Source organism: Marinovum algicola (assembly GCF_900109145.1).
In the GTDB taxonomy this organism is placed as follows: domain Bacteria; phylum Pseudomonadota; class Alphaproteobacteria; order Rhodobacterales; family Rhodobacteraceae; genus Marinovum; species Marinovum algicola.
This window is the reverse complement of sequence record NZ_FNYY01000004.1, coordinates 55,777-164,729: the sequence shown is the minus strand read 5'-3', so window position 1 is coordinate 164,729 and position 108,953 is coordinate 55,777. Positions and strand designations below refer to the sequence as shown.

At 65.6% G+C, this 108,953-nt stretch carries 110 protein-coding genes and 1 other RNA gene; 54 read left to right on the top strand and 57 right to left on the bottom strand.

Annotated features, from left to right (window positions below):
* Positions 1 to 319: 319 nt before the first annotated feature.
* Together BMW90_RS07970 and mce are read right to left on the bottom strand one after the other, a co-directional pair.
* Entirely contained in the window at positions 320 to 607 is a 288-nt protein-coding gene (locus BMW90_RS07970) for a DUF1467 family protein (protein ID WP_048533256.1), read from the bottom strand.
* A 35-nt stretch (positions 608 to 642) separates the two neighbouring features.
* On the bottom strand, positions 643 to 1,047 hold the full coding sequence (gene mce / locus BMW90_RS07965) for a methylmalonyl-CoA epimerase (RefSeq protein WP_074835977.1): 405 nt from the start codon (positions 1,045 to 1,047) through the stop codon (positions 643 to 645).
* A 134-nt stretch (positions 1,048 to 1,181) separates the two neighbouring features.
* Here mce and BMW90_RS07960 point away from each other — a divergent pair, with 134 nt between their 5' ends.
* A complete protein-coding gene (locus BMW90_RS07960) occupies positions 1,182 to 1,904 on the top strand; it encodes a response regulator (RefSeq protein ID WP_074835975.1) in 723 nt (240 codons plus the stop codon).
* Positions 1,905 to 1,936: 32 nt separating this feature from the next.
* Here BMW90_RS07960 and BMW90_RS07955 read toward each other — a convergent pair whose 3' ends face one another.
* Entirely contained in the window at positions 1,937 to 2,650 is a 714-nt protein-coding gene (locus BMW90_RS07955) for a GNAT family N-acetyltransferase (protein ID WP_074835974.1), read from the bottom strand.
* Between the two features lie 130 nt (positions 2,651 to 2,780).
* Here BMW90_RS07955 and BMW90_RS07950 point away from each other — a divergent pair, with 130 nt between their 5' ends.
* Both BMW90_RS07950 and BMW90_RS07945 read left to right on the top strand, forming a co-directional pair.
* Positions 2,781 to 3,257: a hemerythrin domain-containing protein gene (locus BMW90_RS07950; RefSeq protein ID WP_074835972.1), complete on the top strand. Its 477-nt coding sequence runs from the start codon at positions 2,781 to 2,783 to the stop codon at positions 3,255 to 3,257.
* Positions 3,258 to 3,260: 3 nt separating this feature from the next.
* Positions 3,261 to 3,698: a VOC family protein gene (locus BMW90_RS07945; RefSeq protein WP_074835971.1), complete on the top strand. Its 438-nt coding sequence runs from the start codon at positions 3,261 to 3,263 to the stop codon at positions 3,696 to 3,698.
* A 46-nt stretch (positions 3,699 to 3,744) separates the two neighbouring features.
* Here BMW90_RS07945 and aspS read toward each other — a convergent pair whose 3' ends face one another.
* The 4 genes from aspS to BMW90_RS07925 all read right to left on the bottom strand — a co-directional run bounded on the left by aspS (position 3,745) and on the right by BMW90_RS07925 (position 6,866).
* A complete protein-coding gene (aspS, locus tag BMW90_RS07940; protein ID WP_074835969.1) occupies positions 3,745 to 5,520 on the bottom strand; it encodes an aspartate--tRNA ligase in 1,776 nt (591 codons plus the stop codon).
* A 228-nt stretch (positions 5,521 to 5,748) separates the two neighbouring features.
* Entirely contained in the window at positions 5,749 to 6,063 is a 315-nt protein-coding gene (locus tag BMW90_RS07935; protein ID WP_048533247.1) for a YciI family protein, read from the bottom strand.
* A gap of 12 nt (positions 6,064 to 6,075) precedes the next feature.
* Positions 6,076 to 6,543 carry an SRPBCC family protein gene (locus BMW90_RS07930; protein ID WP_074835968.1) on the bottom strand — a complete coding sequence of 156 codons (468 nt, stop codon included), beginning with the start codon at positions 6,541 to 6,543 and terminating at the stop codon, positions 6,076 to 6,078.
* Positions 6,540 to 6,866, bottom strand: coding sequence for an ArsR/SmtB family transcription factor (locus tag BMW90_RS07925; RefSeq protein WP_074835966.1), 327 nt, complete (start codon positions 6,864 to 6,866; stop codon positions 6,540 to 6,542). Before BMW90_RS07925 ends, BMW90_RS07930 begins: the two co-directional genes overlap by 4 nt.
* Before the next feature lie 206 nt (positions 6,867 to 7,072).
* Here BMW90_RS07925 and carB point away from each other — a divergent pair, with 206 nt between their 5' ends.
* The gene (gene carB, locus BMW90_RS07920; RefSeq protein WP_074835964.1) at positions 7,073 to 10,405 is read left to right on the top strand and encodes a carbamoyl-phosphate synthase large subunit; all 3,333 of its coding nucleotides are present in this window, start codon (positions 7,073 to 7,075) and stop codon (positions 10,403 to 10,405) included.
* 45 nt (positions 10,406 to 10,450) lie between these two features.
* On the opposite strand, the gene BMW90_RS07915 is transcribed toward carB, so the two are convergent.
* Entirely contained in the window at positions 10,451 to 11,194 is a 744-nt protein-coding gene (locus tag BMW90_RS07915) for a MipA/OmpV family protein (protein ID WP_074835963.1), read from the bottom strand.
* A gap of 98 nt (positions 11,195 to 11,292) precedes the next feature.
* Complete coding sequence (locus BMW90_RS07910) at positions 11,293 to 12,099, bottom strand: undecaprenyl-diphosphate phosphatase (protein ID WP_074835961.1); 807 nt, start codon at positions 12,097 to 12,099, stop codon at positions 11,293 to 11,295.
* A gap of 224 nt (positions 12,100 to 12,323) precedes the next feature.
* On the opposite strand from BMW90_RS07910, the gene BMW90_RS07905 reads away from it, so the two are divergent.
* Together BMW90_RS07905 and gltB are read left to right on the top strand one after the other, a co-directional pair.
* A complete protein-coding gene (locus BMW90_RS07905; RefSeq protein ID WP_074835960.1) occupies positions 12,324 to 13,766 on the top strand; it encodes an NAD(P)-dependent oxidoreductase in 1,443 nt (480 codons plus the stop codon).
* Positions 13,767 to 13,860: 94 nt separating this feature from the next.
* Complete coding sequence (gltB, locus tag BMW90_RS07900; protein ID WP_074835958.1) at positions 13,861 to 18,399, top strand: glutamate synthase large subunit; 4,539 nt, start codon at positions 13,861 to 13,863, stop codon at positions 18,397 to 18,399.
* 129 nt (positions 18,400 to 18,528) lie between these two features.
* Here the strand turns inward: gltB and BMW90_RS07895 are convergent, their stop codons facing one another.
* The gene (locus BMW90_RS07895) at positions 18,529 to 18,885 is read right to left on the bottom strand and encodes a lysozyme inhibitor LprI family protein (protein WP_074835956.1); all 357 of its coding nucleotides are present in this window, start codon (positions 18,883 to 18,885) and stop codon (positions 18,529 to 18,531) included.
* A gap of 181 nt (positions 18,886 to 19,066) precedes the next feature.
* Here BMW90_RS07895 and mtgA point away from each other — a divergent pair, with 181 nt between their 5' ends.
* Positions 19,067 to 19,789 carry a monofunctional biosynthetic peptidoglycan transglycosylase gene (gene mtgA / locus BMW90_RS07890; protein WP_074835955.1) on the top strand — a complete coding sequence of 241 codons (723 nt, stop codon included), beginning with the start codon at positions 19,067 to 19,069 and terminating at the stop codon, positions 19,787 to 19,789.
* 165 nt (positions 19,790 to 19,954) lie between these two features.
* On the opposite strand, the gene rnhA is transcribed toward mtgA, so the two are convergent.
* Complete coding sequence (rnhA, locus tag BMW90_RS07885; RefSeq protein ID WP_074835953.1) at positions 19,955 to 20,407, bottom strand: ribonuclease HI; 453 nt, start codon at positions 20,405 to 20,407, stop codon at positions 19,955 to 19,957.
* A 158-nt stretch (positions 20,408 to 20,565) separates the two neighbouring features.
* Entirely contained in the window at positions 20,566 to 21,519 is a 954-nt protein-coding gene (gene ispH / locus BMW90_RS07880) for a 4-hydroxy-3-methylbut-2-enyl diphosphate reductase (RefSeq protein ID WP_074835952.1), read from the bottom strand.
* A gap of 139 nt (positions 21,520 to 21,658) precedes the next feature.
* On the opposite strand from ispH, the gene BMW90_RS07875 reads away from it, so the two are divergent.
* On the top strand, positions 21,659 to 22,126 hold the full coding sequence (locus tag BMW90_RS07875; protein ID WP_053083378.1) for a c-type cytochrome: 468 nt from the start codon (positions 21,659 to 21,661) through the stop codon (positions 22,124 to 22,126).
* Between the two features lie 69 nt (positions 22,127 to 22,195).
* Here BMW90_RS07875 and BMW90_RS07870 read toward each other — a convergent pair whose 3' ends face one another.
* Positions 22,196 to 22,627: a YqaA family protein gene (locus tag BMW90_RS07870; RefSeq protein WP_048533234.1), complete on the bottom strand. Its 432-nt coding sequence runs from the start codon at positions 22,625 to 22,627 to the stop codon at positions 22,196 to 22,198.
* Positions 22,628 to 22,642: 15 nt separating this feature from the next.
* Positions 22,643 to 23,212 carry a LabA-like NYN domain-containing protein gene (locus tag BMW90_RS07865; RefSeq protein ID WP_048533233.1) on the bottom strand — a complete coding sequence of 190 codons (570 nt, stop codon included), beginning with the start codon at positions 23,210 to 23,212 and terminating at the stop codon, positions 22,643 to 22,645.
* A 160-nt stretch (positions 23,213 to 23,372) separates the two neighbouring features.
* Between BMW90_RS07865 and folK the strand changes: the two genes are divergently transcribed.
* From folK to acpS, 6 genes are all read left to right on the top strand, one after another.
* Positions 23,373 to 23,909, top strand: coding sequence for a 2-amino-4-hydroxy-6-hydroxymethyldihydropteridine diphosphokinase (gene folK, locus BMW90_RS07860; RefSeq protein ID WP_244526458.1), 537 nt, complete (start codon positions 23,373 to 23,375; stop codon positions 23,907 to 23,909).
* A 104-nt stretch (positions 23,910 to 24,013) separates the two neighbouring features.
* Positions 24,014 to 24,367 (top strand): DNA-directed RNA polymerase subunit omega, encoded by a 354-nt coding sequence (gene rpoZ / locus BMW90_RS07855; RefSeq protein WP_048533231.1) that lies wholly within the window; start codon positions 24,014 to 24,016, stop codon positions 24,365 to 24,367.
* A gap of 28 nt (positions 24,368 to 24,395) precedes the next feature.
* Positions 24,396 to 26,534, top strand: a complete 2,139-nt coding sequence (locus tag BMW90_RS07850) for a RelA/SpoT family protein (protein ID WP_074835949.1) — start codon at positions 24,396 to 24,398, stop codon at positions 26,532 to 26,534.
* A gap of 16 nt (positions 26,535 to 26,550) precedes the next feature.
* Positions 26,551 to 27,222: a DUF2062 domain-containing protein gene (locus tag BMW90_RS07845; protein ID WP_048533229.1), complete on the top strand. Its 672-nt coding sequence runs from the start codon at positions 26,551 to 26,553 to the stop codon at positions 27,220 to 27,222.
* 63 nt (positions 27,223 to 27,285) lie between these two features.
* A complete protein-coding gene (locus BMW90_RS07840; RefSeq protein WP_074835947.1) occupies positions 27,286 to 28,032 on the top strand; it encodes a pyridoxine 5'-phosphate synthase in 747 nt (248 codons plus the stop codon).
* Entirely contained in the window at positions 28,029 to 28,448 is a 420-nt protein-coding gene (gene acpS, locus BMW90_RS07835) for a holo-ACP synthase (protein WP_048533227.1), read from the top strand. The genes BMW90_RS07840 and acpS overlap by 4 nt, the downstream gene beginning before the upstream one ends.
* A 63-nt stretch (positions 28,449 to 28,511) precedes the next feature.
* Here acpS and betC read toward each other — a convergent pair whose 3' ends face one another.
* The gene (betC, locus tag BMW90_RS07830) at positions 28,512 to 30,023 is read right to left on the bottom strand and encodes a choline-sulfatase (protein WP_074835946.1); all 1,512 of its coding nucleotides are present in this window, start codon (positions 30,021 to 30,023) and stop codon (positions 28,512 to 28,514) included.
* 128 nt (positions 30,024 to 30,151) lie between these two features.
* Between betC and lepB the strand changes: the two genes are divergently transcribed.
* Both lepB and rnc read left to right on the top strand, forming a co-directional pair.
* Positions 30,152 to 30,985, top strand: a complete 834-nt coding sequence (lepB, locus tag BMW90_RS07825) for a signal peptidase I (protein WP_074836105.1) — start codon at positions 30,152 to 30,154, stop codon at positions 30,983 to 30,985.
* Positions 30,982 to 31,665: a ribonuclease III gene (rnc, locus tag BMW90_RS07820; RefSeq protein WP_074835944.1), complete on the top strand. Its 684-nt coding sequence runs from the start codon at positions 30,982 to 30,984 to the stop codon at positions 31,663 to 31,665. The genes lepB and rnc overlap by 4 nt, the downstream gene beginning before the upstream one ends.
* Before the next feature lie 35 nt (positions 31,666 to 31,700).
* Here rnc and BMW90_RS07815 read toward each other — a convergent pair whose 3' ends face one another.
* Entirely contained in the window at positions 31,701 to 32,372 is a 672-nt protein-coding gene (locus tag BMW90_RS07815) for a hypothetical protein (RefSeq protein WP_074835943.1), read from the bottom strand.
* 205 nt (positions 32,373 to 32,577) lie between these two features.
* Between BMW90_RS07815 and era the strand changes: the two genes are divergently transcribed.
* The 3 genes from era (at position 32,578) to recO (ending at position 34,798) form a co-directional block, all read left to right on the top strand.
* Positions 32,578 to 33,486, top strand: a complete 909-nt coding sequence (gene era, locus BMW90_RS07810) for a GTPase Era (protein WP_048533219.1) — start codon at positions 32,578 to 32,580, stop codon at positions 33,484 to 33,486.
* Between the two features lie 255 nt (positions 33,487 to 33,741).
* Positions 33,742 to 34,065 carry a DUF1491 family protein gene (locus BMW90_RS07805; protein WP_074835941.1) on the top strand — a complete coding sequence of 108 codons (324 nt, stop codon included), beginning with the start codon at positions 33,742 to 33,744 and terminating at the stop codon, positions 34,063 to 34,065.
* Between the two features lie 16 nt (positions 34,066 to 34,081).
* Positions 34,082 to 34,798 carry a DNA repair protein RecO gene (gene recO, locus BMW90_RS07800; RefSeq protein WP_048533215.1) on the top strand — a complete coding sequence of 239 codons (717 nt, stop codon included), beginning with the start codon at positions 34,082 to 34,084 and terminating at the stop codon, positions 34,796 to 34,798.
* Positions 34,799 to 34,873: 75 nt separating this feature from the next.
* Here the strand turns inward: recO and BMW90_RS07795 are convergent, their stop codons facing one another.
* Positions 34,874 to 35,260: an META domain-containing protein gene (locus BMW90_RS07795; protein ID WP_074835940.1), complete on the bottom strand. Its 387-nt coding sequence runs from the start codon at positions 35,258 to 35,260 to the stop codon at positions 34,874 to 34,876.
* Positions 35,261 to 35,311: 51 nt separating this feature from the next.
* A complete protein-coding gene (locus tag BMW90_RS07790; RefSeq protein WP_244526457.1) occupies positions 35,312 to 35,749 on the bottom strand; it encodes an META domain-containing protein in 438 nt (145 codons plus the stop codon).
* Between the two features lie 41 nt (positions 35,750 to 35,790).
* On the opposite strand from BMW90_RS07790, the gene pgsA reads away from it, so the two are divergent.
* Genes pgsA through BMW90_RS07775 form a run of 3 tightly spaced genes read left to right on the top strand, consistent with a single transcriptional unit; the run spans position 35,791 to position 37,149 of the window.
* Entirely contained in the window at positions 35,791 to 36,456 is a 666-nt protein-coding gene (pgsA, locus tag BMW90_RS07785) for a CDP-diacylglycerol--glycerol-3-phosphate 3-phosphatidyltransferase (protein ID WP_048533214.1), read from the top strand.
* Positions 36,456 to 36,701 (top strand): molybdopterin converting factor subunit 1, encoded by a 246-nt coding sequence (moaD, locus tag BMW90_RS07780; RefSeq protein WP_048533213.1) that lies wholly within the window; start codon positions 36,456 to 36,458, stop codon positions 36,699 to 36,701. Before pgsA ends, moaD begins: the two co-directional genes overlap by 1 nt.
* A gap of 4 nt (positions 36,702 to 36,705) precedes the next feature.
* Positions 36,706 to 37,149: a molybdenum cofactor biosynthesis protein MoaE gene (locus BMW90_RS07775; RefSeq protein ID WP_074835938.1), complete on the top strand. Its 444-nt coding sequence runs from the start codon at positions 36,706 to 36,708 to the stop codon at positions 37,147 to 37,149.
* A 25-nt stretch (positions 37,150 to 37,174) separates the two neighbouring features.
* Here the strand turns inward: BMW90_RS07775 and BMW90_RS07770 are convergent, their stop codons facing one another.
* The 4 genes from BMW90_RS07770 to BMW90_RS07755 all read right to left on the bottom strand — a co-directional run bounded on the left by BMW90_RS07770 (position 37,175) and on the right by BMW90_RS07755 (position 39,696).
* On the bottom strand, positions 37,175 to 37,762 hold the full coding sequence (locus BMW90_RS07770) for a YdeI/OmpD-associated family protein (RefSeq protein WP_074835937.1): 588 nt from the start codon (positions 37,760 to 37,762) through the stop codon (positions 37,175 to 37,177).
* 107 nt (positions 37,763 to 37,869) lie between these two features.
* A complete protein-coding gene (gene mscL / locus BMW90_RS07765) occupies positions 37,870 to 38,304 on the bottom strand; it encodes a large conductance mechanosensitive channel protein MscL (protein WP_048533209.1) in 435 nt (144 codons plus the stop codon).
* A gap of 121 nt (positions 38,305 to 38,425) precedes the next feature.
* Positions 38,426 to 38,875: a YtoQ family protein gene (locus tag BMW90_RS07760; protein WP_074835935.1), complete on the bottom strand. Its 450-nt coding sequence runs from the start codon at positions 38,873 to 38,875 to the stop codon at positions 38,426 to 38,428.
* 122 nt (positions 38,876 to 38,997) lie between these two features.
* Positions 38,998 to 39,696, bottom strand: coding sequence for a sugar transferase (locus BMW90_RS07755; protein ID WP_244526456.1), 699 nt, complete (start codon positions 39,694 to 39,696; stop codon positions 38,998 to 39,000).
* A gap of 889 nt (positions 39,697 to 40,585) precedes the next feature.
* Between BMW90_RS07755 and BMW90_RS07750 the strand changes: the two genes are divergently transcribed.
* The 6 genes from BMW90_RS07750 (at position 40,586) to BMW90_RS07725 (ending at position 44,499) form a co-directional block, all read left to right on the top strand.
* Entirely contained in the window at positions 40,586 to 41,197 is a 612-nt protein-coding gene (locus BMW90_RS07750; protein ID WP_074835934.1) for a ribonuclease D, read from the top strand.
* A gap of 69 nt (positions 41,198 to 41,266) precedes the next feature.
* Positions 41,267 to 41,890, top strand: a complete 624-nt coding sequence (locus tag BMW90_RS07745; protein ID WP_139211257.1) for a hypothetical protein — start codon at positions 41,267 to 41,269, stop codon at positions 41,888 to 41,890.
* A complete protein-coding gene (locus BMW90_RS07740) occupies positions 41,887 to 42,381 on the top strand; it encodes an LptA/OstA family protein (RefSeq protein WP_074835930.1) in 495 nt (164 codons plus the stop codon). The genes BMW90_RS07745 and BMW90_RS07740 overlap by 4 nt, the downstream gene beginning before the upstream one ends.
* Position 42,382: 1 nt before the next feature.
* Positions 42,383 to 43,141 carry an LPS export ABC transporter ATP-binding protein gene (gene lptB / locus BMW90_RS07735; protein WP_048533203.1) on the top strand — a complete coding sequence of 253 codons (759 nt, stop codon included), beginning with the start codon at positions 42,383 to 42,385 and terminating at the stop codon, positions 43,139 to 43,141.
* Between the two features lie 281 nt (positions 43,142 to 43,422).
* A complete protein-coding gene (gene hpf, locus BMW90_RS07730; protein ID WP_048533202.1) occupies positions 43,423 to 43,995 on the top strand; it encodes a ribosome hibernation-promoting factor, HPF/YfiA family in 573 nt (190 codons plus the stop codon).
* 39 nt (positions 43,996 to 44,034) lie between these two features.
* A complete protein-coding gene (locus tag BMW90_RS07725) occupies positions 44,035 to 44,499 on the top strand; it encodes a PTS sugar transporter subunit IIA (protein ID WP_048533201.1) in 465 nt (154 codons plus the stop codon).
* Between the two features lie 80 nt (positions 44,500 to 44,579).
* On the opposite strand, the gene BMW90_RS07720 is transcribed toward BMW90_RS07725, so the two are convergent.
* The 8 genes from BMW90_RS07720 to cysQ form a co-directional block, all read right to left on the bottom strand.
* Positions 44,580 to 45,989, bottom strand: a complete 1,410-nt coding sequence (locus BMW90_RS07720) for a nodulation protein NodH (protein ID WP_074835929.1) — start codon at positions 45,987 to 45,989, stop codon at positions 44,580 to 44,582.
* Positions 45,990 to 45,995: 6 nt separating this feature from the next.
* The gene (locus BMW90_RS07715) at positions 45,996 to 47,696 is read right to left on the bottom strand and encodes a DUF5927 domain-containing protein (protein ID WP_074835927.1); all 1,701 of its coding nucleotides are present in this window, start codon (positions 47,694 to 47,696) and stop codon (positions 45,996 to 45,998) included.
* Complete coding sequence (locus BMW90_RS07710) at positions 47,693 to 48,643, bottom strand: glycosyltransferase family 2 protein (protein WP_170850526.1); 951 nt, start codon at positions 48,641 to 48,643, stop codon at positions 47,693 to 47,695. Before BMW90_RS07710 ends, BMW90_RS07715 begins: the two co-directional genes overlap by 4 nt.
* Positions 48,644 to 48,746: 103 nt before the next feature.
* The gene (locus BMW90_RS07705) at positions 48,747 to 49,868 is read right to left on the bottom strand and encodes a glycosyltransferase family 4 protein (protein ID WP_244526455.1); all 1,122 of its coding nucleotides are present in this window, start codon (positions 49,866 to 49,868) and stop codon (positions 48,747 to 48,749) included.
* Positions 49,869 to 49,923: 55 nt separating this feature from the next.
* Positions 49,924 to 50,913 carry a UDP-glucose 4-epimerase GalE gene (gene galE / locus BMW90_RS07700; protein ID WP_074835922.1) on the bottom strand — a complete coding sequence of 330 codons (990 nt, stop codon included), beginning with the start codon at positions 50,911 to 50,913 and terminating at the stop codon, positions 49,924 to 49,926.
* A 3-nt stretch (positions 50,914 to 50,916) separates the two neighbouring features.
* Positions 50,917 to 51,810 (bottom strand): UTP--glucose-1-phosphate uridylyltransferase GalU, encoded by an 894-nt coding sequence (galU, locus tag BMW90_RS07695; protein ID WP_048533195.1) that lies wholly within the window; start codon positions 51,808 to 51,810, stop codon positions 50,917 to 50,919.
* Between the two features lie 75 nt (positions 51,811 to 51,885).
* Positions 51,886 to 53,121, bottom strand: coding sequence for a glycosyltransferase family 2 protein (locus tag BMW90_RS07690; protein ID WP_048533194.1), 1,236 nt, complete (start codon positions 53,119 to 53,121; stop codon positions 51,886 to 51,888).
* 6 nt (positions 53,122 to 53,127) lie between these two features.
* Positions 53,128 to 53,925: a 3'(2'),5'-bisphosphate nucleotidase CysQ gene (gene cysQ / locus BMW90_RS07685; RefSeq protein WP_048534004.1), complete on the bottom strand. Its 798-nt coding sequence runs from the start codon at positions 53,923 to 53,925 to the stop codon at positions 53,128 to 53,130.
* A 281-nt stretch (positions 53,926 to 54,206) separates the two neighbouring features.
* Here cysQ and BMW90_RS07680 point away from each other — a divergent pair, with 281 nt between their 5' ends.
* Together BMW90_RS07680 and BMW90_RS07675 are read left to right on the top strand one after the other, a co-directional pair.
* Complete coding sequence (locus tag BMW90_RS07680; RefSeq protein ID WP_048533193.1) at positions 54,207 to 55,028, top strand: ABC transporter permease; 822 nt, start codon at positions 54,207 to 54,209, stop codon at positions 55,026 to 55,028.
* 28 nt (positions 55,029 to 55,056) lie between these two features.
* The gene (locus BMW90_RS07675) at positions 55,057 to 56,400 is read left to right on the top strand and encodes a lytic murein transglycosylase (protein ID WP_074835921.1); all 1,344 of its coding nucleotides are present in this window, start codon (positions 55,057 to 55,059) and stop codon (positions 56,398 to 56,400) included.
* 38 nt (positions 56,401 to 56,438) lie between these two features.
* On the opposite strand, the gene radC is transcribed toward BMW90_RS07675, so the two are convergent.
* The 3 genes from radC to dnaK all read right to left on the bottom strand — a co-directional run bounded on the left by radC (position 56,439) and on the right by dnaK (position 60,525).
* Complete coding sequence (radC, locus tag BMW90_RS07670; protein WP_048533191.1) at positions 56,439 to 57,203, bottom strand: RadC family protein; 765 nt, start codon at positions 57,201 to 57,203, stop codon at positions 56,439 to 56,441.
* Between the two features lie 153 nt (positions 57,204 to 57,356).
* Positions 57,357 to 58,514: a molecular chaperone DnaJ gene (dnaJ, locus tag BMW90_RS07665; protein ID WP_048533189.1), complete on the bottom strand. Its 1,158-nt coding sequence runs from the start codon at positions 58,512 to 58,514 to the stop codon at positions 57,357 to 57,359.
* Between the two features lie 94 nt (positions 58,515 to 58,608).
* The gene (dnaK, locus tag BMW90_RS07660; RefSeq protein ID WP_074835919.1) at positions 58,609 to 60,525 is read right to left on the bottom strand and encodes a molecular chaperone DnaK; all 1,917 of its coding nucleotides are present in this window, start codon (positions 60,523 to 60,525) and stop codon (positions 58,609 to 58,611) included.
* A 209-nt stretch (positions 60,526 to 60,734) separates the two neighbouring features.
* On the opposite strand from dnaK, the gene BMW90_RS07655 reads away from it, so the two are divergent.
* Positions 60,735 to 61,337 (top strand): alpha-ketoglutarate-dependent dioxygenase AlkB family protein, encoded by a 603-nt coding sequence (locus BMW90_RS07655; RefSeq protein ID WP_048533187.1) that lies wholly within the window; start codon positions 60,735 to 60,737, stop codon positions 61,335 to 61,337.
* Between the two features lie 114 nt (positions 61,338 to 61,451).
* Here the strand turns inward: BMW90_RS07655 and rnr are convergent, their stop codons facing one another.
* The 5 genes from rnr to dapE form a co-directional block, all read right to left on the bottom strand.
* A complete protein-coding gene (rnr, locus tag BMW90_RS07650) occupies positions 61,452 to 63,746 on the bottom strand; it encodes a ribonuclease R (RefSeq protein ID WP_074835917.1) in 2,295 nt (764 codons plus the stop codon).
* Positions 63,747 to 63,777: 31 nt separating this feature from the next.
* On the bottom strand, positions 63,778 to 64,059 hold the full coding sequence (locus tag BMW90_RS07645) for a YrhK family protein (RefSeq protein ID WP_048533184.1): 282 nt from the start codon (positions 64,057 to 64,059) through the stop codon (positions 63,778 to 63,780).
* Positions 64,060 to 64,160: 101 nt separating this feature from the next.
* Complete coding sequence (locus BMW90_RS07640; protein ID WP_139211275.1) at positions 64,161 to 64,748, bottom strand: TIGR04282 family arsenosugar biosynthesis glycosyltransferase; 588 nt, start codon at positions 64,746 to 64,748, stop codon at positions 64,161 to 64,163.
* Between the two features lie 185 nt (positions 64,749 to 64,933).
* Positions 64,934 to 65,356, bottom strand: a complete 423-nt coding sequence (locus BMW90_RS07635; protein ID WP_074835916.1) for a GNAT family N-acetyltransferase — start codon at positions 65,354 to 65,356, stop codon at positions 64,934 to 64,936.
* Entirely contained in the window at positions 65,353 to 66,498 is a 1,146-nt protein-coding gene (gene dapE / locus BMW90_RS07630; RefSeq protein WP_074835914.1) for a succinyl-diaminopimelate desuccinylase, read from the bottom strand. Before dapE ends, BMW90_RS07635 begins: the two co-directional genes overlap by 4 nt.
* A gap of 280 nt (positions 66,499 to 66,778) precedes the next feature.
* Between dapE and BMW90_RS07625 the strand changes: the two genes are divergently transcribed.
* A complete protein-coding gene (locus tag BMW90_RS07625; RefSeq protein ID WP_074835912.1) occupies positions 66,779 to 67,840 on the top strand; it encodes a Hint domain-containing protein in 1,062 nt (353 codons plus the stop codon).
* A gap of 3 nt (positions 67,841 to 67,843) precedes the next feature.
* On the opposite strand, the gene BMW90_RS07620 is transcribed toward BMW90_RS07625, so the two are convergent.
* On the bottom strand, positions 67,844 to 68,188 hold the full coding sequence (locus BMW90_RS07620) for a hypothetical protein (RefSeq protein WP_074836099.1): 345 nt from the start codon (positions 68,186 to 68,188) through the stop codon (positions 67,844 to 67,846).
* Between the two features lie 173 nt (positions 68,189 to 68,361).
* Between BMW90_RS07620 and BMW90_RS07615 the strand changes: the two genes are divergently transcribed.
* Positions 68,362 to 69,417, top strand: coding sequence for a transporter substrate-binding domain-containing protein (locus BMW90_RS07615; RefSeq protein ID WP_082154544.1), 1,056 nt, complete (start codon positions 68,362 to 68,364; stop codon positions 69,415 to 69,417).
* A gap of 37 nt (positions 69,418 to 69,454) precedes the next feature.
* Here BMW90_RS07615 and dapD read toward each other — a convergent pair whose 3' ends face one another.
* Entirely contained in the window at positions 69,455 to 70,282 is an 828-nt protein-coding gene (dapD, locus tag BMW90_RS07610; RefSeq protein ID WP_074835911.1) for a 2,3,4,5-tetrahydropyridine-2,6-dicarboxylate N-succinyltransferase, read from the bottom strand.
* A gap of 134 nt (positions 70,283 to 70,416) precedes the next feature.
* On the opposite strand from dapD, the gene BMW90_RS07605 reads away from it, so the two are divergent.
* Positions 70,417 to 71,295 (top strand): LOG family protein, encoded by an 879-nt coding sequence (locus BMW90_RS07605; protein WP_074835909.1) that lies wholly within the window; start codon positions 70,417 to 70,419, stop codon positions 71,293 to 71,295.
* Here the strand turns inward: BMW90_RS07605 and BMW90_RS07600 are convergent, their stop codons facing one another.
* Positions 71,296 to 71,505: a hypothetical protein gene (locus BMW90_RS07600; RefSeq protein WP_048533175.1), complete on the bottom strand. Its 210-nt coding sequence runs from the start codon at positions 71,503 to 71,505 to the stop codon at positions 71,296 to 71,298. It lies immediately after the preceding gene.
* A gap of 175 nt (positions 71,506 to 71,680) precedes the next feature.
* Here BMW90_RS07600 and BMW90_RS07595 point away from each other — a divergent pair, with 175 nt between their 5' ends.
* The 3 genes from BMW90_RS07595 to BMW90_RS07585 all read left to right on the top strand — a co-directional run bounded on the left by BMW90_RS07595 (position 71,681) and on the right by BMW90_RS07585 (position 75,743).
* A complete protein-coding gene (locus tag BMW90_RS07595; protein ID WP_048533174.1) occupies positions 71,681 to 73,978 on the top strand; it encodes a xanthine dehydrogenase family protein molybdopterin-binding subunit in 2,298 nt (765 codons plus the stop codon).
* Entirely contained in the window at positions 73,956 to 75,059 is a 1,104-nt protein-coding gene (locus BMW90_RS07590) for a DUF2235 domain-containing protein (RefSeq protein WP_074835907.1), read from the top strand. Before BMW90_RS07595 ends, BMW90_RS07590 begins: the two co-directional genes overlap by 23 nt.
* 216 nt (positions 75,060 to 75,275) lie before the next feature.
* Positions 75,276 to 75,743, top strand: a complete 468-nt coding sequence (locus BMW90_RS07585) for a CoA-binding protein (RefSeq protein ID WP_074835906.1) — start codon at positions 75,276 to 75,278, stop codon at positions 75,741 to 75,743.
* Positions 75,744 to 75,746: 3 nt separating this feature from the next.
* Here BMW90_RS07585 and BMW90_RS07580 read toward each other — a convergent pair whose 3' ends face one another.
* Together BMW90_RS07580 and BMW90_RS07575 are read right to left on the bottom strand one after the other, a co-directional pair.
* Positions 75,747 to 76,532 carry an inositol monophosphatase family protein gene (locus BMW90_RS07580; RefSeq protein ID WP_048533171.1) on the bottom strand — a complete coding sequence of 262 codons (786 nt, stop codon included), beginning with the start codon at positions 76,530 to 76,532 and terminating at the stop codon, positions 75,747 to 75,749.
* Positions 76,519 to 77,865 carry a TldD/PmbA family protein gene (locus tag BMW90_RS07575; protein ID WP_074835904.1) on the bottom strand — a complete coding sequence of 449 codons (1,347 nt, stop codon included), beginning with the start codon at positions 77,863 to 77,865 and terminating at the stop codon, positions 76,519 to 76,521. Before BMW90_RS07575 ends, BMW90_RS07580 begins: the two co-directional genes overlap by 14 nt.
* A gap of 139 nt (positions 77,866 to 78,004) precedes the next feature.
* Between BMW90_RS07575 and BMW90_RS07570 the strand changes: the two genes are divergently transcribed.
* On the top strand, positions 78,005 to 78,613 hold the full coding sequence (locus tag BMW90_RS07570) for a TetR/AcrR family transcriptional regulator (protein WP_074835903.1): 609 nt from the start codon (positions 78,005 to 78,007) through the stop codon (positions 78,611 to 78,613).
* Positions 78,614 to 78,682: 69 nt separating this feature from the next.
* Here the strand turns inward: BMW90_RS07570 and BMW90_RS07565 are convergent, their stop codons facing one another.
* Positions 78,683 to 80,200 (bottom strand): DUF2125 domain-containing protein, encoded by a 1,518-nt coding sequence (locus tag BMW90_RS07565; protein ID WP_074835901.1) that lies wholly within the window; start codon positions 80,198 to 80,200, stop codon positions 78,683 to 78,685.
* Positions 80,201 to 80,390: 190 nt separating this feature from the next.
* Between BMW90_RS07565 and BMW90_RS07560 the strand changes: the two genes are divergently transcribed.
* Positions 80,391 to 81,119 (top strand): SDR family oxidoreductase, encoded by a 729-nt coding sequence (locus BMW90_RS07560; protein WP_407657379.1) that lies wholly within the window; start codon positions 80,391 to 80,393, stop codon positions 81,117 to 81,119.
* Complete coding sequence (locus BMW90_RS07555) at positions 81,116 to 81,727, top strand: enoyl-CoA hydratase/isomerase family protein (RefSeq protein WP_048533165.1); 612 nt, start codon at positions 81,116 to 81,118, stop codon at positions 81,725 to 81,727. The genes BMW90_RS07560 and BMW90_RS07555 overlap by 4 nt, the downstream gene beginning before the upstream one ends.
* A 209-nt stretch (positions 81,728 to 81,936) precedes the next feature.
* On the opposite strand, the gene tuf is transcribed toward BMW90_RS07555, so the two are convergent.
* A complete protein-coding gene (gene tuf / locus BMW90_RS07550; RefSeq protein WP_074835899.1) occupies positions 81,937 to 83,112 on the bottom strand; it encodes an elongation factor Tu in 1,176 nt (391 codons plus the stop codon).
* A 90-nt stretch (positions 83,113 to 83,202) separates the two neighbouring features.
* Positions 83,203 to 83,808 (bottom strand): hypothetical protein, encoded by a 606-nt coding sequence (locus BMW90_RS07545; RefSeq protein WP_074835898.1) that lies wholly within the window; start codon positions 83,806 to 83,808, stop codon positions 83,203 to 83,205.
* A gap of 115 nt (positions 83,809 to 83,923) precedes the next feature.
* On the opposite strand from BMW90_RS07545, the gene BMW90_RS07540 reads away from it, so the two are divergent.
* Positions 83,924 to 85,288: a cytochrome P450 gene (locus tag BMW90_RS07540; protein WP_074835896.1), complete on the top strand. Its 1,365-nt coding sequence runs from the start codon at positions 83,924 to 83,926 to the stop codon at positions 85,286 to 85,288.
* A 61-nt stretch (positions 85,289 to 85,349) separates the two neighbouring features.
* On the opposite strand, the gene pheT is transcribed toward BMW90_RS07540, so the two are convergent.
* Both pheT and ald read right to left on the bottom strand, forming a co-directional pair.
* Positions 85,350 to 87,749 (bottom strand): phenylalanine--tRNA ligase subunit beta, encoded by a 2,400-nt coding sequence (gene pheT / locus BMW90_RS07535; RefSeq protein WP_074835894.1) that lies wholly within the window; start codon positions 87,747 to 87,749, stop codon positions 85,350 to 85,352.
* Positions 87,750 to 87,911: 162 nt separating this feature from the next.
* Positions 87,912 to 89,033 carry an alanine dehydrogenase gene (gene ald / locus BMW90_RS07530; protein ID WP_074835893.1) on the bottom strand — a complete coding sequence of 374 codons (1,122 nt, stop codon included), beginning with the start codon at positions 89,031 to 89,033 and terminating at the stop codon, positions 87,912 to 87,914.
* A 138-nt stretch (positions 89,034 to 89,171) separates the two neighbouring features.
* Here ald and BMW90_RS07525 point away from each other — a divergent pair, with 138 nt between their 5' ends.
* Positions 89,172 to 89,630 (top strand): Lrp/AsnC family transcriptional regulator, encoded by a 459-nt coding sequence (locus BMW90_RS07525; protein ID WP_048533159.1) that lies wholly within the window; start codon positions 89,172 to 89,174, stop codon positions 89,628 to 89,630.
* Between the two features lie 91 nt (positions 89,631 to 89,721).
* The gene (gene ppk2, locus BMW90_RS07520) at positions 89,722 to 90,636 is read left to right on the top strand and encodes a polyphosphate kinase 2 (RefSeq protein WP_074835891.1); all 915 of its coding nucleotides are present in this window, start codon (positions 89,722 to 89,724) and stop codon (positions 90,634 to 90,636) included.
* Positions 90,637 to 90,732: 96 nt separating this feature from the next.
* Here the strand turns inward: ppk2 and BMW90_RS07515 are convergent, their stop codons facing one another.
* The 3 genes from BMW90_RS07515 to BMW90_RS07505 form a co-directional block, all read right to left on the bottom strand.
* Complete coding sequence (locus BMW90_RS07515) at positions 90,733 to 91,857, bottom strand: M48 family metallopeptidase (RefSeq protein WP_074835889.1); 1,125 nt, start codon at positions 91,855 to 91,857, stop codon at positions 90,733 to 90,735.
* Complete coding sequence (locus BMW90_RS07510; RefSeq protein WP_083415989.1) at positions 91,854 to 93,176, bottom strand: DUF898 family protein; 1,323 nt, start codon at positions 93,174 to 93,176, stop codon at positions 91,854 to 91,856. Before BMW90_RS07510 ends, BMW90_RS07515 begins: the two co-directional genes overlap by 4 nt.
* Positions 93,177 to 93,255: 79 nt before the next feature.
* Positions 93,256 to 95,562, bottom strand: a complete 2,307-nt coding sequence (locus tag BMW90_RS07505; protein ID WP_074835887.1) for a DNA topoisomerase IV subunit A — start codon at positions 95,560 to 95,562, stop codon at positions 93,256 to 93,258.
* 203 nt (positions 95,563 to 95,765) lie between these two features.
* On the opposite strand from BMW90_RS07505, the gene BMW90_RS07500 reads away from it, so the two are divergent.
* From BMW90_RS07500 to BMW90_RS07480, 5 genes are all read left to right on the top strand, one after another.
* Positions 95,766 to 96,335 (top strand): SH3 domain-containing protein, encoded by a 570-nt coding sequence (locus tag BMW90_RS07500; protein ID WP_074835886.1) that lies wholly within the window; start codon positions 95,766 to 95,768, stop codon positions 96,333 to 96,335.
* Between the two features lie 309 nt (positions 96,336 to 96,644).
* A complete protein-coding gene (locus tag BMW90_RS07495) occupies positions 96,645 to 97,385 on the top strand; it encodes an SH3 domain-containing protein (RefSeq protein WP_074835884.1) in 741 nt (246 codons plus the stop codon).
* 79 nt (positions 97,386 to 97,464) lie between these two features.
* Positions 97,465 to 98,292: an SDR family NAD(P)-dependent oxidoreductase gene (locus BMW90_RS07490; RefSeq protein ID WP_048533153.1), complete on the top strand. Its 828-nt coding sequence runs from the start codon at positions 97,465 to 97,467 to the stop codon at positions 98,290 to 98,292.
* A gap of 70 nt (positions 98,293 to 98,362) precedes the next feature.
* Positions 98,363 to 98,566, top strand: coding sequence for a twin transmembrane helix small protein (locus tag BMW90_RS07485; protein WP_048533994.1), 204 nt, complete (start codon positions 98,363 to 98,365; stop codon positions 98,564 to 98,566).
* Position 98,567: 1 nt separating this feature from the next.
* The gene (locus tag BMW90_RS07480; RefSeq protein WP_048533152.1) at positions 98,568 to 99,140 is read left to right on the top strand and encodes a cob(I)yrinic acid a,c-diamide adenosyltransferase; all 573 of its coding nucleotides are present in this window, start codon (positions 98,568 to 98,570) and stop codon (positions 99,138 to 99,140) included.
* A 66-nt stretch (positions 99,141 to 99,206) separates the two neighbouring features.
* Here the strand turns inward: BMW90_RS07480 and BMW90_RS07475 are convergent, their stop codons facing one another.
* From BMW90_RS07475 to nudC, 3 genes are read right to left on the bottom strand one after another with little or no spacing between them, the layout of a single operon-like run.
* The gene (locus tag BMW90_RS07475) at positions 99,207 to 100,022 is read right to left on the bottom strand and encodes a DUF4198 domain-containing protein (RefSeq protein WP_074835883.1); all 816 of its coding nucleotides are present in this window, start codon (positions 100,020 to 100,022) and stop codon (positions 99,207 to 99,209) included.
* A 58-nt stretch (positions 100,023 to 100,080) separates the two neighbouring features.
* Positions 100,081 to 100,560, bottom strand: a complete 480-nt coding sequence (locus BMW90_RS07470; protein WP_074835882.1) for an SRPBCC family protein — start codon at positions 100,558 to 100,560, stop codon at positions 100,081 to 100,083.
* A 40-nt stretch (positions 100,561 to 100,600) separates the two neighbouring features.
* Positions 100,601 to 101,566, bottom strand: coding sequence for an NAD(+) diphosphatase (gene nudC / locus BMW90_RS07465; protein WP_074835880.1), 966 nt, complete (start codon positions 101,564 to 101,566; stop codon positions 100,601 to 100,603).
* 86 nt (positions 101,567 to 101,652) lie between these two features.
* Between nudC and ffs the strand changes: the two genes are divergently transcribed.
* Both ffs and BMW90_RS07455 read left to right on the top strand, forming a co-directional pair.
* An RNA gene (gene ffs, locus BMW90_RS07460) (signal recognition particle sRNA small type) lies at positions 101,653 to 101,749 on the top strand.
* A gap of 328 nt (positions 101,750 to 102,077) precedes the next feature.
* The gene (locus BMW90_RS07455) at positions 102,078 to 102,830 is read left to right on the top strand and encodes a helix-turn-helix transcriptional regulator (RefSeq protein WP_074835879.1); all 753 of its coding nucleotides are present in this window, start codon (positions 102,078 to 102,080) and stop codon (positions 102,828 to 102,830) included.
* Between the two features lie 59 nt (positions 102,831 to 102,889).
* On the opposite strand, the gene BMW90_RS07450 is transcribed toward BMW90_RS07455, so the two are convergent.
* A complete protein-coding gene (locus BMW90_RS07450; RefSeq protein WP_074835877.1) occupies positions 102,890 to 103,264 on the bottom strand; it encodes a SpoIIAA family protein in 375 nt (124 codons plus the stop codon).
* Positions 103,265 to 103,332: 68 nt separating this feature from the next.
* A complete protein-coding gene (locus tag BMW90_RS07445; protein ID WP_074835876.1) occupies positions 103,333 to 103,635 on the bottom strand; it encodes an HNH endonuclease family protein in 303 nt (100 codons plus the stop codon).
* A 272-nt stretch (positions 103,636 to 103,907) separates the two neighbouring features.
* On the opposite strand from BMW90_RS07445, the gene BMW90_RS07440 reads away from it, so the two are divergent.
* The 4 genes from BMW90_RS07440 (at position 103,908) to BMW90_RS07425 (ending at position 108,083) form a co-directional block, all read left to right on the top strand.
* On the top strand, positions 103,908 to 105,098 hold the full coding sequence (locus tag BMW90_RS07440) for a TIGR03862 family flavoprotein (RefSeq protein WP_074835874.1): 1,191 nt from the start codon (positions 103,908 to 103,910) through the stop codon (positions 105,096 to 105,098).
* Positions 105,099 to 105,125: 27 nt separating this feature from the next.
* Complete coding sequence (locus BMW90_RS07435; protein ID WP_048533144.1) at positions 105,126 to 106,301, top strand: MFS transporter; 1,176 nt, start codon at positions 105,126 to 105,128, stop codon at positions 106,299 to 106,301.
* Positions 106,302 to 106,472: 171 nt separating this feature from the next.
* Positions 106,473 to 107,495 carry an aspartate-semialdehyde dehydrogenase gene (locus BMW90_RS07430; protein ID WP_048533143.1) on the top strand — a complete coding sequence of 341 codons (1,023 nt, stop codon included), beginning with the start codon at positions 106,473 to 106,475 and terminating at the stop codon, positions 107,493 to 107,495.
* Between the two features lie 234 nt (positions 107,496 to 107,729).
* Positions 107,730 to 108,083, top strand: coding sequence for a hypothetical protein (locus BMW90_RS07425; protein ID WP_139211255.1), 354 nt, complete (start codon positions 107,730 to 107,732; stop codon positions 108,081 to 108,083).
* An 89-nt stretch (positions 108,084 to 108,172) separates the two neighbouring features.
* Here the strand turns inward: BMW90_RS07425 and BMW90_RS07420 are convergent, their stop codons facing one another.
* Positions 108,173 to 108,826, bottom strand: coding sequence for a carbonic anhydrase (locus BMW90_RS07420; RefSeq protein WP_048533141.1), 654 nt, complete (start codon positions 108,824 to 108,826; stop codon positions 108,173 to 108,175).
* Between the last annotated feature and the right edge of the window lie 127 nt (positions 108,827 to 108,953).

Here is a 108,953-nt window from a genome sequence, read left to right as displayed (position 1 = left end):
GCTGACAGGGCACGCTCTACATGCTATGAAGAGAGCCGAGCCATTGAGAAAGCACAGGAATGCTGGCGCCAGACCGGTGGCCAGTCTGGCGACCCGATGTCGGCCGTGATCGCTTGCACGTGGTCGACGGACAGGCTGTGCGCCGCGTGACAGGATCGCGCCGCGCCGCCATAGGGTTGCTCCGGGAGCGCCACACCGTGCGTGCCCCGGGGGCGTGGCGGCCGTTCGAGGGGAACGGGCGCCACTTCCGCTCCTACCCCGGTTTCGCCAATCTGCCGGCTCCTGACGTCTGTGCCGGAACCGGTTGCCTGCCGGCGCCTCAGCCCGCCTCGGAGGGCGTCATCCGCTGATACATCCAGCCGTCGATGTCGCGCACGGTGATCACTTCGAACTGGATGATCACGAAAAGAAGCAGCCAGATCGCCGCCGAGATCGCCGTGGTGAGCTTGGCCTTGCGCGCCAGGTTGTGCACCTGCGGCGCGCCGGCGTGGGTGCCTTCGACCACGTCGCCAAGGTCGCCCTGGGTCTGGATGCGGAAGGGAATCACCACCAGAAAGGTGAGGAACCAGATGACCGCGAAAAGCACGATGGCAGAGGTTATGCCCATGTTCTTGTCCTAGCTACGTTTGCGGCGCGGCGCGCCTAGACCTGTTCCAGCTCGACCAGGCAGCCGTTGAAATCCTTGGGGTGCAGGAACAGCACCGGTTTGCCATGGGCGCCGATCTTGGGCTCGCCCGAGCCCAGCACCCGGGCGCCGGTGGATTTCAGGTGATCGCGGGCGGCCAGAATATCGTCGACCTCGTAACAGACATGGTGGATGCCGCCAGCCGGGTTCTTGTCGAGAAAGCCCTGGATGGGCGAATCCGCGCCCAGCGGATAGAGCAATTCGATCTTGGTGTTGGGCAGCTCGATAAAGATCACCGTGACGCCGTGATCGGGCTCGTCCTGCGGCGCGCCGACTGTGGCGCCAAGGGCGTCGCGATATTGCGCTGCTGCGGCTTCGAGGTCGGGAACGGCAATGGCAACGTGGTTGAGACGTCCGATCATGTGGGGCTCCTGGTGTCCGGTTTCGCCGGCTTTATCGCGCGGCAGGGCAGGCGGCGCAATTGGACAGGAGCGCGCATTAAGCAGTTGGTAACTTAACTTGGCGACAGTGGCAGTGAAAGCGTGGAGGGCTTGCGATGGACGATCTGGAAGACCTTGAACCGACACCGGCACCGGCGCCATCGGCGGATCGGCCGCTGCTCGGGCTGACCATTCTTGTGGTCGAGGACAGCCGATTTGCCTGCGAGGCGATGCGCCTGTTGTGCTTGCGCTCCGGCGCCCGTATTCGCCGCGCCGATTGCCTGCGGTCGGCGCGGCGGCACCTGCGGGTCTATCGGCCATCGGTGGTGGTTGTCGATCTCGGCCTGCCCGACGGTTCGGGCGCCGATCTGATCCGCGAACTGGCTGCGGCCAGCCCGCGCATTCCCGTTATCCTCGGCACCAGCGGCGATGATTTTTCCGAGGAACTGGCGGTCGCCGCCGGCGCCGACGGTTTTCTGCGCAAGCCGATCACCTCTCTGGTCCGGTTCCAGGAGCACATCCTGTCGCTCCTGCCGCCGGAGCGTCAGCCGCTCGGCCCGCGCCCGCTCAACGAGGTCGAGGTGATCCCGGACCGGATCGCCTATCAGGACGACATGGCGCATATCGCCGGAATCCTCTGTGACGCCACCGACGAACGGTCAATTGATTACGTCGGGCAATTCCTCAGTGGCGTGGCGCGGATCGCCCATGACCAGGCGCTGCGCGATGCCGCCGACCGGCTGATCGCGCTGCGCCGAAAAGGCCAGCCCACAGGTTCGCAGGCGGCGCATATCGCCGGGCTGGTGCAGGACCGGCTGACCCAGCGCGCCGCCATGTAGTTTACGCCGGGGAGGCGGCCCGGCGCTCGGATCTAGAGCGTCGGGTCGCTGCCGGTGCGAACCAGCCGGGTGAGATCGCTCAGGCGTTCGATCTGGGTGCCGTCGCGGGCGAAGTTCTTGGGCGAGAGCCAGGCGGCAAAGGCCTCTTGCAGGGCCGGCCATTCCTTGTCGATACAGGCAAACCAGGCTGTATCGCGGTTGCGCCCCTTGACCACCATCGCCTGGCGGAACACGCCCTCGTAGCTGAAGCCGAGCCGCTGTGCCGCCCGCCGCGACGGGCGGTTGAGCGCGTTGCACTTCCATTCATAGCGGCGATAGCCGGCCTCGAAGGCCCATTTCATCATCAGATACATCGCCTCGGTGGCGGCGCGGCTGCCGGCGAGGCTGGGGGCAAAGTGGATATTGCCCACTTCGATCGAGCCGGCCTCGGGCGCGATCCGCAGGAAACTGGCGACGCCGCCGAAGGTGCCGGTTGCCAGATCCTTGACGGCGTAGAACAGGTGATCTGGCCGGGCCACCGTCTCGCGCACCCAGCGGTGAAACTGAGCCGAGGAATGGAACGGGCCATAAGGCATGTAGGCCCAGCGGTCGTCATGGCCTTCGAAGGCGCGAAAGAGCAGCGCGGCGTGTTGCTCGGCCGCCAGCGGTTCAAGCCGCGTGAAACGGCCTTCGAGCGGCGCGCCCTGCGGGAGCGGGGGCGGGGTCCAGTCTGGCACGGCCTCGCCCAGCGGGGGAAAATCGTTCATATCTCAGGCCCTTGCACGGATTTCGGCAAGGATAGGCACTGGGTCGGAAAAGGGAAGCCGGAAGATGGCGCCGCGGGGAACCCCGGGCGCCCCTGTTGCGTTGGACCAGCGACCAGACGGGAGAGCCAGCATGAGCGACATCTATTCCAGCCTCAAATCCGATCATGACCGCCACCGCAGCCTGCTCGACACGATCGAGAACACCGAAGGCGCGTCGGAGGCGCGCAAGTCGGCCTGGCAGGAATTTTATCGCGACGTCAAGGCGCATGGCGCCGCCGAAGAGGAGACCTTCTACTCCAAGCTGATCGCCAAGACCTGGGGCCAGGACAGCGCCCGCCATTCGGTGCACGAACACCAGCAGATCGACGACCTGCTCGAAGAGCTGCGCGAGATGGACATGAGCCAGGGGGCCTGGTTGCAGAAGTTCAAGACGCTGCGCCACGACTACGAACACCACATCGACGAAGAGGAAGACGAGGTCTTTTCCCGCGCCAGAGAGGTGATCCCCGAAGAAGAGATCGAGGGCTATGGCAAACGGTTCCGCGACCGCAAGGCGCAGGAGCTGGAGATCATTGGCAAGAAACGCGAAGATTCGCTCGAGGATTGAGCCATGTCCGACAAGCCGCGCCTCGTGGGGGTCAATCACATCGTTCTGGAAGTGGGCGATATCGAACATGCCATGGCCTTCTGGCACAACATCTTCGAATTTGACGTGCGCGGGGCGGGCGACGGTTTTGTCTTTCTCGACCTCGGCGATCAGTTCATCGGATTGGTCGAGGGCAAGAGCCAGCCCGCCGACGCCCACCGCCATTTCGGCCTTGTCGTCGATGACCGCAGCCGGGTGATGGCGCTGGCCGCCAAGGCCGGCGCGCAGATCATGGACAGCGATTTCATGGATTTCCGCGACCCATGGGGCAACCGTATCCAGGTGGTCGAATACCGCGATTTGCAGTTCTCGAAGACCCCAGAGGTGCTGCGCGGCATGGGCCTCGATCTGGACAAGACCGAGGCGGCGCAAGAGGAATTGCGCAAGAAGGGAATTGGCTGACGGCGGGGCCGGGCCAAAGCCCGGCGCCCCCTCTCGAACCCTGTGCTCAGTCCTGCGGAATGACCCGGAGGCCCAGCTCCATCAGCTGATCCGACATCGGCTCTGACGGCGCCTGCATCATCAGGTCTTCGGCGCGCTGGTTCATCGGGAACATGATGACCTCGCGGATGTTTTCCTGCTCGGCCAGCAGCATGACGATACGGTCGATGCCGGCGGCACAGCCGCCGTGCGGCGGCGCGCCGTATTGAAAGGCGTTGACCAGCCCGCCAAAGCGTTTCTTGACCTCGTCGGCACCATAGCCGGCGATCTCGAAGGCCTTGAACATGATCTCGGGCTTGTGGTTCCGGATCGCGCCCGACACCAGCTCATAGCCGTTGCAGGCCAGGTCGTATTGATAGCCCTTGACCTCGAGCGGATCGCCCTCGAGCGCCGCCATCCCGCCTTGCGGCATGGAAAACGGGTTGTGCTCGAAGTCGATCTTGCCGGTTTCCTCGTCGCGTTCGTAGATCGGGAAGTCGACGATCCACGCAAAGGCGAAGCGGTCCTTGTCGGTCAGGCCCAGCTCGTCGCCGATGACGGTGCGGGCACGGCCGGCAACCGCCTCGAAGGCCTTGGGCTTGCCACCTAGGAAGAAGGCGGCATCGCCGACCTCAAGCCCCAGTTGCTGGCGGATCGCCTCGGTGCGCTCGGGCCCGATGTTCTTGGCCAGCGGGCCGGCGGCTTCCATGCCCTCGCCCTGATCGCGCCAGAAGATATAGCCCATGCCGGGCAGGCCCTGTTCCTGGGCGAACTTGTTCATCCGATCGCAGAACTTGCGCGAGCCGCCCCCCGGCGCGGGGATGGCGCGGATCTCGGTGCCGTCCTGCTCCAGCAGCTTGGCAAAGATGGCAAAGCCCGAGCCTTTGAAATGCTCGGAAACCACCTGCATCTTGATCGGGTTGCGCAGGTCGGGCTTGTCGGTGCCATACCACAGCGCCGCGTCCTTGTAAGAGATCTGCGGCCAGTCCTGGTCGACCTTGCGGCCGCCGCCGAAGTCTTCGAAAATGCCTGTCAGCACCGGCTGGATGGTGTCAAAGACGTCCTGCTGCTCGACAAAGCTCATCTCCATGTCGAGCTGATAGAAATCGGTGGGCGAGCGGTCGGCGCGCGGGTCTTCGTCGCGGAAACAGGGTGCGATCTGGAAATACTTGTCGAAGCCCGACACCATGATCAGCTGTTTGAACTGCTGCGGCGCCTGCGGCAGCGCATAGAACTTGCCGGGATGCAGACGCGACGGCACCAGGAAATCGCGCGCGCCCTCGGGCGAGGAGGCGGTGATGATCGGGGTTTGGTATTCGCGGAAATCGGCGTCCCACATGCGGCGGCGCATGGCGGCCACCACGTCGGACCGCAGCTTCATGTTGCGCTGCATGACCTCGCGGCGCAGGTCGAGATAGCGATACCGCAGCCGGGTTTCCTCGGGGTATTCCTGATCGCCGAAAACGATCAGCGGCAGCTCGTCGGCGGCGCCCAGCACCTCCATGTCGCGGATATAGACCTCGATCTCGCCGGTGGGCAGCTTGGGGTTCACCAGGCTCTCGTCGCGGGCCTTCACCGTGCCGTCGATGCGGATGCACCATTCCGAGCGCAGTTTCTCGACCTCGGCGAAGACCGGGCTGTCGCTGTCGCAGAGCACCTGGGTGATGCCAAAGGTATCGCGCAGGTCGATGAAGAGCACCCCGCCATGATCGCGCACGCGATGGACCCAGCCCGACAGGCGGACGGTCTCGCCGACGTTGGATTTGTTCAGTTCGGCGCAGGTATGGCTGCGGTAGGGGTGCATCTGGCGGCTCCGGGGGTCATTCGAGGTTCGGGCCGATACACCTTGCCTGTGGCTGAAAGTCAAGCCGCGAGGCCGTGGGGTAGGGGGGAAGGTGCGCTTCGCGCGGGCGGTGTCGGGTTTTCGCTGCTCCGTGGCGGGGCCGGTGGGTCTTCACCCCGACGCGCGCGGAGTGCCAACAAGGCGCGGGGGCCGGGGCGACAGATGCGGCCGCCCCGGCCAAGGTCGTTTTCACATGTCGATCAACGGGGCGATCTCGATGGTGCCGCTGCCGCCTTCGAGGATCGGGCAGCCCTTGCCCATCTCGGCCGCCGCTTCGACGCTCTCGGCCTCGACGATGGTGTAGCCGGACAGCGGATTGGCGCCGCCGCCGTCGCTCAGCCCGTCGGCTGTCAGGGTCGAGGACATGCCCACCGGGTTGCCGCCATCGACCAGCTTGTCGCCCATGGATTCCATCCAGGCGCCCCAGGCCGCCATGACCCTTTTGCCTTCTTCTTCCGTCTCCGGCATTCCGCCGCCGTGATAGGCAAAGATGTATTTCGGCATAATGACCTCCTTTTACTGGTCGGGTTGAATTCCGTCGGGAAACTGCCGCGCGAGCCGGGCCAGCACTGCCGTCCAGCCGCCTTCGTGCGACGTGGCGGTCTCGCTGTCGGGCAGGCCGCTGTGGTGCAGGGTGAACAGCGTGACATCGCCGGCCGGGGCGAGGGTGAAGGTGACATGGCTTTCGTGGCCACGGGTTCCTTCGGCATCCTGCCAGGCCCATGTAAAGGCCACGTGACGCGGCGGCGCGACCTCGGTCACCATGCCGCTGACGTCAAAGCGATTGCCCTCGGCGCTGCGCATATGGGCGTGCCAGGGGCCGGTCCGGGTAAAGTCGAGGCTGTGGCTTTCCATCGTCCAGCCATCGTGACCGAACCAGAGCACCATGTTCTCTGGCCGGGTGACCACATCCCACACCCGGTCCTGCGGGGCGTTGAACCGGCGCTCCAGCGTCAGGTCCGTTCTTTCTGCGACATCCGTCATTTCCTGTCGGTCTCCTTGTTGAGCACATGTTCCAGCCGGTCGAGGCTGGCCTGCCAGAAACGCCGGGCCTCGTCGGCCCAGTTGGCCACGGCCAGGAGCCCCTCGGGCCGTATCGAATAGAGCCGCTGCTGCGCCTGCGCGCGGCGATTGACCAGCCCGGCCTCGCGCAGCACGCCCAGGTGCTGCGACACCGCCGGCGCCGAAATGCCAAAGCCCTCGCCCAGCCGCCCCGCCGGCAGCTCGCCCTCGGCCAGCAGCCGCTCGACCATGGCAAAGCGGACCGGATCGGAAAGGGCGGAAAAGGTCTGCGGCAGGGCGGCCATAATTATCCTGTGTCGGTTCCGTGAGTCGTTGCAAAGGATTATTAGGCGGCCCCTTATTTAAGTAAAGGCTAAAATAAGGGGCCGATCGGGGCGATTTCCCGGCAGATCGACCGGCATTCGGCCTTGAACCCGGCACTCGCATGTCTATAACCCACGACAATTTGCGCCTTGCGCCCATTCCCCCGCGCTGAACCCCGAGGACCGATATGCCCAAAAGAACCGATATCCAGTCGATCATGATCATTGGCGCGGGGCCGATTGTCATCGGACAGGCCTGCGAGTTCGATTATTCCGGCGCCCAGGCCTGCAAGGCCCTGCGCGAAGAGGGCTACCGGGTGATCCTGGTGAACTCCAACCCGGCGACGATCATGACCGATCCGGGCCTGGCCGACGCCACCTATATCGAGCCGATCACCCCCGAGGTCGTGGCGAAGATCATCGAGAAGGAGCGCCCCGACGCGCTCTTGCCCACCATGGGCGGGCAGACCGGTCTCAACACCTCGCTGGCGCTGGAAGAGATGGGCGTGCTCGAGAAATTCGGCGTCGAGATGATCGGGGCCAAGCGCGACGCCATCGAAATGGCCGAAGACCGCAAGCTGTTCCGCGAGGCAATGGACCGGATCGGGCTGGAGAATCCCAAGGCGACGATCATCACGGCGCCCAAGCGTGCCAACGGGTCCGCCGACCTCGACGCCGGCGTGCAGATGGCGCTGGACGAGCTGGAGGAGATCGGCCTGCCGGCGATCATCCGCCCTGCCTTTACGCTCGGTGGGACGGGCGGCGGCGTGGCCTATAACCGCGAGGATTACATCCACTATTGCCGTACCGGCATGGATGCCTCGCCGGTCAACCAGATCCTGGTGGATGAGTCGCTCTTGGGCTGGAAGGAATTCGAGATGGAGGTCGTCCGCGACAAGGCGGACAATGCGATCATCGTCTGCGCCATCGAGAACGTTGATCCGATGGGCGTGCATACCGGCGATTCGATCACCGTCGCCCCGGCGCTGACCTTGACCGACAAGGAATACCAGATCATGCGCAACGGCTCGATCGCCGTGCTGCGCGAAATCGGGGTCGAGACCGGCGGATCGAACGTGCAATGGGCGGTGAACCCCGAAGACGGCCGCATGGTGGTGATCGAGATGAACCCCCGCGTCAGTCGGTCTTCCGCGCTGGCCTCCAAGGCCACCGGCTTTCCGATCGCTAAGATCGCGGCGAAGCTGGCAGTGGGCTATACGCTCGATGAATTGGACAACGACATCACCAAGGTCACGCCCGCCAGCTTCGAGCCGACCATCGACTATGTGGTCACCAAGATCCCGAAGTTCGCCTTCGAGAAATTCCCCGGCTCCGAGCCCTATCTCACCACCGCGATGAAATCGGTGGGCGAGGCGATGGCCATCGGCCGCACCATCCACGAGTCGCTGCAAAAGGCGCTGGCCTCGATGGAATCGGGCCTCACCGGTTTCGACGAGGTCAAGATCGAGGGCGCGCCGGAGAAGAGCGCCGTGATCAAGGCGATCAGCCAGCAGACCCCGGATCGGATGCGCACCATCGCCCAGGCGATGCGCCACGGGCTGTCGGACGAGGAAATCCACGCCACCACGATGTTCGACCCCTGGTTCCTGGCCCGCATCCGCGAGATCGTCGAGGCCGAGGAGCAGGTGAAGGCCGAGGGGCTGCCGGGCGACGAGGCTGGGCTGCGCCATCTCAAGATGATGGGCTTCACCGATGCGCGGCTGGCGAAACTCACCGGCTTTTCCGAGAAGGACGTGCGCAACCGGCGGATCGCCAAGAACGTTGTCGCCGCCTTCAAGCGGATCGACACCTGCGCCGCCGAGTTCGAGGCGCAAACGCCTTACATGTATTCCACCTACGAGGCCCCGATGATGGGCGAAGTGGAATGCGAGGCGCGTCCCTCGGACAAGAAGAAGGTCGTCATCCTCGGCGGCGGTCCCAACCGGATCGGGCAGGGGATCGAGTTCGACTATTGCTGCTGTCACGCCTGTTTCGCGCTGACCGACGCGGGCTACGAGACCATCATGGTCAACTGCAACCCCGAGACCGTCTCGACGGACTATGACACTTCGGACCGGCTCTATTTCGAGCCGCTGACCTTTGAACACGTGATGGAGATCCTGCGCGTCGAGCAGGAGCGTGGCACGCTGCACGGCGTCATCGTCCAGTTCGGCGGCCAGACCCCGCTGAAACTGGCCAATGCGCTGGAATCCGAGGGTATTCCGATCCTTGGCACCACGCCCGACGCCATCGACCTGGCCGAAGACCGGGAGCGGTTCCAGGCGCTGGTCAATGAGCTGGGGCTGAAGCAGCCGAAAAACGGTATTGCCTCGACTGACGCTCAGGCCATGGCGATTGCCGAGGACATCGGCTTCCCGTTGGTGATCCGCCCCTCCTACGTGCTGGGCGGCCGCGCGATGGAGATCGTCCGCGACATGGGCCACCTCGAACGCTACATTAACGAGGCGGTCGTGGTGTCCGGCGACAGCCCGGTGCTGCTGGATTCGTATCTGTCGGGCGCGGTGGAGCTGGACGTCGACGCGCTCTGCGATGGCGCGCAGGTCCATGTGGCGGGCATCATGCAGCACATCGAAGAGGCCGGCGTGCACTCGGGCGACAGTGCCTGTTCGCTGCCGCCCTATTCGCTGGGCAAGGACGTGCTGGACGAGATCAAGGCGCAGACCGAGGCACTGGCCAAAGCGTTGAACGTGGTCGGGTTGATGAACATCCAGTTCGCGGTCAAGGGGGATGATATCTACCTGATCGAGGTCAACCCGCGTGCCTCGCGCACCGTGCCCTTCGTCGCCAAGGCCACCGACAGCGCGATTGCCTCCATCGCCGCGCGGGTGATGGCGGGCGAGAAATTGTCGGCCTTCCCGATGCGCCCGGCCTATCCCGAGAACGCCGATTACGACACCGTGCTGCCGCTGGCCGATCCGATGACCCTGGCCGACCCGAATATGCCCTGGTTCTCGGTCAAGGAAGCGGTGCTGCCCTTTGCCCGTTTCCCCGGTGTCGACACGATTCTCGGGCCGGAAATGCGCTCGACCGGCGAAGTCATGGGCTGGGATCGCAGCTTTGCCCGCGCCTTTCTCAAGGCGCAGATGGGTGCCGGCATGGTTCTGCCCGAGGGCGGCAAGGTCTTCTTCTCGATCAAGGACGCTGACAAGACGCCGGCGCTGGTGGATGCCGCGCAGATCCTCGACGGGCTGGGCTTTTCCATCGTGGCCACCGCGGGCACGGCGAAATTCCTGGCCGAGCAGGGGATCAAGGCGGAGCTGGTCAAGAAGGTCTATGAGGGCCGGCCGAACGTCGTCGACATGTTGAAGAACGGCGAGATTTCCCTGGTGATGAACACCACGGAAGGCGCGGCGGCGGTGGAGGATTCCCGCGAAATCCGCTCGGTGGCGCTTTATGACAAGATCCCCTATTTCACCACCGCCGCCGCGGCCCATGCTGCCGCCCGTGCGATGCAGGCCCGGTCGGAAGGCGAATTGGTGGTGAAGGCGTTGCAGGGGTAATACGGGCCGCCCCGCCGTGCGCGGGGCGAGCCGTGCCGGCCTGGGTCAGAACCGCCAGTCGAACTGGCGGATCAGGGTCACGCTGGCCTTGTACTGGTCTTCGGATTCGGTGACCGGGCTGTCCTGGAAATCGTTCATCAGCCGGTCATAGCCCAGCGTGCCCTCGATCGACCAGATATCGGTCAGCTCGCGGCGCGCGCTGATTTCGGCACCGACGGATTTCAGCCCGCCCTCGGCGGAATAGGTGGCGAGGTTGGGGGCGGAATTGGGCACCGAGAAATAGGTGTCGGCATATTCCTCATTGGCAAAGCTCATCCGCGGGCCGACGCGGATCGTGGTGCGGGCATCGGGGCGCAGGATGGCGTCGGCGGCCAGATCGGCGACAACGCCCTCATGGCCGTTGAACCCCTTGCGCACCGCCGCCGAAACCTCGGCGTTGTCCCAGCTGTATTTCGCCTTCAGGCCAACTTCCAGCGTCCAGTCGACATCATCCATGCCCCGGAACCTGGCATAGTCCGAAGCCTCGCGTTCGCCGATGTAGCCGAAGGACGGCGCGATGGTGAAGCCGGTGGTGTCGCCACCACCCAGGGACAGCGACCCGAGGCTCAGCGAATGCAGGCTGCCCTGAAAGGCGGGGCGAGAGCTGTATTCCTCGGAGCCTTCGTATTCCGGCGCATAGGCCAGGCCGCCGCCGAGTTCAAAGGCGATCTGGTTGCTCTGGGCCAGGGCGGCGGCAGGCAGGACAACAACGGCAAGCGCGGCAAGGCACGGGGTGGAACGGCGGGGCATAAAGACCTCCTATGCAGACATTTCATGGCCCGTGAGTCCGGGCCTGACCAAGCAGTGTAGAGTGGCGGCGGCCGAGGGCCAGCCCGGCCACGCCGGTTTCAGGCGGAATAACCCCACCACAGCAGGAATACGCCGAGGATGACCCGGTAGATCACATAAGGCGTGAAGCTGACCGAGCGCAGCAGTCGCATCATCAGCGCCAGCGCGAGCAGTGCCGCGGCAAAGGCAAAAATCGCGCCGATGCCGGCCAGCCGCAGCATTTCCCAATCTGCCTCGCCCACCACTTCGGCGCCAAGCAGCGCGCCCGAGGCGAGGATCGTCGGGATCGACATCAGCATCGACAGCCGCGCCGCATCGGGCCGCGCATAGCCCAGCGCGCGCGCGCCGGTGATCACGATGCCCGAGCGCGAGGTGCCGGGGATCAGCGCCACCGCCTGCCAGAACCCGAGAACCCAGGCGTGACGGGTGGACCAGTCGCCCGCCCCGAGGTCCGAGGTGCCTTTCTGGTCGGCCCACCAGAGCACCAGGCCGAAGATCAGCATCGTCCAGCCGATCACCGTGACGCTGCGCATCGCGTCGTCGAGGCCGGTGAGCTTGAGCAGAAGGCCGATCAGGATCACCGGCACCGTGGCCACCAGCAGCAAAAAGGCCAGCCGTGCGCCCGGCGTGTCGGTCTTGCCGCGGGCCAGCCGGGGCAGGCCGGCCAGAGCACACCGCACGTCGGACCAGAAATACAGGATCACCGCGCCAAGTGTGCCGACATGGACGGCGACGTCGATCGCCTGCCCCTGGTCGGCCATGCCGGTGAGATTCGGCAAGAGGATCAGGTGGCCAGAGCTGGAGACAGGCAGGAATTCCGTGATACCCTGGATCACGGCCACAAGCAGAAGGTGAAATAGCGACATCCGGCACGGCCCTCTGGAAAATATGCCGTCTCTATAAACCCATAGGAAAACATAGGGAAACCGGAATATAGGTCCGATGCGGACCTGAAATTTCTGCTATGCGGCGAATTATCCTGCCGCAAAGCTCGATTTACTGGATAATAGGTCAGCACTTCTGACTTTTCATGGGCGAAGCCCTGTTGTAAAAGCACGCCAACAGCCAAACAACCCGGAGCTCCAGCGATATGGCCAAGCAGCCCATGTTGAAATTCGTGCAGATCGAGCGCGATATGCCGGTCAAACGCGATGCGAATGTGCGCAACAGCGATTTCGACGAGATCTATGCCGAGTTCGCCCGTGCCAAGGCCGAAGAGCAGTCCAGCCGGTGCAGCCAATGCGGCGTGCCCTACTGCCAGAGCCATTGCCCGCTGCACAACAACATCCCCGACTGGCTTCATCTGACCGCCACCGGCCGTCTGCAAGAGGCCTATGAGGTCAGCCAGGCCACCAATACCTTCCCCGAGATCTGCGGCCGCATCTGCCCGCAGGACCGGCTCTGCGAAGGCAACTGCGTGATCGAGCAGTCGGGTCACGGCACCGTGACCATCGGTTCGGTCGAGAAATACATCACCGACACCGCCTGGGAAAACGGCTGGGTGCTGCCCGCCAATCCTGCGCAGGAACGCGCGGAAAGCGTCGGCATCATCGGCGCCGGCCCCGGTGGCCTCGCGGCCGCCGACATGCTGCGCCGCGCCGGGGTGCAGGTGACCGTCTATGACCGCTACGACCGCGCCGGCGGGCTGCTGACCTACGGCATTCCCGGCTTCAAGCTGGAAAAGGACGTGGTCGAGCGCCGCAACAAGCAGCTCGAAGCCGGCGGCGTGACCTTCAAGCTGAATTGCAACGTCGGCGAGGACATCACCTTCGAAGAGATCCGCGCCGACCATGACGCGGTGATCATCGCCACCGGCGTCTACAAGTCGCGCGATCTGAAAGGCCCCGGCAGCGGCGCCAACGGGATCGTCAAGGCGATCGATTATCTCACCGCCTCGAACCGCGCGGCCAATTTCGGCGACAGCGTGCCCGAGTTCGAAAGCGGCGAGCTCAATGCCAAAGGCAAGAAGGTTGTCGTGATCGGCGGCGGCGACACTGCGATGGACTGTGTCCGGACCGCCGTGCGTCAGGGCGCCGAGAGCGTGAAGTGCCTGTATCGTCGCGACCGCACCAACATGCCCGGCTCGCAGCGCGAGGTGGCAAATGCCGAGGAAGAGGGCGTGCAGTTCGAATGGCTGACCGCGCCGCAGGGCTTTGCCGGCGATGACGTGACCGGTGTGATGGTGCAGCGCATGCGCCTGGGCCACCCCGACGCCACCGGCCGCCAGGCGCCCGAGGTGATCGAGGGATCCGATTATGTCGAGGACGCCGATCTGGTGATCAAGGCGCTGGGCTTCGAGCCCGAGGACCTGCCCACACTCTGGGGCGCGCCCGAGCTGTCGGTCACCCGCTGGGGCACCGTCAAGGCCGAGTTCGAGACCGGGGCCACCGATCTCGAGGGCGTCTATGCCGTTGGCGACATCGTGCGCGGCGCCTCGCTGGTGGTCTGGGCGATCCGTGACGGGCGCGATTGTGCCACGGCGATCCTCAAGCGGTTCGACGCCAAGCAGACGTCGGCCATCGCCGCCGAGTAATTTTCGCGGCCCCCGCCCGGCGCGGGGCTGCTCAGAGATATCAATGAGACCGGGGCGCCGCGGCGCCGTCCGGTCGCCAGAGGGAGACCCTCCAATGACCAAATATGATGCCGAATGGGTGCGCGCCGAGGAAGCCAAGCGCAAGTGGATGGAAGAAAACGGCCTGTTCCGCGAGGAGCATGAGCATTCCTCCTGCGGCGTGGGCCTCGTGGTGGCGCAGGACGGCAAGCCCTCGCGCAAGGTGGTGGAAAACGGCATCAACGCGCTCAAGGCGATCTGGCACCGCGGCGCCGTCGACGCCGATGGCATGACCGGCGACGGTGCCGGCATCCATGTGCAGATCCCGGTCCGGTTCTTCTACGACCAGGTTCGCCGCACCGGTCACGAACCGCGCGAGGATCAGCTTCTGGCGGTCGGTCAGGTGTTTCTGCCGCGCACCGATTTCGGCGGCCAGGAAATTTGCCGGACCATCGTCGAGACCGAAGTCCTGCGCATGGGCTATTACATCTACGGCTGGCGGCATGTGCCGGTCGACATCTCGGTGCTGGGCGAAAAGGCCAATGCCACCCGGCCCGAGATCGAGCAGATCCTGATTTCCAATTCCAAGGGCGTGGATGAGGAACAATTCGAACGCGAGCTCTATGTCATTCGCCGCCGCATCGAAAAGGCCGCTGCCGCCGCCGGCGTGCAGCAGCTCTACCTCGCCTCGCTGTCCTGCCGGTCGATCATCTACAAGGGCATGATGCTGGCCGAGCAGGTCGCGGAATTCTATCCCGACCTCAAGGACGAGCGTTTTGCCTCGGCCTTTGCGATCTATCACCAGCGGTATTCCACCAACACCTTCCCGCAGTGGTGGCTGGCCCAGCCGTTCCGCATGCTCGCCCACAACGGCGAGATCAACACGCTGAAAGGCAACCTTAACTGGATGCGCAGCCACGAAATCCGCATGGCCTCGGCGACCTTTGGCGACTTTGCCGACGACATCAAGCCGATCGTGGCGCAGGGGTCGTCGGATTCGGCGGCGCTGGATTCGGTGTTCGAGGTGCTGGTGCGCGCGGGCCGCTCGGCGCCGATGGCCAAGACCATGCTGGTGCCGGAATCCTGGTCGAAACAGGCGGTGGAACTGCCGCAGGCCTGGCGCGACATGTATTCCTACTGCAACTCCGTGATGGAGCCCTGGGACGGCCCCGCCGCCTTGGCGATGACCGATGGCCGCTGGGTCTGTGCCGGCCTCGACCGCAACGGCCTGCGGCCGATGCGCTACGTGGTCACCGGTGAGGGGCTGGTGATTGCCGGCTCCGAGGCTGGCATGGTGCCAGTGGACGAGGCGACCGTGGTGGAAAAGGGCGCGCTCGGTCCGGGCCAGCTTCTTGCCGTCGACATGAAGGATGGCAAGCTCTACCACGATACCGAGATCAAGGATAAATTGGCCAATGCCCGGCCTTTCGGTGAATGGGTCGGCAAGATCAGCGAGCTGGACGACGCCCTGTCGCAGGTCACCGAAAAGGCGCTGCACCAGGGCGACGACCTGCGCAAACGCCAGATCGCCGCTGGCTACAGCATCGAGGAACTCGAGCAGGTGCTGGCGCCGATGGCCGAGGATGGCAAGGAAATGATCGCCTCGATGGGCGACGATACACCGTCGGCGGTCCTTTCGACCAAGTATCGCCCGCTGAGCCATTATTTCCGCCAGAACTTCAGCCAGGTTACCAACCCGCCGATCGACAGCCTGCGCGAATACCGGGTGATGAGCCTCAAGACGCGCTTCGGCAACCTCAAGAACGTGCTGGATGAATCCTCGGCCCAGACCGAGATTCTCGTCGTCGACAGCCCGTTTGTCGGCAATGCGCAGTTCGAAGAGCTGAAGCGGCATTTCAACGCCGACATGGTGACCATCGATTGTACCTTCCCGGTCGATGGCGGCGATGGCGCCCTGCGCCGCGGGTTGGAACGTATCCGGGCCGAGGCCGAGGATGCGGTGCGCTCCGGCGCCGGTCACCTGGTGCTGACCGACGCAGGGCTTGGCGCCGAAAAGGTCGGCATGCCGATGATCCTGGCCACCAGCGCGGTGCACAGCCACCTGACGCGCAAGGGCCTGCGCACCTTCTGCTCGCTCAACGTGCAATCGGCGGAATGTATCGACCCGCATTACTTTGCCGTGCTGATCGGGTCCGGCGCGACCATCGTCAACGCCTATCTGGCCGAAGACAGCCTGGCCGACCGCATCGACCGCGGGCTGCTTGATGGCACGTTGACCGAGAATGTGGCGCGCTATCGCAATGCCGTGGATCAGGGCCTGCTCAAGATCATGTCCAAGATGGGCATTTCGGTGCTCTCGTCCTATCGGGGCGGTCTCAACTTCGAGGCCGTCGGGCTGAGCCGTGCGATGTGTGCCGAATATTTCCCCGGCATGCTCAGCCGCATCTCCGGCATCGGTGTGTCGGGCGTGCAAAAGAAGCTCGAGAACGTCCATGCGCTGGCCTACAAGCAGGGCCGTGACGTGCTGCCGATCGGCGGCTTCTACAAGGCGCGGAAAACCGGCGAGAGCCACGCCTGGGGTGCGCAGACCATGCACATGATGCAGATGGCCTGTAACACCGCCTCTTACGCGCTGTGGAAGAAGTACAGCCATGCGATGCAGGCCAACCCGCCGATTCACCTGCGCGACCTGTTGGCGATCAAGCCGCTGGGCGAGGCAATCGCGGTGGAAGAGGTGGAAAGCGTCACCGCGATCCGCAAGCGTTTCGTCACGCCCGGCATGTCGCTCGGTGCGCTCAGCCCCGAGGCGCACAAGACGCTGAACGTGGCGATGAACCGCATCGGCGCGCGCTCTGACAGTGGCGAGGGCGGCGAGGATCCGGCGCATTTCGTGCCCGAGCCCAATGGCGACAACCCCTCGGCCAAGATCAAGCAGGTGGCCTCGGGCCGCTTCGGCGTGACCGCCGAATACCTGAACCAGTGCGAAGAACTGGAGATCAAGGTGGCCCAGGGCGCCAAGCCCGGCGAGGGTGGCCAGCTGCCCGGCATGAAGGTCACCGATCTGATCGCCCGCCTGCGGCATTCGACCAAGGGCGTGACGCTGATCTCGCCGCCGCCGCACCATGACATCTATTCGATCGAGGACCTGGCGCAGCTGATCTACGATCTCAAGCAGATCAACCCGCGCTGCAAGGTGACGGTCAAGCTGGTGGCCTCCTCCGGTGTCGGCACCATCGCCGCCGGTGTGGCCAAGGCCAAGGCCGACGTGATCCTGATTTCGGGCCACAATGGCGGCACCGGGGCGTCGCCCGCGACCTCGATCAAATACGCCGGTCTGCCCTGGGAAATGGGCCTGACCGAGGCGCATCAGGTTCTCGCGATGAACAACCTGCGGTCGCGCATCACGCTCCGCACCGACGGCGGGCTGCGCACCGGCCGCGATATCGTCATGGCGGCGATGATGGGGGCCGAGGAATATGGCATCGGCACCGCCGCGCTTATCGCCATGGGCTGCATCATGGTGCGTCAGTGCCAGTCGAACACCTGCCCGGTGGGCGTCTGCACCCAGGACGAGAGCCTGCGCGCCAAATTCACCGGCAACGCCGACAAGGTGGTCAACCTGATCACCTTCTACGCCCAGGAAGTGCGCGAAGTGCTGGCCTCGATCGGCGCGCGTTCGCTCGATGACGTGCTGGGGCGGGCGGATCTGCTGACCCAGGTCAGCCGCGGCTCCGATCACCTCGACGATCTCGACCTGAACCCGCTGTTGATCACCGTCGATGGCGCGCATGACATCACCTACGACCGCAACAAGCCGCGCAACGCGGTGCCGGACACGCTGGATGCGGAGATTGTGCGGGATGCTCAGCGCTTCCTCGAGGATGGCGAGAAGATGCAGCTGCAATATGCGGTGCAGAACACCCACCGCACCGTGGGCACCCGCACCTCGAGCCACATCGTCAAGAACTTCGGCATGCGCAACGTGCTTCAGCCCGATCACCTGACGGTCAAGCTGCAAGGCTCGGCCGGCCAGTCGCTGGGCGCCTTCGCCGCGCCGGGGCTCAAGCTCGAGGTGTCGGGCGACGCCAACGATTATGTCGGCAAGGGCCTTTCGGGCGGCACCATCGTGGTGCGCCCGCCGATGGCCAGCCCTCTGACCGCGCGCGACAACACGATCATCGGCAACACCGTGCTTTATGGTGCGACCGACGGCTATCTCTTTGCCGCCGGCCGCGCGGGCGAGCGTTTCGCGGTGCGCAACTCGGGCGCCAAGGTGGTGATCGAGGGCTGCGGTTCGAACGGTTGTGAATACATGACCGGCGGCGTGGCGGTGATCCTCGGCAGCATCGGCGCCAACTTTGGCGCCGGGATGACCGGCGGCATGGCCTATATCTACGATCCCGCAGGCGCGGCGACCAAGCTGATCAACATGGAGACGCTGACCGTCAATCCGGTGGCCGTGGAGCATTGGGAAAGCCAGCTGCGCGAGCTGATCGAACGCCATCTGGAGGAAACCGGCAGCCGCGCCGCGGCCGATATCCTCCAGCACTGGGAGGCGGAGAAAGGCAACTTCCTCCAGGTCTGCCCGCTGGAGATGCTCGACAAGCTGCCGCATCCGCTGACCGTGGAAGAGGCGGCGGTGCCGGCCGAATAGGCTCTGTCATCGACAACGAGGATCATAGCGCGCCGGGGGAAACCGCGGCGCGCCTTTTCCGTCGCCGTGGCCGCGCTGGGGCGGCGTCGGCGCCGGGCAGTTGGCCGGTGCCGCCCGGATTGCGCGCCGTCAGCGCAACATGGCGCGGAACTCGGCGTTCCTCCGGAGGGTCATGTCTTTCATGCAGGCGTAATAGATCGCCTGGTCGAGGCTGCCACCATGCCCAAGCTCCTGCTCGCATGTTGAATCGCGCCGTTTGAGCCATTGGCGCTGCTGGGCCAGCAGCGCCGGCCCGGTGCCGCGCGCATCGGCCTGGGGCTTCAGTCGCTTCCACAGCTTGTTCAGTTCGGCGTCGGCGTGTTGCCATCGCGCGTGTTCGCATTCGGTGGCATCCGCGGAGGTCGTGCCGGCGCAGGCGGCCTGAGCAGATCCCAGGTCAGGCAGGAGAAAGAGAAGCGCGGCCGAATAGATGAGCAAAATACGCATGGTCAGAATCCTTCTGCTAAAGTCTGGATGCTATCAAATCAGAGCGGCGCGGGACACAGTTGCGTACGGGAACCGAAGGCGCGCAGGTTGCCGCAAATCTCCACCGCAATGGGCAAACGGCAGGACGGCGACCGCGATTGTTGGCCTAGGATTGGTGAGGATCAGAGGCTAATGTGCGGCCATGGCAGGCAAGGCAAAACCGAAGAAAAAGGCAGTGACCCACCGCACGCCGTTCCGGCCGCATCGCTGGATTCGGCGCTGGGTGCTGCGGACGATTTCGGTGGCGTTTCTGCTGGCGGTCTTTGCGGTGATCCTGTTTTCCGTCTTCAATCCGCCCCAGACGCTCTACATGCGGCAGGAACGCGCGCGTCTGGGTGAGATCGATCATGTCTGGGTGCGGATGGAGCACATCGCCCCGGTGATGGCGCGATCCGCCGTGGCGGCCGAGGATGCAAATTACTGCCAGCATTGGGGGTTCGACGTCGAAGCGATCAAGGCGGCGATGGCCGATGGCGGCAGTCGCGGCGCCTCGACGATCAGCCAGCAGGTGGTGAAGAATGTCTATCTCTGGCACGGGCGAGACTGGTCGCGGAAATTGCTCGAAGCGGCGATCACGCCGCTGGTCGAGGCCGTCTGGTCGAAACGGCGCATTCTCGAGGTCTACCTCAACGTGGCCGAGTTCGGCGAAGGTGTCTTTGGTGTCGAGGCCGCGGCGCGGCATTACTTCGGCGTCGGCCCCGGCGAGCTGACCCCGACCCAGGCGGCGCGGCTGGCGGCGGTGCTGCCCAACCCCAAGGAGCGCTCGGCCAGCCAGCCCTCGGCCAGCCTCCGCAGGCGCTCGGGCTCGATCCTCGACGGCGCGGCGACCATCGAGCGGGACGGGCGGGCCGACTGTTTCCAGTAGCGTCTCAGCTATCGGTCTTGCGGTGGCGCAGGCGTGACATGGCGCGATGAAGAGAGTTCGAGATCGCGCGTGTTTCGATCCGGCAGGCCCGGGTCTGCCAGTTGGCGAGCGAGAACGATGATCTCGAATGCCCGGGCCGTTCGCGGATGAAGAGCATTCAGCAGATCAGCCCTTGAACGGCGCCATTCCGGCGCGGGCCAGTTCGTCGGCGCGTTCGTTTTCGGGATGGCCGGCGTGGCCCTTGACCCATTCCCAGGTCACTTCGTGGCGCGATTGCGCCGCGTCCAGTCTCTGCCAGAGCTCGACATTCTTGACCGGTTTCTTGGCGGAGGTCTTCCAGCCGTTGCGCTTCCAGCCGTGGATCCAGCCGGTGACGCCGTTTTTGACATAGGCGCTGTCAGTGACCACGGTGATCTTTGACGCGCGCTCCAGCGCCTCGAGCGCGTGGATCGCTGCCAGAAGCTCCATCCGGTTGTTGGTGGTCCTGGCTTCACCGCCTTTGAGTTCGCGCTCCTTGACGACCCGGTCGCCTTCCTTGGCCTGCATCAGCGCACCCCAGCCGCCGGGGCCGGGATTGCCGGAACAGGCGCCGTCGGTATAGGCGAAAAGCTCGGTCATCTGGGGCTCCTTGGCTGCGGTCTGCTGCCAGATGGCAAAGCCGGCGGCAGGTTGCAAGGGCGGATGCGCGGATGCGGGGGAAGGTGTGGCCGCCGCCACGCCGGGGTCGCCGCCCGGGCCTGCCCGACAGCTCCGAAGGACAGCCGCCAAGCCCCCTGTCAGGCCGGCTGGCGCAGCACCCGGGGCACCTTGAACTCGACGTTTTCGAGGGCGGTTTCGATCTGTTCCACGGTCACGTCATAGCGCGCACGGAAGGCGTCGATCACCTCGTTGACCAGAACCTCGGGTGCCGAGGCCCCGGCGGTGACGCCAAGGCTGCGGATGCCCTCGAGTGCCCGCCAGTCGATGTCGGTGGCGCGCTGGACCAGTTGCGAATAGGCGCAGCCGGCGCGGCGGCCGACCTCGACCAGGCGGCGGGAATTCGACGAATTGGGTGCTCCCACCACCAGCATCGCATCACAGCGCGCGGCCATCGCCTTGACCGATTCCTGCCGGTTGGTGGTGGCGTAGCAGATGTCTTCCTTGTGCGGGCCGACAATCGCCGGAAACCGCGCCTGAAGCGCGGCGACGATCTCGGCGGTGTCATCCACCGACAGGGTGGTCTGGGTGACGAAGGCGATGCGCTCGGGGTCGCGCACCGCGACCCGAGCCACGTCTTCCACCGTTTCCACCAGAAGCACCTCGCCTTCGGGCAGCTGGCCCATGGTGCCCACGGTCTCGGGGTGGCCGGCGTGGCCGATCATGATCATCTGAAGGCCGTTCTCGGCATGGCGCTGGGCCTCGATATGGACCTTGGACACCAGCGGACAGGTGGCATCGACAAAGACCATCTCGCGGGCTTCGGCGGCTTGTGGCACCGACTTCGGCACACCATGGGCCGAGAAGATCACCGGCCGATCATCGGGACATTCCTCAAGCTCTTCGACAAACACCGCACCCTTGGCCTTGAGATCGTCGACGACGAATTTGTTGTGCACGATCTCATGGCGGACATAGACCGGCGCGCCCCATTTCTCGAGCGCCATTTCGACGATCTTGATCGCCCGGTCGACGCCCGCACAAAAGCCGCGCGGCGCGGCGAGATAAAGCGTAAGCTGGGGCTGGTCGGTCATAGCGGTCTCCGGGGCTGTTGTCGCCGAGGTAATGCTTCTGGGCGCTTGCGTCCAGTGGGCGGGGCGTTCACGCGCCAGTGATTTGACCTTCCGGCGCTGGAAGCCCCGAGCCGGAAGACACCCAAATGGAGAGACAAGCATGTTGAGACAGGGCATCATCCTCGCGGCAATGGCGCTGGCCGGACCGTTGGCCGCCGCAAGTGACAGGCCGGAGGATGCGGCGGGTGAGTTTCCCTATTGGGATGAAGCCGAGGTGGCGCGCGGCGCGACGCTTTATGCCGAGACCTGCGCCGCCTGTCACGGTGCGGCGCTGGAAGGGGCCGAGGATTGGCGCGGGCGCAACGAGGATGGCAGCTTTCGCGCGCCACCGCATGACGAGACCGGCCACACCTGGCATCACGCCGATGCGCAGCTTTTCGCGATCACCAAATTCGGCACCGAAGAGGTGACCGGCGGCGCCGTGGTGTCCGACATGCAGGGCTTTGGCGAGGTGCTGACCGACGATGAGATCCGTGCCGTGCTGGCCTTTATCAAGGCGCAATGGCCAGAGCGCGTCATCGCCCGGCACAACGAGCTGAACCGCCGGTTCGAGGCGCAGCAGCAATAACCGCAACGCCTTCCATCCGGACAGGCCCGCGCATTTGCTGCGCGCCGGGGGGTTCGAAACCCTTGGCGTTCAGAGTTGCGCGGTGCCCCAGGCCAGAACGGCATAGCGACCGGTCTTGGCCACGGTGACCAGGGCCAGGAACAGCAAGAAGCGCGTGCGAAGCACACCGGCGATGACGGTGACGCCATCGCCGAAGGGCGCCCAGCTCAGCAGCAGCGTCCAGTAGCCCCATTTGGCATACCACCGTTCCGCCCGCGCCATTGCGGGGCGGGACACCGGAAACCAGCGGCGGTCCTCATATTGCGCAGCGAACCGGCCCATCGCATAATTCACGCAAGAGCCAAGAGTATTGCCCAAGCTCGCCCAGAAGAGCAGCAGGCCCAAAGGGGCCGAGCCGCGCAACTGCATGCCGACAAACACCACTTCCGACTGGAACGGCAAGAGCGTCGCGGCACCAAAGGCTGCCGCGAACAGCGTGAACAGTGACACGATTTCGCTCAAGCCGGTTCGCCCGGATCAGCCTGCGGCAGCCGAGGCCGTCCGGTCTTCCTGGTGTTCGCGAGGCGGTCGTCCAATGACTTCGCGGAGCCCGTCGAGCTCGATGAAATTGTCGGCCTGACGTCTGAGTTCATCGGCGATCATCGGTGGCTGGCTGCGAATGGTCGACACCACAGAGACCCGCACGCCCTGACGCTGGAGGCTTTCCACCAGCGGCCGGAAATCCCCATCTCCGGAAAACAGAACGATATGATCCACGCGCGGCGCAAGCTCCATGGCATCGACCGTGAGTTCGATATCCATATTGCCCTTGACCTTGCGGCGGCCCTGGCTGTCGGTGTATTCCTTGGCTGGCTTGGTCACCATGGTGAAGCCGTTGTAGTGCAGCCAATCGACAAGTGGGCGGATCGGTGAGTACTCTTCGTTCTCGAGCAGCGCCGTGTAGTAGAACGCGCGCAAAAGCTTGCCGCGTCGCACGAACTCCTGCCGGAGAAGCTTGTAGTCGATGTCAAATCCCAGCGCCTTGGCAGCCGCATAGAGATTGGAGCCATCGATGAACAGCGCAAGCCGTTCGTCCTTGTAAAACATTAATTGCCCTTCCAATAAGACGGCTCAGGTCCGCTCCGTGAGTGAAAATTTGCGGGTGAGCCTCATAATAGGGTAGTGGAAAAGTCCCGCCCCGCAAGGCATACTTCAAGGAAAAACAGCTATCAAGCACAACCATAGCGGGAAAGTTGCGTTGATTGCGTTGGGTGCGAACCTGCCGCTGCCCCAAAAAACGCCAATAGAGACTGTTCAGGCCGCGATTTTTCGCTTGCAGGAGCGGGGTCTTGCGATTCGTTTGGCCTCACGCTTTTTTGAAACGCCCTGCTTTCCGCCCGGCGCCGGCCCCGATTATATCAACGCCGCGCTGGTCGCGGATTGGCCGGGGACGCCCGAGGCGCTGCTGGCGCTTTTGCATGAGGTCGAGGCCGCGTTTTCCCGCACCCGGGAGGTGCGCTGGGGCATGCGCACGCTCGATCTTGACCTGATTGCGCTGGGGGATGCGGTGCTGCCGGACCGCGAAACCTGGGCCGCCTGGCGCGGCCTGCCGCTCGCGGATCAGATGCGTAGGGCGCCGGATCAGCTTATTCTGCCGCATCCGCGGCTCGAGGATCGGGGGTTTGTACTAATGCCCTTGATGGACGTCGCGCCGGACTGGGTGCATCCGGTCACCGGGGTGAGCGTGGCCCGGATGTGCGCGGCGTTGGCGCCGGAGGCCAGGGCAGAAGTCAAGGCCTTGTGATCGCCGCCGGGCAGGGGAATGCGCCAAAAAACCTCCTTGTCAAGCGTTTTGATCCGCTTTATGACCTGACCTTTCTGACAGAACTCGCCAGACGGAGATTCCCCATGGCCCGCGTGACGGTCGAAGATTGCGTTGACAAAGTCCCCAACCGGTTCGAGCTGGTGATGTTGGCCGCCCATCGGGCGCGCGAGATCTCCTCCGGGGCCGCGATTACCGTGGATCGTGACAATGACAAGAACCCGGTTGTCTCGCTGCGCGAGATCGCCGAGGAAACCCAGAGCGCCGATGAACTGCGCGAGCGGATGATCGAAAGCAACCAGACCCAGATCGAGGTCGACGAACCGGAAGAGGACGCCATGGCGCTTCTGATGGGGGCCGAGCCCGACAAGCCGCAGGACGACGACATGTCCGAAGAAAAGCTGCTCCGCGCACTGATGGAGGCTCAGGGCCAGGGGTAACCCCGGCCTGCGGTGACAAGGGTTAGCGATGATTTCTGCCGACGACCTCATCGCGCTTGTCCGCAATTATAATCCCAAGACAAATGAGGCACTGATCCACGCGGCCTATGATTATGGCCGCGAGATGCACGAGGGTCAGTTCCGCCGGTCCGGTGAGCCCTATTTCACCCACCCCGTCGCCGTTGCCGCCATCCTGACCGAGCAACGGCTTGACGATGCCACCATCGTCACCGCGCTCTTGCACGATACGATCGAGGACACCAAGAGCACCTTCAGCCAGATTTCTGACCGTTTCGGCGAAGAAGTCGCTGTTCTGGTCGATGGCGTCACCAAGCTGACCAATCTGCAACTGAACTCGACCGAGACCAAGCAGGCCGAGAACTTCCGCAAGCTCTTCATGGCGATGTCGCGCGACCTGCGCGTGATCCTCGTCAAGCTGGCCGACCGTCTGCACAACATGCGCACGATCAAGGCGATGCGGCCGGAAAAACAGGTGCAGAAGGCGCGCGAGACGATGGACATCTATGCGCCGCTGGCCGGGCGCATGGGGATGCAATGGATGCGCGACGAGCTGGAGGACCTGGCTTTCCGCGTGCTCAACCCTGACGGGCGCGCCAGCATCATCCGCCGCTTCATCACTCTGCAACGCGAAACCGGCGACGTGATCCAGAAGATCACCGGCGACATGCGGTTCGAGCTCGACAAGGCCGGGATCGAGGCCGAGGTCTTTGGCCGCGCCAAGAAACCCTATTCGATCTGGCGCAAGATGCAGGAAAAGGAGATGGGTTTTTCCCGCCTCTCCGACATCTACGGCTTTCGCATCATCACCGACACCGAGGCCGATTGCTATGGCGTGCTGGGCGTGATCCACCAGCGCTGGCGGGCGGTGCCAGGGCGGTTCAAGGATTACATCAGCCAGCCCAAGTCGAACGGCTATCGCTCGATCCACACCACCGTGTCGGGCCGCGACGGCAAGCGGGTCGAGGTGCAGATCCGCACCCGCCAGATGCATGACGTTGCCGAAACCGGCGTCGCGGCGCATTGGTCGTACCGCGATGGCGTGCGCAGCGAGAACCCCTTTGCCGTCGATCCGGCCAAGTGGATTTCCTCGCTCACCGAACAATTCCAGGACGACGAGGATCACGAGGATTTTCTCGAGGCGGTCAAGCTCGAGATGTATTCCGACCAGGTGTTCTGCTTCACCCCCAAGGGTGACGTGATCAAGCTGCCGCGGGGCGGCACGCCCTTGGATTTCGCCTATGCGATCCACACCCGCATCGGTCATGCCTGCGTCGGCGCCAAGGTCGACGGTCTCAGGGTGCCGCTCTGGACCCGGCTCAAGAACGGCCAGTCGGTCGATATCATCACCGCCGACGGCCAGGCGCCCCAGGCCACCTGGCTCGATATCGCGATCACCGGCAAGGCCAAGACCTCGATCCGCCGGGCCCTGCGCGAACAGGACCGTGAACGTTTTGTCCGGCTGGGGCGGGAACTGGCCCGGGCCGCCTTTGAACACGTCGGCCGCAAGGCCAAGGACAAGGTGCTGGAAACCGCCGCCCGCAACCTGCGGCTCGACGGCGCCGAAACGCTCCTGGCCCGGCTGGGCTCGGCCGAGCTGACGACCCGCGCGGTGGTCGAGGCGGTCTATCCCGATCTGGTGACCGAGGACGGCGAAGAGATCGACCGCAAGCGCGCGGTGATCGGCCTGGAAAAGGGGCAGAGCTTCCGCCGGGCGCCCTGTTGCCAGCCGCTGCCGGGCGAACGTATCATCGGCATCACCTTTCGCGGCCAGGGCGTGGTGGTGCACACCATCGATTGCGAAAAGCTTGCCGAATACGAGGATCAGCCCGAGCGCTGGCTCGATCTGCACTGGTCCGAGGGCAAGCATCCGGCCGCCTATGCGGTGACGCTCGAGGTGACGATGAGCAACGACGCCGGCGTGTTGGGCCGGGTCTGCACCTTGATCGGCGGCCACAAGGCGAATATCACGGACCTTGAATTCATCGACAGAAAACCAGATTTTTACAGACTGCATGTCAACGTCGAGCTGCGGGACGCCGAGCATCTGCACTCGCTGATCACCGCGCTCGAGGCCGAAAGCGATGTCGCCGCCGTCGCGCGGCTGCGCGAAGTCACTCCGATCGCCGCCCGCGCCGAGGCGAACTGAAAGGAATATTCCTCCCGTGGTTTTCAAGCGCCGCGACAGAAAACCGACCCTGCGCGCGTTGTGGGAATTCTTCTGGCCGCGTGGCGGTTGGGGCCGGGCGGCCCGCTATGTGAAACACCGGTTGCGGCGTTTGCCCGATCCGCCGGAAAAGATCGCCCGCGGCATCTGGGCCGGGGTCTTCACCACCTTCACGCCGTTCTACACCCTGCATTTCCTGGTGGCGGCCTTTCTTGCCTTCATCATGCGCGGCAATATCCTGGCGGCGCTGCTGGGCACCTTCTTCGGCAATCCGCTGACCTATGTGCCGATTGCGGTGATCTCGCTTCAGACCGGATATTTCCTGCTCGGCCATGAATTCTCGCCGCATATAGAGCGCACGCTCACCGGCAAGTTCGTCGACGCGGGCGAGGATCTGACGCGCAATTTCTGGGCCTGGGTCAAGGGTCAGCCACCCGATTGGCACGGGCTCGAAGTGTTCTGGGACGACGTCTTTTACCCCTACATGATCGGCGGCATCATCCCCGGCATCGTTGCCGCCACCGCGGCCTATCTGGTGGCCGAGCCGCTGATCCGCGCCTATCAGGCCCGCCGCAAGGGCGCGCTCAAGAAACGTCTTGAGGCGATCCGCGCCAAGGCCGCCGCCAAGAAGGCGGCCGCCGCCGAGGAGGCCCGTGAAAAGGCCGATTGATTAGCGGTTTTCACCGCCCGCGCGGGGCGTTAGCCTGTGCCCGAAGGTAACCGGGGGCACCACATGCAAAAACTCAGGCTCGGCGTGAACATCGACCACGTGGCCACCGTGCGCAATGCGCGGGGCGGCGCGGTTCCCGATCCGCTGCGCGCCGCGGCACTGGCCGAGGCCGCCGGTGCCGACGGCATCACCGCGCATCTGCGCGAGGACCGCCGGCACATCTCGGACGCCGATATCGACGGGCTGATGGCGGCGCTGACGGTGCCGCTGAACTTCGAGATGGCGGCCACCGAAGAGATGCAGAAGATCGCCCTGCGCCACCGGCCGCATGCGGTCTGCATAGTGCCGGAAAAGCGCGAGGAGCGCACCACCGAAGGCGGGCTGGAAGTCGCGCGCGAGGAGAACCGGCTGGCGCATTTCATCGCTCCGCTGCGAGAGGCGGGGTGCCGGGTGTCGATCTTCATCGCCGCCGACCGCCGCCAGATCGAGGCGGCGCACCGCATTGGCGCGCAGGTGATAGAGTTGCACACCGGCGCCTATTGCGATGCCCATGCCGAAGGCCGGTTCGAGGACCGCGACCGCGAGATGGCGGCGATCCGCGACATGGCCGAACACGCGGCGGGCCTCGGCCTCGAGGTGCATGCCGGCCACGGGCTGACCTATGACACCGTGGCCCCGGTCGCCGCTCTGGCGCAGGTGGTCGAGCTCAACATCGGCCATTTCCTGATCGGCGAGGCGATCTTTACCGGGCTCGAGGCGGCGATTGCCGAAATGCGCCGTCGGATGGACGACGCCCGCGGCACCGCATGATCCTCGGCATCGGTACCGACCTGTGCAACATCGAGCGGATCGAGGCCATCCTCGCCCGCTTCGGCGACCGCTTCCGCAACCGGGTCTATACCGAGCGGGAACAGGCCCGCGCCGCCCGCCGTCCGCATGAGGCCGCGACCTATGCCAAGCGCTGGGCCGCCAAGGAGGCTTGCTCCAAGGCGCTGGGCACCGGTCTGCGCATGGGCATCGCCTGGAAGGACATGTCGGTGACCAACCTGCGGACCGGCCAGCCGGTGATGCATGTCACCGGCTGGGCAAAGCGCCGGCTCGACGTGCTGACGCCGCCGGGGCATGAGGCGATCCTGCATGTCACCCTGACCGACGATCACCCCTGGGCCCAGGCCACGGTGCTGATCGAGGCGCGGCCGCTGGGCCCGGTCCCGTCCCGGACCTGATCCGGGACCTCGTGGTCCGCGACAGGGGAGGCCCCGGATCAGGTCCGGGGCGGGCTGTCGGGCCTATTCGCCGCGCGGGAAGCGCTGGTTTTCCTCGACGACATTGAGATCCATGTGGTTGCGCATATAGCGCTCCGAGGCCCTTTGCAGCGGCTGGTGGTCCCAGGGGTAATAGGCGCCGTTGCGCAGCGCTTCATAGACCACATGACGCCGGGCCTGGCTTTCGCGGACCCGGGCGTCGAACTGCTCGAGATCCCAGCGGGTGGCGGCCTCGACGCGGAACCGTTCGAGCACCTCGGCATGGTCGGAGCGTTCGGCCAGGTTGGTCAGCTCCTGCGGATCATCCTCGAGGTTGAAGAGCTGTTCGGGATCGAGCGCGCAATTGGTGTATTTCCAGGGTCCCGCCCGCAGGGCGACCAGCGGCGAATAGGAGGCTTCGGCGGCATATTCCATCGCCACCGGGCTCAGCCGGGTCGCGCCATTGCCCAGCGGCACCAGGGTTTCGCCGGTGGTCCAGGGCAGGACCTCCTCCATGCTGACCCCGGCCAGATCGCAGAGTGTCGGGCAGAGATCGATTGTGCTGACCGGCGCCTCGACGAGCCCCGGCGCCATCTGCGGCGCGGCGATCATCAGTGGCACCCGGGCCGAGCCTTCGAGGAAGGACATCTTGAACCACAATCCGCGCTCGCCCAGCATGTCGCCGTGATCCGAGAGAAAGAGGATGATCGCCTCCTGCCGCGTCGCTTCCAGCGCCTCCATCACCTCGCCGATCTTGTCATCGAGATAGGAGATATTGGCAAAATAGGCGCGCCGCGCCCGGCGGATGTCGTCCTGGCCGATGTCGAAGCTGCGCCAGTCGTTGGCGTCGAAGATGCGCTGCGAATGCGGGTCGTGGTCGTCGTAATCCAGCGCCGGCACCTGCGGCAGCAGATGCGCGCAGTCTTCGTAGAGATCCCAGTATTTGCGCCGTGCCACATAAGGGTCATGCGGATGGGTGAAGCTGACCGTCATGCACCAGGGCCGGTCGTCATGGCCCCGCGCGAAGTCATACACCTTGCGGGTGGCGTGATAGGCCACCTCGTCGTCGTATTCCATCTGGTTCGAGATCTCGGCCACGCCGGCGCCGGTGACGCTGCCCATGTTGTGATACCACCAGTCGATGCGTTCGCCGGGCTTGCGGTAATCCGGGGTCCAGCCGAAATCGGCCGGGTAGATATCGGTGGTCAGCCGCTCCTCGAAGCCGTGAAGCTGATCGGGGCCGACGAAATGCATCTTGCCCGACAGGCAGGTGTGATATCCGGCCCGGCGCAGGTGATGGGCATAGGTCGGGATCGACGAGGCGAACTCGGCGGCATTGTCATAGACCCCGGTGCCCGAAGGCAGCTGGCCCGACATGAACCCCGCCCGCCCCGGCGCACAGAGCGGCGAGGCGGTATAGGCATTGGCAAAACAGGTCGAGCGCAACGCCAGCTTGCGCAGGTTCGGCGTATGCAGCCAATCGGCCGGGCCGTCGGGAAACAAGGTGCCGTTAAGTTGATCGACCATGAAGATCAGGATGTTGGGCTTGTCCGTCATGTCGGTTCCTTGCGATTTGGCGGCAGCTTGGCAGGCCGGACGCCCCGCCGTAAAGCCCCCATCGCTTGACACCTCCGACATGGGGCCGCATGTAGCCTGCGACAGATAACGCGGGGAGCCCCATGTCCATGGCCGAGGAAAAGAAAGGCAATGCGATCGTCGAGACGATCAAGACCGTTGTCTATGCATTGCTCATCGCGGGCGTGTTCCGCACGGTGTTCTTTCAGCCGTTCTGGATCCCCTCCGGGTCGATGAAGGACACGTTGCTGATCGGCGATTTCCTCTTCGTCAACAAGATGGCCTATGGCTATTCCTATGCTTCTTGCCCGTCGATCATCGTGCCCCGCTTCGGCATCGATCTCGATGCCACCGATTTCTGCGGCTGGGCCGATGGCGACAACAGCCGGCTGTTCGGCTCCGAGCCAGAGCGCGGCGATGTCGTTGTCTTCCGGCATCCGGTGACCGGGCGCGACTTCATCAAGCGGGTGGTGGGCCTGCCGGGCGAGAAGATCCAGGTCCGGGCCGGGCGGCTGCATATCGACGGCACGCCGGTCGAGCTGGAAGCGGATGGCGTTTTCGAAGAGGTCGCCGGCCCGCAGGGACCGCAACGGCTGAGCCCGCGCTGCTCGAACGCGCCGGTGGGCGACGGGGCGATGTGCGAAAAGGCGAAATTCGTCGAGACCCTGCCCGAAGGCACCGCCCATTCGATCCTCGATATCGGCCGGCAGTCTTCCGACAACACGCCGGTGTTCACCGTGCCCGAAGGGCATTACTTCATGATGGGCGACAATCGCGACAATTCCACCGATTCGCGGTTTCCGCAGCAGGTCGGCGGCGTCGGCTTCGTGCCCTTCGAAAACCTTGTCGGCCGCGCCGACCGGGTGATGTTCTCCTCTGCCGGCAGTTCGATGCTGTTCTTCTGGACCTGGCGGGGTGATCGTTTCTTCAAGGCGATCGAGTGAAGCTCTCGGCAGAGTTGAAGGCGCTTCAGGCGCGGCTTGGGCATGAGTTTGCCGAGCCGCGGCATCTGGTGCATGCGGTGACGCATTCGTCGATGTCGACGCCGACGCGCAGCGACAACCAGCGGCTGGAGTTTCTCGGCGACCGGGTGCTCGGGCTGGTGATGGCCGAGGCGCTTCTGGCCGCCGACAGCCGCGCCACCGAAGGGCAGCTGGCGCCCCGTTTCAACGCGCTGGTGCGCAAGGAGACCTGCGCCGATGTCGCACGGCAGATCGATCTCGGCGCGGCGATGAAGCTGGGCCGGTCCGAGATGCTCTCGGGCGGTCGGCGCAAGATGGCGCTGTTGGGCGATGCGATGGAGGCGGTGATTGCCGCGGTCTATCTGGATGCCGGTTTCGAGGCGGCCAAGGCCATGGTGCTGCGGCTCTGGGGCAAGCGGATCGATACGGTCGAGGACGATGCCCGCGACGCCAAGACCAGCCTTCAGGAATGGGCCCAGGCCCGCGGCCAGAACCCGCCGGTCTATGAGCAGATCAGCCGCAGCGGACCGGACCATTCGCCAGTGTTCATCATCGAGGTCAGGTTGGAGAGCGGCCAGACCGCCCAGGCCAAAGCCGGATCGAAGCGGCAGGCCGAACATGCGGCGGCCAAGGTGCTGCTGGACAGGTTGAACGGCGGATGACCGGAGGCCTGCGGCGCGAACGCAGGCCTTGCAAATCAGAACAGCGCCATGACGTCGGCGACGGCGCCGGTGGTATTCACCGCCAGCGTGACGCTGAAGGCCAGCGCGGCCGTTGCCACCCTGCGTTTCGGTTCCAGCAGGCCAAGCTCACGGCGCAGCAGGCGGGATTCTTCCTGCGGGATCGGCTCGCACAGCACGCGACGGACCAGCGTCTCCTGCTGGCGCTGCGCGTCGGAGGCCCGCAGACGCGGGACGCCTGTCGTGCGCGACTGGCGGTCGGTGACGGTCCGAAGCGTCGGGCGCGGACGCGCGGGCGGCCGGGCGAGGGCATCGAGAAAGGTCTGCCGGTCGAGCACGGCCTTGGCGTCCAGCCAGGCAATCTCGGTCACCGGGTGGCGCGCCACGAGGGCTTGCGTCAGGCGCGCCAGTTCCACTTCGGCGATCCGTGCGGTATCGGCCGAGACCGAAAGAACATAGTGCCGCGCCTTGCCCTTGCCGCTGCTTTCGAGGGTGACGGCAGTGACGGGCGCGCCGGCGCTCGGCCCGATGTCGGGCGGGCGGCGGCTGTGGAGCCTTTCGATATCCTGGCGCAAACGGGTTTCGGTAATGTCGGAGCGTTTGTCGGCCCCGGCAGGCAAGCGCAGGCGGGCGGTGAGTGTGACCTGCGCCTGCGACTGTTTCGGGATTGTTTCGGTGTGAGTGATCATATCGTGAATTTAGGCAGCGATTCGGGCGCAAATTCGGACCAATTTTGGCGAAAATGCCAGATTGTTGAGAATTTCGACAAAAGCGACCGCTCCATTGGCGTCGCACGGGAAACAATTCGCGGCGCGCTCCGGGGCGGTTTCGCCTCTGGTTTTAGCGCCTGATCTGCGTTACTCGCTGTGGATTGTTGACAGGAAACCTGACCCCATGACCACACGCGCCGGATTTGTCGCCCTGATCGGAGAGCCCAACGCGGGCAAATCGACCCTCACCAACCGTATGGTGGGCGCGAAAGTGTCGATCGTGACCCACAAGGTCCAGACCACCCGCGCCCGCATTCGCGGCGTGGCGCTGGAGGGTGACAGCCAGATCGTCTTTGTCGATACGCCGGGCCTGTTCAAACCGCGCCGCCGGCTCGACCGGGCGATGGTGGCGGCGGCCTGGGGCGGGGCGGCGGATGCCGATATCGTGGTGCTTCTGGTCGAGGCGCACCGGGGGGTGACCGAGGGGGTGGAGCGCATTCTCGAGGGGCTTGAAGAGATCGGGCAGGGCCGTCGCGTGGCACTGGCGATCAACAAGATCGACCGGGTCAAATCGGACGTGCTGCTGGCGCTGACCGAGGATCTGAACGCCCGCTACGGCTTTGAAGAAACCTTCATGATCTCGGCCGAAAAGGGTTATGGCTGCGACGATCTGAAAAAATGGCTGGCCACGCAATTGCCGGAAGGCCCCTGGCTTTATCCCGAAGACCAGATCGCCGATCTGCCGCTGCGGATGATCGCCGCCGAGATGACGCGCGAAAAACTGACCCTGCGGCTGCATCAGGAACTGCCCTACCAACTCACCGTCGAAACCGAGAACTGGGAAGAGCGCAAGGACGGCACCGCGCGGATCGACCAGGTGGTCTATGTCGCGCGCGACGGCCACAAGGGCATCGTTCTGGGCAACAAGGGCGAGTCGATCAAGGCGATCTCCAAGGCGGCGCGCGAAGAGCTCGAAGAGTTTCTCGGCCGGCGCGTGCATCTCTTCCTGCAAGTGAAGGTGCGCGAAAAATGGCTGGAAGAGGCGGCGCGCTATTCCGAGATGGGGCTGGATTTCCGCGACGGCAACAGCTGAGACGGTATCGGAGCCCCGGCGGGTCGACCCGGGGCCCCGACAGCGCCGGCGTGCCGGGGGAAGCAGCGCGCCGGCCTGCCACGAGATCGGGCGAGGTAAGGGGATGTCACCGGGCCCGCAACCCTGCCGCCGGGCCTGCGACCGGCCGCGACAGAGCTGTCCAGTCTCTCGTGGCAGAGAAACTTTGACTGTAGTCATGAGATAGCGCCGGGATCGAGATTTTCAAATGACAACAACATTCAGGAACGGTGGGGCATGCGGCTGACGGCGGATTTCTGGGTCGCGGCCTATATCGCGCGGCTGCGGCAGGCGGATATCCCGGCCTTCGTGGTGGCGCATGGCGACGACACCTCGGGCATGGTGATGGTGAAACTCAATACGCTGGACGGCCAGGCCCGCCTGTTTCACCGGATGCATGATCTCATGGCTGACGAGACCCGCTGGCAGGAGATGCAGGCCGGCCCGGAGGCCGAGGTGGATGCGGCGCTGGCGAAACAGCGGGCGATGGACCCCGATCTCTGGGTGATCGAGGTCGAAGACCGCGCCGGGCGGCACCTGCTGGACAGCGGTGGGCTTTGAGGCCAGCGTGGCGGCCATGGAATGGCGCGACACCGGAATATTGCTGAGCATCAGGCACCATGGCGAGACCTCGGCCATCGTCGAGGTCTTTACCCCGGGCCACGGCCGTCATGCCGGGGTGGTGCGCGGCGCCACCAGCCGCAAGCTCGGCCCGGTGCTGCAACCCGGCGCGCAGCTCGATCTGCACTGGCGGGCGCGGCTCGAGGAGCATCTGGGCGCCTATTCGGTCGAGCTGCAACGCTCGCGCGCGGTGCAGGCCATGGGCAGCCGGCTGGCGCTGTCCGGGCTGAACGCGGTCTGTGCGCTGCTGGCCTTCTGCCTGCCGGAGCGCGAACCGCATGCCGCGCTCTATCTGCGGTCGGAGCAGTTGCTCGACCTGCTCGGGCAGGACGAGCTCTGGCCGCTGGCCTATCTGCGCTGGGAGATGGCGCTGCTGGAAGAGCTGGGCTACGGGCTCGATCTCTCGGTCTGCGCGGTGACCGGTGCCGGTGAAGGGCTGGCTTATGTCTCGCCGAAATCCGGACGCGCGGTGTCGCAGGCCGGGGCGGGCGATTGGGCCGACCGGCTCCTGCCGCTGCCGGAGGTAATGTTGGGGCGCGGCGCGGCAGACAGCGCCGAAATCGCCGCCGCGCTGCGGGTGACCGGGTATTTCCTGACCGAGAAACTGGCGCCGGCGCTGGGCCACCGGCCGCTGCCGGAGGCGCGTGGGCGGTTTGTCGAGCGAGTCGGCTAGCGATGATGCCAGCGGCGCCGGAGGCGCCTGCGCACGCCTCCGGCAGCAGTTCTCCGGCATGGCCGGGCCAGGGGGTCAGTTGACCGCGACAAAGACCATTTCGCGGCCGTCTTCGTTGCGCAGCACCAGGCGATTGCCGTCAAATTCTGAAATCGTCATCTCACGCAGCGCGGCGAGAAAGGCGGCCTCTTCGCGGAATTGCGGGCACATCCTTTGGGTGACACCCATGCGCGCGGCGCCAAAGCCGGGCAGGGGCTCGGTCTGGACGCCGAAGAAGCGGTTGCAGGGGGTGCTGCCGGCGATCTGCGCCGGGGTTGGAAAGGTGAGCGTGGCGCGGGCCTCGAAGACCTGGCCATCGATGGACTGGAGTTTCCAGTGGGTTTCGGTGTCTTGCGCACCGCTCAGCGTCGCTGAGAGGCTGGCAAAGGCGGACAGGGCCGCCGCGATCAATGTCTGTGTCATGGCGCTAACCTAGGCGCTCTGAGGCGGCGGAAAAGCCGGTGACGGGCTTTGTCATTCCGGCGCGGCGGAAAAGATCATCTCGCGGCCGGCGTCGTCCGACAGGATCAGCGTATCGCCCTGCACCTCGGCCAGAGTCATGGCGCGCAATGCGGCGAGAAAGGCCTGTTCCTCGGACAGCTCCGGGCAGGCGCGGCGGGTGGTGCGCAAGGGGCCGGTGCCAAACCAGGGATAGGGTTTGGTCTGGCGGCCGGAAAAGCTGTTGCAGGGGCCGCGGCCCTGAATGCGGCCCTCGGCGGGAAAGCTCAGCGTGGCATCGGCCGTGAAGGGCGCGCCATCGATGCTTTCCAGCTGCCAGGTGACATCGGCGGCGCCATAGGCGGCAAGGGTTTCGCCACTGTCGCAGGTCGACAGCAGCGCGGCGGCGATCAGGGGCAGGGCAAGTTTCATGCGACCAATATAGGGGGGCGTGGCGGGATTGAAATATCGCATGCTCTCTTCCCTGTCCCGGCCATGGGGGCTAGAAGCGAGACATGCGTTGGACCTTGCCAAATATCCTCACAGTGCTGCGGCTTGCCGCGGCCCCTGCCGTGCCGCTGATGTTTCTCTATTGGGCGCGGCCCTATGCCGATATCGCGGCGCTGATGATCTTTCTGCTGGCGGCAGTGACCGACTGGTTCGACGGCTATCTGGCCCGCGCCTGGAAGCAGGAAACCAAGATCGGCACCATGCTCGATCCGATCGCCGACAAAGCGATGGTGGTGATCGCGCTGATGGTGATTGCCGCCTATTCGTCTTATTCGCCCTGGCTGGTGCTGCCGGCGACGGTGATCCTGTTCCGCGAGGTATTCGTCTCGGGGCTGCGCGAGTTTCTCGGTGATGTGGCGGGCACGCTGAAGGTGACCAAGCTGGCCAAATGGAAGACGACGCTGCAAATGGTGGCCATTGCGGTGCTGTTTTCGCAGGGCATTTTCGAGCATTATTTCGGCATGTGGTCTTATGGCATGGATCCTGAGATGGTCGGTGATATCCTCGAAGGCCGCGAAAGCGACGAGCTGGGACTGACGCAAATGTATCGCGGCATGTTCTGGTCGGGGTATGTGGGGCTTGTGCTGCTCTGGGTGGCGGCGGCGCTGACGCTGATCACCGGCTGGGATTACTTTCGCAAGGCGCTGCCGCATCTGAAGGAGGACGGCTGATGGATGTGCTTTATTTCGCCTGGGTCCGCGAGCGGATCGGCGTTCCGAAAGAGCGGATCGAGACCGGGGCCACGACGGTGGCCGAACTGGTGGACGAACTGAAGGCGCGGGAGCCGCGCTACGAGGCGGCCTTTGCCGATCTGTCGGCGCTGCGGGTGGCCGTGGATCAGGAGCTTGCGGATTTCGATGCCGGGCTCGCCGGCGTGCGCGAGGTGGCCTTCTTTCCGCCGATGACCGGGGGCTGAGGCGATGCAGGTGCGCGTGCAGCAGGAGCCCTTTGATCTTGGCACCGAAGCCGCGCGCTTTGCCGGCGCCCAGAAGGACATGGGCGCTGTCGTCACCTTTACCGGCATCGTGCGCGACGCGGCGCGGGGCGGCATGGTGGCAATGGAGATCGAACATTACCCGGGCATGACCCAGAGCGCGCTCGAGAAGATCGCCGCGCAGGCCATGGCACGCTGGGATCTGGGCGATGCGCTGGTGATTCACCGGCACGGGCGGCTGGATCGGGACGAGATGATCATGATGGTCGCGACCGCCGCGCGCCACCGCAAGGCGGCCTTCGAGGCGGCGGAGTTCCTGATGGATTACCTCAAGAGCCGGGCGCCGTTCTGGAAAAAGGAAATCGCGGCCGACGGGGCCGAATGGGTGGCCGCCAAGGACGAGGATGAGGATGCTCTGAACCGGTGGTGAGCCGGGCAGGCCGAGCCATCGCCTTTCAATGGTCGTGCAAGCCCTTGCCTTGCAGAATGCGCGGTGTCCATTTCTCGACGCGGCTGGCCCGCGTGCGGGCCTGTTTCGCACCGGAGATGTGCAGCACATAGCCGCGCTTGCGCCCCGGCGTTAGCGCCTCGAAAGCGGCGCGCAGATCGGCATCTGCCTCGAGCGCGGCGGCCAACTCCTCGGGCATCTCCAGATCGTCCTTGGCAAAGGCCACCTTGCGCCCCGTTTTTTCGATGGCGATCGCCCGCCCGACATAGTCGCGGATGTCCGCCGCCCGGGCCTGCACCTCGGCCGGATCGGCAAACGGGATCATCCGCGCCGCGCGGGAGTTTGGCCCCGGCGCCACCAGAAGCCCCTGCGGATCCTCCAGCAGGACGCCCTTGAAAAAGCCCAGCGCGCAATGCGCCTTGAAGCCCCAGAGGATGGCGACATTGCCGCCATGGGCGCAATAGACCGGGCCGCGCCATTTGAAAGCCTCGTCCAGCGGGCATTCCAGCAGGATCGCCCGCAGCGCCCGAAGTTCCGGCTGCCAGGTGGTGAGCTTGTCGAACCAGATGTCGCAGCGGCGGTCGGGGGTGCCCATTGTCTCCTCCTTGCACTGATCCGCATCCTGCCGCAGCCGGCCGTCAGGACAACAAAAAACCGCGCCGCCCTGGGGGTGCGCGGTTTCCTGCACAAATTGTCGCCGGTTCAGCGTTTGAGCGCGTCGCGGATCTCCAGCAGCACGTCAAGCTCGCTGGGGCCGGCGGGTTCGGCCTCGACCGGGGTGGCGGTTTCCTCGCGGGCGGCGCTTTCCTTGATGCGGTTGACCATCTTGACCAGCATGAAGACCACAAAGGCAATGATCAGGAAATTGACCACCGCCATGACAAAGCTGCCATAGGCAAAGATCGAGGCGCCGGCCTCGCGCGCGGCTTCGAGGCTGGCGTCGGCAGGAACCTCGCCGGCCAGAACGACGTAGTGATCGGTGAAATCGATGCCGCCGGTGAACAGCCCGATGATCGGATTGATCAGATCGCCCACCAGCGAACTGACGATGGCGGTGAACGCGGCGCCGACGATGATGCCGACGGCCATGTCCATCACATTGCCCTTGGCTATGAACGCCTTGAATTCCTGAAGCATGTTTGCGTGTCCCTTGGCTCTTGTCATCACGGGCCTGTCAGCCCTGTCGCAGGATGGTGCCGGGATACGCCGGCGGCGCAAGCGCTTTCATGGGAAATGAAAGCGCCTGTTCCCCAGTGTGTCAGCCGGGCAGCTTGCCGGTCAGCACATAGCGCAGGATATCGACCACCTGCGACGGCTCGCGCGCCACGGCCAGGGCGGCGGCATCCACCTCTTTCAGCGCGTGGTCGTGATCGGGCTGTTGCAGCACGATCAGCGACTTGCCCAGCGCGGCGGCAAAGCCGGCGTCAAAGGCGGCGTTCCACTGGCGGTACTTTTCGCCAAAGCGCACCACCACCACGTCGGCCTCTTCGATGCCCTTGCGGGTGCGGATGGCGTTGACCATGGCACCCTTGTGATCGTGCCAGTACTTGTTGTCTTCGGCGCCGAGGATCGCCACCCCGCAATCGTCGCTGGCGTCGTGATCGGTGACCGGGCTGGAAAACACGATGTCGAGGCCCTGGGCGCCACGGGTGATCTGTTCGCGCCAGTCGGTGTGGATTTCACCGCTGAGATAGACATTCAGGGTCATGGGGGCTCCTTGCTCTCACGGTTGGGATTGCCCCAAGGCCTAGCATTGCCATGCCGGGAGGTCGAGCCACGCAACAAGGCCCGCGCCGCCGGGGCACTGGCCTTGTTGCGGATTCGGAGCGGTCAGTAGCCGGTGCCGCGCAGCACCACGCGAAAGGTGCGGGCGATCAGCGCCAGGTCGGTGACGAAAGACAGTTCGCGGAAATAGCGGGCGTCAAAGATCGCGCGCTCGGAAAAGCTGCTCTCGTTGCGGACCGAGGTTTGCCAGATACCGGTGATGCCGGGACGCATGGCGTAATAGGCGGTGCCGGGATAAAGCGCGCGCTGATCCACCATCATCGGGCGCGGCCCGACCAGCGACATGTCGCCCCAGAGCACATTGAAGAGCTGCGGCAGCTCGTCGATCGAGCTTTTGCGGATGAAGGCGCCGATCCAGGTGATCCGGGGATCCTGGCGCAGCTTCTGGCTGTGATCCCATTCCCGCCGGGCCGCCGGGTTGGCTTCGAGATGGGCCTGAAGCCGACCTTCGGCATCATGCACCATCGACCGCAGCTTCCACATGTAAAAGATTTTGCCATTCCGGCCGATCCGCTTCTGGCGATAGAACGGCGAATGCCCGTCCGTCGCGATCAGCAGGCACAAAGGCGCGAGCAGCAAAAGCACCGAGGGCAGGGCGAGCAGCACCACCGCGATATCCAGAATGCGTTTGGTCCATTGGCGATAGATGCCACGGCCGTGCGGATTGAACTTACTAACAAATAGGCTGTCGGAGGAGGATCCCTGAGCGGATTCCACCGGACGCACGTGCATTGTCAACGTCATGCCCTCCTGAGGCGGTCAATGACGAAAGCGATTTGCACTGTAGCGGGTTTCTGCGGACACAGATCATCCGCACTGCCAAAGCAGAGCGAACACACGCGGTCCCATGTCGAAATTCAATGCAGCCGGGGAAACCGAGATGATTTCACCTGCCACGCGCAGACCCATTAACCGTACACTTCACTCCCAGGTGAAAGCACCAACCCCCAAGTGCCGTTTGAAAAAAAACTCACCGATTTTCTCGGCTGATTTTCGCTCGACTTCATCGAAAATGGCCGGTCAGGTTTCTGTCGTCAAGTTGCCTCAAATGCCGTTCAACTTAAGGGGGAGTGTGTGTTTGTCTACCTGGTATCCCAGGATAAACTTCGGTTGGCGACCGGTTCGGTGCCGCCGGATCTGTGCCAACATGGTGCCAGGGTTGTGGTGTCTTCGCGGTGAAAATACACCCCTGGCGGGTATTTGGGGTACGATTGTAGTAGCGCCGTTGACAATCTCCGGCTTGCCTTTCGGTTCATTCCTGTCTGGGAACAGTGCAAAGTGCAGGAAACCCTTGTTTTTACTCGATGCCCGGTGCGTTTTTCGGGCTTTGCGGTCCTTCTGGCCCGGCCGCGGCGGACAGGCGCAGGGCAGGCCCGCCCATCAAAGGTGAAGCATCTCACACAATTTGACGCTGCATCGCATCAAAATTTCCGCAAATTACCCGAAAGATTTTTTGACTGGACCTTGCGTCACTCTTCTTAAGGGAGTGGCCAATCTCCCGGATTTGGCCGGATTGATGCGGGTATCCGCACCTATCCCAAGGGGTGATTCGATGCCGGCCGTTTGCCGGCGTTGCAACGGGCAGGTCAAACCACTATTGCCATGGGAAAATTCCAAGTGTGGAGCCGATGGCATGGCACATCACCTTTACCAGCGCGACCTGCCCGAGGATCTCGATCTGGGCCCTGTCGTCGCCGTGGACTGCGAAACCATGGGCCTGCATCCGCACCGCGACCGGCTTTGCGTTGTTCAGTTGTCATCTGGCGACGGCACGGCGCATCTGGTTCAGATCACAAGGGGCCAGACCGAGGCCCCCAATCTCTGCCGCTTGCTGGCTGATCCGGCGGTTCTAAAGCTCTTTCATTTCGGCCGCTTCGACATCGCCGCGCTCGACAATGCCTTCGGCACGCTCGCCGCACCGGTCTATTGCACCAAGATCGCCAGCAAGCTGATCCGCACCTACACCGACCGCCACGGGCTGAAGCATCTGCTGCAAGAGCTGCTGGGCGTCGATATCTCGAAACAGCAGCAATCGAGCGATTGGGGCGCGGCCGAGCTGACCAAGGCGCAGATCGACTATGCCGCGTCGGATGTGCTGTACCTGCACCGGCTGCGCGATGTGCTCGACCAGAGGCTCGCCCGCGAGGGGCGCAGTGAAATGGCACAGGCCTGCTTCGATTTCCTGCCCGCCCGCGCCCGGCTGGATCTCGCTGGCTGGCCCGATCAGGATATCTTTGCCCATTGAGACGCGTTGCACCGCAGAGCATCGCGCCTAGATAGACGTCAGGTGTGAACGAAAGGCCGAACCATGGCCGTGACTGAGACATTCCATTCCAGAGTGGTGGCGGGCCTCAAGGTGCTCTTGCCGCTGACCGCGCTTGGCCTGTTGTCCACGGTCTTCCTGTTGTCGCGCAGCGCCAATGACGAACCCGATCTGACGTTTTTTGACGATGCCTCGGAAATCCCCGAACGCGACACCGTGACAGCCCCCTATTACACCGGCAGCACCCGCGAAGGACATGCCGTATCGATCACCGCCGAAAGCGCCAAGCCGATGCCCGATGACCCTGCCGGGGTGCTCGCCGATCGGCTGAGCGCCGCGTTCCGGCTGACCGATGGGTCGCGGATCAATATCGTCGCTGACAGTGCCGCGGTGAACGAGCCGGCCGATTTCATGGCGCTGCGCGGCGATGTGGTGATCGACAGCTCGACGGGCTATGTGATGCGGACCGCCGAATTGCAATCGGCGCTGCGCTCGATCACCGCCGATGCGCCGCAGGGGCTGACCGGGACCAGCCCGATCGGCGATCTGAGCGCCGGCGCCCTGCGCATTCGCGAGACCGGCGGCGAGGGCGAGGTGCAATTGTTTTTCACAAATGGTGTGAAGCTGGTATATCAGCCCGCAAGTCAGGCCCCCGAGGAAGGTAACACCCCATGACTCCCATTCGTTTGATTGCGGTTGTTCTGCTCTCGCTGCTGCCGGTTTCCGTTCTGGCGCAGGGGGCTCAGGTGGGCTTTGGTACGCTTCAGCCCGACCCGGATGCGCCGGTCGAGGTGACCGCCGAGAACCTGAGCGTCAATCAGAACGACGGCACCGCGCTGTTCACCGGCGATGTCATCGTCGGCCAGGGCGAGATGCGGCTATCGGCGCCCCGGGTCTTGGTCGTCTATGCCAAGGATCGGTCCGAGATTGCCCGGCTCGAGGCGCGGGGCGGCGTGACGCTGGTGTCCGGCGCAGAGGCGGCCGAGGGCGACAGCGCCGACTACGACGTCGAGGCAGGCATCATCGTGATGACCGGCAACGTGCTGCTGACCCAGGGCGGGTCTGCCCTGACCGCCGACAAGATGGTCGCCGATCTCAACGAAGGCACGGCGCAGATGACCGGCCGGGTCAAGACCGTGCTCCAGACGTCGGACGACAGCGAATAAGATGACGCCGCCAGAATTGTCCTTGACCCAAGGCTCTGCCGGGCTGCGCATCGACCACCTGCGCAAGAGCTACCGCAAGAAGGTGGTGATCCGCGATGTCAGCATGGAGCTGCACCGCGGCGAAGTGGTGGCGCTGCTCGGGCCGAACGGCTCCGGCAAGACGACGACCTTCTATTCGGTGGCGGGGCTGGTGTTTCCCGAAGGCGGCACGGTCACGATCGACGGCCAGATGGTGACCACCATGCCGATGTACCGTCGGGCCAAGCTGGGTATCGGCTATCTTCCGCAGGAAATGTCGATCTTTCGCGGCATGAGCGTCGAGGACAACATCCGCGCGATTCTCGACATCGCGGTGCGCGATGGCCGGCGGCGGCGCGAAAGGCTCGAGGAGCTGCTGTCGGAGTTTCACATCGAACACCTGCGCCGCGCCCCGGCGCTGGCGCTGTCGGGCGGCGAACGGCGGCGGGTCGAGATTGCCCGCTGTCTGGCGGCCGAGCCGAAATATCTCCTGCTCGACGAACCCTTTGCCGGGGTCGATCCGATTTCGGTCGGGGATATCCGCGGGCTGGTTTCGGACCTGTCGAACCGCGGCATCGGCGTGCTGATTACCGATCACAACGTGCGCGAAACGCTGGAGATCGTCGACCGCGCCTATATCCTGCATGACGGAACGGTGCTGATGTCGGGCACCCCCGAGGAGGTGGTCGAGAACGAAAACGTCCGCCGCGTCTACCTTGGCGATCAGTTCCGGATCTCCTGAACGGCGCCCCCGCGCGGCCGGGTGGCGGTTAACCTCCTGTTTACCGATTCCGGCGCTATTGTCGTGACAAGTCATTGACAGACGGCTGTGCTCTGTCCTCAAATGGGGTCATGACGCTTGAGTGGCTTGCCTTGGAAAAGAGTCGCGTTCCTGTTTTCGGGATGGGTCTACCTGTACAAGCACCTCGGCTCGTCAGACCCCCGAGATGGTGAGTGGAAGCGTTCGGCTGCCCCCGGCAGCCGTGGCGTGACGCGTCACCGGAACAATAAGAAGGACGCAAGATGCGCTATCAAATCACCGGCAAACAGATCGATATCGGCGCCGCGCTGCAAACCCATGTGCAGGATGGGTTGGGCGGTGTCGTGCAGAAATATGCCGAACGGCCGACCGATGCGAACGTCGTGTTTTCCAAGGCCGCGCATGAATACGTCTGCGAGGCCACGGTGCATCTTTCCACCGGCCTCACCGCCCAGGCCAAGGCGCATGCCACTGAAATCTATGCCGCTTTTGAAAGCTGCTGCGACAAGATGGAGAAGCAGCTACGCCGCTACAAGCGCCGTCTGAAGGACCACCACAAGGACCGGTCCGAGCCCGTTGAAACATTCGGCGCGTCATCGTATATCCTCGCCAGCGACGGGGTGGACGAAGATTCGGAGCCGGACAGCCTCCAGCCGATGATCGTCGCCGAAATGAAAGCGGACATTCCCGCACTTACGGTTGGCGAAGCCGTGATGCAGATGGAACTTGCAGGCGCACCTGTTCTGGTGTTTCGGAGCGAGAAGAAGGGTCTGAACGTCGTGTATCGGCGAGATGATGGCAATATCGGCTGGATTGAACCGCAAGAACAGGCTTGAGCCTGCGGTCTGGTCAGGAATGGGATTACAGGCGAGATTATGGAACTTTCAGATTTGCTGAAACCCGAGGCAATCCGGGTCAATACCGGATGCACGAGCAAGAAGCGTTTGATGCATGATGTCGCCGACCTGGCCCATGCCGCTTATGGTATCAACTCCGGCACCGCTTTCGAGTCGCTGCTCGAACGGGAATCCCTGGGGCCGACGGGTGTCGGCCACGGGGTGGCTCTGCCGCATGCGCGGATTGCCGGGCTCGATACCTGCGTGGGGGTCTTCCTGCTGCTGGAAAAGCCGATCGATTTCTCCTCGGTCGACCGTCAGCCGGTGGATATCGTCTTTGGCCTGTTTGCCCCCGAGGATGCCGGCGTCGAGCATCTCAAGGCGCTGGCACGGGTCTCGCGGCTGCTGCGCGATCCGGCGGTCTGCACCAAGCTGCGCGCCAATCAGAGCGTGGTGACGCTTTATACCATCCTCACCGAGGAAGAGGCGATGAAGGCCGCCTGAGCGGCCGCCTCGCCCTGCGGCCGGGGCATTTCCAGGGCCGCGACAAGAGCATCCGGCACGCCGGGCGCCGCGCCCGCCGTCTACCGCCAGTTCCCGAAACCCAGCATCAGATAGTCGCGCGGATAAGCTGCCCGCGCCAGCGCCTCGAGATCCGCGTCATAGATCTCGTCAAGCGCGATCGGTCCGTCCGGTGCGGCCGCCCGGGGCGCAGGCGCCTCGAGACCGACTTGCGCGGCCAGCCGCGCAAGCCCCTCGGCGATCTCGCCTTCGCGCAGCACCATGTCGGGCAGGCACAGATCGCCCATGCCTTGCAGAATGCCGCTCTGGCTGGCCCAATGCGGATCGATCCGCAGGTTGGTCTGCCCGGCCAGGTTGGCGCGGATGAACTCGAGAAAACCGCCAAAGGCGGCGCGGTGGGTGGCGGCGTCATAGGCGGGATCGGGCCAATCCTCGGGGATCGGCAGATCGTGGCGGTTGGTCAGCACCCGGCGGATGCGGCCAAAGCTCTGCGGCCCCTTGGAAAGGATGCGCTGGCAAAAGACGTGGTGCGCCCGCGCCAGCGGATGGCGCAGCACGGTAAAACGGCGGTGGCCGGAATTGCGGCGCAGCCATTGCCGCAGACTCTTCTGGTTGAAATCGCGCCTGAGATCGCCGCCGAGCCCCGCCAGCCAGTCGCAGACCGCTTCCTCGGGCCCGCCCTTGATCGGCATGTAGAGCAGCGGTGCCGTCCCGGCCGCCACATATCCCGGCACCGCAGCCCCCCGGCGCGGCTCGAAATTCGGGGTCCGCGAAAGATCGAAGCGGTCCAGCCGCGCCAGCGCCTGCTCCATTTCGGCAAAGTTCTCGACCTTGTCGGAAATCGGCGCCGGGTTCTGGCGTTTGAGGTTGTGGTCGAAGCTCTCGAGCGGGGTGTCGCAGCCCAGCCAGCGCGCCAGCCCGTTCATCACGCCCAGATCCTGCACATCCTCGTAAGCCACATAGAAGGCGGTCTGTCCGCGTGTCTGCAACCCGTTCAGCAGCCGGATCTGAAAGCTCTGCAAGGCCTCGAGATGGGCCTCGAAATCGGCCTTGTCAAAGGTGGCCTTGGCGTCCTTGCGGCGGCTGACATTGGTCAGCTTCCACTGGTCGGTTTTCTGCGCGATCTTCCAGCTGACGTAGCTGTCGATCGGATTGCGCGTCAGCACGATCTTGGCGATGCGTGGATCGTCGAGCAGCGGCGCAAGAATGCGCGGGTCATGGTCGTGGAAATAGCGGAAGCCGGCCAGCCCCTCCGCGCCGCGCACCCGGTCGAGCAGCGCCGCCGGATCGCTGTCGCGCGCTTCGCGGCTGATGTCGAGCAGCTCGGTCTTGTTGGGATAGCCGATGAAATGCGGGTTGAAGGCCTCGCCGAGGCAGGAAATGCCGTCAAACAGATTCAAATTGGCTTCAAGTAGGTTGGAGCCGGTGCGCATCTCGGCAAAGACCACGAAGGCGTCAAAGTTCTGGGCCATGCGCTGTTATCTCACCAGATAGGGTTTGCGGGTGCGCGGGCGCTGGCCCAGCTGCCGGCCTTCGACCGGAAAATCACCCATCAGATAGGGGTGCATCCCCTGGTTCTTGAGGTTTTGCAGGAACTGGCCAAAGCCGGTCAGATCCCGCATCTTGGGCACCTCTGCCAGCCGGCGGGGATTGCGCGCGCCGATTTCGTCGATGATGCTTTGCAGTGGCTCCATCGGCGCCTCGATGAATTCGGCCATGGTCCAGATGCGGATATGCGCCTTGGCATAAGGCGAGCGATAGGCATCGAGCGAATCCGCCTCGATCTTTTGCAGCTTGGCGGCGGCACGGCGGATGGTGGCGAAATCGAGGTTGGAGTTGAACAGCGGCACCGCCCAGGCGCCGGAGACGACGGAAATCTGCGCATTCGGATCCTTGGCGATGTTCCAGATCACGTCGTCCTGAGTGTCATGCGGCCCGAATTGAAAGCATTGCCGTTCGCCGCGGGTGTTCCAGATCAGGTTGGTCAGAAAGGCCCAGGGGTTGGCATCGCGGATTTCGGCGCTGGCCGCCAACCCGCCATGGATCACCTCTTCCCCTTCGGCGAACTCGGCCTTTTCCGGCGCAAAAAGGTGGCCATGCACCCGCGAGCCGGTGGCCCGCGCCAGCCAGGGCTCGAAATCGTCGAACAGCTCGGCAAAGCCCTGAAACACCGAGTAGGGCCCGGCGGTGACACCGTTTTCCCAGTTTTCGTTGGGAAAACGCGAATGCATGTAGAGCCCCGGCCGCCCGCGCGTCCGCCTGTCGACCGCCTTGGCAAAGATGCGGTCGATCTTGCCGGGGTTGGGTTCGGTCCGGCTCATGGCGCCGGCGCGGTCGGTCAGGAAGGCGCGATAGAGCAGCTCCGCATGCGGCCAGATCTTGCGCGCGACAAAACAATCGGAGCGGCGCAGGAGTTGCAGATGGTCGTCGTAGAAGATGTGCGGCTTGCCCTGGAAATCGAACTTCGACAGGGTCAGCGACCGGCTCTCCAACTCGCGGGAATAGAGCCGTGCCAGTGTCTGGTAATAGCTTTCGTCGGGGATCCAGACCCGGCGGAAGAAATCGTCATAGGTCGCGCGATCGGGGTCTTGCAGGATCGCGGTCAGCGTCTGCCGCGTCAGGCACCACCACTGGCTGCCCATATGCGGGCGCAGGCCGCTGGGGATCATCCGCTTTGTCCCGATCAGGCGTTGAATCTGGACGAACCTGTCGAACAGAAAGCGGTGGCGTCGCCAGGAAAACGGGAAATGCAGGGTAAAACGCTCCTGGTCGAGGCCGCCGACCGTCCAGGGCACATCCATCGTGGTGGCGCTTTCGATGAAATCGGTGCGCGGCCGCGCCGCGAGATAATCGATCAGCTCTTCGATCGGCCGCAGCGGCAGGCAGGAGCCCGAGGCGAGGTAGACATGCTGAACATCGGGAAAGTCGCGCAGCATCTTTTCCGAGGCGGTCTGGCTGGCAGCGACGATGCCCCAGGTGCCCCATTCGCAGCGGTAGCGGCGGGAAAAGCGGATGTGATCGACATCCGCGAGTGCCGCGACAAAGGCCTTGTAGGACTTGGCGACGACATTGCGATCGACGTGGATGACAACCGGGCACCCCGCGTTGGCCCAATGCCGCGCCACCTGTTCCGCCCGCTTGAAGGCGGTATGGACAAGCATGACGACGCCGAGGCTCATGCCCAGTTCCCCTTGGACATCAATCCGAGGATTTCGAGCTGGCGCCAGTTGATGTATTTCTCGGACCACTTGCACCAGAGATCGGGGTTTTCCTCAAGCGTCCGGGCATAGGCCTTGTATTCCACCGACCCCGAATAATGCTGCCTGCGCTCCAGCTCTTCGGCCGCCTTGGCGGTGAAGGTGTCGAGGAACTTGGTGTGCAGCAGGATGCCGCTGGCCTTTTCGCCGCCCCATTCGTCATAGACGAGGTTGAGCCCGCGCGGCAGCAGCATATGCGTCGAGCTGACATAGGTGTAGCGCCGGTCCCATTTGACCAGCGGTATCTTGTTCAGCGCAGGCGCCTTCTCGGGCAGGTCGGAAAAGAACACCCGGCGCCGCGGCCCGCCCTGGATCCAGAGGTTGCCGAAGCGGTGATTGCGGCGGATCGCGTAGTTGCCGCTGTCGAACCAGCAGGCGATATCAAGCGGATTGTCCCCGGGCAGATAGGGCTGCGCATTGATCGGCCCCTTGGGGTACATGTCCAGCAGCATCGCCGAGAACGACCGGATCGACGAGGCATCGAGCCAGTCGGTCAGCGCCCTGAGCGGTCGGGTGTCACAGAAGGGAAACAGAAAGAATTCATCGGGGTCGACGGTCAGCGCCCAATGTCCATGGGCATGTTTGCGCGCCAGCCAGTTCAGCCAGTCGACGCCAAAGCGCGAGCGCTTGTAGCTGCCCCCAGTGCGCCAGAGCGAAACATCGGGCTGATCGGCAAGAAAGGCATCCGAGCCATCGGTGCTGTCGTTGTCGACCATCAGGAAATGGTTGATGCCGAGATCGCGGTAGTAGCGCAGGAAATAGGGCAGGCGCACATGTTCGTTGCGCAGGGTCGAGAACAGCAGCAGGTCACCGGGGCGGATCTGATCGGTCCGGTCGGCGGCGGCGCGAAGCTCGCGCGATTTGCGCATGGCGCGGATGCGCCAGCGCTTGCGCTGAAGCCTGAGGCTGTATGACTGCCAGGCGCCCAATCCTGATCCTCTGTTAACCTTCCGAAACGACCCTTGATCGGTATCAGCGCTGTCTTAAGACAATGTTGAAATGCCTGTCCCAGCTTGGCGGTACATAGGGGGCTGTCGGGGGTCTCTGCTCTTGAAGTTGTTCGATTTTCTGGCGCCAAGAATAGATGTCTTGCGGCGGCAGGTAAATGGGTATGTCGTCCAGCGTCTCGCGATAGACCGCCAGGTCGGCCACCACGGCGGGCACACCCAGGGCGGCGGCCTCGATCGGTGGCAGCCCGTAGCCTTCGGCCAGACTGGGAAACAGCAGCCCGCGCGAGTGCACCAGCAGCGCCGCGATCTCCCCATCGCTCAGCCCGGGGCGTTCCTGCACCAGCGGGTTGCCGGCGTCGAGCCTGGCAAAGACCGCCGCGTTGTTCCAGCCCCGCGCGCCGCAGAGCAGCAGGTGCGGCGCATCCCGGCCCTCGGCGGCGAAGCGATCCCAGATGTCGAGCAGCAGCGCATGGTTCTTGCGCGGCTCGATGGTGCCGACGCAGACAAAATACGGCCCCGGTGGCAGACCGGGGGGGGCGGGGCCGGGCGGGACGGTCTCGATCCCCAGCGGCGCCACGATCCCCTCGGGGATGCGGCCAAAAACCTGCATGTGACGCTGGCAATCGGCCAGCGTGGCCCTGGAATTGCAGATGATGATGTCGGCCGCCTGCGCGGTGCGGCCGAGGAAGCGCTTGAACTTTCGAAGGGTTTCCGGGCGCTGGTATTGTGGAAAATCAAGCGGGATGGTGTCGTGCACCAGCACCGCGATCCGTGCATTCGGCAGGCCGCGCCAGGCGGTCACCACCCGTTCGGTCAGGTTGGAATGGCCGGTGTTGCAATAGAGCGTACCGGGCGGAAGATGTCGGCGCAGTATTGCCCCCAGCCGCCAGGGCAAGGCGCGCGCCAGGGCTGCGCGGCGTAGGTCGGCCTCGGCACGGCGGCGCATCTTGGGGCCCTTGCTCACCCGCCCCAGCGCGTCAAGCCGGCCCCAGTCGTCGCTGGTGGCGCGGCGCAGGATCTCGGCCGCGCCCTGTTGTGACAGCAGCACATAGCCCAGCCGGGTTCGGGCAAGAGCAAAAAGCGGCACCGGATCAGCCAGCAGCGCGCGCAGATAGGCAAATTCGACCCGGTCCACACCGGTCATCACCCGTCCGGCCCGCCGGATCAGCCGCGTGATGTCGAGACAGCGGGCAGGCGGGCTATTTTTCGTAACGGCCGCTCTGGTGCCAGCGCCAGGCATCGCGGATCATCGCCTCCAGGTTGGATCGCATCGGGGTCCAGCCCAGTTCTTGCACGGCGCGGGTCGATCCGGAAACAAGTTTCGTCGCATCGCCGCCGCGACGCGGCCCGATTTCATGCGGCACCTCGCGGTTGGTGACGGCTTTGGAATGGGCGATCACCTCGAATACTGAAAATCCGCTGCCGGTGCCGAGGTTGAAAATCCGGCTCTCCTTGTCTTCTTCGAGCCATCTCAGCCCCAGCACATGGGCATCCACCAAATCACAGACATGCACGTAATCGCGGATGCAGGTGCCATCAGGCGTGTCGTAATCGGTGCCAAAGACGGTGAGCGCGGCGCGCTTGCCGTCGATCGCATCGAGCATCAGCGGGATCAGATGGGTCTCGGGACGGTGATATTCGCCAACCTCCGCGTCAGGATCGGCGCCGGCGACATTGAAATAGCGAAAGACCACATGGCGCAGCCCGTGCGAGGCGCCGAAATCCGTCAGCATGTCCTCGATGGCGCGTTTCGACTTGCCGTAGGAATTGAGCGGCATCTGAGGCGAGCTCTCGTCCAGCACCACGTTGTCCTGGTCGCCATAGGTGGCGCAGGTCGAGGAAAAGACGAAATCGAGACAGCCGGCATCGACCGCCGCCTCGATCAGGTTGAGCGAGCCGGCGACATTGTTGCGCCAGTAGAGCCCGGGATTCGACATCGCCTCGCCAACCAGGCTGAGCGCGGCGAAATGCATGACCGCCTGCGGTTTGTATTCGGCAAACACCTCGTCGAGCCGTGCCCGATCGAGCAGATCGCCTTCCGCCAACGGGCCGAATTTCACTGCGTCCTGCCAGCCGGTGGACAGATTGTCGAAAGTGACCGGCGTATAGCCCGCGTCGCGCAGCGCCTTGCAAGCGTGCGAGCCGATGTAGCCGGCACCGCCTGTGACGAGAATATTGCCCTTGGTCATCGGTTATTGCGCCGCCTGATCCACGGCCATCAGCTCTTGCAGGTAGGTGCGCAAATCGTCACGAAGCTCTTCGCGCGCCAGGCCGAAGGCCACTGTCGCCTGAAGGAAGCCGGCCTTGGAGCCACAGTCGAAGCGCTGGCCCTTGAAACGCATACCAAAGACATCGCGGCCTTCGGTGATTTCCTGTGCGATGGCATCGGTGAGCTGGATCTCTCCGCCGGCGCCCTGCTTCATCTTGTTGAGGTTCTTGAGCACATCCGGCGTCAGGATGTAGCGGCCGATCACCGCCAGGTTCGACGGCGCGTCGCCGGCTTTCGGCTTTTCCACCATGCCTTTGACGCCCACAAGGTCACCGATCTCGTCCTTGACGTCGAGCACGCCGTAAGCCGAAGTCTTGTCCTGCGGCACTTCCATCGCCGCCACCATCGAACCGCCATGCTCCTGGTAAGCTTCGACCATCTGTTGCAGGCAGGGTTTTTCCGCCGCGATCACGTCATCGGGCAACATGACGGCAAAGGGCTCGTTGCCGATCAGCCGCCGCGCACACCAGACCGCATGACCGAGGCCCAGCGCCTTGTGCTGGCGGATATAGGCAATGGCGCCGCTTTCCATATTGGTCGATTTCAGGATTTCGAGCAGCTCGGTCTTGCCGCTCTTGCGCAGCTCGTTTTCAAGCTGGGGCGCGAGATCGAAATAATCCTCGAGCGCACCCTTGCCGCGCGAAGTGACAAAGATGAATTCCTTGATGCCGGCGGCGCGGGCCTCATCGATGGCGTATTGAATCAGCGGCCTGTCGACCAGCGTCATGATCTCTTTCGGCACCGATTTGGTGGCCGGCAGGAAACGGGTGCCAAGCCCGGCAACCGGAAAAATCGCTTTTGTAACCTTCGTACGCATAAATAGCCCTCAAAATTTCACGGGTTTCCAAAATTTCTACACCAGTGGTACGCAAATATAAACGAACTTTGCGACCTAGGACTCGCCGGTCAGCCCTCTTTCGCGGCGGATGCGTGCTATTTCAGCATCGCATTTCCGGCGCAACCGGCGAAGGGTGAACAGTGGCTCATCGCGCTCGGATTTGCCGAATTGCCCGCCGCTGTGTTCCCAATATCCCGCAGGTGTAAAACGGACGTGGCAATAGGCGGTTGTCAGCGAGAAAATCAGCGCCGTCGAGACATGGCCGGCGGCGGCGTCATGGGCCGCCTGGCGGCGCAGCCGCGCGCGGTGCCACCAGCGGCCGCAGGTCAGCTTCGGGCGCAGCGCCGGGCGCGGGGGCAGCGGGGCGAACGGCTCCGAGGCATGTGGCAGGGCGGGCAGGGCGCCGGGCGCCCGCGCCGCGCCCACGGCAAAACCCGCCTCCAGCCGCGCCAGCAGGTGGCGCACATCGCGCGGCTCGAGCCGCCCGGCCACCATGTGCCGCAACAGGCGACGACGCTGTTCGCCGGCAAAGCGGGCCTGCGCGCCCCCGCGCTTTGCGTCCGGGCAGTGGCGCAGGAGAAAGGCGGCATGGCTGGCGCCGATTTCGAACAGGTCGCGCGGCACCCGGTCGGCGCGGCGGCGGGCGCTCGCGGCAAAGCCGTGGTGCACCTGCGCCAGCGGCACCAGCGCGGTGGCAAGACCGGCCCGGGCCAGCCGCAGGTTCACATCCGTCTCGTCGAGAAAGAATCGGAAGGCCGGGTCAAATCCGCCGATCCCGGCGATCACCTCGCGGCGAAACGCCATGTTGGTGCCTTCGGTCTTGACCGCGCGGCCGGGGCCGGGATGCAGCACCGTCGGCCGCTCGCCTTCCAGCGGAAGGGCGTGACGGACCCCGCAGCCATCCACCCAGGCGCCGCGCCACTGCCAGGAAATGCCGTTGCGGCCGCGCACATAGCCGCCCGCCGCCGCCACCTCGGCGTCATCGAAAACCGCCGCGAGATGGGTCAGCCAGGTGGGCTCGGGCACCGCATCGTCATCGATGAAGGCCACCACCTCGCCCGCCGCCAGTCCGAGGCCGATGTTGCGCGCGAGGCTGATGTTCTGCGCGTCGCAAGGCGCGGTCTTGATACCCATCGCCTGCGGCAGCCCCTGCAAGGCCGCCAGCGTCGGGCGGTCGGCGACGACGACCACTTCGAACGTCGGGTACAGCAGCTGGCGGAGCGCCTTGAGGCAGCGTTTCAGCGCGGCTTCCCGGCCATGCGAAACGATTATGACGCTGACCGGGCGCATGACGCCTCAGGCGTCCTTCAGCTCGACATCCGGCGCAAAGGCGATGAAGAACGGGTTGGCATAGCCCTCCTTGCCATAGGCCAGCGGCGTATGATCGTCGAAACGCACCACCTTGCCGCCGGCGCCGTTGAGCACCGCATGACCCGCCGCGGTGTCCCATTCCATGGTCCGGCCCAGCCGGGGATAGAGATCGGCCTCGCCGGTGGCCACAAGGCAGAACTTGAGCGAGGAACCCGCGCTCTTCATGTCGGCCACCTTGTATTTTCCGATGTAATCGTCGGTCGCCTCGTCGCGGTGCGATTTCGAGGCGACGACGAGCAGCGCGGAATTCTCCGCCTCGCGCACCTTGATCGGGGTGGTTTCGCCGGCGGTCTCCTTGTCGAATGGGCCGGTCTCTTCCACCGCATTGCCCATGGCGGAGGTATAGAACAGACGCTTGCGCGCGGGGGCATAGACCACGCCGCGCACCGGCACGCCGCTTTCGACATAGGCGATATTGACGGTGAAATCGCCACGCCGCTTGATGAACTCCTTGGTGCCGTCAAGCGGATCGACGATCAGGAAGGTATCGGCCTGGGTATCATGGCTCTCGGCCTGTTCCTCGGTGACCAGGGGCACATCGGGAAACGCCTCTCGCAGCCCGGCCGAGATCAGCGCATCGGCGGCCGCGTCGGCGGCGGTGACCGGGCTGGCGTCGGATTTCGTCTGCACGTCGAAATCGTCGGAATTGTAGATCTCCATGATCACATCGCCCGCTTCGAGCGCGAGTGTCCGCATCACCTTGGTCAACTGGTCGTAATTCACAATGAGCTCCTGATCGCCGTCCGGGCCGTGCCGGTCTTTGTTCATTGCCTAGACCTGTCGTCGGGTCATGTCCATCACCTTGGCGGGCGGCCAGGCGCGGAAAAACCGGGCGTTTTCGCGCCGGTATCGTCCGGCTGCGGCCGGCCGGCACCGAGGCGGATGCAGCGCCGGCGCGGCAAAGGGTTTTGTTGTCGAGACGCCGGATCGCGGTTATGCTGGGAGACAACGGAACAGCAAGAATTCCGTGCCAATAGTGCCCTATTCTGGCGGAGCAGAGCTTCATGTTCGTACAACGGCGCCCAAGGACGACGCTCGATTCCGTCGTCACCACGATCGAGCTGGTCTATCACGGCGCGGTGCGCAACGTGCGCAAGACGCACGGCAATGCTTTCATGTCGATCTTCATGAACGTGCTTCAGACCATCATCATGGTGATGGTCTTCTATGCCATGTTCACCGTGCTCGGATTGCGCGGGCTCAAGCTGCGCGGCGATTTCCTGATCTACATCATGTCGGGCATCTTCCTCTACATGACCCACATCAAGACGATGAGCGCCGTCGCCGGCGCCGAGGGGCCGACCGCGCCGATGATGCAACATGCGCCGATGAACACGATCATCTCGATCCTGTCGGGCATGCTTTCGTCGCTCTATATCCAGGTGCTTTCGGTGCTGATCGTGCTTTTTGTCTATGACGTCGGGTTTGCCGATGTCGAGATCAACGATCCGATCGGCTGCATGGGGATGATCCTGCTGGCCTGGTTCACCGGGGCGGCGGTAGGCATGGTCTTTCTCGCGCTCAAGCCGTGGTTTCCTTCAGCGATCACCATCCTGTCGTCGATCTATCAGCGCGCCAACATGATCGCTTCGGGCAAGATGTTCGTCGCCAACACGCTGCCGGGCTACATGCTGGCGATGTTCGACTGGAACCCGCTGTTCCACGCCATCGACCAGGCCCGTGGCTATGCCTTCGTCAATTACTATCCGCGCAATTCCAACCTCGAATATCCGCTCTGGCTGGGGGTCGGTCTGATTACCATCGGGCTGATGGGCGAATTCTATACCCGCCGCCATGCCTCGGCCAGCTGGTCGGCGCGGAGTTGAACCACACCACCTGTCGGGAGGGTCCGCCATGTCATTGAAGTCTTTTGCCGCCCTGTCGCTTCTGCTGATGTCGGCCGGCACCCAGGCCGCCGCCGATGCCGGCTCGCTGCGCCCCAAGGCGCGGCCTGCGGTTCAGGTGCACGGCGTGCACCTGCGAGAGCTGCTCGTCACCCCCGTGAGCCTGCGCCCGCAGGCCCGCCCCGCCGGGTGGGCCGCGCGCCCCACCGCGGCCGCGCCGGCGGCGACGGCCGAAGATGCGCGGCTTCAGGGCTGGATCGCCGGCTACCGCCGCCGCGCCCTGGCCGCGGGCATCCCGGCGCAGGTCTTCGACCGGGCCTTTCGCGGCGTGACCTATGACCCGCAGATCATCGCGCGCGACCGCAGCCAGACCGAGTTCACCAAGACCGTCGAGCAATATCTGGCCATCGCGGCATCGGACAAGCGCATCGCCGATGGCCGCGCGGCGCTGGCGGCAGAGGGGCGTACTCTGGCCCGGATCGAGGCGCGCTACGGGGTCGACCGCGATATCGTCACCGCGATCTGGGGGCTGGAAAGCGCCTATGGCACGCGGCGCGGCGATCTTTCGGTGATCCGGTCGCTGGCCACCCTGGCCTTTGACGGCCGCCGCGGCCAATTTTTCGAGCAGCAGCTGACCGAGGCGCTGCGCATCCTGGCGCGGGGCGACACCACGCCCGAGAAGATGACCGGAAGCTGGGCCGGTGCCATGGGCCACACCCAGTTCATTCCCACCTCCTATCAGGCCTATGCGGTGGATTTCACCGGCGACGGGCGGCGCGATATCTGGAGCGCGGACCCGAGCGATGCGCTGGCCTCCACCGCTGCCTATCTGGAACGGTTCGGCTGGATCAAGGGCATGCCCTGGGGGGTCGAGGTGACGCTGCCGCGCGACTTCGACTATGGCCAGCTCTCGTCCAAGGTCAAACGCATGCCCTCGGACTGGGCCCGCGCCGGGGTGCTGGGCATGGATGGCCGCCCGGTGCCGGATCACGGGTCGGCCTATGTGCTGCTGCCGGCCGGGGCGCGTGGCGCGGCCTTTCTGGTGTTCAAGAACTTTGACGTGATCAAGCGCTACAACAACTCGGATCTCTATGCGTTGGGCGTCGGCCATCTGTCCGACAGGATCACCGGCGGCGACGCGGTGCAGGGCGGCTGGCCCGAGGATGACCGCGCGCTGGTCCGGGCCGAGCGGCACGAGTTGCAGCGCCGGCTGACGGCCAAGGGATTTGATACCGGCGGCATTGACGGCAATATCGGCCCGGACACCCGCGCCGCGCTGATGCGCTATCAGCGCAGCATTGGCGCGGTGCCGGACGGAAACGCCTCCTGGCAGATCCTGAAACGGCTGCGCTGAGCGCCCGAAGGCCGGGCGGGCCAGGCGCGGGCCGGGCGCTACAACAGCCCTTCCGCGCGAAAGCTCAGCTCGCGCGATTTGCCGATGATGATGTGATCGTGCAGCACCAGCCCCAGCGCTTGCGCCGCCGTCTCGACCTGCGCGGTCATTTCGATATCCTCGCGGCTGGGCGTCGGATCGCCCGAGGGGTGGTTGTGCACCAGGATCAGCGCCGACGCGTTGATCTCCAGCGCGCGTTTCACCACCTCTCGCGGGTAGACCGGCACATGATCCACCGTGCCGCGCCCCTGCGCTTCGTCGGCGATCAAGGTGTTCTTGCGGTCGAGGTAGAGCACCCGGAACTGCTCGGTCTCGCGGTGCGCCATGGCGGTATGGCAATAGGCGATGAGCTGCTCCCAACTTGACACGACGGGCCGCGCGATCACCCGACTGCGTGCCAGACGCTGGGCGGCCGCCTCGATCAGCTTCAGCTCGCAGATCACCGCGGTGCCGACGCCCTTGACCTCGGCCAGCCGCGCCACGGGGGCGGAAATCACCCGATTGAAATCGCCGAACCGGGTGAGAAGCGAATGCGCCAGCGGTTTGACATCCTGGCGCGGAATGGCGCGAAACAGCACAAGCTCCAGCATCTCGTAATCCGGCAGCGCTTCGGCCCCGCCAGCCATGAAACGCCCGCGCAGCCGCTTGCGATGATCGCGGATATAAGACGGCAGCCGCGTGCCGCGCGCCAGCGTTTCGGGGGCGTCGGCCTCGTCGCCCTGAAACAGCGGCAAAGACGCCTCGGCAAGGGAGTTTCTGTCCATGACGCCAGCATCGGCGCCCTCGGTAAACGCGCGGTTAACGCCGGCGGCCGGTTTTGCGCCGGATGCACGGGGCGCCAAAGTCTGTCGACAGAATGTGAAAACTCCGTTGCAGGAATTTGGCGCCCGGACGCGGTGGTCGGGGAAGGGCCGGTGTCAGCCCTTCATCGAATCCCAGAACCCCTTGACCGAAGAGAAGAAGCTCTTGCTCTCGGGGTTGTTGTCCTCGCTCAGCTGCTCGAATTCGCGCAGCAGCTCTTTCTGGCGCGAGGTCAGGTTGACCGGGGTCTCGACGGCCAGCTCGATGAACATGTCACCGGTGCCGGCCCCGCGCAGGGCGGGCATGCCCTTGCCGCGCAGCCGCATCTGGCGGCCCGACTGGCTGCCGGCCGGGATCTTCACGCGCGAGCGGCCGCCATCGATGGTCGGCACCTCGATATCGCCGCCAAGTGCGGCGGCCGACATCGACACCGGCACCCGGCAATGCAGGTCGGTGCCGTCGCGTTCGAAGATCTTGTGCGCCGTCACCTCGAGGAAGATGTAGAGATCGCCCGGCGGTCCGCCGCGCATGCCGGCCTCGCCTTCGCCCGCAAGACGGATTCGGGTGCCGGTTTCCACGCCTTTCGGGATATTGACCGAAAGCGCGCGCTCTTTCTCGACCCGGCCGGCGCCATGGCAGGTGTGGCAGGGGTTCTTGATCGTCTGGCCGAGGCCCGAGCAGGTCGGGCAGGTGCGCTCGACCGTAAAGAAGCCCTGCTGCGCCCGCACCTTGCCCATGCCGGAACAGGTCGGGCAGGTGGTGGGCTCGGCCCCGCCTTCGGCGCCCGATCCGTTACAGGCACCACAGGGCACCGAGGTGGGCACGTTGATCGTCTTTTGCAGGCCGGAATAGGCGTCTTCCAGCGTTACCCGCAGATTGTAGCGCAGGTCGGCGCCGCGTGCCGCGCGCTGGCGTCCGCCGCCGCGCTGGCCGCCCATGAAATCGCCAAAGAGATCGTCGAAGACATCCGAGAAGGCAGAGGCGAAATCGCCCTGCTGACCGGGGTGAAAGCCGCCGCCGGGACGCCCGCCACCGCCGCCCATGCCGCCTTCGAAGGCGGCATGACCGTAGCGGTCGTAGGCCGCCTTCTTGTCGGCATCCTTGAGGACTTCATAGGCCTCGTTGGCTTCCTTGAACTGCGCTTCGGCCTCCGGGTTGTCGGCGTTGCGGTCGGGGTGCAGCTCCTTGGCCTTCTTGCGGTAGGCCTTCTTGATCTCGTCGGCGGAGGCGGTCCGGGCCACGCCCAGAACCTCGTAAAAGTCACGTTTGGACATCAGTCCGTCCTCCTATGCATGGAACATGCGAGGGCCGGCCCGGCGTCCGGACCGGCCCCCCGCAGTGGTTCCTGTGCGCTGTCGTCACCGACGATCAGGCGCGCTTGTCGTCGTCAAGGTCCTCGAAATCGGCGTCGACGATGGTGTCATCGTCATTCGCCGGGCCGTCGGCCTCGGGTGCAGGCTCTTCGCCGGCCTCTTCCTGGGACGATTTGTAAATCGCTTCGCCCAGTTTCATCGAGGCTTCCATGACGTTCTGGATGCCGGATTTGATCTTCTCGGCGTTCTCGCTTTCCAGCTCGTCCTTGAGCGCGGCCACCGCCAGTTCGATCGCTTCGACAGTGGTCGGATCGACCTTCTCGCCATGCTCCTCGAGCGATTTCTCGGTCGAGTGGATGAGGCTCTCGGCCTGGTTCTTGGCTTCCACCAGCTCCTTGCGGGCCTTGTCGGCTTCGGCGTTCTCTTCGGCTTCCTTGACCATCTTCTCGATGTCGTCGTCCGAGAGGCCACCGGAGGCCTGGATGGTGATCTTCTGCTCCTTGCCGGTGCCCTTGTCCTTGGCCTGGACCGAGACGATGCCGTTGGCGTCGATGTCGAAGGTCACCTCGATCTGCGGCATGCCGCGCGGTGCCGGCGGGATGTCCTCGAGGTTGAACTGGCCGAGCATCTTGTTGTCGGCTGCCATCTCGCGCTCGCCCTGGAAGACCCGGATCGTCACCGCGTTCTGGTTGTCCTCGGCGGTCGAGAAGATCTGCGACTTCTTGGTCGGGATCGTGGTGTTGCGGTCGATCAGGCGGGTGAAGACACCGCCCAGGGTCTCGATGCCCAGCGACAGCGGGGTCACGTCGAGCAGGACCACGTCCTTGACGTCACCTTGCAGAACGCCGGCCTGGATGGCGGCGCCCATGGCAACCACTTCGTCCGGGTTCACACCCTTGTGCGGCTCCTTGCCAAAGAACTTGGTCACCTCTTCGATGACCTTGGGCATCCGGGTCATACCCCCGACGAGGACGACCTCGTCGATTTCCGAGGTCGAGAGACCGGCGTCCTTCAGAGCGGCCTGGCAGGGCTTGATCGAGGCCTTGATCAGGTCGCTGACCAGCGACTCCAGCTTGGCCCGGGTCAGTTTCATGACCATGTGCAGCGGCTGGCCGCCGTTCGGATCCATCGAGATGAACGGCTGGTTGATCTCGGTCTGCGACGAGGAGGACAGCTCGATCTTGGCTTTCTCGGCGGCCTCTTTCAGACGCTGAAGCGCCATCTTGTCCTTGGTCAGGTCGACGCCGTGCTCTTTCTTGAACTCGTCCGCCAGGTAGTTGACGATCCGCATGTCGAAGTCTTCGCCACCGAGGAAGGTGTCGCCGTTGGTCGACTTCACTTCGAACAGGCCATCGTCGATCTCGAGGATGGTCACGTCGAAAGTCCCGCCGCCAAGGTCATAGACCGCGATGGTGTGGGTGTCTTCCTTGTCGAGGCCATAGGCCAGCGCGGCCGCGGTCGGCTCGTTGATGATGCGCAGCACTTCGAGGCCGGCGATCTTGCCGGCGTCCTTGGTGGCCTGACGCTGGGCGTCGTTGAAATACGCCGGCACGGTGATGACCGCCTGATCGACTTCCTCGCCGAGGTAGGATTCAGCGGTTTCTTTCATCTTGCCGAGGATGAAGGCCGAGATCTGCGACGGGCTGTACTTGTCGCTCTTGGCTTCGACCCAGGCGTCGCCGTTGCCGCCGTCGATGACGTTGAACGGCATGTTCTTCTTGTCCTTGGCCAGGTCGCTGTCGTCGAATCGACGACCGATCAGACGCTTGACGCCAAAGATGGTGTTTTCCGGATTGGTGACGGCCTGACGCTTGGCCGGCTGGCCAACGAGGCGTTCGTTGTCGGTGAAGGCGACGATCGACGGTGTCGTACGTGCACCTTCGGAGTTTTCGATGACCCGCGGCTGGCTGCCGTCCATGATGGCCACACAGCTGTTGGTGGTGCCGAGGTCAATCCCGATGACTTTACCCATTGTTTCGATCCCTCTTAATCTTCAAGGCGATGACACGAGGCGGAACCCATATGCGGCATCCCGACCCCGAACGTGTGGCGGAGAGCCTTGCGGCCCGTTCCGCGCTTCGGCGTGTATATAAGGACCGGGTTTCTATGCTGCAAGCAGTGTGGGCTTCGGTATGGTGCAAATGCGCGAGGTTTTCGGGATGATGTGGGAAAGAGGTCGCCATGACAGGGCTTGATCTGCGCGGCGCCAGGGTTTTTCCGGGCTATCTCGACCCGGACCAACAGGTTGAAATTCTTGGCGCCCTGCGAGAGGTGGTGCGCGCGGCGCCTCTCTATCACCCGGTCACGCCGGGGGGGCGGCAGATGTCGGTCAGGATGACGGCAGCGGGAAGATTCGGCTGGGTGACCGACCGCAGCGGCTATCGCTACGAGCCGCGCCACCCCGACGGCATGGCCTGGCCGGCGATTCCCGAGCCGGTGCTGGCGATCTGGCGCGATCTCGCGCCGCAGGCCCGCGCGCCCGAATGCTGCCTGATCAATTACTACGGCGAAGGCGCGCGCATGGGGCTGCATCAGGATCGCGACGAGGCGGATTTTTCCCAGCCCGTGGTCTCGGTCTCGCTGGGCGACGCCGGGCTGTTTCGGGTCGGCAATGTCGAGAAGGGCGGCAAGACGGGCTCGGTCTGGCTGGCCTCGGGCGATGTGGTCGTGCTCGGCGGTGCCGCACGGCTGGTGCACCACGGGGTGGATCGGATCAAGTTCGGCTCGTCCGGGCTGTTGAAAGACGGCGGCCGGATCAACCTGACGCTGCGCGTGGTGACCTGAGCGGCACTCCTGCTCCCCGTCCCGGACCCGATCCGGGACCTCGCGCCGGACGCCGGGGGCCCCGGATCAGGTCCGGGGCACGCGTTGCCGACGTCGGCGGCCCCGTGCCGTGGCCTACCCCCGGGTCTGCCGCTGCTTGCGGCTGACCTTGGCGGCCTTCTTCTTCGACTTGACCAGCTTGCGCTTGGCCGGCCCGCCCTTGCCCGATCCGCCCCGGCCTGCGCCGCGTCGGCCGCGCGGGCCGGTGCCATTGCCGCGCGGCGGCCGCTCGCCGTCGATCTCGAGCAGCTCCAGCGCGATGCCGCCGGTCACCGGCGCCGCCTCGGTCAGCCGCACGGTCACCCGCTGGCCGATGGTGATGGTCAGCCCGGTATCGGAGCCCATCAGCGTCGCGGTCTCCTGATCGAAGTGGAAATACTCGCGGCCGAGGTTGCGCATCGGGATCAGCCCGTCGGCGCCGGTCTCGTCGAGCTTCACGAAGGCGCCGAAGCGCGCGATGCCGGAAATCCGCCCGGTGAACTCATTGCCGACCCGCTCCGACAGATAGGCCGCGAGGTAACGGTCGGTGGTGTCGCGCTCGGCAATCATCGACCGGCGCTCTGTGTCCGAGATATGCGCCGCGGTCGGCTCCAGCTTGTCGATGTCATCGGGCGAGAGCCCGTCGTCGCCCCAGCCATGCGCCGCGATCAGCCCGCGGTGCACGATCAGATCGGAATAGCGCCGGATCGGCGAGGTGAAATGCGCGTAGTTTTGCAGCGCAAGCCCGAAATGGCCAAAGTTCTTGGGGCTGTAATAAGCCTGCGTCATCGACCGCAGGGTGGCGAGATTGATCAACTCGCTTTCCTCGGTGCCGGCGGCGTCATGCAGCAGCTTGTTGAGATGCGCGGTCTTCAGAACCTGTCCCTTGGCCAGCGTCAGCCCGGCGGCATCGGCGGTGTCGCGCAAGGACTCCAGCTTGTCCTGCGGCGGTTCCTCGTGCACCCGGAAGAGCTGCGGCACCTTCTTGGCAATCAGCGTCTCGGCCGCGGCGACATTGGCGAGGATCATGAATTCCTCGATCAGCCTGTGCGCATCCAGCCGGTCGCGGAAGTTGACCGATTGCACCTTGCCCTCTTCGCTGAGCTCGATGCGCCGCTCCGGCAGGTCGAGGTCTAGCGGCTGGCGGGCGGCGCGGGCCCTGGTCAGCGCGTCATAGGCGGCATAGAGCGGCGCGATCACGCTTTCCATCAGCGGCGCGACCCGGTCGTTGGGCTGGCCGTCCATGCCCTGCTGGACCTCCTGATAATTCAGCGAGGCGGGCGAGCGCATCAGCCCGCGCACAAAGCGATGCGAGAGCTTCTCGCCGCCGGCGTTGATCTGCATCCGCACCGCGAGACAGGCGCGCGGCACACCCTCGTGCAGCGAGCAGAGATCGCCTGACAGCCGGTCGGGCAGCATCGGCACCACCCGGTCGGGGAAATAGCTGGAATTGCCGCGTTTGCGCGCCTCGCGGTCGAGTGCCGAGCCGGGGCGGACGTAATGCGCCACATCGGCGATGGCGACCCAGATCACGTGACCGCCCTTGTTCTTCGGATCGTCGTCGGCATGGGCATAACAGGCGTCGTCATGGTCGCGGGCATCGGCCGGATCAATGGTGATCAACGGCAGCTCGCGCAGGTCTTCGCGACCGGACAGGCCGGCGGGCTTCATCGCATCGGCCTCGGCGATCACCGCGTCGGGAAAGGCGTCGGGAATGCCGTGCTGGTGGATGGCGATCAGCGAGACGGCTTTCGGCGCGGTGGGATCGCCCAGCCGTTCGACGATGCGGGCGCGGGGCAGGCCCATGCGGCTCTTGGGCCCGGCCAGCTCGGCCTCGACCAGCTCGCCATCCCTGGCGCCATGCACGTCGCCTGCGGCGACCTGCCATTCCTTGTCGGCGCCCTTGTCGACCGGTTTGATCCGCCCGCCTTCCGAGCGTTTCGAGAACACCCCGAGAATGCGGCGCGGGTTGCTGCCGATCCGGCGGATCAGCCGCGCCTCGTAGTTGTGATCCTCTTCGTGCACCACTTGCAGCCGCGCCAGGATGCGGTCGCCCTCGCCAAGCGCCGGGTCCGAGGCGCGGGGCACCACCAGAACGATCGGCTCCACCCCTTCGCCGTGCCATTCCAGCGGCTTGGCAAAGAGATCGCCATCGGGCGTCGGCGCCTTGACCTGCAACACCGAGACCGGCGGCAGCCGGTCGGGGTCGCGGTAGGTCTTCTTGCGCTTTTCCAGATGACCTTCGGCTTCCAGCTCCTTGAGCAGGCGCTTGAGGTCGATCCGGGCGGCACCCTTTATGCCGAAGGCCTTGGCGATGTCGCGCTTGGCGGTCAGGGTCGGGTTGGCGGAGATCCAGTCGAGGATCTGGGCTTTGGTGGGCAATTGGCTCATGGCTCTGGCCTAGCACGGGTGTGGCGGGGCGTCACTTGCCAAACCGCTCGGCCAGGTCCTCTTCGTCGCCTTCGGCGGCGAGGCGCAGCTCGCGCACGAGGCGCAGGGTGGGTTTGGCGGCAAACAGGACCGAGCCGATCAGGAACATCCAGGTGGCCGGGGTCTGCCAAGCGTCAAAAAAGAACATCACCGAGCCGATGATGAAACAGGTGGCGGCGGAAAAATCGACCGCGGTATAGGCCAGCTCGAAGAGGGCGTAGATCCGGCGGCTTTCGGAGGTTTCCTCTCGGTTGCGGTGATAGAAAAGCGGCATGGGTCTTGGCGGCTGACAGGGACGTTGACTGACGAGCGCAACAACCTAGTGCGCATTGCCCCGCCGGCCACCGGGCACCGGGGGCAGGCGACCGGTCCGGCTTAGTCCGGCGTGGCCGGCGCCAGATCGGCGGCCGTGTCGACATCGGCCAGCGTGTCGACGCGGGCGATGCGGTGGCCGGGCAGGGTGGCGATGCTGTCGGCCATCGCATGTTCGGTGGACCAGCGCACGCCCGTCAGAAAGCCGGCGGGGGCGCGGCCCGGATGGCGCAGCCCGATCAGCCAATAGCCGCCGTCGGGCGCCGGGCCAAAGGCCGCGTCATGCCCGCCCAGGGCCGCGAAGGCCCGCGCGACATGCGCCGGGGTCACGCCGGGAATGTCGCCGCCGATGATGCAGGCCGGGCCGGGCGGCAGGCTGCGGAAGACCCGCGCCATGCGTGCGCCGAGATCGCCGCCGCCCTGCGGCAGTCGCGGCAGGTGTGCCGGCCAGACCCGGCTTTGCAGGCCGTCGCGGTCGGGCGCCACCGCAAGGATCAGCTGCCAGCGCGGATCATCCAGCCGCCGCAGCAGCCGCGCGGTCTGATGGCGAAACCACCAGGCCGCGGCGCCCATGCCGATGTCGCGGCCAAGCCGGGTCTTGACCCGCCCGGGGCGCGGCTCTTTCAGCATGACGATGAGGGTGGGTTTGATGCGCAAGGTCTACCGGTCCGCGAGATCGGCGCGCATGCGCCCTGTCGGGCGTCCCCCCCGGGAGGGCCGGTTCCCGCAGATGTTGCCCGCGCGGCCGGAGGGGGCTCTGTCGAACGGATGCGCCCGGACAAAAAGCCCTTCCGAGGGTGGGCGGAGCGCCGGCGCGCCTCGGGCCCCGGTGCAGCTCACAATGCGCGTTCCATCATCCGATGGGGAATGCCGGCGTCGTCGAACACCTCGCCATAGGCGGCAAAGCCCAGCTTCTCGTAAAACGGGATGGCATGCAGCTGAGAGCCCAGCGCCGCCTTGCTGAACCGGCCGTCGGCGCGCATCTCGTCCAGCGCCGCGCGGATCAGCGCTGCGCCAAGCCCGGTACCGCGGGCGGCCTTGATGACGCAGACCCGGCCGATCTTGCCGATCTCGCCATTGGGCAGGACGCGCGCGGTGCCAAGCGCCCGGTCGCCCTCGGTGGCCAGCAGATGCAGGGCAATCTCGTCATAGGCGTCACGCTCGATCTCGGGCGGCACGCCCTGTTCGTCGACAAAGACCTCGAAGCGCAGCTTCAGGCAGGTCTCGAGATCGTCGGTGCGGGTGATCGTGGCGCTCATGCGAAGTAATCCCTCAGGATGCGGGCATAGATCGCCTTGAGCTGGTGTACCTGATCCACCGCGACCCGTTCGTCGACCTGGTGCATGGTGCGGCCGACAAGGCCAAATTCCACCACCGGGCAGTGATCCTTGACAAAGCGCGCGTCAGAAGTGCCGCCGGTGGTGCTGAGGTCCGGGGTGATCCCGGTTTCGGCGGCAACCGCGCGCGCCACGAGGTCCGACAGCGGGCCCGGCGGGGTGAGGAAGCTTTCACCGGAGATCTTGATCTTCATTCCGATCTCGACGCCGAATTCGGCGGCCACCGCATCGGCCTCGGCACGCAGCCAGTCGCTGAGCGAGGCGCCGGAATGGGCGTCGTTGAACCGGATGTTGACCGTCGCCGTACTCTTTGCCGGGATCACGTTGGTCGCCGGGTTGCCGGTGTCGATGGTGACCACCGCCAGGGTCGAGGCGTCGAAATGTTCGGTGCCGCGGTCCAGCTCATGCGACGACAGCCGGTCCATCAGCCGCGCCATGGCAGGCAGCGGGTTTTTCGCGCGGTGCGGATAGGCGGCATGGCCCTGCACGCCCACCACCTCGATCCAGGCGGTGACCGATCCGCGACGGCCGATTTTTATCATCTCGCCCATGGTGTCGGGGCAGGTCGGCTCGCCCACGAGGCAGACCGACATCCGTTCGCCCTCGGCCTGCATGTAATCCAGAAGCGCGCGGGTGCCGTGATCGGCGTCGCCTTCCTCGTCGCCGGTGATGGCCAGGATCACCGCGCCCTCGGGCGGCGTCTCGGTGACGAAATCCGCGGCGGCGGCGGCAAAGGCGGCCACGCCCGATTTCATGTCGGTCGCGCCCCGGCCATAGAGAAAGCCGTCGCGGATCTCGGCGCCGAAGGGATCGGCGGTCCAGTCCGCGCGCTTGCCCAGCGGCACCACGTCGGTGTGGCCGTTGAAGCCGAAGGTCCGGGCATGGCCCTTGTCGCCCCAGCGGGCAAAGAGATTGCCGACGCCGCCCCGGTCGACCCGGATGCAGGCAAAGCCCGCAGCTTGCAGCACGTCCTGCACCACGTCGAGCGCGCCGCCATCTTCGGGTGTCACCGAGGGGCAGCGCACCAGCGCTGCGGTCAACTCGAGCGGATCGGTCTGCGACATGAATTACCCCACGGAATTGTGACCTATTTGCAGCGGCTTGCCCGCTGGTTTGACGTATCGCTTAACAGAAGCCGCGCGGGGGTGCTAGGCTGGCCGCAACAATGACGCGGCCCCCGCAGTCCTCCCCCGCTTCAGGTGAACTCCGCCCGGTTCAGGGGATCCGTCCGGCATCAAGACCGGCAAGACTGACAACACGGGGCAAGGCTGCGCAGTAGGGCTGGAGCAGTGGTATGAGTGATGTGAAGTCGCGATCTGTCGCGTCTGTCTTTGGGTGTGCCCGATGAGTTGGGTCGCCGCAGTGGCGCCGGGCGGTGCGGCGCAGGTCTTTCCTCCTTTTGACAAGCTTCCCCCTCGCGGCGCGATGCGCCGGGGCACGGTGTTGCTGGAATGCAGCCTGAGCCCGGTCGCTGCCGCCCGCTCGATCCTGCGCATCCCGTTGCAGGCCCATGCCGCCGGGCATCTGTCGATCCTGGCGCTGCCGCAGGGCTCCTTTGCACTGGTGGTGGGGCAGGGAAAATCCATGGTGCACCGAACGCTCCGGCTGAACCTGCCGGAGGGCAACCAGCTGCTGCGGCTCAGCTTTTCTTGGGATTGCGAGGCCGGGCTGGCGCGCTTTGCGGTGGAGCAAGCCGATGGCCAGGGCTTTGTCACCGGCGCGCTCGACCTGCCGGAGCCAATGGCGCTCGAAAGTCTCACCGCCTTTCCGGCGATGGAGGCCTGCGCGCCCGAGGAGGCGGCGCTGGGCTTTCTGGCGATCTCCAACAGGGTCGAGCCGGTGGGGCCCCTGCCGGGCCTCGCCGCGCGCACCTTCGTCGGCACGCCTTTCGGCCCGCGCGAGGTGTCGCGGTTGCGGATTGGCGATCTGGTGCAGACCCGCGATGGCGGCCAGGAACCGGTGCTGCATGTGGCCCAGCGCATCGTGCCGGGGCTGGGCAGTTTTGCCCCGATCCGCCTGCGGGCACCCTATTTCGGCCTGGAGCGCGACATCGTCGTTGCGCCGCATCAAAAGATTTTCGTCAGCGGCGCGGCGGTGGATTACACCTTCGGCTGCGAGGGGGTGCTGGTGCCGGCGGGATACCTGGTCAACGGCCAGTCGGCCCTGCCGGAGCCGAACCTGCCGCTGGTGAACTACGCGCAGGCGCTTCTGCCGCCGCATGCGGTCTTTGCCGCCAGCGGTGCCTGGACCGAGAGCCTCTATGTCGGGCGCTTGCGCCGTGACAGCGAAAAGCTGGCGGCGACACTGCTGGCCGGGGTCAGGCCGACGCTCTTGCCGGAGCAGGCGCATCTGACGCCGCCGGTGCTGAAACGGTTCGAGGCGCAGGCGCTGGCCGAGGTGGCCTGAGGTTCAGGCGTCGCCGTCGACCAGCGGGTCGTAGAACGGCTCGATCTGCGCCACGACCACCGAATTTTCGTCGCGGGCGCGCTGCATCAGCGCGGCCTCCTCGTCGGCGATCTCTTCGCCGGCGGCGCGTCGCTCGTCGAGCGATCCGTGGCCGGTGACATCGAGCGGCGCCAGATCGGCCTGTTTGAGCAGGGCGACGGTTTCGCGCACCGCTTCGGCCTCGTCGACGCCAGAGGCGTAACAGACCAGCCCGGCGCCGGTGGCGCCATCGGGCAGGCCGTCGCCGGACTTGCGGCCGACCTGGACGACGAGGGTATAGACTTGCTGGCTGCGGGCTTTCTTGGTCATGCGCTGCGGATGCGTCGGGCGGGCGCCCATGTCAAGCCGGTTGATGCCCCCGGATGCGGCGTTCTGCGGCGCAATGGCCCGCATGGCCGGGTAATCCGCCGCCTCACGTTGCGGCGATGTTGCATAGGGCGGCCCGCTTCGGATAATCCCCCGAACCAAAACGAGGATGCCCCATGGCCTGCCGGCCCTTTTTGCAGCTGATTGCCATCGCCCTGTTCCTGCTGCCGTTCCGGGCCGGGCCCGGCGCCGCCCAGGTGCTGGAGTTCGTCACCGTCGAGCGGCCGCCGTTCTCGATGGGCCGCGAGGCGCAGACCGGCTTCAGCATCGACTTGATGCGGATGATGGCCGAGCAGATCGGCCGCGAGGTGCGTTTCGAGACCCTGCCGGCCTTTGGCGAGATGCTGGCGCAGGTGGCCGCCGGCGAGGCGGATGGCGCGATTGCCAATATCTCGATCACCGCCGCCCGCGAGGCGCAGATGGATTTCACCCTTCCGGTGTTCGAAAGCGGCTTGCAGCTGATGGTTTCGGGGTCCGACCGCACGCCGCTCTGGCGACAGGTCTTCACCCGCGACATCGCGATCTATCTTGGCGTGGCGCTTGCCATGCTCTGCGCTGCCGGGACGCTGATGTGGCTGTTCGAGCGCCGCCATCAGCCCTATTTCGAGAAACCCGCGCGCGAGGCGTTCTTTCCGTCGTTCTGGTGGGCGCTCAACTTGGTGGTCAACGGCGGCTTCGAGGAACGCCAGCCAAGGTCGATCCCGGGGCGGTTGCTGGCGACCGTCCTGGTGTTCTCGAGCCTGTTCATCGTGTCGATCTTTGTTGCCAAGATCACCGCCGCGATCACCGTCAACGAACTGACCTCGAGCGTCACCGGCCTCAATGATCTCGACAATCGCGCGGTGGGGTCCGTGGCGGGCTCGACCGCCTCGGATTTCCTCGAGGCCCGCGCGGTGGCGCACAGCGCCTATCCCGGCTACGCCGAGATGATCGCGGCCTTCGAGGCCGAAGAGGTCAGCGTCGTGGTCTTTGATGCGCCGCTCCTGCGCTATTACCTGTCGCAGAACCGCGCCGGCGAGGCCTATCTGGTGGAAACGGTGTTCCGGCGCGAGGATTACGGCATTGCCCTGCCCACCGGCAGCCCGCTGCGCGAGCCGCTGAACCAGGCGTTGCTGCAATTGCAGGAAGACGGGCAGTACAATGCGCTGGTGCGCAAATGGTTCGGCAGGTGAGGGCGGCGCCAAACCGATGGCGCCACCCACGTGAGTATCAGTCGCGCAGCAATTCGTTGATGCCGGTCTTGGAGCGGGTCTTTTCGTCGACCCGCTTGACGATCACCGCGCAATAGAGGCTGATGTTGTTCTTGGACGGCATCGAGCCCGCGACAACCACCGAATAGGGCGGCACTTCGCCATAGCTCACGTCGCCGGTTTCGCGGTCGACGATCTTGGTCGACTTGCCGATGAAGACGCCCATGCCCAGAACCGAGCCCTCGCGCACGATGCAGCCTTCGACCACCTCGGAGCGCGCGCCGATGAAGCAATTGTCCTCGATGATGGTGGGGCCGGCCTGCATCGGCTCGAGCACGCCACCAATACCGACGCCGCCGGACAGGTGCACGTTCTTGCCGATCTGCGCGCAGGAGCCGACGGTGGCCCAGGTGTCGACCATCGTGCCCTCGTCGACATAGGCGCCGAGGTTGACGAAGGAGGGCATCAGCACCACGCCGGGGGCGATATAGGCCGATTTGCGCACCACGCAGTTGGGCACGGCGCGGAATCCGGCCGCCTTCCACTGGTTGTCGCCCCAGCCCTTGAACTTGCTGTCGACCTTGTCCCACCAGCCGGCGCCCTGCGGGCCGTTGTCTTGCAGCTCCATGTCCTTGATGCGGAAACCCAGCAGAACCGCCTTCTTGGCCCACTGGTTGACCTGCCAGTCGCCGTTTTCCTGCCGTTCGGCCACCCGCAGCTTGCCGCTGTCGAGCGCGTTCAGCGTGTCCTCGATCGCTTCGCGGGTCTCGCCGCCGGTCGAGGGGGTGATGGTGTCGCGGGCGTCCCAGGCCGCTTCGATGGCTGTCTCAAGCTGGGCGTTGGACATGGATGTTCCTCCGTCTGGTCCGTCTGTCAGGTTGCGGCGCGTTAGACAGCAAAAACCGCCTCTGCGCAATCGGGGTTGAGTTCGCCCCGCGAACGTTCTTGGATGCGGGACACGCCGAAATAGCAGGACATGACATGAAAGATCCCCGCCGCAGCCGGTTTCGCGACGCCCAGGAAGACCGCAGGGAAGCCGACCGCACACCGGATACGCCGCAGACCCGCGCGCCGGCCTATCGCCTGGCGTTTGCCGACGAGGATTTCCTCTGCCGGGACGAGCTGCGCCCGGTCAGGTTGCAGCTCGAGCTGTTGAAGCCGGAAATGATGATGACCGAGGCCGGGGTGGAAAGCACCATCGTGCTTTTCGGCGGTGCCCGCATTCCCAAGCCGTCGGAGAAACATACCGCGCGCACCGAGACGCTGGCGGAACTGTCACGCTTTTACGACGAGGCGCAGCGCTTCGCCCGGCTGATGACCGAGGAATCGATCAAATCCGGCGGCCGCGAGAATGTCGTCGTCACCGGCGGCGGCCCCGGTGTGATGGAGGCCGGCAACCGGGGGGCGCAGGAGGCCGGCGGCAAATCCATCGGTCTCAACATCGTGCTGCCGCATGAGCAGGCGCCGAATGAATACGTCACGCCGGAGCTCTGCTTCAACTTCCACTATTTCGCCATTCGCAAGATGCATTTCCTGATGCGCGCCAAGGCGATCTGCGTCTTTCCGGGCGGCTTCGGCACGATGGACGAGCTTTTCGAGTCGCTGACCCTGATCCAGACCGGTCGGATGGATCGGGTGCCGTTCCTGCTGTTCGGCCGCGAATTCTGGGAGCGCATCGTCAACTGGGCGGCGCTCGCCGATGCCGGCACGATCGCGGCGCAGGATCTGGACCTGTTCCGCTTTGTCGAGACCGCCGAAGAGGCGCTCGACATCATTCACAACTGGGCGCCGGCGCCGCCGCGCGACGAGATCCCGGGCCGGCAAAAGACCGACCCCGCGAAACACGCGGACGAGCGCTGATCAGGCCGAAAGCTGGACGGGCAGGGCGCAGACTTCCTGCCCGTGCGGCAGGGTGGTGACCATCTCGCCGTGATCGGTGCGCTTGATGGCATAGCCATAGCCCGCGATGCGGTGCTGCCATTCGCGCGGGCTCAGCGCCTTTTCGCGCTCTTCCTCGAGCAGCATCAGGATCTGGGCAATTGTGACTTGATCGATTTCTGTGGTGGACATGAGCTCTACTCTCGTTTGGTTTTTGATTGTTTATGATTCATGGCTAATCCCAGATTCGGACGGAGATCGTTCGTAATTAAGGCAATTTTTGGCGCAGCCCCGGAGTTGGCGACCGTCACTGGACAGTCGCCAACAAAAGCCTAGTGTCGGGGGCATTCGTCGACGGAGAGATCTCATGGAAAAATTCGGCAAGAGCCAGCCCGTGACCCGGGTAGAAGATGTGCGCTTTCTCACCGGGGAGGGCCGTTATGTGGATGACATCGCCCCGGCAGACGCCCTGCATGGCGTGGTGTTCCGGTCGCCGGTGGCACATGCAAGCATCACCGAGTTGAACGTCGACGACGCGCGCGAAGCCCCCGGGGTGCAGATGGTGCTGACCCTGGCCGATCTCGAGGCGGCGGGGGTGAGGCCCGGGCTGGACGCCACCTTGGTGAAGAACATCGACGGCAGCAAGGGCGCCGCGCCGGAACGCCCGGTGCTGGCGCGCGACCGGGTGCGGTTTGTCGGTGAACCGGTGGCGATGGTCTTTGCCGAGACCCTGCAACAGGCCAGGGACGCCGCCGAGCTGATCGAGTTCGATTACGACGACCTGCCGGTCTGCCTGGGGCTCGAAGAGAGCGAGACGGCAATCCACGAGGAAGCGCCGGGCAACCTCGCCTATCACTTCGGCATGGGCGATGCCGCCGCGACCGATGCGGCCTTTGCCGCGGCCGCGCATGTGGTGTCGTTGCAGATCGACGACAACCGGGTGATCGCCAATTCGCTGGAGCCGCGCGGCTGCTACGCCGAGCCCGAGGGCGAGCGGCTGCATGTGGCGATCAACGGCCAGGGTGTCTGGGGCTTCAAGCAGACCATTGCCAAGGCGCTGGGTCTCGACCCGGAGGCGCTGCGCATCACCAATCCTGATGTCGGCGGCGGGTTCGGCATGAAGGCGCAGGATTACCCGGAATACGTGATCTGTGCCCATGCCGCCCGGGCCCTGGACCGTCCGGTGCGCTGGATGGCCGACCGCACCGAGAGCATGCTCAGCGACAACGCCGGCCGTGATCTGACCAGCCTGGCCGAGATGGCTTTTGACGACAATCACCGCATCCTGGCCTACCGTGTGACCACTCGCAACAACCTCGGGGCCTACAACTCCGGCTTTGGCCAGCCGATCCAGACCGAGCTCTTTTCCAAGGTGCTGATGGGCACCTATGACGTGCAGGCCGCCTATATGAGCGTGAAGGGCTATTTCACCAACACCGTGCAGGTCGACGCCTATCGCGGCGCCGGGCGACCGGAGGCGATCTATGTGCTCGAGCGGCTGATGGACCGGGCGGCGCGCGAGCTGGGCGTCGACGGATGGGAGCTGCGGCGGCGGAACTTTATTCCTGCGGCCAAGTTCCCTTATCGAACCGTCACAGGCGAGCTTTACGACGTGGGCGATTTCGACCGGGTGCTGTCGCATGCCGAGGCAAGCTGCGACCGGGCGGGGTTTGCCGCGCGCAAGGCCGCTTCCGAGGAGCATGGCAAATTGCGTGGCATCGGGCTCTGTTACTATATCGAAAGCATTTTGGGCGATCCTTCGGAAGGCGCCAGGGTCACCTTTGACGAGGATGGCGGCGTTTCCCTGTTTGTCGGCACCCAGTCGAACGGGCAGGGCCATGAAACCGTCTATGCCCGTTTCCTCGCCGATCAGACCGGCATCCCGATGGAACGGATCCGGGTGGTGCAGGGCGACAGTGATCTGATTGCCAAGGGCGGCGGCACCGGCGGCTCGCGCTCGGTGACGGTGCAGGCCAATGTGACCCTGACGGCGGTGGCCGGAATGGTGGCCGCATTCACGCCGTTTTTGGCGGATAGCATGGGGGTCGAGGAGAGCGCAGTGCGGTTCGACAATGAGACATTCCGCGCCGAAGGGTCGAACCTGACCCCGACGATGCTGGAGGCCGCGGAGATGGCCCGTGCGGCCGGCCGCGACGACCTTTTGCGGCACGAGGCACGCGACAGGCTGCCCGGCCGGTCCTATCCCAACGGCGCCCATGTCGCCGAGGTCGAGGTCGATCCGGAAACCGGCACCGTGACGGTCGAGCGCTATACCGTCGTCGACGACTTCGGCAATCTGATCAACCCGCTGCTGGCCGAGGGGCAGGTGCATGGCGGCGTCGCCCAGGGCATCGGCCAGGCGGTCACCGAACATGTGGTGCACGACGAGGATGGCCAGCTGCTCACGGCAACTTTCATGGATTACGGCATGCCGCGTGCCGATATTCTTCCTATGTTCCGCTTCGAAACCGAACCGGTGCCATCGACCGCCAATCCCATGGGCATGAAGGGCTGTGGCGAGGCCGGAACCGTGGGCGCCATGGCGGCGATGGGCAATGCGGTGCAGGATGCCTTGTGGGATCGCGGGGTGCGGCAGGCAGACATGCCTTTCACGCCGCTGCGAGTTTGGAGTATGTTGAGGGATGCGTCTCAAACGGCTGCATAAACAGGTCACCGGCTGGCTGGCGCGCAAGCTCCGGTTCCGGCAGACCCGCACCGGTCCCCGCCGGGGACAGCGTATCCATGTGATCCTCCTCGATGGCACGATGTCGAGCCTGCGGGAAGGAACCGAAACCAACATCGGCCAGATCTACAAGCTGCTCTGCGAGGCGCCCGGCGATCTCTCGATCTATTACGAGCCGGGCGTGCAGTTCCCCGACTGGCGCGCCGCGTGGTCGGTACTGACCGGCAAGGGCATCAACAGCCAGATCCGCCGCGCCTATGGCTATCTCGCTTCGCGGTATCGCCCCGGCGACAGGATCTTCCTGCTCGGATATTCGCGCGGCGCCTTTGCCGTGCGCTCGCTTGCGGGGATGATCGACCGGGTCGGGCTGGTGACCGCGCGCCACGCGCTGGAGCGCAATGTCGCCACCGCCTATCGCCATTATCAGACCGCGCCCGACAGCGATGCGGCACTGGCCTTTCGCGCCGCCTTTTGCCATGAGACGGCGCCGATCGAGATGGTCGGGGTTTTTGACACGGTCAAAGCGCTGGGCCTGCGGCTGCCCCTGGTCTGGCGGCTGAGCGCCGATCCGCATGCCTTCCACAACCATCACCTGGGCGACAGCGTGCGCCACGGCTTTCACGCGCTGGCCTATGACGAACGCCGCGCCGCCTATGCGCCGCTGTTGTGGGACGTGCCCGGCGACTGGTCCGGGCGGGTCGAACAGATGTGGTTTCCCGGCACCCATGGCGATGTCGGCGGTCAGATCGCCGGCTTCGAGGCGGCCCGACCGCTGGCCAACCTGCCGCTGGTCTGGATGCTGGACCGGGCCGAGGATTGCGGCTTGCCGCTGCCCGAGGGCTGGCAGGCACGTTTTCCGGCCGATGCCGAGGCGCCTTCGGTCGGCACCTGGTCGGGCTGGGGCAAGATGTTCGTGATCCGCACGCCCCGCAAGCGCATGCTCGACCCGTCCGAGCGTTTGCATCCCAGCTTGCAGGAGCGGCAGGACCACGCCGGCCGGATGACCCGTCTGCTCGAGGCGACCAAGGGCATGCAGGCGCTGATGATGCGCCGGAACGGCTGACACCCCACCCTGCAATTCACGAAACGGTGAGTACGCCTTTTCTTGTCGGGATTGTTGCCTATTTGTCTTTCATGACATGCGAGGCCGGAACCCTTGCATGATTTCACTGTCCCTCGTTCCGCACTCAGCGCCCAGTATTGACTGGGCGCTTTTTTCATGGCCGTCCGGTGGCGCGCCGGCTTTTGTCCTGTCGGGCGCGGTGATAGCGTCGCCGGCATGAGCTACAGCGACTCCTTCCTGCGCGGCATCCTGACCCGCTCCAAGACAATCGCGGTGGTGGGCGTGTCGCCCAATTCCGTCCGGCCGAGCTACTACGTGGCGCGCTATCTCAAGCTCAAGGGCTTTACCGTGATCCCGGTCAACCCGGGGCATGCCGGCAAGGAGCTGTTTGGCGAGACCGTGCGCGCCGACCTGTCGGAGGTGCCGAAAGAGGTCGACATGGTGGATGTCTTCCGCCGGTCCGAGGCGGTGCCCGGGATCGCGGAGGCGGCGCTGACCCATCTGCCGGGGCTCAGGACCTTCTGGATGCAGATCGGTGTCGAACACGCCGCGGCGGCGGCGAAGCTCGAGGCGGCCGGCGTCGATGTGGTGATGAACCGCTGCCCCAAGATCGAATATCAGCGGCTCTTCGGCGAGCTGCGAATGGGCGGTTTCTCCACCGGCATCATTTCGTCCAAGCTGTAACGCTCAGGCCAGCCGGTCGCGGATTGCCCGGTGCAGCCCGGGGTTGGCGGCCAGCACGCCGGGGCTTTGCGGGGTTTCGGTATTGAAGGTCAGGGGCGAACCGTCGGCGGCGGTCGCCAGCGCCCCGGCTTCGGTGGCGATCAGCGCCCCGGCGGCAATGTCCCAGTGCCAGGACGGCCGGATCGTCAGCATCGCGTCAAAACGGCCCTGCGCGATCAGCGCCATGCGATAGGCCAGCGACGGCCGGAACACACGCGTCACCTCTGGCGGCGTGCCGCGCCAATGGGCGGGTTGCATCGTCGGTTTCGGTGCCATCACGCTGGCCCCGGTCAGTTCGGCCCGGCACCCGGTGCGGATCGGTGCGCCGTTCAGCGTGGCCCCCTGGCCCAGCGCGGCGGCAAAGGTGCGGGCGCGGGCGGGCAGGTGAATGACGGCGGCGGTCACCGCGCCCCGGCGGGCGATGGCGATGGAATGCGCCCAGGTGCCCGAGCCTTCGATGAAGCTGCGGGTGCCGTCGATCGGATCGATGATGAAGACATGTTCGCAGCCCAGCCGCGCCCGGTCGTCCGGCGTCTCCTCGCTGAGCCAGCCATACTCCGGCCGGGCAGCGCGCAGGATGTCATGCAGCACGTCGTTGACGGCGAAATCCGCCTCGGTCACCGGGCCCTGGCCGGGCTTGTCCCAGGCCTTGGCGGTGGGGCCGGAAAAGCCCAATGCCACATCGCCCGCGGCCCTGGCGGCGCGCAGCAGCAGGGCGAGATCGGTTTCCTGGGCCTCAGGTGCCTGCAAGGGTCATGCCTTCGACCAGCAGCGACGGCACCACCCGCGACAGGTGGGGGCGGGCGTCATTCGCCGGCACGATCTGCAGCAGCATGTCGCGCAGGTTGCCGGCGATGGTCACCTCGTTGACCGCATGGGTGATCTCGCCATTCTCGACCCAGAGGCCCGAGGCCCCGCGCGAATAATCGCCGGTGTTGGGGTTGATCGTCGAGCCGATCATCGAGGTCACCAGCAAGCCGGTGCCCATGTCGGCAATCAGATCGGCCCGGCTCCTGTCGCCCTGGGTCAGGGCGATGTTCCAGTTTGACGGATGCGGCGGCGCCGAAGTGCCGCGCACCGCATTGGCGGTGCTTTCCAGCCCCAGCTTGCGGGCATTGGCCAGATCCAGCGTCCAGCCGGTGAGTGTGCCACGGTCGACGATGGCGCGGCGCTGCGTCGCCAGCCCCTCGGCATCGAAGGGGCGCGAGCCGGAAATGCGCGGCCGGTGCGGATCCTCGATCACGCTGAGCGCCTCGGGCAGCACCTGCTGGCCCAGCGCATCGCGCAGGAAGGACGAGCCGCGCGCGATGGCGGCGCCGGAAATGGCCGACAGCAGATGGCCGATCAGCGAGGCCGAGATGCGTTCGTCGAACAGCACCGGATAGGTGCCGGTGGGCGGCTTGCGCGGGTTCAGCCGTTCGACTGCGCGGTCGCCGGCGGTGCGGCCGATCTCTTCGGCGCTGCGCAGGTCGGCGGCAAAGGTGCGGCTGTCGCCGTCGTAGTCGCGTTCCATCCCCAGGCCTTCGCCGGCGATGGCGACACAGGACAGCGACGATCCGGTGCGGCTGTAGCCGGCGCCGAACCCGTTGCTGGCGGCGATATGGATGTCGCGCGCCGAATAGCTGGCCGAGGCGGATTGCACCTGGGTGACCTGATCGACGGCCTGCGCTGCCGCTTCGGCCGCTTCGGCACGGGCCTGCAAGGTGGCGGGGTCGGGCTCGGCCGCCGGATCGGCCAGTTCGAGCCCCGCGGCCGAGGTGTCTCGCGCCAGCTGCGCGGGATCGGCGAGGCCGACATGCGGGTCTTCGGGGGCTTCGCGGGCCATGGCGACGGCGCGTTCGGCCATGGCGGCCAGCGTTTCGGGGCGGGTGTCCGAGGCCGAGACATTGGCCTGCCGCCGGCCCAGCAGCACCCGCAGCCCGATGTCGGTGGCCTCTGACCGCTCGGCCTGTTCCAGCGCGCCGGCGCGCACGTCGACGGTGACCGAAGTGCCCCGGATGGCGATGGCGTCGGCGGTGTCGGCGCCGGCGCTGCGGGCGGCGTCGAGCAGGGCTTGGGTCAGGTCGGACAATGGGTGCGGCATATGGGCTCTCCTTGGAGGCCACAGGTAGAGTGCGGGGGGCCGAGGTGCAAGATCCGGTGGCCAAATGCCGGTCTGCGGCCATCTGCGCGTTGAATTCCACCGCCCCGCATGGGTTAGTGGCAAAAACCGGAGATCGACCATGGCCACAGCTCTCGCGCCGCGCAAAGCCCCGCGCCAGGCCCGCAGCCGCAAGACCCGTGATGCCATCCTCGTTGCGGCGGGCGGTATCCTGGCCCGCGAGGGGCTGCGCGGGCTGACCACCAATCACGTGGCGCGGGCGGCGGGGATCTCGATCGGCTCGCTGTATCAGTATTACCCCAACAAGCAGGCGATCATCGGCGCGCTGCTGACCGAAAGCCGTGCTGCGGTTCTGGCCGGCATGGAAGCCGCGGCCGAGGCGGCGGCGGATGCGGCGCTCGACGTCGTTGTCTGTGCCATGGTGCGGGCGCGGCTGCGGCAGCTCTTCGAGCAGCCGGGCCTGACCGAAGCGCTGGAGCGGGCCGAAGCCGAATTGCCCGCCGACCAGGGGCTGGCGCGGCAACGCACCCAAGTGCAGGCGCAAGTGGTCGCGGTTCTGGCGGAATATTACGTCGACGATCCCGAGACCGTGGCGCGCGACGTGCTGGCCCTGGCCGAGGGCATGGCCCATGCCGCATTGCGGGCCGGCGAGGCGGCGTTCGAGCCGCTGGCCCAACGGGTGGAACGCGCGGTGACAGGCTATCTGGCAGGGGTTGTGCCCGAGGCGTGAGCCGGTGCGACTTGCTGCCCCGGGGGCAATGCGCCGCCGCGATTTCTCGCAGGGGCGCCTGCCGGTGCGTTACTGAATCCGCTGGCCGTTCGCGATGACATGGCCCTGTTCATTGACCTCCAGGGTCGAGCTCAGCGTGTCGTCGCCCTGGTTCACCGCGAACATGCCCATCATCATCCGCGCGCCCATCGCCTGTTCCTCGGGCAGCAGGCCCATGGCCACCAGCTTGTCGATCAGCGCATTGGCGCCGCGCAGCTCGGCGGTCAGCGTACCTTGGGGGCGCGGCAAGCCGTCAAAGGTCTGAAGGTCGGAATTGTCGAAGGTGAAGGCGCCGGTGGCGGTCAGCACCGCGCCGATGGCATCGACCACCAGCGTGTTGAGCGTCAACTCATGCAGCTCGGCGGGCACTTCGGCCATTTCCAGCGCCTCGGCCTGGGCCGGATCGAACAGGTCGTAAAGCATCCGCACCTTGCCGGTCAGATCGATCTGCACCGTCGCCGGATCGCGCGGCAATTGGCCGGCCGGATCGAAAATGTTCCAGATCAGGTCGTTCATCTGGAAATCGCCGAGGGTGAGCCCCGCCGCGATATCCTGCGGTGCCTCGCTGCGGGCCACCGGCATGGCAAAGTTGCCGCCGAGCTCGCCGGCGCTGAGCGACACCGGGAACGGCAGATCGCCGCCCTGCACCTGCACGTCGTAGCCATTGACCAGGAAATCGAAGTTCCAGGCCTCGGGCGCGAGCGACACGCCCATGCTGCCGCCTTCGGAACTCGAGGCAAAGCTTGCCGCCTCGCCATCCTCGACGCCGTTGAACTGCGCCGAGCCGCCGGAATACGAGAAGCTGCCGTTGACATCCATCACCGCCATCACCGCCATCGGATCGTCGCTGTCCATGTCCACCGGCAGGGTGCCGGTGCCGGTGTAAGCCAGATCGGTCATGCCGCCCTGAAACAGCAGGGTGTTGTCGGTGTTGTCGGGGTCGCGGCCGGCAAAGTCATAAGACAGGGCGCCGATCTTCATCTCCTGCGCGATGTCGCGCAACGTGCCGGTGGTCATCTGCGAGGTGCCGACCAACCCGTCGAGCAGGATCTCGCCGCGCACCACCTCGCGCGGGAGAGAGACCCCCTCGACCACCAGATCGGCCAGGGAAATCCGCGCCGAGCTTGCCGAATAGGCCCAGCCGGTGGCGCCGGGTTCACCCGAGACCGTCGCCTCGAGATCGGTTGTCTCATATAGCAGTGTGGCCGAAATCTGCTCGTCGCCTTCGGCGATGTCGAAGGTGATGGGCATCTCGGCCGGCCAGGCCACGTCGACGGCGCCATCGCCGGTGGCACTCAGGGTCAGCTCGGGCATCACCATGACGACGGTCACGTCATCCTCGGGGATCGGGATGGTGGTGGTGAGATCGGTGAGGGTGAGCACATCGCCGTCAGAGACGGTCTCGGCGGTGACGGTATAGCCATAGCCCTGCATGTAGCCGCGCAGATCGTCCCAGACCTGGGCAGGGGTGATTTCGGCGGCGGCGGTTTGCGCCAGCATCAGGGTGGCCAGCGCGGTGCCGCCGGCGAGCTTGGGATAACAGAACATGTCAAATGCGCCTTTCCATGAATTTCCGCGCCAGCTTCCCTTGGCCACAGGGCGAGGTCAAGGGGAAGGCGGGCCGCGTTGCGTCACGCCCGCGCGACTGGACCAATGCCGGGCGAGGGGCTACCAAAGACGCCGGAGCCGGACACAGGCGGAGGAAAGCATGTCGGATTTTATCAGCGGAAAATGTGTAATGATCACAGGCGCCAGCCGCGGCATCGGCGCCGCCGCCGCGCGCGAATTTGCCAAGGCTGGGGCGAATGTCGTGCTTGTCGCCCGCAGCGAGGAAAGCGTCGCAGATCTGGCCGGAGAGATCGGCGCGCAGGCGCTGGCCGTGCCCTGCGACGTCAGCCGCTACTGGGAGGTCGAGGCCGCGGTGCGCGTCTCGGTCGAGACCTTCGGCCGGCTCGACGCGGTGATCGGAAACGCCGGCGTGATCGAGCCGATCTCGCTGCTGGCAGGGTCCGATCCCGAGGGCTGGGGGCATGCGATCGATATCAATCTCAAGGGCGTCTACCACGGCATGCGGGCGGCAATGCCGGTGATGACCGGTCAGGGCGGCGGCACGATCATCACCATCTCGTCGGGCGCGGCGCATGGCCCGGTCGAGGCCTGGAGCCATTATTGCGCGTCCAAGGCCGGGGCCGCGATGCTGACCCGCTGCGCCGACAAGGAGGGCCGCGATCACGGCATCCGCGCCATGGGCCTGTCGCCCGGCACGGTGGCGACGCAGATGCAGCGCGAGATCAAGTCGAGCGGCATCAACCCGGTGAGCCGGCTCGACTGGTCCGATCACATTCCGCCGGAATGGGTCGCCACGGCGCTGATGTGGATGTGCGGGCCGGCGGGGGACGCGCATCTCGGGGAAGAGCTGTCGCTCCGGGACGAGGATTGGCGCCGGCAGCTGGGGCTTGTGGAATGATCGACCTGGCCCGCGAGGGCGGGCTCTGGCGGGTGACGATCAACCGGCCGGACAAGGCCAATTCGCTGACCCCTGAGATGCTCGAACGGCTGGTCGAGATCGCGGCGGCGGCACAGGAGGCGCGCGTGCTGGTGCTGACCGGCGCCGGCAAGGTGTTCTCCGCCGGGGCGGATCTCGACGCCGCCCGGGCCGGGCTCGCCACCTCGGAGGTCTGGGAGCGGCTGTCGGCGGCAATCGCGGCCCTGCCGGGGCTGACCATCGCGGCGCTCAACGGCACGCTGGCCGGCGGCGCCTTCGGCATGGCGCTGGCCTGCGATCTGCGAATCGCGGTGCCGGAAGCGAAATTCTTCTATCCGGTGATGAAGCTGGGCTACCTGCCGCAGCCCTCCGATCCGGCGCGCCTGGCGGCGTTGGTCGGGCCGGCGCGGGCCAAGCTGGTGCTGATGGGCGGGGCCAGGCTCTCGGCGGAGGAGGCCCTGCGTTTCGGGCTGGTCGACCGGCTGGTGCCGAGTGACGGGCTGCATGAGGCGGTGCGCGACCTGGCAGTGGACACGCTAGCGGCCAGCCCCGAGGTGGCGCGCGGGATCAAGGCGCTCTGCCGCGCCTGATAAGCCCCGAAGCCTGTCTGGCGCGATCGGGCGAGAGGTCCCGTATCAGGTCCGGGACGGGGCTGCGGGTGGCCTCGCGTCCCGGCCCCGCGCCGGGGCCTCGTGGTGGGGATGCCGCACCTGGCATCGGGCACAAAAAAGCCCGGCGACCCGCAGGGGCCGCCAGGCTGGAAGTGCTGTCCCGGGTCAGGCCCGGGACGGGATCGCGATCACTCGATGATCTTGGAGACGACGCCCGAGCCCACGGTGCGGCCGCCTTCACGGATGGCGAAGCGCAGGCCTTCTTCCATCGCGATCGGGGCGATCAGCTCCACGGTGAACTTCAGGTTGTCGCCCGGCATCACCATCTCGGTGCCCGAGGGCAGCTCCACGGTGCCGGTCACGTCGGTGGTCCGGAAGTAGAACTGCGGGCGGTAGTTGGCAAAGAACGGCGTGTGACGGCCACCTTCGTCCTTGGTCAGGATGTAGCTTTCCGCCTCGAACTTGGTGTGCGGCTTGACCGAACCCGGCTTGCAGAGAACCTGGCCACGCTCGACGCCCTCACGGTCGACACCGCGCAGCAGCGCGCCGATGTTGTCGCCGGCTTCACCGCGATCGAGCAGCTTGCGGAACATCTCGACACCGGTGCAGGTGGTCTTCTTGGTGTCGCGGATGCCGACGATCTCGATCTCGTCGCCAACGTTGATCACGCCACGCTCGACACGGCCGGTCACAACCGTACCGCGGCCGGAGATCGAGAACACGTCCTCGATCGGCATCAGGAAGTCCTGGTCGACGGCACGGGCCGGCTGCGGGATGTATTCATCCACGGCCGCCATCAGTTCCTTGATCTTCTCTTCGCCGATTTCCGGGTTGTTGCCTTCCATCGCCGCCAGCGCCGAGCCGGCGATGATCGGAATGTCGTCGCCCGGGAAATCGTACTCGGAGAGCAGTTCGCGGACTTCCATTTCCACCAGCTCGAGCAGCTCCTCGTCGTCGACCTGGTCGACCTTGTTGAGGAAGACGACCATCGCGGGGATGCCCACCTGACGGCCGAGCAGGATGTGCTCGCGCGTCTGCGGCATCGGGCCGTCGGCCGCATTCACCACCAGGATCGCGCCGTCCATCTGGGCGGCACCGGTGATCATGTTCTTGACGTAGTCGGCGTGGCCGGGGCAGTCGACGTGGGCGTAGTGCCGCGCCTCGGTCTCGTATTCCACGTGGGCGGTCGAGATGGTGATGCCGCGGGCTTTCTCTTCCGGCGCGCCGTCGATCTGGTCATAGGCCCTGAAGTCACCGAAGTACTTGGTGATCGCCGCGGTCAGCGTCGTCTTGCCGTGGTCAACATGGCCGATGGTGCCAATGTTGCAGTGCGGTTTGGAACGCTCAAACTTTTCCTTTGCCATGTCTTCTGGCGCCTCGTGGTCTGGGGGGCCGGACTTGGCCCGTTGCTACATCGCGGGCGAGATATTGGCTTTGAAGAGGAAAATCAAGCGTCAGTTGACCGGTTCGGCCGCCTTGTTGGTGTTCTTGCCGTCTTCGGCTTTTTCGACCCTCGCCTCGGGGGTAAACCAGCCGTGGCGCTTCTGTTGCACTCCCAGCCAGACCTCGAGCTGCTTGGTGCCCTTGATCACCAGGTTCTCCATCTGCTGTTCGGCGGTCTGGGTCAGGCCCGAGCCCGCCACCGTCTCGGCGCTGATCGCCTCGAGCACGGTGATCTCATGCGGCTCCTCGTTCAGTTTGATGCCCTTTTCGTCGTCCCAGACGGTGACGCGAAAGATCAGGACCGATTTCGGTTGCAGCACCAGCGGCACGCCGACCTGGGCCAGCACGTAGCCCTCGACCGAGATGCCGAAGTGATAGAGCTTCTTGTCGGTGCCCTCGTAGCGGCGGAACCGGTCCTCGACCGCCGCGTCCATCGCTGCGATCCATTGCTCCTTGCTGGCCTCGCGCGAGAGCGGCCCCTTGACCAGATTGGGCGCGACGACGATCGAATGCCCCAGCTTGAAATCGCCCAGCGGCGCCGGGGCTTCGTCGAGATCGCGGCCATCGCCACAGGAGACAAGAGCGACAAGGGCGAAGAGGGCAATCAGGGCGCGCATCGGGCAGTGGTCCTTGGTTGGATCGTGCAGGCCATTACCTAGCCCAGTGGACAAGGTGGCGCAATTGCACGCGGCCGCCAGCCGCCTATATCTTGTAGGCAAGGGAGAGAGCGCCATGCCGGACACCACACTGCCGCCGCGCCTGCCGGTGCATGTGCCACTGGGCACACGCCCGCTCGGGCTGTTGGCGAGCCTTTCGGCCGCGCGCCGCAACCTGTTGAGTATCATACCAAAAATTGCCACGACCCAGCCGATGGTCTCGGGCAGGACCGGGGCGCGCTGGCACATGGTGATGGATCCGGATGCGATCCGCGCGATGCTGCTGGAACGGCTCGACGATTACCCCAAGTCGCTGGTGACCAAGAACCTCCTGCGTCCGGCGATCGGCGAATCCCTGTTCATTGCCGAGGGGGCGCATTGGCGCTGGCAGCGCCGCGCCGCGGCACCGGTGTTTTCCCATCGCAACGTGATGAACCTGGCGCCGATCATGACGGCGGCGGCGGAACGCTGCTGCGCCCGCATTTCCGCCGCCGGGCCCCGGGCGGTGAACCTGCATGACGAGATGGTGACAACCACCTTCGATGTGATCTCGGATGTCACCTTCTCCGGCGACAGCGTGTTCGACAAATCCGGTGTGCACCGGGCGATTGACGATTACATCGCCGCTGCGGGCAAGATCTCCCTGTTTGACATGCTGGGCTTTCCCGACTGGGTGCCGCGCCCCGGGCGCCTGCTCTCGGGCAATGCGGTGCGGCAGATGAAAAGCGTCGCCGACAGCGCGATCGACGCCCGCGCGGCGCGCGGCCATGACGGCGTGCCCGACCTGCTCGACCTGCTGCTGGCCGGCGAGGACCCCGAGACCAAACGTCGGATGTCGGTGGCCGAGCTGCGCGACAACCTGCTGACCTTCATTGTTGCCGGCCATGAGACTACGGCGCTGGCGCTTTCCTGGTCGCTCTATCTCTGTGCCTTCGATCAGGAGGTGCAGGAACGCGCCCGTGCTGAGGCGCAATCCCTGCTTCAGGGCCGCGCGGCGGGGGGCGAGGATGTGGCAGAGCTGCCCTATGTCCGGCAGATCGTCGACGAGGCGATGCGGCTATATCCGCCGGCCGGGATCATTTCGCGCACCGCGCGGAAAGCCGACACGCTCTGCGGCCGCGAGGTGCGGCCCGGGGATACCGTAATGGTGCCGATCTATGCGCTGCACCGCAACGCCTTGCTGTGGCGGGAGCCGGACGCGTTTCGCCCCGAGCGCTTTGCCGATCGCAAGGCGGTGCCGCGCTATGCCTATCTGCCGTTCGGTGACGGTCCGCGGATCTGCATCGGCGCCAGTTTCGCCATCCAGGAAGCGGTGATCATCCTTGCGACCCTGTTGTCGCGGTTCCGGTTCACGCCGGTCGACGGGCGCACCCCGGGGCCGGTGATGATCATCACCCTGCGGCCCGAGGGCGGCGTGTGGTTGGAGGCGGAGGCGGTTTAGGCGTTAGCGCGGGCCGGGATATGCGGCGGGTATGCAACCCACCGCCCGGGACCCGGCCGAACTACCCCCGCAGCACGCCGCCGGTTGCCTTTTCGACCTTGGCGACAACCTTGGACGACACCGCCTCGATGTCCTTCTCGGTCAGCGTCTTTTCCGAGGGTTGCAGCCGCACGGTGATTGCCAGCGACTTCTTGCCTTCGCCCAGCGAGCCGCCGATGAATTCGTCGAACACCCGCACCTCGGAGATCAGCGCCTTGTCGGCGCCGCCGGCGGCGTTGACCACGTCGAGCGCCGCCACATCCGCGTCAAGCACGAAGGCGAAATCGCGTTCCACCGCTTGCAGGTCGTTCAGCTCCAGCGCCTGACGCGTCGCGCCGGATTTGCGCGGCAGCGGGATATCTTCGGGGAAGAGGGTGAAGGCCATCGCAGGGCCTTTCACGTCCATCGCCTGCAACACCCTGGGGTGCAGCTCGCCGAAGATGCCCAGCACCTTCTTGGGCCCGAGGCAGATCACCCCGTGGCGGCCCGGATGCCACCAGCCCGGACCGTCGCGGCGGATCTGCGCCTTGGCCGGGGCGCCCATCGCCGCCAGGATCGCCTCTGCATCGGCCTTGGCGTCAAAGACATTCACCGCTCGCGACGCGCCATGCACATCCTTGGGCCCGGTGCGGCCGACCAGCAGGCCCGCCACCTGGGTGCCCTGTTCGCCGGGTTCGCCGCCCGAGAACACATGGCCGAGCTCGAACAGTGCCATGTCCATGAAGCCGCGCGCCTGATTGCGCGCCGCCGCCTGCAACAGCCCGGGCAGAAGATCGGGGCGCATGTGGCTCATCTCGGACGAGATCGGGTTGGCCAGCCGGGTCGCATCCTCGCCGCCGCCAAAGAGCCGGGCCGAGGCCTCGTCGATAAAGCTGTAGGTCACGCATTCGTTGTAGCCCAGCGCCGCCGTGCCGCGCCGCGCCGCCGCCTCGCGCTTTTGCATCGGCGAGAGGATCGGCCGCGGCACGCCTTCGGAGGGGCGCGGCAGCGGTTTCGCCGGCAGCTTGGTCAGCGAGGCGACACGGGCCACCTCTTCCACCAGGTCGGCGGTGCCCAGCACATCGGGGCGCCAGGACGGCACCTGCGCGGTATTGCCTTCGAGCCGGAATCCCAGCGAGGTCAGGATCTGGCGCTGCTCGCTCTCGGGGATCTCCATGCCGACCAGCGATTGCAGCCGCTTCGGGTCGAGCTCATAGGCGCGGGCCACATTCGGCACCTCTCCGGCCATCACGATCGACGAGGCTTCGCCGCCGCAGAGATCGAGGATCATCCGCGCCGCATCCTCCAGCGCCTGCATGTTGTAGGCCGGGTCGATGCCGCGTTCGTTGCGATAGCGGGCGTCGGAATTGATCTTGAGCGCGCGGCCGGTCATGGCGATCTGGATGTGATCCCAGACCGCGGCCTCGAGAAAGACATTGGTCGTCTCGAGCGTGCAGCCGGTGGCCAGCCCGCCCATGATGCCGCCGATGCTCTCGACGCCCTGATCGTCGGAGATCACGACCTGGCCTGCCGCGAAAGTGTACTCCTTGTCGTCCAGCCCGGTCAGCAACTCGCCGCCCCGGGTGCGGTGCACCCGGAGGTTGCCTTTGACCTTGTCGGCGTCAAAGACGTGCAGCGGCCGGTTGCGGTCATAGGTGAAGAAATTGGTGATATCGACCAGCTTCGAGATCGGCCGCAGCCCGATGGCGCGCAGCCGGTCCTGAAGCCACTGCGGGCTGGGGCCGTTTTCGATGTTGCGGATCAGCCGGCCGGCAAAGACCTCGCAGCCGTCCTTGCGGGTGTCGTCGTCGATACGGATGGCGATCGGGCAGGGGAACTGGCTCTCGACATGGTGCCGGTCGGGGGTCTTCAGCTTGCCCAGCCCGCGCGCCGCCAGGTCGCGGGCAATGCCGTGCACGCCAAGCGCGTCGGGGCGGTTGGGCGTGATGGCGATCTCGATCACCGGGTCGACCTTGGCCGGGTCGTTTTCGGCCAGCCAGTCGGTGTAGCTTTGACCGACCTCTCCCGAAGGCAGTTCGATAATGCCTTCATGCTCTTCCGACAGCTCCATCTCGCGTTCGGAACACATCATGCCGTAGCTCTCGATGCCACGGATCTTGCCCACGCCGATGGTGGTGTCGATGCCCGGCACATAGACACCGGGCTTGGCGATCACCACGGTGATGCCTTCGCGCGCGTTGGGCGCGCCGCAGATGATCTGGGTCTCGCCCTCGGCGGTGGCCACCTGGCAGACCTTGAGCTTGTCGGCATCGGGGTGTTTCTCGGCGCTGACGACCTTGCCGATGGTGAATTCCGCCAGCCGCTCGGCCGGATTCGAGACCTCCTCGACCTCGAGGCCGAGATCGGTGAGCGCATAGGTGATCTCATCGACCGAGGCCTGCGTGTCGAGATGATCCTTGAGCCAGGACAGGGTGAATTTCATGTGCGTCGCTTCCGGTCAGTCAATCGGTTTGGCCGGGAGATACCGTAAAGGGGGGACAGGGGAAAGACCCGGCATGCCGCGGCGCCGCCCCCCGATCCTTCTTCTGTTCGAAAATATCGCGGAGGGCCCGCAAGGTGGGGGCAGAGCCCCCTCCGCCATCGCCTAGGCTGCGCTCACCAGCGTGCTCGGTGCCGCCACCTCGATGCCCAATGCCTGGCCCACCGCGCCATAGGTCAGCTTGCCGGCATGCACGTTCAGCCCGTTGAGCAGGTTCTCGTCCTCGGCGCAGGCGCGTTTCCAGCCCTTGTCGGCCAGCGCCAGCATGAAGGGCATGGTGGCATTGCCCAGCGCGATGGTCGACGTGCGCGCGACGGCGCCCGGCATGTTGGCGACACAGTAATGCATGATGCCGTCGACCTCGTAGATCGGGTCGGCGTGGGTGGTGGCCTTCGAGGTTTCGAAACAGCCGCCCTGATCGATCGCCACGTCCACCAGCGCCGCGCCGGGCTTCATCTCCGAGAGCTGCGCGCGCGAAATCAGCTTGGGTGCGGCGGCCCCGGGGATCAGCACCGCGCCGATCACCATGTCGGCCTCGCGGGCGATCTCGGCGGTGTTGCCGGCGCTGGCATACATTGTCTTGAAGGTGCCGCCGAAGACGTCGTCGAGATAGCGCATCCGCGGCAGCGAGCGGTCGAGCACGGTGACATCCGCGCCCATCCCGGCGGCCACCCGGGCCGCATGGGTGCCGACGACGCCGCCCCCGATCACCGCCACTTTCGCAGGGCCGACGCCGGGCACGCCGCCCATGAGGACGCCGCGGCCGCCATTGGCCTTTTGCAGCGTCCAGGCGCCGACCTGCGGCGCCAGCTTGCCCGCCACCTCGGACATCGGCGCCAGCAGCGGCAGCCCGCCGCGGCCGTCGGTCACCGTTTCATAGGCAATCGCGGTGCAACCCGAGGCCAGCAGGTCGCGGGTCTGCTCGGGATCGGGGGCAAGGTGCAGATAGGTGAACAGCAACTGCCCCTCGCGCAGCATCTTGCGCTCGCCGGCCTGCGGCTCCTTGACCTTGACGATCATCTCGGCCTCGGCAAAGACCTGTTCGGCGCTGTCGACGATGCCGGCGCCCACGGCGCTGTAGGCTTCGTCCTCAAAGCCCGCGCCGGCACCGGCGCCGCTCTGGACGATGACCTCGTGGCCATGCGATATGGCTTCCTGGGCCGCGTTGGGCGTCAGGCCGACGCGGAATTCCTGGGGTTTGATCTCGCTGGGGCAGCCGATCTTCATCTTGGGGTCTCCCTGTTGGATTTTCTGTCAGCATGGCGCGGATCTGGGGGCAGGTGATTGACATTTTTCCTTGGTTCCGGGGCATTTTTCGGAGACCCTTCGGTAATATGGAGATCTCATCGAAGGATACTTGCCTGAATGCAGTTGGACCCGACGGACCGACGAATCCTGACCGTGCTTCAGAAACACGGCCGCATGTCCAACGCCGACCTGGCCGAGCGGATCAATCTCTCGGCCTCGGCCTGCCACCGCCGGGTGCAGCGGCTCGAGGACGAGGGGATCATCCGCGACTATGTGGCGATGCTCGATCCGCGCAAGCTGGGGCTGCCCTCCACGGTCTTTGTCGAGATCTCGCTTTCGGGGCAGTCCGACGAATTGCTCGAGGGGTTCGAAACCGCGGTGGCGCGGATTCCCAATGTTCTGGAATGCCATCTGATGGCGGGCACGGCGGATTACATCCTCAAGCTGGTGGTCGAGGACACCGACGATTTCGCCCGCATCCATCGGCAATATCTCACCCGCATCCCGGGTGTGGCGCGCATGCAGTCGAGCTTTGCCCTGCGCACCGTGTTCAAGACCACGGCGCTGCCGGTCTGAGACGCCCGCCGGCGCGGCCCCGGCGCGGGCTGACACGAAAGCGTCAAACCCGGCTGATAAAGCCGCCGAAACGACAGACTTGGAGCCCCCCATGACCGAAGATGACGACCGCGCGCTGGACTGGCTTGAAGCGGAGCTTCAGGACACGCTGGACGAGGATATCGAGATCGAGTTCTCGGAGCCGATGCTGAGCCGCGAGATCCGCAAGATCTACCTGCGCGAACACCCCGAGATGCTGGGCCGCGAGGTCTATTTCCGCAACCTGCTGCGGCTCCAGGCCGAGCTGATCAAGGTACAGGACTGGGTGCAGCACACCGGCGCCAAGGTCTGCATCCTGATGGAAGGCCGCGACAGCGCCGGCAAGGGCGGGGTGATCAAGCGGATCACCCAGCGGCTGAACCCGCGGGTCGCCCGGGTGGTGGCGCTGCCGGCGCCGTCGCGGCGCGAGCAGTCGCAATGGTATTTCCAGCGCTATGTGCCGCATCTGCCCGCCGGCGGCGAGATCGTGATGTTCGACCGCTCGTGGTACAACCGCGCCGGGGTGGAGCGGGTGATGGGCTTTGCCAGCGACGACCAGGTCGAGCAGTTCTTTCAGGACGTTCCGGAATTCGAGCGCATGCTGGTGCGCTCGGGGGTGATCCTGCTGAAATACTGGTTCTCGATCACCGACCAGGAACAGCAGTTGCGCTTCCTGATGCGGATCCACGATCCGATGAAGCAATGGAAGCTCTCGCCGATGGACCTCGAGAGCCGCCGCCGCTGGGAGCAATACACCAAGGCCAAGGAAGAGATGTTCGCCCGTACCAACATCCCCGAGGCGCCGTGGTACATCGTCGAGGGCAACGACAAGAAACGCGAGCGGCTGAACTGCATCGAGCACATCCTGTCGAAGATCCCCTACGAGGAGGTGCCGACCGAGAAGGTGACCCTGCCGGAGCGGGTCTACAACCCCGACTACGAGCGCCAGGTGCTGCCGGACGAGCTTTACGTGCCCAAGGTGTATTAGGGCGGCAGCCGGCGCGCCGGTGGGGGCGCTGCCCCCGGCGCCTCCGGCGCCCCCCCCCGAGGGTATTTTCGGCAAGAGGAAAGACAGCGCGGCGGTTCAGTTGCAGATGGTTTGCAGCGCGCGCCATTCCGCATCGCCGAGGACCGGGCGCGCGGCAAAGCCCGGCGGCAGGTCGGTCTCGGCGGCGAGGATGCGCTCGGAGAGCGCGGGATGCGAGGTGAAATGGGCGAGAAAGCCCTCCGCCTCGCCATAGGTACTGCGCAGCCGGTCGAAGAAGCTGCCGAGCGCGGCAGGCGGGATGCCGGTGTCGAGCAGGAGATCGCGGGCGAAGGCATCGGCGGCGGCCTCGGCCTCGCGCGAGTAGCTGGCCTCGATCAGCTGTTCGGCGAGAAGGAGCACCAGCGCGCCGCCGGCAAAATCGCCGAACAGCAGGCCGAGCACGCCGATCGATCCGGCCGAGCGCAGCGCGTGGCGGGTGGGATCGCGGCTGACCACATGGCCCAGCTCATGGGCAAAGACGGCGGCGACCTCTTCGGGGCTTTCCGCCGCTTGCAGCAGCCCGCGAAAGAACACCACGTAGCCGCCGGGCAGGACGAAGGCGTTGATCATCTCGTGGTCGAGCACATGCACCGAGATCTCCTGCCCGGCCGGCAGACCGGGGGCGAGGCGGCTGCGGATCGTCTCGAGCGCGGCCCGGCCCTGCGGGGTTTCGCAGAAGGCGACGGGCTGGCCCATGCCGGTTTCATCCAGCGCGCCGCGGATCTGCTCGAGCGTGGCGGCGCCGAGGGCGCGTTCGCCTTCGGGCGGGATGAAGTTTGCCATCTGGTTGGCCAAGGCGGGCACCAGCACGAAGACGATCAGCGCCACCGAGGCGACCGCCGCCAGGGCCCAGGCGGCGAGCCTGCCGCGGTTGACCAGCGGCGCCGGGCGGCGCACGTCGGGCAGGCGTTCGAGCAGCAGCGCATCGTCGAGGATCAGCCGGGCCACCGGGTCGTCCCGGCGGTGCAGGATCACCAGGTCGCCGCCGCCCTGATCGGGCAGCAGGCGCAGCGCGTCGAGTGGCCAGTGCAGGGGCGGGGCGCCGATACGGGCGATCTTCAGCGCACGGACCGCTTCGTCGACGGTGACCCGGGCGAGATCGCCGATCGCCGTGTCGCCATCGAAATAGAGGCCTGTGGCCTCATAGGCCTCGGGCGCGGCGCCGATGCGGACCACGGTCATATCGAGGCCCCCAGGTCCAGCGCCTCGGCGAAGCCTTCGGCCTCCTGGAACTCGTCCCGCGCGCGTTGCGAGACCCGGGACAGGGCGGCGGAGTTGTGGATCGTCAGCGTGGTGGCGTAGTGGCGCCAGGTGGGCATCGTCACCCAGGCATGGGTGAAAGTGGCCCAGAGCAGGAAGATCGCGAAATAGAGCGCCACGCCCAGCGCCACCAGCAGCGGCCGGGGCAGGGCCGCGAGCAGCGCCCCAAGCTCGCCGAACTCCTGCATCACCTCGGTCTGGGCGAATTGTACCAGCGCCACGCCGAAGCCCAGCAGCCCCAGCGGCAGCGCCAGCACCAGCGCCGTGGCGAGCGTGCCCAGAACGGTGATCATCAGGATGCGAAACGGTCTTGGCCGGGCGGTCAGGGCAAGGCCCATGGCGGATTTGTGGTTGGCCAGCAGGCGGGTGGTCTCGACCCGGTAATAGACATAGCCATAGGCCGCCAGCCCCCAGGCGGCGAGGATCAGCGTATATCCTTCGCCGCGGCCCGCCCCCAGCGCCAGCGCGCTGCCCAATCCGCCCAGCAGCAGCGCCGCAAGGAGCGGCCAGGTGGCGCGGTAGAGCATGGTCCAGCGGCCGCCCTGGGTCAGCCTCGCATTGCCGAAATAGGTCCGGTCGGTGCGGTATTTCTCGAGCCAGAAGGTCATGCGCGGCCAGAGCAGGCCGAGGCTGAGCAGGGTGATCGTCCAATGCATCATCGCCCGCCAGACATAGCCCCAGGCGCCCGGCGCCATGCCGAAGCGCACGCCGCGCCAGCGGGTGCGGGCCAGCACATAGCGCCGCGCGCGGTAGCGGGCATAGAACCACAGCGGGATCACTCCGAGGAAGCTGAGCGCATAGGCCGCGTAATTCTGCTGAAAGAGCGAGAAGCTGACAAACATCAGCGCCAGGTTCACCACCCCGATGTAGAAGGCGAGGATCACCACCGCGATCAGGAAGCCGAGCAGCTTTTCATAGGGGTCGCCTACATATTCCAGCGGCGTGCCGCCGGGGCGGGTGGCCGACCAGTACCAGCGGCGCAGCCGGGTCTTCATCCAGAACCGGTAGAGGCCGAGGGTCAGCACGGTGAGACAGCCGGTCTTGAGCGCCAGCCAGAACACCGCGCGGCGGCGGCCGACGAAATCGATGGCGAGGCTGTCGGGCGGGCTGGGGCTGGCATAGCTGCCGCGCGGCGGCCAGTCTTCGGTATGGCTCGGGGCGTCCTGGGCGGCCGCCGGGGTCGCCAAGGCCGGGCCGCCGGCTCCGGGCGAGGCCTTTTCCCAGGCTGAGGTCTCCGGCATGTCAGGCTCTCCGCGGGCTGTCCTGTTCCAGAGGAGAACGCTGCCGCCCGGTTGTCAACCAACCGCGCGGCAGCGGGTGTCAGGTAAAGGTGTTGTCCCGCGGGAAGCCGCGCGGCGCCATGCGGCCAGTGCCGGCACGTTTGCCCTGCCATTCGGCAAGGTTGCTCTCGGTGCGGGTGCGCCCGGCCGGATCGCGCCAGCTCAGCCCGTCGGCGAGGGTAAAGGTAGTGGCATCCGACATGCCGCCATCCTTGTACTTTTGCAGCCGAACACCCTTGCCCCGGCCCATTTCGGGCAGTTCGTCGAGGCCGAAGACCAGGACCTTGCGGTTTTCGCCCACCACCGCCACGGCATCGCCGGTCACCGGCTTGCAGACCCGGGCGCGGGTGGGCGCACGCACGTTGAGCACCTGCTTGCCGGCGCGGGTCTGGGCCACGACCTCGGCTTCCGGCACGACGAAGCCGTCGCCGGCCGAGGAGGCCACCAGCAACTTGCGCTCGGGGCGGTGAATGAAGAGATCGACGATCTCGGCCTCGTTCGGCAGATCGACCATCAGGCGCAGCGGCTCGCCCATGCCGCGCCCGCCGGGCAGGTTGGCGGCCGAGACGGTGTAGAACCGGCCATTCGAGCCGAAGACCAGCAGGCGGTCGGTGGTTTCCGCGTGAAAGATGAAGCGCGGGCCGTCGCCGTCCTTGAACTTGAGTTCGCGGTTCAGGTCGATATGGCCGGTCATGGCGCGAATCCAGCCCATCTGCGAGCAGACCACGGTGATCGGCTCGCGGTCGATCATCGCCTCGAGCGGCACCTCCTCGATCTGGCCTGCCTCGGCAAAGGCGGTGCGGCGGACGCCGCCGGCGTAATCCTTGCCAAAGGTCTTTTTGGCCGTTTTCAGCTGATCGCTGATCCGGTCCCATTGCAGGCCTTCGTTTTCCAGCAGATCCTCGAGCCCGGCGCGTTCCTCCATCAGCGCGTCGCGCTCGTTCAGGAGCGCCATTTCTTCCAGCCGGCGCAAGGCGCGCAGCCGCATGTTGAGGATCGCCTCGGCTTGCACTTCGGTCAGGCTCTGGGCGTCGGTTTCGGCGGGCGGGACATAGTCGTTTTCATCGGTGGCACGGATGAAATCGCGGCCCCAGTCCTCGCGCATCAGCGCTGCCTTGGGCGCGTCGTCATAGCGGATGATGTCGATCACCCGGTCGAGGTTGAGGAAGGCGATGATCAGGCCTTCGAGCACTTCGAGCCGGTGGTCGATCTTTTCCATCCGGTGCAGCGAGCGGCGTTGCAACACCTCGCGGCGGAAATCGAGGAAGGCGCGCAGCACCTCCTTCATCGAACAGACCTTGGGTGTGACGCCGTCGATCAGCACGTTCATGTTGAGCGAGAACCGCACCTCTAGATCGGAGCTGCGGTAGAGCATGCCCATCAGCACATCGGGATCGACGTTCTTGGATCGCGGTTCCAGCACCATGCGGATGTCATCGGCGCTCTCGTCGCGGATGTCGGCGAGGATCGGCACCTTCTTGGTCTGGATCAGCTCCGCGATCTTCTCGATCAGCTTCGACTTCTGCACCTGAAAGGGGATCTCGGTGATGACGATCTGCCACTGGCCACGGCCCAGATCCTCGATCTCGTGTTTCGCCCGCAGGCGGAATGACCCGCGGCCGGTGCGATAGGCCTCGGCGATGTTCTCTTTCGGCTCGACGATCACCCCGCCGGTGGGGAAATCGGGGCCGGGCACATAGTTCAGCAGGGTCTCGTCGCGGGCGTCCGGGGTACGGATCAGATGCAGGCAGGCGTCGATCAACTCGGGGATGTTGTGCGGCGGGATGTTGGTGGCCATGCCGACCGCGATGCCCGACGAGCCATTGGCCAGCAGGTTGGGGAACTCGGCCGGCAGGACGGCGGGTTCGGTCAGGCGGCCATCGTAATTGTCGCGAAAATCGACGGCGTTCTCATCCAGGCCGTTGAGCAGCGCCTCGGCGACAAAGGTCATCCGCGCTTCGGTGTAGCGCGAGGCGGCCGGATTGTCGCCGTCGATGTTGCCGAAGTTGCCCTGGCCGTCGACCAGCGGATAACGGACGTTGAAATCCTGCGCCAGCCGCGCCATCGCATCATAGATCGCGGCATCGCCATGGGGGTGGAAATCGCCCATGGTGTCGCCCGAGATCTTGGCCGATTTCAGGAACTTGCCATTCGAGGCCAGCCGCAGCCGGTGCATCGCGTAAAGGATGCGCCGGTGCACCGGTTTCAACCCGTCCCGCGCATCGGGCAGGGCCCGGTGCATGATGGTCGAAAGCGCATAGGTCAGGTAGCGTTCGCCCAGCGCCCGGCGCAGGGGTTCTGCCAGATCGGCCTGGCCGATGTTGTTGTCGGAAGTGTCGTCGCTCATGGATATTGTGTAGCCTCAGCAGCGGTGACCGTAAAGCACCTGATGTCTCACAGCGCCTTGTACCTGAAAGGAGATGTAAAGGGGCATCGGGATAGGAGGGGAGCGCCAGGCAGCTTTTCCCTTAGTCCGTGTGTTCGAATCAGCTATCCAGACATCGGAGCAAAGTAAAGTCTGCCAGTACGAGTAAGCGGGGGCGTTTGGGTATGAAATCCTATGTTTGGGTGACGTTCGGGCTGTTGGGGTTGATCTATTACGAGATGTCCGGCGGCGCCGATTTCGTGCCTGGCGACCGGGGCGTCAAGGTTTTTGCCCGGGTCGATCCGGTGATCGTCCGGGAAATGTCCGGCGGAGCCGAGGTGACGCGCCTGGCGCTGGTCGATGCGGCCAGCCTCGGCCCCGATCCGGCCGAGTTCCCCGACAGGACGCAGATCGAGCTTGAAACCGCGGTCCTGACCGCGATCCGCAGCCAGGAACCCTCGACCGAACCGGCCGCGTCCCGGGAAGAGACCCGGGTTGCCGTCGCGCTGGCAGTCGCCGAAGCGGTGACGGATCGGCCGGGTCAGGACGCCGCGCCGAGAGACCTGCGGACGGTCAATGGTTCGCGGGTCAATCTGCGCGACGGTCCGGGCACCGGCTTTGGCGTTCTGGGTACGCTCGCGCGCGGCACCGAGGTCGAAGTGCTGGAAGACTCCGGCGCCGGCTGGGTGCGGTTGCAAGTGGTGCCCGAGGGACAGATCGGCTGGATCGCGGATTTCCTGCTCGACGGAGCCTGATCTCGGTGGCGGTTCGCCGGGCCGCCCCCTCCCTTGTGAGGAATGTGCCATCGCGCGGCCCAGCGGGCCTCGGGGTGTGTCGCGGATCAACAAAAATCCGGGAGCAATGGAACCATCGGACTCCCCGCAGTGTTAACCTCACAACCGGCCGCGACGGCTGAGACGGCACAATCAGGCGGCACCATCTCCGGGAAACCTGCTTCGGTTTTCCCCGCGTTTCGCGGGCCCTGTTGTGCAATCCAGATCTCAGCCCGGGCGCGGGACCTGCCGCATCGGTTGCGGCATCGGATGTGAACGGGAGATCGCGCCATGAAAACCTATGTCTGGTTGACTTTCGCCTTTCTTGGCTGGGGCTATTACGAGGCCTCGGGCGGCGCAGATTTCCAACCGGGAACCGCCAATGCCGACGGCGCCGCCATTGCCGCCGAAGCGTCGCAGGCCGAGACGCCGCGGAAGGTGGCCCGCCGCCAGGCGGCCGATCTCGCCCCGCGCGGAACCGTCCAGCGGCAACTTGAAACCGCGCTGCTGACTGCGCTGCGCGACAAGCACCCCGCCGCGCAACCCCGGACCCTGAGCAACGTGAAGGCCCTGGCCTTTGCCGCAGAGGCGCAAGAGCCCGCACAGGACGACCAAGTCTCCGCCGCGCCGGCCGTCGCCCGAACCGATGCACCGCCGCTGCGCCCCGATGACTTGGGTGAAACGATCGGCGAGTCCGAGATACCCGTGGCCATTGCCTCGAACACCCGGGCGGCCCCCGAGGCCTCGCTCCGCCCGCGCCTGCGTCCGCGCGCGCTGGCCGGAGCGCCGTCGGGCGCGACGCTCACGGTCTCGACCCGCAGCCCGGCCGGGCAATTTGCCAGCGGCCGTATCACCGCCTCGCGGGCCAATCTGCGGATGGGGCCGGGAACCAATTTTCCGGTGCTGTCGGCGATGACCTCGGGGACCGAGGTGCGCATCCTGCGCAGCGGCCAGGACGGCTGGGTCAAGCTGAAGTCGGTCGAGAGTGGCCGGATCGGCTGGATGGCCGGTCATCTCGTCGCCACACGGTGACGCCTGCGGATCTCTGCTTGCGTCTGCCGCCCGCCTCGCTCACATCATGCGCGTGACGTGACCACCGACAGGAGCCCGCATGCGCAAGTCCATCCTGATTACCGGCTGTTCCTCGGGCATCGGCCGCGACGCTGCCCTGGGCCTGCAACGGCGGGGCTGGCGTGTCTTTGCCTCTTGCCGCAAGGAGGCCGATTGCCAGGAGCTGCGCGATCAGGGCTTTGAGAGCCCGCGCATCGATTATGCCGACCCCGACAGTATCCGCTCCGGTCTGGCGCAGGTGCTCGAGGCCACCGGCGGGCGGCTCGATGCGCTGTTCAACAACGGCGCCTATGCGGTGCCCGGCGCGGTCGAGGATCTGCCGCGCGAGGCGCTGGCCGAACTGTTTCAGACCAATGTCTTTGGCGTGCACGACCTGACCCGGCAGGTGATCCCGGTGATGCGGGCGCAGGGCCATGGGCGGATCGTCAATTGCTCGTCGATCCTGGGGTTCATCGTCGCCCCATGGCGCGGCGCCTACAACGCCAGCAAACATGCGCTCGAGGGGCTGACCGACACGCTGCGGATCGAGATGCGCGACACGCCGATCCGGATCATCACGCTCGAACCGGGGCCGGTGACCTCGCGCATCCGGCAAAACTCCGTGCCGCATTTCGAACGCTGGATCGATTGGGAAAACGCGCCCCGCGCCGAGCAGTACCGCACCCGGCTGCGCAAGCGGCTGTATGACGAACGCGGACCGGACCGGTTCGAGCTGCCGGCCTCGGCCGTGACCGAAAAGCTCTGGCGGGCGTTGGAGGATCCGGCGCCGCGAGCGCGCTATTACGTGACCACGCCGACCTATGTCTTCGGCCTGCTCAAGCGGCTTCTGCCGACCGCCTGGCTCGACTGGATCCTCGCCAAGGGGTGAGGCGATACGCCATTTCGCTTTCGCCCGGCGATGGCGTATGTCACAGGCAATCACCAACCGGGAGGCCGTCATGGCGAATGATCCGCTCTTTTACATCATCGGCGTCGCCCTGCTCTGCGTCGTGGCCATTCTGCTCTTTGGCATCGGCAGCTTTGCCAAGGGCGGGGCGTTCAACAAGAAATACGCCAACAAGGCGATGCGCTGGCGGATCATCGCACAGTTTGTTGCGGTGGTGCTGATTCTGCTGTTTGTCTGGATCCGGGGAAAGGGCTGACATGGTTGTACTGAGCAAGATCTACACCCGCACCGGCGACAAGGGCGATACCGCGCTGGGCAATGGCACCCGGGTGGCCAAACATGCGCTGCGGGTCGACGCCTATGGCACCTCGGACGAGCTGAACGCCACTGTCGGGCTGGCGCGGCTGCATGCCGAGGGCGAGGCCGACGCGGCGCTGGCGCGAATCCAGAACGACCTGTTCGATCTGGGCGCCGATCTCTGCAACCCCGAGCCGGAAGACGGCGAGACACCGGAGTATCCGCCGCTGCGGATGGTGGCCGAACAGACCACGCGGCTGGAGGCCGAGATCGACGCGATGAACGCGCGGCTGACGCCGTTGCGGAGCTTCATCCTGCCCGGCGGCTCGGCGCTGGCGGCGCATCTGCATCTCTGTCGCACGGTGGCGCGCCGCGCCGAGCGGCTGGCGGTGGAGCTGGCCGGGGCAGAGCCGATCAACAGCCACGCGGTGACCTATCTCAACCGGCTGTCCGACTGGTTCTTCGTGGCCGGCCGGATCGCCAATGACGATGGCGCCGCCGACGTGCTCTGGGTGCCCGGCGCAAACCGCTAGGCCGGTAATCCCGCGCGCCCCGGGCGTGTCCCGGGGCCCCTGCCTGTCGAGGGGCGGACCTTCTGCCTACTCCGGCACCTTGAAGGTCAGCGAGGCCCAGAGCGATTCCCACACCGGGTCATCCTCGGCCACCGGCTCCAACGGACGGACCACCACCGCATCGGCAAGATAGACCTGCCCCGGGGTCACCGGCAGCAGCGCAACCCCCTCGGCGTCGGTGCGCAGCAGCGTGATCTCGACCTCGCCCTCGGGCGATTTGGCAAAAAGCTCGACCTGCGCATCGGCCCGGGGCGCGCCCTGATAAAGCACCCGGACTGGCAACCCGTCCGAGAGATCGTCGGTATAGGGATTGGCCAGCGCCACGATCTCGGTTTCGAGGCCTGCCTCGCGGTCGGCCCCCGCGCCATCGCCGACCGCGATCAGCGCCTTGCCATACCGCGAATAGCGCTCGCGCACGCCGGTCTCGGACAGGCCGCGCGCCTTGTGTTCCTCAAGCAGCGGCGCCCAGTCCTTGTGGATCAGGAAACTTTCGAACAATTCGTAGTCCTGATAGGTCAGGACGGTGTCGTTGGTCACATGCACGACCACCGCCAACCCGTCGTCCGGCGTCGGCACGCGCAGGGCCGGCCGGTCGCCGGCGCGGCCCCGGATCTGATAGGTCTGGTCGTTCATCAGGATGTCGAACCGCCGGATGCGCGGCGGAAAGTAGGAATAGGCCGGGCCTTCGAATTTTTCTCCGACGCGGATATTGGCCATCAGGAAGCTGTTCGACGGCACCTGCCAGGCCAGCGCATCGATGTAAAACTCATGCGCAGCCGCGAGAAGCGGAAAGGCGCTGAGCCCCAGTCCGAGGCCAAGTGTGGCGGTCAATCGTCGTATCATCGGGAACCCTCCTGCAAGATGCGAACGATAGCGCGCCCGGCGACATCGGCAAGCCGGCTCACGCAGCTTTGCGCGCGCGACCCTCGATGGTCTTGGCGAATTGCGCCACCCGAACCGAAAACTTCCTTGTCATCCGCGCCTTGGCCAGCTTCAGCGACTGCACCAGGAGCCGCGCCGAGAGCGTTCTGGGGGCCAGCCGCGCCTGCACGTTCATCCGGGTGCGATTGGGCGTCAGCGCGGTCAGGTCGATGGTCATCTCGGTCTCCATCCCGCCGGCCTTGCCGGCAAAGGCCAGAGCCTCCGGCGGCAGGATGCGCAGCAGCGCGATATCGGCCTCCATCTCGCGTCCGCGAAACTTGAAACCGGCGGTCCAGCGCTGGCTGGCCTCAGGGTCTGTCCCGACCCCGGCCGGGGCGCCATGCCTGCGAACCTTGACGCCCCGGCGCATCGCCTGGCGTTCCATGGTTTCGAAATCCGAAAGCGCGGCAAAGACCTTGTCGATCGGCGCTTCGATGTCTTCCTGACTGGTGAATTCCATCTGACGGCCCGGCCTGTTTTTGTTGGCCGTCAGTCTTGCGTCAATCCAGCGTATCCGCAAGCCAGTTCCGCAGGAGAAACTGTGCAATTGCACCTTTCCGCGCCGGCAGGAGCACCGGATGATCGCCGGCAAAGGCGGTGGCCATCTCCTCTCGGCTGACCCAGCGCGCATCCTCGAGCTCGACCGGGTCGAGAGTGATGTCGCGCGCCAGCGCCTCGCCCCGGCAGCCAAACATCAGCGAGGCCGGAAAGGGCCAGGGCTGCGAGGCGAGGTAGCTGACCTGGCCCACCGGAATGCCGGCCTCTTCCAGCACCTCGCGGCGCACCGCCGCCTCGAGCGTTTCGCCCGGTTCGACAAAGCCGGCGAGCAGGGAATACATCCCCTCGGGCCACCCGGGAGAGCGGCCGACAAGCACGGAATTGCCATGGGTGATCAGCATGATGACCACCGGATCGGTGCGCGGGAAATGCTGTGCGCCGCAGTCGCGGCAGGCGCGCTGCCAGCCGGCGTTGATGATCTCGGACTTGCTGCCGCAGCGCGAACAGAAGCCATGGCTGTCGTGCCAGCCGAGGATCGCCTTGGCAGTTGCCGCCAGTTCGGCGTCGCGCGGGGTGAGCCGGGTCATGTTCATCCGCAGCTCGGCAAAACCCATGCCGCCGGGCAGGTCGGGGTGGCGTTGCACCGAGGCATCGACGAAGTGCCCCAGCGTCCCGCCGTCGAGATCCACCGGTTCCCACGCCGAGAGGTTGCAGGCAAAGATCGCCGCACCGCCCTCGCGGCCGAGCAGCATCAGGTCGTCGTCGCCCTGCGCCAGCACCGGGTGATCGAGCGGCAGGCGGATCAGCGCGCCGGTTTCCTCGTCCAGCAGCGGCTTGCCGCGCCAGATCAGCACGGCGCGGGCCTGCGGGTCGGCCTGCGCGGCGGCGAGGGCCGCGGCATCGCCGCGAATCTCGGCCGCGCGGTCGAGGGCCGAACCGCCAAAAGTGACCGTTTCCGCGTGTTTCATGCTGGCTCTCCCGTAGGTGTCAGCGTGGGGATGGCATGCGGATGCCCCTCTTGCAAGCGGCGGCGCGGTTGATTACATAGCGGGTCGAGAGGTTGGCGCGGGCAGGCGCCTCGCCAACCCGGTCAGGTCCGGAAGGAAGCAGCCGTAACGAGCCCCGCTTGGGTCGTTGTCCAGCCTCTCACCAGATTTCTTCACAAGGCGTTGAAATTTATCAAATGCCCTGCTCTCAAGGGCTTGGGACCGTTTGCGGTGACGGTCACGATGACAAAACGGATGTGAAGATGGCAGACGCGACAGATAATCTCGATGTGGCTGGAGGCCGGGCGGTAATTGTTTCGTGCCCTTCCAAGGCGCTACGATTCGGTCCCGGGCAGAGAGCGCCATCAACGGTGTCCGGCCCCGGCGAATGGATGCGGGAGCGTCGCGTGGCCCTGCCGTTTTGCCCGGTCTTCCGCTAAGCTTCTGATCAGAGCCATTTCCTCGACGCCCTCATTTGCAGGAGACCGCCACCGTGAAGACGACGCGCATCGGGCAACTGGTGATCGACACCGCCGATGCGCTGGCGCGCGCGCAGGATGCCGACAGCCATTGGTGGGCGACCATGGGCATTGCGCGTCGCCTTGGTGCCGAGGCGGTGAACATCGGGGGTTTCAACACCGCTCCCCGCCAGGTCAATTGGGTGCGAAGCTCGAAGGATCCGCTCTGGCTCGAGCAATACAGCCAAGAAGGCTTCGCCACGGTCGATCCCCTTGTTCGCGGCGCCTTGTCCAGGGATGTCCCTTTGCTTGTCGATATTGCGCGCGAAGAACGGCGTGCGCCGGCTTCGGGAAAGCTTCGCGACTGGCGCGCCGCGAGCCTGAGCTACGGCTACAATTTCCTGATTTCTTACGGTTGCTATTCAGGGGGGCAGGGAGCGGGCATCACGCTGAGCTGCCGTGATGATCCCACCTCGCTGTTCGGGGCCGGAACCCTGCGAGCGTTTTCCGCCGTTTCGGCGATGATGGCGAACACGCTGATCGAGTCGAAGGACGATATCCACGAGGGCTGGGCCTATGGCGCGGAATGTGAGCGGTTGTCGCCATCGGAACGCGACGTTCTGGCGTTTATCGCCAACGGGCTGACCGGACATATGATCGCGGATCTGTTGAACGTCACCGAATTCGAGATCTGGCGGCGCATTCGCAATGCCTGCCTCAAGATGCAGGCGAAGACCGTGGAACAAGCGCTGGCCAAGGCGATTTCGAGCGGTCTGGTGGAGCCCTGACGCGACAGGGCCCCAGACGCAATCGCGGCGTGCGGGGCAAGACAACCCCGCCTGCCGCCTCAATCCTCCGGGTTTTCGCCGTCGAGCCAGGCCCGCGCCGCATCCAGCCCGTCGCGCGGGAACACCCGCATCCGGGTGGGCAGAAGCGCGCCCACCGACCGGGCAATCGGGCTCAGCCAGCCGATGTCGGTGACCACCGCGATATGGCTGATATGCGGCAGCGCCTTGATGTCAAACCGGAGGCCGGGCAGCAGAAGGCCCGGGTCGAAGCCCGAGAAATGATCGACCACCTCGATCATCTGCACCGTGCCATGGGCGTCGATGAAGGCTTCCATCGGACCGGCAATGCTGTCGTAGTCCGCCTTGGTGATCTGGCCGCTGACGGTGAATTCGACGCGCTTTTTCTCGGGGAACTCGGTGTAGGTGATGGCCATCGTGCGTGCTCCCTTGGTTGGATGCCGGCGGTCTTCAGGCCGGCGTGGCGGAGGCGCCCTCGTCCGGCTCAGCGTTTGCGTCGCCCGCCGGCGCTGCGGGCATGAAAGTCCGGCGGGCGTTTTGCCACCCAGCGGATGAATTTCGCCAGCCGGGGATGGGCGCGCAGGGCCTCGGCCGTGTTGAAGTCGCGCGCCAGTTCGGTCTCGGTCAGCGTGGCGTGTATCTCGTTGTGGCAGATCTGGTGCAGCAGCACCGTGGGCCCACGCTTGCCGCCCTTGAGCCTGGGGATCAGGTGATGCAGCGATTGTTTCGCCGCCGGCTGGATCGGGCGGTGGCAGAGCGGGCAGATCGGGTCGGGCGCGTCGGTCATCCTGGGCCAACCCTAGCCGGAGACGGGCCGGAAATCAGCCCCGACGGCCGGGGCGCAGCAAATCCCCGGCCCGGGGCACCTTGCCAGCCGCGCCACATCGCGGCATCACGGGGCGCGGGTCATCGCGACATGAGGACAGCAATGAACTTCGATCTCGCCGGTGGGCCAACAATTGCACAGCGGGCCCGGGCCATCGCCGCGCACCGGCGCCCGGGTGCAATGCCGCGGCCCGGTGGCCGGGTCGGGACGGGCGATCGCGCCTTTGCGGTGACATGAAGGTCGCGGCGCTGGTCATTGGCGCTGGCCCGGCCGGGCTGATGGCGGCCGAGGTGCTGGGGCAGGCGGGGCATGCGGTTCTGCTGGCCGAGGCCAAGCCCTCGCCGGCGCGCAAGTTTCTCATGGCGGGGAAATCCGGGCTGAACCTGACAAAATCCGAAGACTTCGACAGATTTCTCGCCGCCTTCGGGCCCCACGCCGACCATCTGCGCCCGATGCTGGAGGCCTGTGGCCCGGACGAGGTGCGGCGCTGGGCCGAGGCGCTAGGCCAGCCGCTGTTCACCGGCCCGACCGGCCGGGTCTTTCCGCAGACGATGAAGGCCTCGCCGCTGCTGCGCGCCTGGCTGACCCGGCTCGACGGATATGGTGTCACCCGCCGCACCCGCTGGCGCTGGCAGGGCTGGGCGGACGGGGCGGCGGTCTTTGCCACCCCCGAGGGGGTGCAGCGTGTCACGGCCGGGGTCACCGTGCTGGCGCTGGGCGGGGCGAGCTGGGCGCGGCTCGGCTCGGATGGCGCCTGGGCCGAGGCCCTGCGCGCCGCGGGCGTGCCGCTGGCGCCGTTCCGGCCGGCCAACATGGGCGTTCGCGTCGAGTGGTCGGCGCATATGGCAGCGCGGTTCGGCATGCCGGTCAAGGGCGTCGCCTGGCAGGCAGGCCCGGCCCGCAGCCGCGGCGAAGCGGTGATCTCGGACCGCGGGCTCGAGGGCGGCGGCATCTACGCGATCTCGGCCGCGGTCCGCGACGGCGCGCCCCTGAGCGTCGATCTCGCGCCGGACACGGATGCGGAGACATTGGCCCGCCGGCTCGCCAAGCCGCGCGGCAAGATGACGGCGGCGAATTTCCGGCGCAAGCAGGCCCGGCTCGATCCGGTGAAACAGGCGCTGCTGATGGAATTCGGCCAGCCGCTGCCCGAGGATCCCGGCCAGCTTGCCCGGCGCATCAAGGACTTGCCGATCCGCCACGCCGGGCCACGGCCGATGGACGAGGCAATCTCCACCGCCGGCGGCATCGGCTTCGAGGCGCTGACCCCGGGGCTCGAGCTGATCGCGCGCCCCGGCACATTCGTTGCCGGCGAAATGCTCGACTGGGAGGCCCCGACCGGCGGCTATCTGCTGACCGCCTGTCTGGCCACCGGCGCCTGGGCCGGGCGGCAGGCCGCGGCTTGTCTTGGCGCCGGCCCTGTGTAATCCAGACCGGGTTTCCAGGGAGGTCACATGAACGCCGGTCTGATCCTGCTGACGCTGAGCTATGTGTTCAGCCAGTTCTTTCGCTCGTTCCTTGCCGTGCTGGCCGAGGTGCTCGAACGCGACATCGGCGCCCGTCCCGATGACCTCGCCACTGCCTCGGGCGTCTGGTTCCTGGTCTTTGCGCTGATGCAGATCCCGGTCGGCGCGGCGCTGGATCGGATCGGGCCGCGCCGCACCGCCGCGGTGCTCTTTGCCATCGGCGGCGCCGGCGGGGCGGCGGGGTTTGCCCTGGCGCAGAGCCCGGTGCATGTGACCCTGGCCATGGGGCTGATCGGGCTGGGCTGTTCGCCGGTGCTGATGGCCTCCTATTACATCTTCGCGCGCACCTGCCGGCCGGCGATCTTTGCCTCCCTGGCGGCCACGGTGCTGGGCATCGGCACTCTGGGCAACCTCGCCGGCACCCTGCCACTCACCCTGCTGGTCGAGGCCATCGGCTGGCGCGAGACGCTCTGGGCGCTGGCGGCGGCCTCGGCGGCGATCGCGTTTGGCCTGTTCTTCCTGGTGCGCGACCCGCCCGGCGCCGAAACCACCCTCCGCGGCTCCGTGCTCGACCTGCTGCGCCTGCCGGCGCTCTGGCTGGTCATTCCGATGATGTTCGTCAACTACGCCGCCTCGGGCGGGCTGCGGGCGCTCTGGATCGGGCCGTACCTGCGCGACGTGCACGGGCTGACGCCGGGCGCCATCGGCCTGGCGACGCTGGCGATGGGGGTGGCGATGATCGCCGGCACCTTTGCCTACGGGCCGCTCGACCGCTGGTTCGGCTCGCGCAAATGGGTGGTCCTGCCGGGCAATGCCCTGGTGGTGATGGGCTGCACCGCGCTCTGGCTCTGGCCGGCCCCAGGCGTGGTCACCGTTCTCGCGCTGTTCTGCATCGTGGGGTTCTTCGGCATGACCTTTCCGCTGATCCTCGCCCATGGCCGCAGCTATGCGCCGGATCACCTGATCGGGCGCGGCGTGACGCTGATGAACCTTTTCGGCATTGCCGGCGTCGGCATCTTTCAGGTCGTCACCGGTCGCGTGCAGGAGGGGGCCGCCGCCCAGGGCCCGATCGAGGCCAGCTATGCGCCGGTCTTTGCCATCTTTGCGCTCGTCACCCTGGCCGGGATGATCCCCTACCTGTTCAGCCGCGACCGGCTCGACTGATCCCGCAGCTTCTTCTCTTGTGAAATACCGCCGGGGGGCGGCCGCAGGCCGGGGGGCAGAGCCCCCCTGCACCCGGCCCGCCAGGAGCGTTGCGGCGAATGCCCCTTTAACAACCGGCCGCAACCCTGTATCAGGCGCCCCATTCATACCGAGACGAAGGAAAAGGAACCGATGGGTTATCGAATCGTCGTCGCAGGCGCCACCGGCAACGTGGGCCGCGAAATGCTCAACATCCTCGCCGAACGGGGCTTCCCCGTCGACGAGATCGCAGTGCTGGCTTCGCGCCGGTCGCTGGGCACCGAAGTGAGCTTTGGCGACAAGACGCTCAAGACCAAGGACATCGAGGGCTTCGACTTCGCGGGCTGGGACATGGCGCTGTTTGCCATCGGCTCCGATGCCACCAAGAAATACGCCCCGATCGCGGCCGCGGCCGGCTGCGTGGTGATCGACAATTCCTCGCTCTATCGCTACGATCCCGATGTGCCGCTGATCGTGCCCGAGGTGAACGCCGATGCGATCGAGGGCTATGCCAAGAAGAACATCATCGCCAACCCCAACTGCTCGACCGCGCAGATGGTGGTGGCGCTCAAGCCGCTGCACGACCGCGCCCGCATCAAGCGCGTCGTGGTCTCGACCTATCAGTCGGTCTCCGGCTCGGGCAAGGACGGCATCGACGAGCTCTGGGATCAGACCAAGGCGGTCTACAACCCGACCGACGAATACGAACGCAAGGTCTACCCCAAGCAGATCGCCTTCAACGTCATTCCGCATATCGATGTCTTCCTCGAGGACGGCTCGACCAAGGAAGAATGGAAGATGGTCGCCGAGACCAAGAAGATCGTCGACCCGTCGATCAAGGTCACCGCGACCTGCGTGCGGGTGCCGGTCTTTGTCGGCCACTCCGAAGCGCTGAATGTCGAATTCGAGGATTTCCTCGACGAGGACGAGGCGCGCGACATCCTGCGCGAGGCGCCGGGCGTCATGGTGATCGACAAACGCGAGGATGGCGGCTATGTCACGCCGGTCGAATGTGTCGGCGATTTCGCCACCTTCATCAGCCGCATCCGCCAGGACAGCACGATCGAAAACGGCCTGAACCTGTGGTGCGTCTCGGACAACCTGCGCAAGGGCGCGGCGCTCAACGCAGTGCAGATCGCCGAGACCCTGGGCAACCGGGTGCTGAAAAAAGGCTGATCTCCGTCAAGAGGTTACGAGACAAGGGCCGCCCCCGGGGCGGCCCTTTTTCTTTGCCGTGGGGCATGGGGCAGGGGCCCTGAAGACCGCAGGCAAATGTCCACCTTCTTCACGCGATATTCACGTCTGCGAAACATTGTGTTGCAGTATAGACGCTCCGCACAATATATGAAAACACCTGCCCCGGTGTTGCCACAATCCGCGAGCACGCTAGATGCGTAGGAGGTTATGAGCATGGCACATCACATTGAAATCCTCGCCGGGCCCGGTCTGGCACAGACCCGCTGGCGGGGTCCGGAAAGCAGCAATCGGCTGGATTGCGAAACCGGTGTTCTACTGCGGGCAATGCTGGCCCCGGTGTTCCAACAGGCAACAAGCTGGGGCAACCTGAGCCGCAAACTGGCGCGCAAGGGCTTCGGCCTAGGCTTCCACCAAGGACGGCTTGTCCTGACCGACATGGACAGCGGCGAGCGGATCTGCTCGTGCAAATATCTCGGTCATCCGCTTCGGGCGCTGAGCCTGCGGCTGGGCCGGGCCAAGGTGCTCGCCTCGCACGATGGCCGCGGCCGCGGTGTCCTTCTGGCCTGACCCCGGTTTTCGGCCGGTGGCAAAACCGGCCCGACGTCAGGCCCGATCCAGCAGCCTTGCCGGGGTTTGACGCCCGGCGCAGGCCGAGCTCAGCCCACCGGGCGGAACTGATCCGATGCCGGATTGTATTCCTCGAGCGCCCCTTCGCCGATGCCGGTCCACAGGCCGTGCAGCGACAGGGCACCGCTCTTGACCCGCTCTTCGACGAAGGGAAAGGTCATCAGGTTTTCCAGCGAGATCACCACCGAGCGCTTTTCCAGCGCGCGCGCCTGGGCCTCGCCCTCGGGCGCATCCTTGATCGCGTCGTAACCGGGCCGCAGGATGTCCATCCAGCGCCCGACAAAGGAATTGGGCTTTTCCAGCTCCGGCGCCTTGCCGTTGCACATGTCGATGCAGCCCTGCACCCCGCCACATTGCGAATGCCCCAGCACGATCAGATGCGCCACCTTGAGCGCGGTAACCGCGTATTCCACGGCCGCCGAGGTGCCGTGGTGGTCGCCGTCCGGCGCATAGGGCGGCACCAGATTGGCGATATTGCGGTGAATGAAGAATTCCCCGGTGTCGGCGCCAAAGATCGAGGTCACGTGAACCCGGCTGTCACAGCAGGAAATCACCATCGCGCGGGGCCGCTGCCCTTCGGTGGCAAGTCGGCGATACCACGCGGCGTTTTCGGCGTAATCGGTGGCTTTCCATCCCTGATAACGCTGGACCAGGTACTTCGGCAGGCTCTTGGCGTGTTCCATTGGCGGTCTCCCGTCTTCTTTCCGCGCAGCGGTGATACGCCCGAATTGCCGAGAATTCGAGCGAAATAATCTGTCGTCCGCAAGGTTTCCAAAACTCTTTGCCGTCATCCTAAGCCAGGCCGTGGGG

Bases quoted from the DNA above. Each gene is read 5' to 3' on its own strand.
- BMW90_RS07970 (WP_048533256.1), bottom strand. From the start codon at position 607: ATGGGCATAACCTCTGCCATCGTGCTTTTCGCGGTCATCTGGTTCCTC.
- mce (WP_074835977.1), bottom strand. From the start codon at position 1,047: ATGATCGGACGTCTCAACCACGTTGCCATTGCCGTTCCCGACCTCGAA.
- BMW90_RS07960 (WP_074835975.1), top strand. From the start codon at position 1,182: ATGGACGATCTGGAAGACCTTGAACCGACACCGGCACCGGCGCCATCG.
- BMW90_RS07955 (WP_074835974.1), bottom strand. From the start codon at position 2,650: ATGAACGATTTTCCCCCGCTGGGCGAGGCCGTGCCAGACTGGACCCCG.
- BMW90_RS07950 (WP_074835972.1), top strand. From the start codon at position 2,781: ATGAGCGACATCTATTCCAGCCTCAAATCCGATCATGACCGCCACCGC.
- BMW90_RS07945 (WP_074835971.1), top strand. From the start codon at position 3,261: ATGTCCGACAAGCCGCGCCTCGTGGGGGTCAATCACATCGTTCTGGAA.
- aspS (WP_074835969.1), bottom strand. From the start codon at position 5,520: ATGCACCCCTACCGCAGCCATACCTGCGCCGAACTGAACAAATCCAAC.
- BMW90_RS07935 (WP_048533247.1), bottom strand. From the start codon at position 6,063: ATGCCGAAATACATCTTTGCCTATCACGGCGGCGGAATGCCGGAGACG.
- BMW90_RS07930 (WP_074835968.1), bottom strand. From the start codon at position 6,543: ATGACGGATGTCGCAGAAAGAACGGACCTGACGCTGGAGCGCCGGTTC.
- BMW90_RS07925 (WP_074835966.1), bottom strand. From the start codon at position 6,866: ATGGCCGCCCTGCCGCAGACCTTTTCCGCCCTTTCCGATCCGGTCCGC.
- carB (WP_074835964.1), top strand. From the start codon at position 7,073: ATGCCCAAAAGAACCGATATCCAGTCGATCATGATCATTGGCGCGGGG.
- BMW90_RS07915 (WP_074835963.1), bottom strand. From the start codon at position 11,194: ATGCCCCGCCGTTCCACCCCGTGCCTTGCCGCGCTTGCCGTTGTTGTC.
- BMW90_RS07910 (WP_074835961.1), bottom strand. From the start codon at position 12,099: ATGTCGCTATTTCACCTTCTGCTTGTGGCCGTGATCCAGGGTATCACG.
- BMW90_RS07905 (WP_074835960.1), top strand. From the start codon at position 12,324: ATGGCCAAGCAGCCCATGTTGAAATTCGTGCAGATCGAGCGCGATATG.
- gltB (WP_074835958.1), top strand. From the start codon at position 13,861: ATGACCAAATATGATGCCGAATGGGTGCGCGCCGAGGAAGCCAAGCGC.
- BMW90_RS07895 (WP_074835956.1), bottom strand. From the start codon at position 18,885: ATGCGTATTTTGCTCATCTATTCGGCCGCGCTTCTCTTTCTCCTGCCT.
- mtgA (WP_074835955.1), top strand. From the start codon at position 19,067: ATGGCAGGCAAGGCAAAACCGAAGAAAAAGGCAGTGACCCACCGCACG.
- rnhA (WP_074835953.1), bottom strand. From the start codon at position 20,407: ATGACCGAGCTTTTCGCCTATACCGACGGCGCCTGTTCCGGCAATCCC.
- ispH (WP_074835952.1), bottom strand. From the start codon at position 21,519: ATGACCGACCAGCCCCAGCTTACGCTTTATCTCGCCGCGCCGCGCGGC.
- BMW90_RS07875 (WP_053083378.1), top strand. From the start codon at position 21,659: ATGTTGAGACAGGGCATCATCCTCGCGGCAATGGCGCTGGCCGGACCG.
- BMW90_RS07865 (WP_048533233.1), bottom strand. From the start codon at position 23,212: ATGTTTTACAAGGACGAACGGCTTGCGCTGTTCATCGATGGCTCCAAT.
- rpoZ (WP_048533231.1), top strand. From the start codon at position 24,014: ATGGCCCGCGTGACGGTCGAAGATTGCGTTGACAAAGTCCCCAACCGG.
- BMW90_RS07850 (WP_074835949.1), top strand. From the start codon at position 24,396: ATGATTTCTGCCGACGACCTCATCGCGCTTGTCCGCAATTATAATCCC.
- BMW90_RS07840 (WP_074835947.1), top strand. From the start codon at position 27,286: ATGCAAAAACTCAGGCTCGGCGTGAACATCGACCACGTGGCCACCGTG.
- acpS (WP_048533227.1), top strand. From the start codon at position 28,029: ATGATCCTCGGCATCGGTACCGACCTGTGCAACATCGAGCGGATCGAG.
- betC (WP_074835946.1), bottom strand. From the start codon at position 30,023: ATGACGGACAAGCCCAACATCCTGATCTTCATGGTCGATCAACTTAAC.
- lepB (WP_074836105.1), top strand. From the start codon at position 30,152: ATGGCCGAGGAAAAGAAAGGCAATGCGATCGTCGAGACGATCAAGACC.
- BMW90_RS07815 (WP_074835943.1), bottom strand. From the start codon at position 32,372: ATGATCACTCACACCGAAACAATCCCGAAACAGTCGCAGGCGCAGGTC.
- era (WP_048533219.1), top strand. From the start codon at position 32,578: ATGACCACACGCGCCGGATTTGTCGCCCTGATCGGAGAGCCCAACGCG.
- BMW90_RS07805 (WP_074835941.1), top strand. From the start codon at position 33,742: ATGCGGCTGACGGCGGATTTCTGGGTCGCGGCCTATATCGCGCGGCTG.
- recO (WP_048533215.1), top strand. From the start codon at position 34,082: ATGGAATGGCGCGACACCGGAATATTGCTGAGCATCAGGCACCATGGC.
- BMW90_RS07795 (WP_074835940.1), bottom strand. From the start codon at position 35,260: ATGACACAGACATTGATCGCGGCGGCCCTGTCCGCCTTTGCCAGCCTC.
- BMW90_RS07790 (WP_244526457.1), bottom strand. From the start codon at position 35,749: ATGCGATATTTCAATCCCGCCACGCCCCCCTATATTGGTCGCATGAAA.
- pgsA (WP_048533214.1), top strand. From the start codon at position 35,791: ATGCGTTGGACCTTGCCAAATATCCTCACAGTGCTGCGGCTTGCCGCG.
- moaD (WP_048533213.1), top strand. From the start codon at position 36,456: ATGGATGTGCTTTATTTCGCCTGGGTCCGCGAGCGGATCGGCGTTCCG.
- BMW90_RS07775 (WP_074835938.1), top strand. From the start codon at position 36,706: ATGCAGGTGCGCGTGCAGCAGGAGCCCTTTGATCTTGGCACCGAAGCC.
- BMW90_RS07770 (WP_074835937.1), bottom strand. From the start codon at position 37,762: ATGGGCACCCCCGACCGCCGCTGCGACATCTGGTTCGACAAGCTCACC.
- mscL (WP_048533209.1), bottom strand. From the start codon at position 38,304: ATGCTTCAGGAATTCAAGGCGTTCATAGCCAAGGGCAATGTGATGGAC.
- BMW90_RS07760 (WP_074835935.1), bottom strand. From the start codon at position 38,875: ATGACCCTGAATGTCTATCTCAGCGGTGAAATCCACACCGACTGGCGC.
- BMW90_RS07755 (WP_244526456.1), bottom strand. From the start codon at position 39,696: ATGACGTTGACAATGCACGTGCGTCCGGTGGAATCCGCTCAGGGATCC.
- BMW90_RS07750 (WP_074835934.1), top strand. From the start codon at position 40,586: ATGGCACATCACCTTTACCAGCGCGACCTGCCCGAGGATCTCGATCTG.
- BMW90_RS07740 (WP_074835930.1), top strand. From the start codon at position 41,887: ATGACTCCCATTCGTTTGATTGCGGTTGTTCTGCTCTCGCTGCTGCCG.
- lptB (WP_048533203.1), top strand. From the start codon at position 42,383: ATGACGCCGCCAGAATTGTCCTTGACCCAAGGCTCTGCCGGGCTGCGC.
- hpf (WP_048533202.1), top strand. From the start codon at position 43,423: ATGCGCTATCAAATCACCGGCAAACAGATCGATATCGGCGCCGCGCTG.
- BMW90_RS07725 (WP_048533201.1), top strand. From the start codon at position 44,035: ATGGAACTTTCAGATTTGCTGAAACCCGAGGCAATCCGGGTCAATACC.
- BMW90_RS07720 (WP_074835929.1), bottom strand. From the start codon at position 45,989: ATGGCCCAGAACTTTGACGCCTTCGTGGTCTTTGCCGAGATGCGCACC.
- BMW90_RS07715 (WP_074835927.1), bottom strand. From the start codon at position 47,696: ATGAGCCTCGGCGTCGTCATGCTTGTCCATACCGCCTTCAAGCGGGCG.
- BMW90_RS07710 (WP_170850526.1), bottom strand. From the start codon at position 48,643: ATGCGCAAATCGCGCGAGCTTCGCGCCGCCGCCGACCGGACCGATCAG.
- BMW90_RS07705 (WP_244526455.1), bottom strand. From the start codon at position 49,868: ATGACCGGTGTGGACCGGGTCGAATTTGCCTATCTGCGCGCGCTGCTG.
- galE (WP_074835922.1), bottom strand. From the start codon at position 50,913: ATGACCAAGGGCAATATTCTCGTCACAGGCGGTGCCGGCTACATCGGC.
- galU (WP_048533195.1), bottom strand. From the start codon at position 51,810: ATGCGTACGAAGGTTACAAAAGCGATTTTTCCGGTTGCCGGGCTTGGC.
- BMW90_RS07690 (WP_048533194.1), bottom strand. From the start codon at position 53,121: ATGCGCCCGGTCAGCGTCATAATCGTTTCGCATGGCCGGGAAGCCGCG.
- BMW90_RS07680 (WP_048533193.1), top strand. From the start codon at position 54,207: ATGTTCGTACAACGGCGCCCAAGGACGACGCTCGATTCCGTCGTCACC.
- BMW90_RS07675 (WP_074835921.1), top strand. From the start codon at position 55,057: ATGTCATTGAAGTCTTTTGCCGCCCTGTCGCTTCTGCTGATGTCGGCC.
- radC (WP_048533191.1), bottom strand. From the start codon at position 57,203: ATGGACAGAAACTCCCTTGCCGAGGCGTCTTTGCCGCTGTTTCAGGGC.
- dnaJ (WP_048533189.1), bottom strand. From the start codon at position 58,514: ATGTCCAAACGTGACTTTTACGAGGTTCTGGGCGTGGCCCGGACCGCC.
- dnaK (WP_074835919.1), bottom strand. From the start codon at position 60,525: ATGGGTAAAGTCATCGGGATTGACCTCGGCACCACCAACAGCTGTGTG.
- BMW90_RS07655 (WP_048533187.1), top strand. From the start codon at position 60,735: ATGACAGGGCTTGATCTGCGCGGCGCCAGGGTTTTTCCGGGCTATCTC.
- rnr (WP_074835917.1), bottom strand. From the start codon at position 63,746: ATGAGCCAATTGCCCACCAAAGCCCAGATCCTCGACTGGATCTCCGCC.
- BMW90_RS07645 (WP_048533184.1), bottom strand. From the start codon at position 64,059: ATGCCGCTTTTCTATCACCGCAACCGAGAGGAAACCTCCGAAAGCCGC.
- BMW90_RS07635 (WP_074835916.1), bottom strand. From the start codon at position 65,356: ATGAGCGCCACGATCACCCGCACCGACGATCTCGAGACCTGCCTGAAG.
- dapE (WP_074835914.1), bottom strand. From the start codon at position 66,498: ATGTCGCAGACCGATCCGCTCGAGTTGACCGCAGCGCTGGTGCGCTGC.
- BMW90_RS07625 (WP_074835912.1), top strand. From the start codon at position 66,779: ATGAGTTGGGTCGCCGCAGTGGCGCCGGGCGGTGCGGCGCAGGTCTTT.
- BMW90_RS07620 (WP_074836099.1), bottom strand. From the start codon at position 68,188: ATGACCAAGAAAGCCCGCAGCCAGCAAGTCTATACCCTCGTCGTCCAG.
- BMW90_RS07615 (WP_082154544.1), top strand. From the start codon at position 68,362: ATGGCCTGCCGGCCCTTTTTGCAGCTGATTGCCATCGCCCTGTTCCTG.
- dapD (WP_074835911.1), bottom strand. From the start codon at position 70,282: ATGTCCAACGCCCAGCTTGAGACAGCCATCGAAGCGGCCTGGGACGCC.
- BMW90_RS07605 (WP_074835909.1), top strand. From the start codon at position 70,417: ATGAAAGATCCCCGCCGCAGCCGGTTTCGCGACGCCCAGGAAGACCGC.
- BMW90_RS07600 (WP_048533175.1), bottom strand. From the start codon at position 71,505: ATGTCCACCACAGAAATCGATCAAGTCACAATTGCCCAGATCCTGATG.
- BMW90_RS07595 (WP_048533174.1), top strand. From the start codon at position 71,681: ATGGAAAAATTCGGCAAGAGCCAGCCCGTGACCCGGGTAGAAGATGTG.
- BMW90_RS07590 (WP_074835907.1), top strand. From the start codon at position 73,956: ATGCGTCTCAAACGGCTGCATAAACAGGTCACCGGCTGGCTGGCGCGC.
- BMW90_RS07585 (WP_074835906.1), top strand. From the start codon at position 75,276: ATGAGCTACAGCGACTCCTTCCTGCGCGGCATCCTGACCCGCTCCAAG.
- BMW90_RS07575 (WP_074835904.1), bottom strand. From the start codon at position 77,865: ATGCCGCACCCATTGTCCGACCTGACCCAAGCCCTGCTCGACGCCGCC.
- BMW90_RS07570 (WP_074835903.1), top strand. From the start codon at position 78,005: ATGGCCACAGCTCTCGCGCCGCGCAAAGCCCCGCGCCAGGCCCGCAGC.
- BMW90_RS07565 (WP_074835901.1), bottom strand. From the start codon at position 80,200: ATGTTCTGTTATCCCAAGCTCGCCGGCGGCACCGCGCTGGCCACCCTG.
- BMW90_RS07560 (WP_407657379.1), top strand. From the start codon at position 80,391: ATGATCACAGGCGCCAGCCGCGGCATCGGCGCCGCCGCCGCGCGCGAA.
- BMW90_RS07555 (WP_048533165.1), top strand. From the start codon at position 81,116: ATGATCGACCTGGCCCGCGAGGGCGGGCTCTGGCGGGTGACGATCAAC.
- tuf (WP_074835899.1), bottom strand. From the start codon at position 83,112: ATGGCAAAGGAAAAGTTTGAGCGTTCCAAACCGCACTGCAACATTGGC.
- BMW90_RS07545 (WP_074835898.1), bottom strand. From the start codon at position 83,808: ATGCGCGCCCTGATTGCCCTCTTCGCCCTTGTCGCTCTTGTCTCCTGT.
- BMW90_RS07540 (WP_074835896.1), top strand. From the start codon at position 83,924: ATGCCGGACACCACACTGCCGCCGCGCCTGCCGGTGCATGTGCCACTG.
- pheT (WP_074835894.1), bottom strand. From the start codon at position 87,749: ATGAAATTCACCCTGTCCTGGCTCAAGGATCATCTCGACACGCAGGCC.
- ald (WP_074835893.1), bottom strand. From the start codon at position 89,033: ATGAAGATCGGCTGCCCCAGCGAGATCAAACCCCAGGAATTCCGCGTC.
- BMW90_RS07525 (WP_048533159.1), top strand. From the start codon at position 89,172: ATGCAGTTGGACCCGACGGACCGACGAATCCTGACCGTGCTTCAGAAA.
- ppk2 (WP_074835891.1), top strand. From the start codon at position 89,722: ATGACCGAAGATGACGACCGCGCGCTGGACTGGCTTGAAGCGGAGCTT.
- BMW90_RS07515 (WP_074835889.1), bottom strand. From the start codon at position 91,857: ATGACCGTGGTCCGCATCGGCGCCGCGCCCGAGGCCTATGAGGCCACA.
- BMW90_RS07510 (WP_083415989.1), bottom strand. From the start codon at position 93,176: ATGCCGGAGACCTCAGCCTGGGAAAAGGCCTCGCCCGGAGCCGGCGGC.
- BMW90_RS07505 (WP_074835887.1), bottom strand. From the start codon at position 95,562: ATGAGCGACGACACTTCCGACAACAACATCGGCCAGGCCGATCTGGCA.
- BMW90_RS07500 (WP_074835886.1), top strand. From the start codon at position 95,766: ATGAAATCCTATGTTTGGGTGACGTTCGGGCTGTTGGGGTTGATCTAT.
- BMW90_RS07495 (WP_074835884.1), top strand. From the start codon at position 96,645: ATGAAAACCTATGTCTGGTTGACTTTCGCCTTTCTTGGCTGGGGCTAT.
- BMW90_RS07490 (WP_048533153.1), top strand. From the start codon at position 97,465: ATGCGCAAGTCCATCCTGATTACCGGCTGTTCCTCGGGCATCGGCCGC.
- BMW90_RS07485 (WP_048533994.1), top strand. From the start codon at position 98,363: ATGGCGAATGATCCGCTCTTTTACATCATCGGCGTCGCCCTGCTCTGC.
- BMW90_RS07480 (WP_048533152.1), top strand. From the start codon at position 98,568: ATGGTTGTACTGAGCAAGATCTACACCCGCACCGGCGACAAGGGCGAT.
- BMW90_RS07475 (WP_074835883.1), bottom strand. From the start codon at position 100,022: ATGATACGACGATTGACCGCCACACTTGGCCTCGGACTGGGGCTCAGC.
- BMW90_RS07470 (WP_074835882.1), bottom strand. From the start codon at position 100,560: ATGGAATTCACCAGTCAGGAAGACATCGAAGCGCCGATCGACAAGGTC.
- nudC (WP_074835880.1), bottom strand. From the start codon at position 101,566: ATGAAACACGCGGAAACGGTCACTTTTGGCGGTTCGGCCCTCGACCGC.
- BMW90_RS07450 (WP_074835877.1), bottom strand. From the start codon at position 103,264: ATGGCCATCACCTACACCGAGTTCCCCGAGAAAAAGCGCGTCGAATTC.
- BMW90_RS07445 (WP_074835876.1), bottom strand. From the start codon at position 103,635: ATGACCGACGCGCCCGACCCGATCTGCCCGCTCTGCCACCGCCCGATC.
- BMW90_RS07440 (WP_074835874.1), top strand. From the start codon at position 103,908: ATGAAGGTCGCGGCGCTGGTCATTGGCGCTGGCCCGGCCGGGCTGATG.
- BMW90_RS07435 (WP_048533144.1), top strand. From the start codon at position 105,126: ATGAACGCCGGTCTGATCCTGCTGACGCTGAGCTATGTGTTCAGCCAG.
- BMW90_RS07430 (WP_048533143.1), top strand. From the start codon at position 106,473: ATGGGTTATCGAATCGTCGTCGCAGGCGCCACCGGCAACGTGGGCCGC.
- BMW90_RS07425 (WP_139211255.1), top strand. From the start codon at position 107,730: ATGGCACATCACATTGAAATCCTCGCCGGGCCCGGTCTGGCACAGACC.
- BMW90_RS07420 (WP_048533141.1), bottom strand. From the start codon at position 108,826: ATGGAACACGCCAAGAGCCTGCCGAAGTACCTGGTCCAGCGTTATCAG.